Annotated in this window: 87 protein-coding genes (2 of these 87 running past the window's edge); 16 read left to right on the top strand and 71 right to left on the bottom strand. The window is 34.6% G+C overall.

Annotated elements, in window-relative coordinates; genetic code table 11:
• The 12 genes from BC781_RS21450 to BC781_RS21395 form a co-directional block, all read right to left on the bottom strand.
• Positions 1–55, bottom strand: partial view of a glycerate kinase family protein gene (locus BC781_RS21450; RefSeq protein WP_109621795.1) — the start only. Its footprint begins 1,058 nt before the window's first position; only the first 55 of its 1,113 coding nucleotides appear in the window; its start codon is at positions 53–55; the stop codon falls past the left edge of the window.
• Positions 56–154: 99 nt separating this feature from the next.
• On the bottom strand, positions 155–2,098 hold the full coding sequence (locus BC781_RS21445) for an ABC-F family ATP-binding cassette domain-containing protein (protein WP_109621793.1): 1,944 nt from the start codon (positions 2,096–2,098) through the stop codon (positions 155–157).
• 48 nt (positions 2,099–2,146) lie between these two features.
• Positions 2,147–2,758, bottom strand: a complete 612-nt coding sequence (locus BC781_RS21440) for a fumarylacetoacetate hydrolase family protein (RefSeq protein ID WP_109621791.1) — start codon at positions 2,756–2,758, stop codon at positions 2,147–2,149.
• A 271-nt stretch (positions 2,759–3,029) separates the two neighbouring features.
• The gene (locus BC781_RS21435) at positions 3,030–3,569 is read right to left on the bottom strand and encodes a GRAM domain-containing protein (protein ID WP_109621789.1); all 540 of its coding nucleotides are present in this window, start codon (positions 3,567–3,569) and stop codon (positions 3,030–3,032) included.
• A gap of 57 nt (positions 3,570–3,626) precedes the next feature.
• Entirely contained in the window at positions 3,627–3,962 is a 336-nt protein-coding gene (locus tag BC781_RS21430; RefSeq protein ID WP_109621787.1) for a hypothetical protein, read from the bottom strand.
• 298 nt (positions 3,963–4,260) lie between these two features.
• Entirely contained in the window at positions 4,261–11,775 is a 7,515-nt protein-coding gene (locus BC781_RS21425) for a S8 family serine peptidase (RefSeq protein WP_109621785.1), read from the bottom strand.
• A gap of 39 nt (positions 11,776–11,814) precedes the next feature.
• The gene (locus BC781_RS21420) at positions 11,815–13,260 is read right to left on the bottom strand and encodes an FISUMP domain-containing protein (protein WP_109621783.1); all 1,446 of its coding nucleotides are present in this window, start codon (positions 13,258–13,260) and stop codon (positions 11,815–11,817) included.
• A gap of 36 nt (positions 13,261–13,296) precedes the next feature.
• The gene (locus BC781_RS21415; RefSeq protein WP_109621781.1) at positions 13,297–14,706 is read right to left on the bottom strand and encodes a RagB/SusD family nutrient uptake outer membrane protein; all 1,410 of its coding nucleotides are present in this window, start codon (positions 14,704–14,706) and stop codon (positions 13,297–13,299) included.
• 11 nt (positions 14,707–14,717) lie between these two features.
• The gene (locus tag BC781_RS21410; RefSeq protein ID WP_109621778.1) at positions 14,718–17,792 is read right to left on the bottom strand and encodes a SusC/RagA family TonB-linked outer membrane protein; all 3,075 of its coding nucleotides are present in this window, start codon (positions 17,790–17,792) and stop codon (positions 14,718–14,720) included.
• 147 nt (positions 17,793–17,939) lie between these two features.
• Positions 17,940–19,715 carry a coiled-coil domain-containing 22 family protein gene (locus BC781_RS21405; protein ID WP_109621776.1) on the bottom strand — a complete coding sequence of 592 codons (1,776 nt, stop codon included), beginning with the start codon at positions 19,713–19,715 and terminating at the stop codon, positions 17,940–17,942.
• Between the two features lie 386 nt (positions 19,716–20,101).
• A complete protein-coding gene (locus tag BC781_RS21400) occupies positions 20,102–21,298 on the bottom strand; it encodes a helix-turn-helix domain-containing protein (protein ID WP_109621774.1) in 1,197 nt (398 codons plus the stop codon).
• Between the two features lie 382 nt (positions 21,299–21,680).
• Positions 21,681–22,937 (bottom strand): serine hydrolase domain-containing protein, encoded by a 1,257-nt coding sequence (locus BC781_RS21395; RefSeq protein ID WP_109621771.1) that lies wholly within the window; start codon positions 22,935–22,937, stop codon positions 21,681–21,683.
• Between the two features lie 480 nt (positions 22,938–23,417).
• Here BC781_RS21395 and BC781_RS25890 point away from each other — a divergent pair, with 480 nt between their 5' ends.
• Positions 23,418–23,735: a mechanosensitive ion channel domain-containing protein gene (locus BC781_RS25890; protein ID WP_158281550.1), complete on the top strand. Its 318-nt coding sequence runs from the start codon at positions 23,418–23,420 to the stop codon at positions 23,733–23,735.
• Positions 23,736–23,897: 162 nt separating this feature from the next.
• Here BC781_RS25890 and BC781_RS21385 read toward each other — a convergent pair whose 3' ends face one another.
• The 21 genes from BC781_RS21385 to BC781_RS21285 all read right to left on the bottom strand — a co-directional run bounded on the left by BC781_RS21385 (position 23,898) and on the right by BC781_RS21285 (position 51,971).
• Complete coding sequence (locus tag BC781_RS21385) at positions 23,898–25,178, bottom strand: serine hydrolase domain-containing protein (protein ID WP_109621767.1); 1,281 nt, start codon at positions 25,176–25,178, stop codon at positions 23,898–23,900.
• Positions 25,179–25,266: 88 nt separating this feature from the next.
• The gene (locus BC781_RS21380) at positions 25,267–26,580 is read right to left on the bottom strand and encodes a serine hydrolase domain-containing protein (protein WP_109621765.1); all 1,314 of its coding nucleotides are present in this window, start codon (positions 26,578–26,580) and stop codon (positions 25,267–25,269) included.
• A 506-nt stretch (positions 26,581–27,086) separates the two neighbouring features.
• Positions 27,087–27,614 (bottom strand): hypothetical protein, encoded by a 528-nt coding sequence (locus tag BC781_RS21375; protein ID WP_109621763.1) that lies wholly within the window; start codon positions 27,612–27,614, stop codon positions 27,087–27,089.
• A 225-nt stretch (positions 27,615–27,839) separates the two neighbouring features.
• Complete coding sequence (locus BC781_RS21370) at positions 27,840–29,411, bottom strand: PCMD domain-containing protein (RefSeq protein WP_109621760.1); 1,572 nt, start codon at positions 29,409–29,411, stop codon at positions 27,840–27,842.
• Between the two features lie 43 nt (positions 29,412–29,454).
• On the bottom strand, positions 29,455–30,201 hold the full coding sequence (locus BC781_RS21365; protein ID WP_109621758.1) for a hypothetical protein: 747 nt from the start codon (positions 30,199–30,201) through the stop codon (positions 29,455–29,457).
• Positions 30,202–30,246: 45 nt separating this feature from the next.
• The gene (locus tag BC781_RS21360; RefSeq protein WP_109621756.1) at positions 30,247–30,864 is read right to left on the bottom strand and encodes a YtfJ family protein; all 618 of its coding nucleotides are present in this window, start codon (positions 30,862–30,864) and stop codon (positions 30,247–30,249) included.
• Positions 30,865–30,899: 35 nt separating this feature from the next.
• On the bottom strand, positions 30,900–32,009 hold the full coding sequence (locus BC781_RS21355) for a sulfotransferase family protein (protein ID WP_109621753.1): 1,110 nt from the start codon (positions 32,007–32,009) through the stop codon (positions 30,900–30,902).
• 884 nt (positions 32,010–32,893) lie between these two features.
• Positions 32,894–33,103, bottom strand: a complete 210-nt coding sequence (locus BC781_RS25435) for a hypothetical protein (protein ID WP_146201755.1) — start codon at positions 33,101–33,103, stop codon at positions 32,894–32,896.
• A 231-nt stretch (positions 33,104–33,334) separates the two neighbouring features.
• Positions 33,335–34,333 (bottom strand): helix-turn-helix domain-containing protein, encoded by a 999-nt coding sequence (locus BC781_RS21345; protein WP_109621749.1) that lies wholly within the window; start codon positions 34,331–34,333, stop codon positions 33,335–33,337.
• Positions 34,334–34,475: 142 nt separating this feature from the next.
• On the bottom strand, positions 34,476–39,797 hold the full coding sequence (locus BC781_RS21340) for a PKD domain-containing protein (protein WP_158281549.1): 5,322 nt from the start codon (positions 39,795–39,797) through the stop codon (positions 34,476–34,478).
• 652 nt (positions 39,798–40,449) lie between these two features.
• A complete protein-coding gene (locus BC781_RS21335; protein WP_158281548.1) occupies positions 40,450–42,012 on the bottom strand; it encodes an amidohydrolase family protein in 1,563 nt (520 codons plus the stop codon).
• Positions 42,013–42,277: 265 nt separating this feature from the next.
• Positions 42,278–42,595, bottom strand: coding sequence for a chaperone modulator CbpM (locus BC781_RS21330; RefSeq protein WP_109621742.1), 318 nt, complete (start codon positions 42,593–42,595; stop codon positions 42,278–42,280).
• A 2-nt stretch (positions 42,596–42,597) separates the two neighbouring features.
• Positions 42,598–43,548, bottom strand: a complete 951-nt coding sequence (locus tag BC781_RS21325) for a DnaJ C-terminal domain-containing protein (protein WP_109621740.1) — start codon at positions 43,546–43,548, stop codon at positions 42,598–42,600.
• Between the two features lie 203 nt (positions 43,549–43,751).
• Positions 43,752–44,285 (bottom strand): nucleotide exchange factor GrpE, encoded by a 534-nt coding sequence (locus BC781_RS21320; protein ID WP_109621738.1) that lies wholly within the window; start codon positions 44,283–44,285, stop codon positions 43,752–43,754.
• Positions 44,272–44,820 carry an HdeD family acid-resistance protein gene (locus tag BC781_RS21315; RefSeq protein ID WP_109621736.1) on the bottom strand — a complete coding sequence of 183 codons (549 nt, stop codon included), beginning with the start codon at positions 44,818–44,820 and terminating at the stop codon, positions 44,272–44,274. Before BC781_RS21315 ends, BC781_RS21320 begins: the two co-directional genes overlap by 14 nt.
• 13 nt (positions 44,821–44,833) lie before the next feature.
• Entirely contained in the window at positions 44,834–46,138 is a 1,305-nt protein-coding gene (locus BC781_RS21310) for a serine hydrolase domain-containing protein (protein WP_158281547.1), read from the bottom strand.
• 358 nt (positions 46,139–46,496) lie between these two features.
• Positions 46,497–47,471 carry a linear amide C-N hydrolase gene (locus BC781_RS21305; protein ID WP_109621731.1) on the bottom strand — a complete coding sequence of 325 codons (975 nt, stop codon included), beginning with the start codon at positions 47,469–47,471 and terminating at the stop codon, positions 46,497–46,499.
• A 299-nt stretch (positions 47,472–47,770) separates the two neighbouring features.
• Positions 47,771–48,418 carry a trimeric intracellular cation channel family protein gene (locus BC781_RS21300; protein ID WP_109621729.1) on the bottom strand — a complete coding sequence of 216 codons (648 nt, stop codon included), beginning with the start codon at positions 48,416–48,418 and terminating at the stop codon, positions 47,771–47,773.
• A gap of 180 nt (positions 48,419–48,598) precedes the next feature.
• Complete coding sequence (locus BC781_RS21295) at positions 48,599–50,095, bottom strand: amidohydrolase (RefSeq protein WP_158281546.1); 1,497 nt, start codon at positions 50,093–50,095, stop codon at positions 48,599–48,601.
• Positions 50,096–50,237: 142 nt separating this feature from the next.
• Entirely contained in the window at positions 50,238–51,377 is a 1,140-nt protein-coding gene (locus tag BC781_RS21290; RefSeq protein ID WP_109621724.1) for a C45 family autoproteolytic acyltransferase/hydolase, read from the bottom strand.
• Between the two features lie 387 nt (positions 51,378–51,764).
• A complete protein-coding gene (locus BC781_RS21285; RefSeq protein ID WP_109621722.1) occupies positions 51,765–51,971 on the bottom strand; it encodes a hypothetical protein in 207 nt (68 codons plus the stop codon).
• A gap of 250 nt (positions 51,972–52,221) precedes the next feature.
• Here BC781_RS21285 and BC781_RS21280 point away from each other — a divergent pair, with 250 nt between their 5' ends.
• The 3 genes from BC781_RS21280 to BC781_RS21270 all read left to right on the top strand — a co-directional run bounded on the left by BC781_RS21280 (position 52,222) and on the right by BC781_RS21270 (position 54,926).
• Positions 52,222–53,007: a hypothetical protein gene (locus tag BC781_RS21280; protein ID WP_109621719.1), complete on the top strand. Its 786-nt coding sequence runs from the start codon at positions 52,222–52,224 to the stop codon at positions 53,005–53,007.
• 41 nt (positions 53,008–53,048) lie between these two features.
• Positions 53,049–53,882: a tetratricopeptide repeat protein gene (locus tag BC781_RS21275; RefSeq protein ID WP_109621717.1), complete on the top strand. Its 834-nt coding sequence runs from the start codon at positions 53,049–53,051 to the stop codon at positions 53,880–53,882.
• Positions 53,883–54,062: 180 nt separating this feature from the next.
• Positions 54,063–54,926 (top strand): GNAT family N-acetyltransferase, encoded by an 864-nt coding sequence (locus BC781_RS21270; protein WP_109621715.1) that lies wholly within the window; start codon positions 54,063–54,065, stop codon positions 54,924–54,926.
• A 31-nt stretch (positions 54,927–54,957) separates the two neighbouring features.
• On the opposite strand, the gene BC781_RS21265 is transcribed toward BC781_RS21270, so the two are convergent.
• From BC781_RS21265 to BC781_RS21255, 3 genes are all read right to left on the bottom strand, one after another.
• Positions 54,958–55,251 carry a hypothetical protein gene (locus BC781_RS21265; RefSeq protein WP_211323918.1) on the bottom strand — a complete coding sequence of 98 codons (294 nt, stop codon included), beginning with the start codon at positions 55,249–55,251 and terminating at the stop codon, positions 54,958–54,960.
• Positions 55,202–55,837, bottom strand: coding sequence for an NADPH-dependent F420 reductase (locus tag BC781_RS21260; protein ID WP_109621713.1), 636 nt, complete (start codon positions 55,835–55,837; stop codon positions 55,202–55,204). Before BC781_RS21260 ends, BC781_RS21265 begins: the two co-directional genes overlap by 50 nt.
• A gap of 191 nt (positions 55,838–56,028) precedes the next feature.
• A complete protein-coding gene (locus BC781_RS21255) occupies positions 56,029–56,796 on the bottom strand; it encodes a type 1 glutamine amidotransferase domain-containing protein (protein ID WP_211323916.1) in 768 nt (255 codons plus the stop codon).
• 220 nt (positions 56,797–57,016) lie between these two features.
• Here BC781_RS21255 and BC781_RS21250 point away from each other — a divergent pair, with 220 nt between their 5' ends.
• Entirely contained in the window at positions 57,017–57,370 is a 354-nt protein-coding gene (locus BC781_RS21250) for a winged helix-turn-helix transcriptional regulator (RefSeq protein ID WP_109621711.1), read from the top strand.
• A 24-nt stretch (positions 57,371–57,394) separates the two neighbouring features.
• Positions 57,395–58,588: a winged helix-turn-helix domain-containing protein gene (locus BC781_RS21245; RefSeq protein WP_109621709.1), complete on the top strand. Its 1,194-nt coding sequence runs from the start codon at positions 57,395–57,397 to the stop codon at positions 58,586–58,588.
• A gap of 359 nt (positions 58,589–58,947) precedes the next feature.
• Here BC781_RS21245 and BC781_RS21240 read toward each other — a convergent pair whose 3' ends face one another.
• From BC781_RS21240 to BC781_RS21230, 3 genes are all read right to left on the bottom strand, one after another.
• Positions 58,948–60,639, bottom strand: a complete 1,692-nt coding sequence (locus BC781_RS21240; protein ID WP_211323914.1) for an amidohydrolase family protein — start codon at positions 60,637–60,639, stop codon at positions 58,948–58,950.
• A gap of 30 nt (positions 60,640–60,669) precedes the next feature.
• Complete coding sequence (locus tag BC781_RS21235; RefSeq protein WP_109621707.1) at positions 60,670–61,920, bottom strand: carbohydrate porin; 1,251 nt, start codon at positions 61,918–61,920, stop codon at positions 60,670–60,672.
• Between the two features lie 246 nt (positions 61,921–62,166).
• The gene (locus BC781_RS21230) at positions 62,167–62,820 is read right to left on the bottom strand and encodes a trimeric intracellular cation channel family protein (protein WP_109621705.1); all 654 of its coding nucleotides are present in this window, start codon (positions 62,818–62,820) and stop codon (positions 62,167–62,169) included.
• A 395-nt stretch (positions 62,821–63,215) separates the two neighbouring features.
• Here BC781_RS21230 and BC781_RS21225 point away from each other — a divergent pair, with 395 nt between their 5' ends.
• Complete coding sequence (locus BC781_RS21225) at positions 63,216–64,040, top strand: hypothetical protein (RefSeq protein ID WP_109621703.1); 825 nt, start codon at positions 63,216–63,218, stop codon at positions 64,038–64,040.
• 108 nt (positions 64,041–64,148) lie between these two features.
• On the opposite strand, the gene BC781_RS21220 is transcribed toward BC781_RS21225, so the two are convergent.
• The 4 genes from BC781_RS21220 to BC781_RS21205 all read right to left on the bottom strand — a co-directional run bounded on the left by BC781_RS21220 (position 64,149) and on the right by BC781_RS21205 (position 69,218).
• On the bottom strand, positions 64,149–65,138 hold the full coding sequence (locus BC781_RS21220; protein WP_109621701.1) for a helix-turn-helix domain-containing protein: 990 nt from the start codon (positions 65,136–65,138) through the stop codon (positions 64,149–64,151).
• A gap of 317 nt (positions 65,139–65,455) precedes the next feature.
• Complete coding sequence (locus tag BC781_RS21215) at positions 65,456–65,914, bottom strand: aconitase X swivel domain-containing protein (RefSeq protein ID WP_109621699.1); 459 nt, start codon at positions 65,912–65,914, stop codon at positions 65,456–65,458.
• A gap of 57 nt (positions 65,915–65,971) precedes the next feature.
• On the bottom strand, positions 65,972–67,171 hold the full coding sequence (locus tag BC781_RS21210) for an aconitase X catalytic domain-containing protein (protein ID WP_146201754.1): 1,200 nt from the start codon (positions 67,169–67,171) through the stop codon (positions 65,972–65,974).
• Between the two features lie 391 nt (positions 67,172–67,562).
• Positions 67,563–69,218 carry an alpha-keto acid decarboxylase family protein gene (locus BC781_RS21205; RefSeq protein WP_158281545.1) on the bottom strand — a complete coding sequence of 552 codons (1,656 nt, stop codon included), beginning with the start codon at positions 69,216–69,218 and terminating at the stop codon, positions 67,563–67,565.
• Between the two features lie 456 nt (positions 69,219–69,674).
• Here BC781_RS21205 and BC781_RS21200 point away from each other — a divergent pair, with 456 nt between their 5' ends.
• On the top strand, positions 69,675–70,814 hold the full coding sequence (locus BC781_RS21200) for a fatty acid desaturase family protein (RefSeq protein ID WP_109621693.1): 1,140 nt from the start codon (positions 69,675–69,677) through the stop codon (positions 70,812–70,814).
• Positions 70,815–71,199: 385 nt separating this feature from the next.
• Here the strand turns inward: BC781_RS21200 and BC781_RS21195 are convergent, their stop codons facing one another.
• From BC781_RS21195 to BC781_RS21155, 9 genes are all read right to left on the bottom strand, one after another.
• On the bottom strand, positions 71,200–71,391 hold the full coding sequence (locus tag BC781_RS21195) for a hypothetical protein (protein ID WP_146201753.1): 192 nt from the start codon (positions 71,389–71,391) through the stop codon (positions 71,200–71,202).
• Between the two features lie 715 nt (positions 71,392–72,106).
• Complete coding sequence (locus BC781_RS21190; RefSeq protein WP_109621689.1) at positions 72,107–72,610, bottom strand: cysteine hydrolase family protein; 504 nt, start codon at positions 72,608–72,610, stop codon at positions 72,107–72,109.
• Positions 72,611–72,635: 25 nt separating this feature from the next.
• Positions 72,636–73,802 carry a C45 family autoproteolytic acyltransferase/hydolase gene (locus BC781_RS21185; protein ID WP_109621687.1) on the bottom strand — a complete coding sequence of 389 codons (1,167 nt, stop codon included), beginning with the start codon at positions 73,800–73,802 and terminating at the stop codon, positions 72,636–72,638.
• A gap of 319 nt (positions 73,803–74,121) precedes the next feature.
• The gene (locus BC781_RS21180) at positions 74,122–75,369 is read right to left on the bottom strand and encodes a C45 family autoproteolytic acyltransferase/hydolase (RefSeq protein WP_109621685.1); all 1,248 of its coding nucleotides are present in this window, start codon (positions 75,367–75,369) and stop codon (positions 74,122–74,124) included.
• A gap of 328 nt (positions 75,370–75,697) precedes the next feature.
• Entirely contained in the window at positions 75,698–76,963 is a 1,266-nt protein-coding gene (locus BC781_RS21175; RefSeq protein WP_109621683.1) for a threonine/serine exporter family protein, read from the bottom strand.
• Positions 76,964–77,070: 107 nt separating this feature from the next.
• On the bottom strand, positions 77,071–78,417 hold the full coding sequence (locus tag BC781_RS21170) for a CapA family protein (RefSeq protein ID WP_146201752.1): 1,347 nt from the start codon (positions 78,415–78,417) through the stop codon (positions 77,071–77,073).
• Between the two features lie 45 nt (positions 78,418–78,462).
• Positions 78,463–79,728 carry a C45 family autoproteolytic acyltransferase/hydolase gene (locus tag BC781_RS21165; protein WP_109621678.1) on the bottom strand — a complete coding sequence of 422 codons (1,266 nt, stop codon included), beginning with the start codon at positions 79,726–79,728 and terminating at the stop codon, positions 78,463–78,465.
• Positions 79,729–79,971: 243 nt separating this feature from the next.
• Positions 79,972–80,955: a helix-turn-helix domain-containing protein gene (locus BC781_RS21160; protein ID WP_109621676.1), complete on the bottom strand. Its 984-nt coding sequence runs from the start codon at positions 80,953–80,955 to the stop codon at positions 79,972–79,974.
• A gap of 373 nt (positions 80,956–81,328) precedes the next feature.
• Positions 81,329–82,690, bottom strand: a complete 1,362-nt coding sequence (locus tag BC781_RS21155) for a serine hydrolase domain-containing protein (protein WP_109621674.1) — start codon at positions 82,688–82,690, stop codon at positions 81,329–81,331.
• A 347-nt stretch (positions 82,691–83,037) separates the two neighbouring features.
• On the opposite strand from BC781_RS21155, the gene larC reads away from it, so the two are divergent.
• The 3 genes from larC to BC781_RS21140 all read left to right on the top strand — a co-directional run bounded on the left by larC (position 83,038) and on the right by BC781_RS21140 (position 85,196).
• Complete coding sequence (gene larC, locus BC781_RS21150; RefSeq protein ID WP_109621672.1) at positions 83,038–83,499, top strand: nickel insertion protein; 462 nt, start codon at positions 83,038–83,040, stop codon at positions 83,497–83,499.
• Complete coding sequence (locus BC781_RS21145) at positions 83,496–83,879, top strand: hypothetical protein (protein ID WP_109621670.1); 384 nt, start codon at positions 83,496–83,498, stop codon at positions 83,877–83,879. Before larC ends, BC781_RS21145 begins: the two co-directional genes overlap by 4 nt.
• Before the next feature lie 213 nt (positions 83,880–84,092).
• Positions 84,093–85,196, top strand: a complete 1,104-nt coding sequence (locus BC781_RS21140) for a cation:proton antiporter domain-containing protein (RefSeq protein WP_109621667.1) — start codon at positions 84,093–84,095, stop codon at positions 85,194–85,196.
• A gap of 219 nt (positions 85,197–85,415) precedes the next feature.
• On the opposite strand, the gene BC781_RS21135 is transcribed toward BC781_RS21140, so the two are convergent.
• Both BC781_RS21135 and lon read right to left on the bottom strand, forming a co-directional pair.
• Positions 85,416–86,939: a S10 family peptidase gene (locus BC781_RS21135; RefSeq protein WP_109621666.1), complete on the bottom strand. Its 1,524-nt coding sequence runs from the start codon at positions 86,937–86,939 to the stop codon at positions 85,416–85,418.
• Between the two features lie 157 nt (positions 86,940–87,096).
• A complete protein-coding gene (gene lon / locus BC781_RS21130) occupies positions 87,097–89,568 on the bottom strand; it encodes an endopeptidase La (protein WP_245935644.1) in 2,472 nt (823 codons plus the stop codon).
• A gap of 384 nt (positions 89,569–89,952) precedes the next feature.
• Between lon and BC781_RS21125 the strand changes: the two genes are divergently transcribed.
• Complete coding sequence (locus BC781_RS21125) at positions 89,953–91,998, top strand: OmpA family protein (RefSeq protein WP_109621662.1); 2,046 nt, start codon at positions 89,953–89,955, stop codon at positions 91,996–91,998.
• Between the two features lie 46 nt (positions 91,999–92,044).
• Here BC781_RS21125 and BC781_RS21120 read toward each other — a convergent pair whose 3' ends face one another.
• The 15 genes from BC781_RS21120 to BC781_RS21050 form a co-directional block, all read right to left on the bottom strand.
• On the bottom strand, positions 92,045–93,217 hold the full coding sequence (locus tag BC781_RS21120) for a glycosyltransferase family 2 protein (protein WP_109621660.1): 1,173 nt from the start codon (positions 93,215–93,217) through the stop codon (positions 92,045–92,047).
• A 2-nt stretch (positions 93,218–93,219) separates the two neighbouring features.
• Positions 93,220–94,152, bottom strand: coding sequence for a glycosyltransferase family 2 protein (locus BC781_RS21115; RefSeq protein WP_109621657.1), 933 nt, complete (start codon positions 94,150–94,152; stop codon positions 93,220–93,222).
• Positions 94,112–94,774, bottom strand: coding sequence for an acyltransferase (locus BC781_RS21110; protein ID WP_109621655.1), 663 nt, complete (start codon positions 94,772–94,774; stop codon positions 94,112–94,114). The genes BC781_RS21115 and BC781_RS21110 overlap by 41 nt, the downstream gene beginning before the upstream one ends.
• Positions 94,771–95,985: a glycosyltransferase gene (locus tag BC781_RS21105; RefSeq protein WP_109621653.1), complete on the bottom strand. Its 1,215-nt coding sequence runs from the start codon at positions 95,983–95,985 to the stop codon at positions 94,771–94,773. Before BC781_RS21105 ends, BC781_RS21110 begins: the two co-directional genes overlap by 4 nt.
• 48 nt (positions 95,986–96,033) lie before the next feature.
• The gene (locus BC781_RS21100) at positions 96,034–96,927 is read right to left on the bottom strand and encodes a glycosyltransferase family 2 protein (RefSeq protein WP_109621651.1); all 894 of its coding nucleotides are present in this window, start codon (positions 96,925–96,927) and stop codon (positions 96,034–96,036) included.
• Positions 96,928–96,939: 12 nt separating this feature from the next.
• Positions 96,940–98,298, bottom strand: coding sequence for a lipopolysaccharide biosynthesis protein (locus BC781_RS21095; RefSeq protein ID WP_109621649.1), 1,359 nt, complete (start codon positions 98,296–98,298; stop codon positions 96,940–96,942).
• Positions 98,298–99,089, bottom strand: coding sequence for a class I SAM-dependent methyltransferase (locus tag BC781_RS21090; RefSeq protein ID WP_109621647.1), 792 nt, complete (start codon positions 99,087–99,089; stop codon positions 98,298–98,300). The genes BC781_RS21095 and BC781_RS21090 overlap by 1 nt, the downstream gene beginning before the upstream one ends.
• Positions 99,090–99,116: 27 nt before the next feature.
• On the bottom strand, positions 99,117–100,190 hold the full coding sequence (locus tag BC781_RS21085; protein WP_109621645.1) for a glycosyltransferase family 4 protein: 1,074 nt from the start codon (positions 100,188–100,190) through the stop codon (positions 99,117–99,119).
• A 30-nt stretch (positions 100,191–100,220) separates the two neighbouring features.
• Positions 100,221–101,348 (bottom strand): glycosyltransferase family 4 protein, encoded by a 1,128-nt coding sequence (locus BC781_RS21080; protein WP_109621643.1) that lies wholly within the window; start codon positions 101,346–101,348, stop codon positions 100,221–100,223.
• On the bottom strand, positions 101,320–102,810 hold the full coding sequence (locus BC781_RS21075; protein WP_109621641.1) for an O-antigen ligase family protein: 1,491 nt from the start codon (positions 102,808–102,810) through the stop codon (positions 101,320–101,322). Before BC781_RS21075 ends, BC781_RS21080 begins: the two co-directional genes overlap by 29 nt.
• A 31-nt stretch (positions 102,811–102,841) precedes the next feature.
• The gene (locus tag BC781_RS21070; protein WP_109621639.1) at positions 102,842–104,044 is read right to left on the bottom strand and encodes a glycosyltransferase; all 1,203 of its coding nucleotides are present in this window, start codon (positions 104,042–104,044) and stop codon (positions 102,842–102,844) included.
• Between the two features lie 11 nt (positions 104,045–104,055).
• Positions 104,056–105,624: a GumC family protein gene (locus BC781_RS21065; protein ID WP_109621637.1), complete on the bottom strand. Its 1,569-nt coding sequence runs from the start codon at positions 105,622–105,624 to the stop codon at positions 104,056–104,058.
• A gap of 30 nt (positions 105,625–105,654) precedes the next feature.
• A complete protein-coding gene (locus tag BC781_RS21060) occupies positions 105,655–106,392 on the bottom strand; it encodes a TolC family protein (protein ID WP_109621635.1) in 738 nt (245 codons plus the stop codon).
• 58 nt (positions 106,393–106,450) lie between these two features.
• Entirely contained in the window at positions 106,451–107,638 is a 1,188-nt protein-coding gene (locus BC781_RS25835) for a sugar transferase (RefSeq protein WP_109621633.1), read from the bottom strand.
• A gap of 366 nt (positions 107,639–108,004) precedes the next feature.
• Positions 108,005–108,781 (bottom strand): phenylalanine 4-monooxygenase, encoded by a 777-nt coding sequence (locus BC781_RS21050; protein WP_262510276.1) that lies wholly within the window; start codon positions 108,779–108,781, stop codon positions 108,005–108,007.
• A gap of 406 nt (positions 108,782–109,187) precedes the next feature.
• Between BC781_RS21050 and BC781_RS21045 the strand changes: the two genes are divergently transcribed.
• The 4 genes from BC781_RS21045 (at position 109,188) to BC781_RS21030 (ending at position 112,561) form a co-directional block, all read left to right on the top strand.
• Positions 109,188–109,859, top strand: coding sequence for a hypothetical protein (locus BC781_RS21045; protein ID WP_109621629.1), 672 nt, complete (start codon positions 109,188–109,190; stop codon positions 109,857–109,859).
• 3 nt (positions 109,860–109,862) lie between these two features.
• On the top strand, positions 109,863–110,648 hold the full coding sequence (locus BC781_RS21040) for a C40 family peptidase (RefSeq protein ID WP_109621627.1): 786 nt from the start codon (positions 109,863–109,865) through the stop codon (positions 110,646–110,648).
• A gap of 107 nt (positions 110,649–110,755) precedes the next feature.
• On the top strand, positions 110,756–111,973 hold the full coding sequence (locus BC781_RS21035; RefSeq protein ID WP_109621625.1) for an S-adenosylmethionine:tRNA ribosyltransferase-isomerase: 1,218 nt from the start codon (positions 110,756–110,758) through the stop codon (positions 111,971–111,973).
• Positions 111,974–112,138: 165 nt separating this feature from the next.
• Positions 112,139–112,561, top strand: coding sequence for a hypothetical protein (locus BC781_RS21030; protein ID WP_109621623.1), 423 nt, complete (start codon positions 112,139–112,141; stop codon positions 112,559–112,561).
• A gap of 130 nt (positions 112,562–112,691) precedes the next feature.
• Here BC781_RS21030 and BC781_RS21025 read toward each other — a convergent pair whose 3' ends face one another.
• Both BC781_RS21025 and BC781_RS21020 read right to left on the bottom strand, forming a co-directional pair.
• The gene (locus tag BC781_RS21025) at positions 112,692–114,299 is read right to left on the bottom strand and encodes a calcineurin-like phosphoesterase C-terminal domain-containing protein (protein ID WP_109621621.1); all 1,608 of its coding nucleotides are present in this window, start codon (positions 114,297–114,299) and stop codon (positions 112,692–112,694) included.
• A 187-nt stretch (positions 114,300–114,486) separates the two neighbouring features.
• On the bottom strand, positions 114,487–115,343 hold the 3' portion of the coding sequence (locus tag BC781_RS21020; protein ID WP_109621619.1) for a fibronectin type III domain-containing protein. Its footprint extends 4,225 nt past the window's final position; the window shows 857 of its 5,082 coding nt (coding positions 4,226–5,082); the start codon falls outside the window, past its right edge; the stop codon is at positions 114,487–114,489.

Below are 115,343 nucleotides of genomic sequence, written 5' to 3'. Positions count from 1 at the left end.
TATCTTCAGCAGATAAGGCATCGCTTAAATTATTAGGAATAAGGAGTACTTTCATTTTTTAACGAAAAAAGGTGAAGTCTTTTGTTTACCTAAAACATTAAGACTTCACCTTCTGTTCTTTAGCGTCTAGCTTTACGCAAGATCATAATCAGAATTATATTTTATCTGGGTCTTGTTCTTCTAACTCTTCCAAAGTCATTAACCAAGTTTCCCACTCTTCATTCTTTTGATCGAGAGTTTCTTTTGCTTTAGCATAAGCTGTATTTACTTCTGCTAGTTTAGTTTGGTCAGTAAACACCGCTTCATCAGCTAATTGCCCTTCTAAAGCTTCGATTTCTTCCTCTAGTTGCATAATAGCAGCCTCAGATTCTTCGACCATTTTTTTAGCCTTTCTCAAGTCCTTCTGCCACTGTTTTTTCTCCGAAGGAATCATCTGTTTCTTTTCCTTCTTTTTGGGCTTTTCACTTTTTGTACCGTCTTGCTCTAGTTTCTCTTCAATATTTCGTTTTGAAACCCACTCCATATATTCAGCATATGTACCAGGGTATTCTTTCACTTGATGATCTTCGATATACCATATTTTAGTCGCAACATTTGAGATAAAATAACGGTCGTGAGAAACGATCAAAAATGTTCCCTCATAGCGTTGGAGCGCTTGAATTAGGATATTTACAGATACAATATCCAAGTGGTTGGTAGGTTCATCAAGTAGATGGAAATTTGCTTCAGAAATCAAGGTCTTCGCCAATGCTACTCTTGACTTTTCCCCTCCAGAAAGTACTTTTATCTTCTTGAATACATCTTCGCCTGTAAATAGAAAAGCACCAAGAATAGTACGAAGTTCTAACTCTGTCTTATCAGAACCTGCTTGTGACAATTCTTGTAGAATCTCATTTTCAAGAGTTAAAGATTCCAATTGGTGTTGAGCATAGAAAGACGGAATTACATTATGTCCTAGCTTACAATCGCCTTTATCAGGTCCTTCAGTACCACCAACCATACGTAGAAGAGTTGATTTACCTTTACCGTTGGCTCCAATAAGTGCGATTTTATCTCCTCTTTCAATAGCTATTTGAGCATCTTCAAAAATCTTTTTAGGTCCATAAGCTTTATCAACATCTTTCATATCGAAGATGATTTTACCCGGGCGAGTACTGAACCTAAAATCGAAATCAATAGCCGCACTATCCTCTCTCACATCTTCAATTCGTTCCATACGGTCAAGCATTTTCACCTTAGACTGTACTTGCCTTGCTTTGGTAGCCTGTGCTCTAAAACGATTGATAAACTGTTCTGTCTGTTTAATTTTTTGTTGCTGATTGGCAAATGCGTTTTTTTGGACCTCATTTCGCATTGCTTTCTCTTCAAGATAGAAAGAATAGTTACCTGAATATGTGGTAAGCTGTCCTCCAGAAACTTCCACAGTAACATTAACAGCTCTATTAAGAAATTCTCTATCGTGAGAAACAATCAGAACAGCTCCTTCAAAAGAGGATATATAGTTTTCTAACCATTCAATTGAAGGTAAATCCAAGTGGTTGGTAGGCTCATCAAGCATCAAAACATCTGGGCGTTGAAGGAGCAGTTTGGCCAACATCACACGCATTCGCCATCCTCCAGAAAATTCAACTAGAGGTTGTTGCAATTCGTCGTTGGTAAACCCTAGCCCAGCTAAAATTTCTTCAGCTTTAGCTTGAACGGTATAACCTTCCATTCGTTCAAACTCTTCTTGTAACTTGGAAAGCTTATTGACTAAATCATCAGAGTAATTTGTTTCTAATTCTTTGATGACAACATCCATTTTATCTTGGACTTCCAAAACAGGACCAAATGCTTGCATAGCCACATGCAAAATACTCTCTTGAGTTTGGTACGAAAGCATATCCTGATTCAAGAATCCTATAGAAAGGTCTTTGGGTTTAGAAACTTGTCCTTCATCAACAAGAATATCTCCATTAATTACTTTTAGTAATGTTGTTTTTCCTGCTCCGTTGGCTCCAATTACACCTATACGTTGCTTTGGTTTAATGTGTAAGTTAGCATCTCTGTACATGGTACGAGAGCCAAAGTATAATGATATATTTTGTAGTGTCAACATGCTGTCTTCCCTTCTTTATCCTTATTCATACGGGCTGGAAACCCAAAATTACTTAACTTCAAAATCGAGCATTTTTTGCTCTCCAATAAAACCTTCTAGTCGGTCTCCAATATTTACTTTATCTACGCCTTTTGGCGTTCCTGTAAAGATATAATCTCCTTTTTTCAGAGTAAAAAACTGAGAAACATAGGCTATTATTTCATCAATTTGCCAAAGCATAGCCGCAGTATTTCCCGCTTGTCTAACTTCTCCATTTACCTTCAATGAGAAATCAATATCCTGAAGGTTTGAGAAATTTTCTACAGGTAAAAATTCTGAGATTGGAGAAGAATCATTAAAGCCTTTGGCAATATCCCAAGGCAATCCTTTTTGTTTTAGTTTAGATTGTAAATCTCTTGCTGTAAAATCAATTCCTAGACCAATTGCATCATAATAGTTTTTAGCAAACTTTTTCTGAATGTATTTACCCATTTTATTGATTCGAACTACGATTTCAATCTCATGATGAATATTTTCAGAAAACTCAGGATGATAAAATGGTAATCCATCCTTTAGTAATGCCGTTTCTGGCTTTGTAAAAATAACTGGTTCTTCTGGTCTTTCATTTTCAAGTTCTGCGATATGTTCCGCATAATTTCGACCTATAGCTATGATTTTCATACAGACAATTTTGATTTAACATCCAAAGATAATGCTTTTTAAATTTAGATGTGAGAGTATGAAGTGAAGATAAGTGAAATCTGTAGGTTGTAAACTCTATAAATATGATTGACGGACAGGAAATAACTACTTTCAATTACTAGGTTTAGATAAAAAAATAGACTATCTCGATTAAGATAGTCTACTAAGTTCTCATAAGTTTTCGACGTATAAGGAATCGAATACAGATTCAGTAAACAGCCTGTAATTGAGCCATTTATTATACGGGGTTTTATTTAATTCTTTCTGTAATTTTTTCTATCCATACATCTCGTTCATTGACGATGAAGTCGAAATAATCATCATTTTCAAGTACAATTCGTAAACCGTTATCTACCACTTTTGCAGTTTTTCTGCCTGTTACTTCTTTGATTTTCAGAAAAGGTATTTCTAATTCTTTTTTCTGAATATTAAACTTATGAGGTATAAATATCATCTTATTATTAGTCAAGAAAATCTTACCACCAACGGCTTCTTTTCCTTGAAATAGACTAGCTCCTCCTTCTATTTCAATTTTCTCTGAAGCATCTAAATTAGGTGAGATAGAATTACTTAATTTTTTAGCAAGAACTTCTAGTCCAAAAGGAAAAATAAAAGCCATACATAAACCAAAGATCAAACCTTCTAATAATATTTTTTCAATTGACTCAATCTTGTTATCAACAGCTAATTCAAATAAAATCAGAGGTATAGAGTAAAAAGAAAATAAAGCTAAAATTAGGAATATCCTCTTTTTCCAATTGAGATTTAATTTATTTGTTCCTATTTCCATGAGTAAATTGTTTTTGTTTAATAATAAAAAATCAAAAGCAGACAACAATAAGCTACCTTAACTAGATTGATGAATTTCATTTAGTAATTGAAGTAAATTAGCTCTATTTACCAAGAGATATACATAGGAGATCAATGATACTACAGTTAAAAGTATTTTGAACTTTTTTGAAATTGAAACCGACCATATAGCATTGAGAAATCCCAAAATGATTAGAACGGTTAATAAAGAATCAAGGGCGAAAAACCACCATGAAAACATATATTGATTTTCACCATTATTGATTAGATATGATCTGATTTCTCCTTCTAAGAATTGGAGTAGGTAAGTACATATGAGGGCAATGATGACTACAATAGCAATAATCAGTTTGTTTTTATTCTTGTCTGACATTAGATGAAAAATTTTAATAAAAATAAATACCCATGAATGTGGGGATTGAAACTTGTTTGCTATTCTGAGTGAGCTTAGTTTTACTATCCTTTTCAAACAATACCTTGAAAAATCATCGGTCTTCTTAATAGCTATCAATAGTAGATTGATTCAAAACTATAATTCTGCGTATTTATTTACTATTCTTATAAGCTAGTAGGTGTATCACTGCATGCTATGATACAAGTTTTCGGTACTTTTAGAAAAAAAATAGACTACCTCAAAGAGGTAGCCTATTAAGTAAAGGTTACTATTTATACTACTGAAGTGAAATTTTATGACTAGATATGATTTCACCGTTTATTTTCAAATTCAGATAATACATACCTGAGCTAAGTTGAGGGAGACTCAACCTATGGATGTGGTGTCCACTTGATACTTCACCTAGATCTTCTATTAATTGTCTTTTCCCTGTCACATCAAAGAATTCCATATGAACATTGGCTTCTTGCTCTAAATGGAATGCAATATTTACATCACTATCAGTTACAGGGTTTGGAAAGGCTACACTCTGTCCAGGTGTATTTTCCAAAATTTCTTTTGCAGCTACACTGCTTGGTGTTCCGTCTATCGCATTCGGATCATTGATTACAACAACGAAAATGACAACTAGTGTATAACCATCTTCGAGTGTATCATCAGCAGCAAAGACTAGCGCCGCCGTACCTTCAGAGACAGCATGAAGTCCCATTAAGCTTTGACCAAATGTCAGATCTACAATCTCAGGATTATAATTTCCAGCATAAACAAAGAATTCATCTCCATCAGGGTCTTCAAACAATGAATTAGGATCTAATGTCATGGATGAATTTCCTGCTAAATTAAGATAGATCACTTCATATTCAGGATTCAGCATTGGAGCTCTATTCTTATGAGATACTTTCAATACCAAACTATCTATGCTCATATTTCCTTCTTCGTCTTCCACTTTTACAGGGATTGCATACTTGCCTTCACTTTCATAGTGCGTCACGACTTTTAGCTTAGCCGTGGTATTTGAAGTCTGCTCATATGTGATTTTCAGACTATCTGTACTCACCGAATCAGCGATAGAGAATACCATATTTTCTCCTTCAGGGTCTTCGAATAAGTAGCTAAATACTTGCTCTTCTGTTTCTTGCAAACGAACTGTATCTTGATATAAATTCGGATGGAATACAAATTTTGGTGCTCCATTGACTGTAGCATTCAAACTTATTTCATCATAAGGCGTATTTACATCGTTGGTTAGTACCTGAAGTATACCCTTATTTTCGCCAGAAGGAATTTTAGAACCATCAATTTTTGTAGTGATCATTACACTTTCACCAGCTTCAACTGATCCAGTTTCTTGATCGACACTAAACCAAGGCTCTCCACCAGAACCCGTCACTCCACGAATTTTATATACAGTATTCATAGACCTTAAACCAGCGACTGAACCCCAATAGAAAATTCCATTCTCATCGGCATTTACTCCACTCCAAACATCTTCCAAAACTTCTTGATCTGTATTAATTTCAAAACTTACAAATCGTCTAGCGCCTGGTTGCGTAGTGATTAGAGAGAATACTTGTCCTTCAGGTACAAAGATTGGTTCTTGCAATGGGAAATTCACCCAACCTTGTTCTACTACTTGATCAATGACATACTTTTGATCATACATTTTCACCCCTGTTTGTGGATTGTGATCTTCCAATATTTCATTCTCATTGAAGTAGATCATGATATTCACAAACTGTTCTAAGGCAGACAAGTGTGTATGTACACGAACATGTGTAAGCGTAATTCCTCCTTCTGGTGCTGTAAGTCGTGTAGAGAATGCAAGACGACCTACAATAATGAAAGGAGTAAATATTCCGTCTGGCTGTTCTTTTGTATCAAGACCAATAGAGTTAGCAATAATCGGCTCTTCCACAAAATAATGACCAACTTCATCTATAATCTGAGGTTCAGCTTCACCTGCTTCTACGTTAAATACTGCAGGTTTTAGTTCATAGTTTAGGGTAGTCTTTCCAGTATTCTCTATAGTGAATTCATAGGTAGCAGAATCACTATTCGTCATTTGAAAATACTGATCTTCTGCATCCCAACTAAATACAGGTGGCTCTACAATATTTGCACTTACTTTTACAATGTTTTCTCCAGTATTTCCACTGAAAGAAATTTCACCTTCCAACATACCAATCGCATCTACAGGAATCTCTACTCTTAAGACTAAAGTATTCCAAGGTGCAATTGTTAGAGGATTGGCTAATTGTCCGTTCAAACGTACTAATTTAAGACCATTGTTTTGGTTATAAATATCAAATTTGCCGAAGCCTGTGTTATCAATAACATCTATAGTTACATCATCACTACCCGTATTTACAAGCTCAATTTCTTTTGAAATTACAAGATTAGGTAATAGTGTTTCCTCTTCCCAAACAATTTCTGTTGGAGTTTTCAACTCAGCCTTGCCTACGTAATCAAACGAAACAGGAATCAATTGACTTGGTTTAGCATAGCTATTTGTATATAAAGCTACTGTGTCTTTGTAAGTACCTGTATAGTATGCGTTCTTAGCACTAATTGTCAATTCCAGTGCAGATGATAAACCCTTTTCTACCTCTGATCTTGCCGGGGCTTTTAGCGCTATAGACGAACCATTAGTGATTCCTGCATATCTAACAATTAACGCATTAGGATCATGAACTAGATCGAATTCTTTTGGGCTTTCAATACCAATTTTTAAATCGCCTCCCCAAGTTTCAACCTCTTTGTAATGGAAATAAATATCGCCGTTAGCGTTGATCTCAACTTGGCAAGTAACTAGACCTATAAAACCTAATAAACTTGGATCAGCTGTAAAACCTTCCCATTGGAATATAACTTTATCTTCTTCATGGTAAACATATACACCATCTTTGTCAGCTTCTCCAGGAATGATTCCAGTCCAGAATGGTGCTATAATACCACTGATTCCATCTTCAGCTTCAAATCTCCAGTAAATTTCTTCTTCTGTTTCATTTACAGCTACATAACCTTTTGAAGATACCCAAACTGAATCATAGCTACCTTCATAGAATGGTAAACTGAATGGCAATACTGAAGTAGTAATTGTTTCGCCTTCTTCAAATTGAATCATCTCCCCTTTTTCTGAAATATCATCCCATCTGTGGAAATTATTTGAAGAATCACTAACGATATAAGTGTAACCATAGCTATCATAATATGTAGCATAGCTAGTATCTTCCATTGCTCTTGTATCAGAAGAAACTTGTGCATGAAGACTATTTACAAATACATAATCAAGTGCAACATTCTCACTTTCATTGTTCAAGTCAAAAGTGATTGTTTCAGAAGTATTATCATGACTTAAAGATACGTGTATATCATCTGCTAACGACAATGAATATGAAGCATCATATTGTGCTTTAGCTTTTACAGCAACATACTCAATGCTTGTCTCTATACCATTATCAAAATTGAAGCTTAATGTTCCATTCAATTCTTGATCATCTGTTGCATCATACAAAACAGGAACCATGATATTACTTAATGGAGTAATAGTTAAACCTGTAACTTCATCAAATTCTTCAAGTGCAATAAAAACATTCTCCAAACCAGAATTAAATCCAGTTAGCGTTATATCATCTGAACCAGCATTTGTGATTTTAACATAAGCAGTATTCGTACTTCCTACATACACATCTTCAAAGATGACACTATCTTGAATACTCACAGCTCCCTCTCCTTCTACAGTTACTGTGATAGGAAGAATTGTTTCACCTTCTACTGTATTTGAGCGAACGATGATATTTTCTTGGTAAGTACCTGCAGTCATATTTCTTGACGCTGGGTCTAGTGTTACAGAAGCGACTCCATCTGCTCCAACTCTCACTGTTCCTGTTTTAGGATCTGACATGGAAACCATAGACATACCAGCATCAGGTGTAAATGTAACTACGGTACCATTCATAATGGTATTTACAGAGTCTTCTTCATCTCTATAATAGAATACATCTTCATAAGAAAGACCCGTTAGGCTTACTGTATAATCAAAATCAGCCATACCTTCTTCTACATCGATGTATCTGTACTCAATCGTACCATCCTTGAAAAGAATGATTTGATACTCTACTTCAGAAATGATGCGGATACCATTCTCTTGTAGTCTCTTTACATTACAATTAAAATGGAAGACAGAATGATCGCCAAATGTATGTTGATATACATCTCTAGTTTCAACCCAAGCATCTTCTAACCTTAAAGCTCTCAATTCACCGTTAATGTAATTAACCAATTCACCTCGATTAGAAAACTTAATTCCTTCTAAAACTTGATCGAAGAATGGTACTTGCATGTCAAGTTTAATCGGATGAAATGTGCTATCATAGTTAAAATGTTTTCCAAAATTCTTTACAACTTTCCAATCTTCTATTTCACTGGCTCTTTCTTCAACTGAAACCGAATAATCAAATTTTTGGACTAAAATACCAGATTGGTGATCAATGGTATTGTAATGGCTCAAATCATAGACTAAGTCTGAACCTCCATCAGGATTTGAAATGTTTAGTTCTACTTCCTTAGTTTCTCCATAGATCACATTAATGGTGGGAGACGGTGTACTTACAAAAATTGAAGGCGCTTCTTGACTGAATAATCTTGTTCTTAAGTTAAAAGTATAGCCTTCTAATGTCTGTAATACAATATCTCTTTCTAAGACACCAAGTTCTGTTGTTGAGAAAGACATTTGTAAATCTTCTTTTGCATTAGGAGCAATGGTCAGTGTATCACCTTCCCAAAGTTTAGTGATTGTACCAGAACCCGAAGCTAAACCAACAGAAGTAATATTCAAGTCTGCAAGACCTGTATTTGTCACAGGTAGTATAAGCTCATTTTCTACATCTGCATGAATATTAAATTCATAAACATGTTCTTCATCAAGAGCAGGTTCTTGACCTGTAACTTCAACCTTTACTTCTATATTGACAACTGGTTTATGAATATCATTGGTGTAAATCCCTAAAGAAGCCAAGTGATCACCATTTGTCAAATAAGAGGCATCAATCGTAGTCTCAATTTCTCTTTCCTCTCCTTTTTGTAATTCTCCAAAATTAGGATTTAGAAATACATATGAACCATCGTTACCTGTACTTAATACATTTAGCATAGGAACAGTTGGTCTACTCGCTAATACAAGACTGTTTTCATATGATCTACCATTTGTTCTAGAGAACAAGAAATGATTCCAAGAATACCAATCCCCATATTGAAGAACCATCGGCCATTGCATTTCTTTAGGGTAATGCATTACGACCCAAAATACTTCATCCTCATTAATCAGTTGAGGTTTATATAAAGGAATACGGTAATACTTCAATACGTTTGTCGTATCTGGATAGTATGGTTGCTCGTATACCGTTTCTGCATCAAAGTAACTATCACGTCCACCTTTCTTAATCTCAACAATAATTGGTTTATCATTGATTTCAGGGTAAAGAACAGCTTCAATGTGAGTCAGATTAAAGGTATAATCATAAGGAACTTCAAAACGAGTGGCAAAGATAAGTCCTGCATTCGGATCACCAGTTGATGCAAAAATTGCTGGAGGTGTACCGTTGTCATAACTTAAACCAGCAATATATTCAGTAGCATCATTGTCCCAATGTGATTTATTATCTAAATCACCAGACTCTACATCTGCTAGCGTAACTTCTTTTGTAGTAGCTGTTTCTAACTTAGAAAATACAGCAGTATTTGTCTCAATTTCAGCATTGAAATCAACGGTGATACTTTCATCTACTTCCTCTTCAGGTTCTGGAGTCCAGAAATAATCTTCATTTAAGATAGATGCTTGCCAATAAACAATTCCATCACCAATGTTAGAGAATTGCATATTTTGAGATTGTACCGCATTATCTTTTACATCTACTGTAAAACTCAGATGACGATCAGACTCCATAAAATGAGGTTCCTTTGTTGTTGTTACCTTCAATATGTTTGAGATATCAGACAAGTTTTGGAAATAATCCTCTGACTTAAGGGCAAACCAATACTCTTTCTCTTTTAAGAATCCACCAATTTGAAGAACAAACTTCTCACCTTCATCAAGGTTATTTTCTACTAAATAAAGTCCTTGACTTTCAAAGTTATCAGCTGTGATCTCGTTTTCACCTACTGCCAAATAGTAATAAGCAGGTGTATTTCCATCTTCATCAGAAGGAACTGTCCATTGTAAACGAACTTCGTTATGGAATACTTCTTTAGCTGCTAAATCCGTAATAGCATTTGGCGGAATACGGTTATCATCTTGAAGAGCTCTTTCAGCATTTAGCGCACCTTTTCCGAATTTACCTTCAGAATCAAAGTCAAAACGTTTAACAGAGTTCAGAAGAATTCTTTTCAAGTCTTCGTTGGTGAAATCCTCATTACCAAATTTAGATACGATCAATGCTGCTACCCCAGAAACATGAGGACAAGCCATTGATGTACCTTCCATTGGTCCATAATTGTCATAAGCTAAAGTAGAAATGATACCTCCATCATTTCCAAAGTTTACCATATCACCACCAGGAGCAGCAATATCTACCCAAGTTCCATAGTTTGTATAACGAGCAGGCAAACCTGTTGGTCCTGTAGCTGCTACCGCAATTACTTCATCAAAAGCTCCAGGATAACGTATATCTTCACTTCCTTCATTACCAGCAGCAAAGATTACAATACCGCCTTTCATAGGGCTTCCTGCATACTGACCTGCTTCTGCAATAAAATAGTTAATGGCATCTAGTACTTCTGGTTCGTAATAATTAGGCATGTTATATCCCCATGAATTTTGAGAGATAACGGCACCGTTATCCGCACCATAAACGATTGCTTCTGCAAAGTTAGCTCCGCCTGGTGCTCTAGAATCAAACACTTGCGTAGACATCATTTTCACTCCATTTCCAGAGCCATCTCCACCAGCTACACCAGCTACACCAATACCGTTGTTACTTACAGCACCAACCGTACCAGCTACGTGCGTACCATGATCTTCTGGGAAAATACTAGAACCTTCAATTCTGAAGTTTACCCCATAAATATCATCCACATAACCATTGCCATCATCATCTACACCTTCTTCACCATAAAGCTCAGCTTCATTCACCCAGATGTTTTGTCTTAAATCTTCGTGGTTTACGTCAACTCCTTGATCAACAATCGCTACAATTACGTCAGAATTACCTGTAGTTGTAGACCAAGCATGCGCCAAATCAATATCATAATCAGCTAAACCTCCAATAGAACCATCATTTTCATAATGCCATTGTGAAGGTAATAATGGGTCATTGAAACTTACCGAATCTTCAGTAGCAGCCAATGCTTCAGTCTTAAAAGCTTTTGTTGCAGCATCAGCACCCAAATTAATTTTCTTAAATACTGGTTTTACAAGTTCTATTTCACCAATACCTTCATATGCTTTTACAATATTTTCTGGATTTTCATCTTCGTTAAAATCCAATTCATACCATAAGTGTAAACCATATTTACGGTGCTTAGCTTCATGTTTTGATGAAAAAGGGAAAACCCTTTTCATTTTAGAAACTCGAACACGATCTGTAACGGCATCAACACTTTGTAATCCAATATGAGGATCATTATCAGATTGTCCACTTACTCTCATATTAGATTGCTGAGGTAAGCTTCCTTCTTTAAACTTTATACGTACTTTACCTGCTACGTAATTGTCTACAGGTATATTATTTTGACCAAAAACTGTAGCAGATACAGTCATTAGCCAAAACAATAAAAATATTTTTAATCTTTTCATGAGTCGATATTTAAGTGTAATCAACTAATTCATTTTGGCTTATGGCTGTGCCTCTCTTACATACCTTACAGAACCTACAAAAAATGTATAAGGTAGAACGGCCATACCTGCTATAGTACTTTCATCACCAATAAAGAATGAAACTGCCAATCCCCTAGATGGATTGTGATCAGCCGTCCAGAAATAACCAAATTGGTCTAAGCCTTTAAAGACATTCCTAAAAGCAGGATCTCCACTACTATTAATTTCTAAGTAACCAGGGAAGTTGTAATCTAGTCCAGACTTGCCACCTTCTACCATTTGTTGCTTCGCAAATGAATCACCTCCTAGAGAGTTCATTAACTGCTCTAGTTCCGCTACAGTTGGTAATCTCCACCCCTCAGGTGCAAAAGCATGAGCCGCATAATAAGAATATAGTCTTCCATACTTCTTACGATCTTCCTCAGTTTCTAAAGGATGACCATCTTCTACAATTGCTCTATAAGCATGACCATAATACCAAGATTCCTCACCTGGTAATCCTGCATAATTATAGTTTTCAGTCATCCACTCAAGCCCATTAATTTCTGTAAAGCGATAAGTCTGTTCATCTCTCTCATCCGTCCAAACTCCCCAAAGACCTCTAAATCTTAATTGAAGTGTATCTGTAGAACTGTAAGTATCCAAGTTAACAGTATAACTCAAGGTATAAAGTGTATCTGGAATCCCTTGGAAAATAGAAGATGGATCATTCTTATCAAGAACTGTCCCTCCTTCACCTTCTAAAATGTTCCATTCTGCTGTAGCTCCAGCAGGTAAAAATGCTTGTAAGGTAAAATATTTTTCTTCGAACTCTCTATTTGTTTTGATGTCAAGTTCATCTTCTCCAGCATATGCCTTCAATTGATCTGTTGTAAAAGAGAATTCAGTAGATGCTTCTTTAGAACCGTATGAAAGTACCCATTCTAAGGTATATTCAGTTTCTGGTTGACCTACAAAACCTGCAATCGCGTTATCTTCATCAATTAGACGGCCACCATTTCCACTCACAATTCTCCATTGTCCTGTTTCTCCATTATCAGGCATTTCAGCCTCTAAATGAAGGGAAATATTGTTTTTACTAGTGTCTTCTACTGCCATTAAAATTATTGGCTCCAATGACTTAAAAGAAACCGTAATCACATCGGCCTTGTAACGGTCACCTTCAGAAGCTTCCCAACCTAATTGGTAGTTTTCACCTGGTTCTCCATAAAACTTAGATTTTGGATCATTGATATCGTCAAATGTTCCATGCTCTCCTACGTAGATACGCCAAGTACCCTCTACCCCGGAGGGTAAAGGGATGGCATCCAATTCAACGGCATAGTTTTTACTAACTATATCTATAAAACTCTTTCCTGCATTAGGCTTGAGTTCAATTACTTCTTCACTTTTTTGACAGCTTTGAATAGAAAGTATCACAAAACCCATCAAAAAAATAGATAAATACAAACGTCTTATCAGCATAGATTTGTTGTTTGAATAAATACTAAAAATAAGCTATTAATAGCCAGGGTTTTGATCACTCCCACTCAGTGTGTTATTGGCATCAATTTCTGATTGAGGTATTGGAAAAGTCAATCGGTAGTAGTCATCATCTTGAGCCGAGAAATCAAATTTTACCCAATGGTCTCCTTTTCTAGTGAAAGGCAATTGGCGTCTTTTGATATCGTTCCATCTGAATCCTTCACCAAAGAGTTCTTTGCGTCTTTCCAATAGAATCTCATCAATCAAGGCTTGACCTTCAGCATTAGACTGTTGTAAAGTAAGGTCAGCACGGTTTTGAACTTTAAATAATGCTTCTTGAGCATTCGCATAATTGCCTAGTTCAGCTTCACATTCAGCAATGATCAAATACATCTCTGCACCTCTGATCACAATACGTTCTGCATTACCAACAATCTGATTATGGCCAAACTTCAATAGCATCGTGCGGTCTGGATCAATCAAATTATCTTTATAAAAATGACCCGATCTTACATCTTGAGAAGAGAATAACTTCACGAATTCATCATTGGCACGCATAGAACTATATCCTGCTACAGGCCAATAGAAAGATGGAATTGTTAGGTAAATATTATTATCATTTTGAGTGTAAGCTATACTAAAAATAGTTTCAGCATTTCTTGTCATAAATCCAGACATCAGCTCAGACTGAGACATTAAAGAAATACCTTCTACAGCTAGAGTAGCCATTTCCAAGGCTTCTTCCCACATACCCATATTCAGGTATGCTCTTGCTAAAATGGCTCTTGCTGCTCTTTTATCGTAAAAACCTTTGTCATCACTTTCGTCTAAAAGATCAATAGCTTGTTCAAGGTCATCTACAATTAAATCATATACTAAATCAAGTGACGCTCTTGGTAAATCCTCCTCTTCAATTTCACGAATATCTTCAACCAACAATACAGATGGAGCTTGAGGATTTTGAGCATAAGCAGGTGCATAAACTTCAACCAACTTCAAATAAGTATATGCTCTTAATGCTCTTGCCTGTCCAATCAAATCATCAATCTGGTCTGGTGTTGCATCGGGAATATTAGATGCATTTCTTATGATCATATTTGTATCATAAATCAGCTTATAAGCTACCCACCATGGAGAATCTGCAAATGTATAATTAGGTAATACCTCCATTTGATAGACCGCAACAAACCAGTTCCAGTTGTTCACTGAATTGATCATCATATCTTCACCAATAATATCCGACATGATTGGTAGAAATAAACCTTCAAATGAATAAACACTCATCTGATCGTAAGCCCCTACTAATGCAGCTCTTGCAGTTACATAAGAATCAAATACTTTATCGTCAGGTAATGAATCCGAAGGTTGACGTTCTAAAAACTCATCAGAGCATGATAGCAGACCGACTAGCAGTAAACTGCTTAGGATATATTTTAATTTTTTCATCGTTCTTACTTTTAAATATCTAGTTTGACACCCATTGTAACTGACTTCACACCTGGAATTTGACTGTTTGTCGTACCATTGATCGCTGGTTCTGGATCGAAACCTTTATATCCAGTAATTGTCCATAAATTCTCTGCTGAGATAAATGTTCTTAACCCTTGAATACCAATGCGCTGACATAATGTTGATGGTAGGTTGTATGCTAAAGAGATATTTTTTAGACGTAAGTAAGATGCATCTTCCAAGTATCTACTAGACATTTCGTTACCTCTGTCTGTGTTGTTGACAACATATCTTGGTACGTCTGTAAATCTATTATCAGGAGTCCAAGCATTTAAAGCTTCTTTAGCTAAGTTGTTACCAGGTTGTGTACCATCATGCATATTTGTTGCATAATCTACATTGTAAACTTTTCCTCCAACGCTGTAATAGAAATACAAGCCTAATTCAAAGTTTTTGTAAGCAAGAGAGTAGTTCATACCTCCAAAGAAATCGGGTAATGAAGTTCCTAATCTTGTACGTTCTGCTTCAGCATAATCACTAGTTACTTGTCTACCGCTACCAAGTGGATCTTCGTATGCTCCAACAGGAAGGTTACTTCCTTCAATATCATCTTCTTGCTCATTAACAAACCACATTGGACGTCCATTGTCTGGGTTTACTCCAGCCCACTCTCTCATATAGAATTGATAGATACTTGCGTTTGGCTCCAATAGTTTAGTTCCAGAAACTAATCGATCTGTATTTAGCTCCAATATCTTGTTATAGTTCGTAGAAATATTGAATGAAACAGAACTGTTGAAATTACGAGATTGTACGATATCATAGTTAATTGTAGCTTCAATACCTCTGTTTTCCATAGCAGCTAGGTTGGTTACAATACTACCGAAACCTGTTCCTGCAGAAAGCGGTAAAGAATACAATAATCCATCAGATTTACGGTGATAATATTCTACTTCAGCACTTAATTTAGTGAAAAGCACAGCTTCTAATCCTACGTTAAAACCTGTATTTTTTTCCCACTGTAAATTTGCATTTCCTAACTGTACAGGTGTAATACCAGGCTGTCCTCCATAGTTAGCTCCACTACTATAAAGAGCCATACTCGCGAAGTTTCCGATATTATTACTACCCGATGTACCGTAACTAGATCTCAATTTCAAATTGCTTAACCATTCAGTTTGTGGCATCCACTCTTCATCTGTGATATTCCAACCTGCACCAACAGAATAGAATAAACCATATTTATGATTTTCACCAAAACGAGAACTACCGTCACTTCTTAAACTCGCACTTAAATAATAACGACCCAAGTAATCATATTTGGCCTGTCCTAAATAAGAGACTAGCGTAGATGAAGAATTGAAACTTGATGGTTGCTCTGGATTAGCTCCCCATACTAGATCAGGTTGTTGAGGTACAGAGAAATCTGTAACTTCTGCGTATAGGTAATTGTAATCTGTACCTTGAGCTTCTTGACCTAATAATATTTCTAATACACCATCATCACCCTTTTCAGTATAGGTAAAGATGTTTGAGATATTCCAAGCTAAGTTGTCGGCTGCATATTTACTAGAACGGCCATTTACACCTGCTCCATTTCCATTAAATGGGTTGTAATATGTAAGACCTTGATCAATGCTATTGTCAATACCTAGTGTAGTTCTGAAATTAAATTTAGTACCTATTCTAGCATTCAAATATGAATTGATAACTGCTCTTTTAGTTTCGTAAGTATATTCATCAAGTTCCGCTAGTCCAACTGGGTTGAAGTCAAAAATTGCTTTGTTATCCCAGTTATAAGAACCATCAGCGTTATAAACAGGAGATGCTGCATTAATCACTTCTGCTGCTCTTACAGGGTTTGACCCGCCTGTTCCACCTGGAGGCGCTTGAGTTTTTGCATAAGAAAGTAATGAGTTAATTCCTGCATCCAAGAAGTTATTGATCTTGTGAGAAACACTAATCTTATTTGTAAAACGATTAAAGTTAGAGCTTAATACAGTACCGTTATCACTGTATTGACCTAGAGAGAAAAATACTTTAGTAGCATCATTTCCTCCAGAAATATTGATATTGTGATTTTGAATAACTCCCGTTTTATAAATCTCATCTCTCCAATTGGTATTTGTGATCACTTGAGTACCATCAATCAATTTACCATTTGCATCTAACGGATTGTCTACACCAAAAGGATTAAATCCAACAATATCCTGAACATTCTCGTGAGCATAGCTAGAAGCATCATCTACGTTTAGTCCATCTTTAATAATTGCTTGGTTATACAAACCTCTCCAAGAGTGTTCATAAATATCAGTAGAGTTCATTAAAGCATAACCATCTGAAATTCGCTGAGAAAAACCTACTTGGCTATTGATTGAGATTCTAGTAGTGCCTGCTTTTCCTTTTTTTGTTGTAATCAAGATTACACCATTTGCTGCTCTAGAACCATACAATGAAGATGCGGCTGCATCTTTCAATACAGTTACATTTTCAATATCATTTGGGTTAATATCACTGATTGAGCCATTCATTGGTACACCGTCTAAAACATATAGTGGTGCTCCTCCTGAAAAAGAACCAATACCTCTGATTCTAACAGTAGATGCCGCTCCAGGTTGTCCTGAACTGCTTGTCACCATAAGACCGGCTGTAGTTCCTTGTAATGCTTTCTCAAAAGATGTTACTGGTCTGTTTTCTAAGACCTCATTATCTACTACTTGTGCAGCACCTGTATAGGCTTCTTTTGTTGATGTACCATAGGCTACAACCATTACATCGGCTAGCTCTTGCACATCAAATTGCATTGTTACATTGATTGTTGACCGACCACTTACCTGCTCTTTAGCTGTCTTCATTCCTACGAATGAATATACCAAAGTAGCACTTTCATTTTGAATGGTTATTTGGTAATTACCATCCAAATTTGTGATGGTTCCTGTTGTTGTTCCTTCTACAGAAACATTGACACCTGGTATACCTTCACCATCTTCGTCTATCACTTTTCCTTTCACCTGTAAACTTTGTGCGATAATTGTGTTTATACAGAAGAGACTAAAAAAAAGTGATCCAATTATTTTTTTCATTGGATAATTTTTGGTCTAGTTTATAATTAATTAAGTGTGTAATCTAAGTGCGGAAAGCTCTCCCCTTCTACCTCTCTAATTATGTATCAAAAATTAAAAAAGGTTGGGATGAAGTTTTTATCACCCCAACACTAAAAACCAATTCAACTATTCTGCTGCCGTATCACATGCAGCAATTTTTTCTTGGGCAAAGGCTACCTCATCCTCTACTACCAATCTTACATATAAACCAGGGTTATTAGGAGATTCACCCTTGTATGCAATTGAAATATTAGATCCATCTGAATTAGAAACCATATCAAACAAACCACCTAGTGAACATGAGTATAAATCCGAATCCATAGGCAGAGTAAGTGTTAGATATGTGCTCCAGTGGAAAGTATTTAATGATGTCAAACTAGAGAAAGCACTTACCTCAGTAACTTCCATTGCATATAGATTCAATGTTTTTGCTGATTGTAGATTATTAAATGCATTTAATTTAGCAGTCTCATAATCAACGCCCTCTAAATACACTAGACCATCTTCCCCAGCTCCTATATCGTATTTAGGTTGAATTGGATTTAAGGTCATGTAAATATCAGTATTTTGAGCATTTACTAGATTATTAAAACCAACAAACCAATTGGCATCAACAGATACATTAATAATACCACCCCATTGTGCTAACTCCTCTAATGCATTAAATACATTTACAGATTCTAGATTAGCATTTTTTAATTGGAAATTATTATTGTAACCTCCTAAATAAAGGACTTTATTAAAAGCATCTACAGTAGTAAGCTGATCAAAACCTTGACCACTAATATTCAACTCTCCACCTATGTATTCTAGAGATGAAAAAGTAGGGAATTCCATCATTCCATTTTCTAACTCTTCAGAAAAGACAGAAGTAGATGCTTGAGTGCCCCAAGTACCAAAACCACCATCTGGATCGATGAATTCATAATGTGCTTGTTCAATTCTCAAGTTATTAACAATTTCCTCCAAATTTTCAAATGATAAAGTTGAAGTCCCTTGATTGTACAAATTTAGACCTGATAGACTCTGAGTAGTTGAAGTTATTTCACTAAACAATGCATGTTCTACACTCAAGTCACCATCAATTGTCCCCAAGTTTAGCATACCGCCAAATACATACATTACACTAACAGAACCATTAACATTTGGCATACCAATATTAAAGGATCTTAATGGCCCCATTATATCTTCATCAGAGCCTGGTTCACCTTCAATATTCAATCCACCCACTTGAGCAAGTTTCTCAAAAGAAATTGAAGACATCATTGGGTTTTCAGTAATCATTAGATCCGAACTAACCAAAACTAGTTCGTCAGCTGAGATAGACTTCAAACCTTCGTTGGCATTAACATAAACAGCACCACCAACAGAGTTTAGCATTGGAAAGCTAACGCTTGATTCGTCTGTACTACCTGATAAATCTAAATGCTGACCTACAGTTTCTAAGTTTTCAAAAGTAACATCAGAGAAAACAGTAAGGTCAAGATTGCCTCCAACAACTCTTACATTTGCTAGAGCTGATACATGTTCTGCAGTACTTGCAGTTACTTTACCTGTTACGATCGTAGCACCTTGAGCCGTGAAAGTAGCATAATCAGCATCTGTTAAAAGGCTACCGTAGTAAACTGCATTTTTGTTTTGTGCTACTTCTTCTTGAATAGCCTCATAGCTTGCTAATAGCGTAGCATACTGCTCAGCATTTGTAGATGATAGTGCTTGGATAGTAGCTTCCATCTGTGCAATGGCAGCTAAAAGTGCTTGTTCTTGTGAAGCCTCTAGGTCTACAACTTTTTCGTTTAGTTCGTCAATTTGATTCTGTAGATTTTCTAGATCCTCATTTACACAGCTAGTGAAGCTTAGAGACGCTACTAGAGCTGTACAAAGAATAATTTTTTTCTTCATAGTATTAAAGAATTAGTAATAAAAAATTAGAATTGGTTTAAACATTTGTCTAACACTTTCTACAAAGCTAATTCTCAGCTGATGAAATACTGTCTTTCTAACCGAATTGCTGTATCACTGCATTCAGTGATACAGTTTGTAAAGATTTACAATTTAAAGAAGTAATAGTATAATATTGGTTTACAGTGCGATATGTGAGACACTTCTTTTTTAAACATTTTTTAATTTTTATTAATCATAAATTCATAGAAATCGCTTAGTGACACGATGACACTATGTTGCGTGCTATAAATACAATAAAAAAGAGAGACCAAATGATGGACTCTCCTTCCTTTATTTATAAAAAACTCAATCAATAAATACTATTAACATTAAACTACAAGTCCTCATTCAGACTCTAAAGATTGTATGTATTGTGTTGGTGTTTTTCCTTTGTACTTTTTAAAGATTCTATTAAAAGTAGCCTTAGAATTAAAGCCTGCCATTTCAGCTAAATGCGGAAGTGTATACTGAAGGTGATAGTTCTCATGGATTAATCTTACAGCTTCTTCCAAACGATATTCGTTGATCGTTTCATAGAACGATTTATCGAGATATACATTAAAGGTCTCTGATATCTTTTTATAAGAAATATCTGTCGCATCCACTAAATCTTGCATTTTTAAATCATTTTTAAGATAAGGTTTTTCCTTCTCAATAAATGCAATCAGTTTCTGATAATCTTCAATGTTAGCAGTGGATTGAGCTTTAACTTCGCTTTCTTCTAAGCGGTCTTCTTCTTGCTTTTCTTCCTGTTTTACTTCAATTAAATCATTAGCATCGCTTTCAACTATCTCTCTCTTTCGAATATCAATTTCAGAAAACAACTCAGGTCTTTTTATAGTAAAAGCACTTAAGAAGATGGTTAAACCCGTAAGACCTGCATAGAATATATTGAATAAATCTGTAGGTGGAGTGATCCCTATTATTTCTAGAAATGCACCCGATGCACCTATCATCCATAAAGAAATATTTACAATGACAAAAAATCTTAACCACTTCAGAGCAGTCTGCTGATAAGAAGTCAGTACATTTTCATGAACATGCTGATAATAATATAATGCTCTCAAACAGTGAATAGAATAAAATACTCCCTGCCCAATGATTACCAAGTTAAAAATACCCTGCCATTGTATAAACCATTCTGGCATTCCATTTATCAATAAATCCTTTTTTTCAGCCCCAGATAATAAATAAAAAGGGCTAAAAGCTATCAATGATAAAATAGCAGGTATAAAATGTTTAATTTCTTTAGTGCCAGCTCTCTGTTCTCGATGTACAAAATACTTAATGTAGAGATACATTAAAGGGAAGAAAAGTAGTGTAAATACATCAAATGAGGCAAAAGCATGAGGATAATTCAAGAAAAAAGAAAGGTCTTGAACAATAAAACCTGTTACTGTTATTGACCATGTTAGTACTAAGCCACCTAGAATTCTATTCGGAAAGAATTTCCCTGGATAAAATACTAGATACATTGCTAACAGGAAGGCTAGTACTGCCCCCATCAATAAACTTAACTTAAAGTAACTCTCTAAGATCATATATGTTGTTTGTTATCGTCTTTTGATATAGTCCTTTATTACCTTCACACATTTACTAATTTCTAACCTTTGCTTAAACTTAATTTTGGCGTGGTGGAGCAAGCAAAGTCAAAGATTTTTACTCAAAACTTGAAGGTTTAGCATTCTAAGTTAACGAGATATTATGGAAGAATACACCTAAAAATTCAAATGATTTTTAAAATAATTAAAATTTAAAGCTTTTTTGACATTTTTAATTTATTCTAAAAAATAATTATTAGTGCTATTAATAAATAAATCCTAATCTGAAATAATGAATAAAAGGTGCATACTTTTTATCGTATACACCTAAAGTGTTAAGAGAATCAATAAGGAATATTCTTTTCAGAAAGCATTAATTAGGTCAATCAAATAAACCTGAAGTTGCAAGTGGACGAAGGAAGTGTTTAATAGAATCGTCAGGTCCGTTTACAGAAAAGTGAACAATCACTAAATCCCGTTTTGGAGATACATAAAGTCCTTGTTGTTGGAAACCAGATTTAAATAAATCACCATCGGTCCAAACGGAATCCCATTGTCTGCTACTTCCAATCATAGTATCATCATTGAGCTGAGATACCCTTAATGGTCCTGAACCTTTCATGAAAAAATCAAGGTTTCTTGTACCTGTCTGAATTCGTTTTAGAATGTTATCACTAACAATTTTTTCATCTGTAACCTTATTCCAACTTGGTGTATATAACATCCCAAAACGAGCAAAGTCAGTCAATCGACTAGAAAGCATCCCATGTCCCATCGCAATACCATCAGGAGTAGTATGTACTAAAAGTGGCGCCTCTACACCCATTTTGGACCAAATCCTTTTGTCAACAGTTTGTGCCCAACGTTCACCAGTCACAGACTCAGCTAAAAGTACAAGTACCTGTGTAGCCACTGATGAGTAATCATATTGTTCACCTGCTTCACGAACTTTCTTAGCATCTTTTAGTACTTCCGTAAAATCTTCAACTTTACCTTCGTATGGTAAACCAAATTCGGCAGATAACATTCTTTGAGCAATAGAACCAGGGGCATACCAAGTGCCATTTTGTAATTCTTCAATGTTTAGACCAGTGGTCATATCTAATACATCAAGTACACTTATATTTTCCCATGCTGTATCCTTAAAAACAGGCAAATATTCTCCGACTGTTTTAGACTCATCCATTTTTCCTTCTGCGATAAGAAGATCAATAATTAAACTTGGAAGAACTTTAGCAGTAGACATCCAAATATGACTATCTGTAGGTTGCATAGCAGGATAGTTTTCATAAACAATTTTCCCTTTATGAATAACCATAAAAGCTTGTGCCCTACTATCAGGATGAACCATGAAATCATCTAATGAAATTTCTCCCAAATTATTAGTCTCTGTGACAAGTTTTCCTATCTCTGGATTGATTTCTTTAGGTAATTCTTTCACAGCTTTTCTATTAGGAACATATGCTGTAGAAGGAAACGCTTCTGTTGCTTTCAGGTTTACCCAAACGGAGGCATCTCCCCCCCCAAGCCAAGAAGATAGCTCACGATTATTTCTAAACTGCTTAGACTGCTCTAAAGTGAATCCATTTTTAAATTCAGCTATGGGAAGTTGTTCTGATTTATTATTTGAGTTATTCATTTGTATAAGGGTATTTAAATTAGTTCTCCATTTTTTTAAGGATTAATCAATAGATTGAGTGTTTTATTCTTGTGTCCTTTTTTGCGTTTTCACCATGGTATTTTCTTGTAGTTTCGTTTGTAATTGATACTACAAATGTGGGTCTTTTAGGCTAATGTCATTTGCACAAAATGATCAACGAAATGCATAAAATCGTCAAGTCACGTTTCTTAAAAACTGAATCCTATTTAATATTTAACTCAGTACTTAAAGCTTAGAAAATAAACTTGTATTTTGCTTACAAAATATAGAAGTAAGTAAATGGAATTATATCAGATAAATATTCTCAAAACGATCTCTGTTTTTATATTATATCTTCTCGTCAAGAATATATGCTATAAATTGATCAATCAAACCTTAAACAATAAACAGCTTCTCAAATTCAGAGGGGAATTGATTAAAAGAGTTGTAAACATAATTTTCATCTCAATAAGCCTCATCATGATTTCAGTGATTTGGGGAGTAGATCAATCTGAATTAGTGGTGTTTTTAGGTTCTGTACTCACTATTATTGGAGTTGCCTTTTTTGCACAATGGTCCTTACTTTCCAATATCACCTCTAGCATTATTTTATTCTTCAGCCATCCTATCAGATTAAATGATTCCATCACAATTCTTGAGGGAAAAGAATATGAATTGGAAGGAAAAGTAATTGACATCGGGCTATTCTTTGTCACAGTCTTGACTGATGAAGGAGATGAAATTATTTTACCAAACAATATTTTTATACAGAAAAGTATCAAAAAGAGAAAAGTCTAATTAACAGAATACGAATTACATAAATGTAAAAGAGCTACATAAAGGTTTAGATGAATACCTTTTGTAGCTCTTTTATTTTGTAAGTATTTAAAGCCTATTAGGCTTGATAAACACTTTGGAATGTTGAGAATATAGATTCTCCTTCAACTCAGCTTAGTTGAATCATTTACCAGCACATATTTTTGCTGCTTCTCTCATAAATCCAGGTGTATAATCATCTCGATCATTCGGACAAGTAGCAAAAGCCATTGCAACAAAATCTCTAGCAGGGTCTACATATATACCTTGGTGCATATTTCCATGCTTAAACATTGCTCCATCCGCAAATACAGCATCCCATTGCGCTGAATTACGTTCAGCTTTTTCTCCAAACCATATTTCTGAATAAGATTCTTCGTTTGTTCCTTTATAAGCCTCAGGCTGTCCTAAAGTTTGAATTTTATGAAGTAATTCATCAGAAATAACTTTTTCATCAGCTACTTTATTCCAACTAGACGTATATAACATGGCATATCTGATCATATCTTCAGGAGTTGTCAAATTAGCACCTCCTGCAACTGCGCCTCCATCTGTCGCTAAGCCTATCATAAATGGATTTTGAGCACCGATTTTAGAATAAATCTTTTCATTAAACAGATCAACCCAAGATTTGTCCGTAACATCTTGACAGGCAAGCATCAATGCTTGAGTAATAGCTGTCGAATATTGAAATTTTTCACCAGGAGCAATACCATCAATAGGTTTAGCTTGACGTAACATTTCTATCCAACCAACTTTTTGATCTTCCATAAGTGCTGCAAAAAACTGTTCAATCCAACTATTTGGATCAGAGAAAGCCTCAGTGGTTTCTTCAATATCCAAACCAGATGCCATATTCAATGCATTTCTTACAGATACCTTATCCCATGCAGTACCTTTTAGTTGTTTTGCATAATCTGTAATAGACTTATCTAAATCTAAAATACCATCTTCCTCAAGCATAAGACATACTGTTCCAACTGCAGTTTTAGAAGTAGACATCCAAATATGAAAATTATTAGGATTCATACCAGGATATGCCTCATAGACGATCTTTCCTTTATGCGCCATAACTAGTGCTTGCACACGCCCATAATCTCCGTTAACATACTCATCAACTGTTTGAGAATCTGAACCATCTTTCATATTAAATCTGAAATGCTTCAAATCTGCGGAAATATTTCGCTCAATTTCCTTTACAGGACATGAAGGCATTACAATATCCGTATTATTGAAAGAAGGATAATGAAGGTTAATATATACACCATCATCCCCTGCCGATTGCCAATTGGGTACACTATATCTATCACGTATTTCTTGAATTCGGGATTGAGACAATGGATTTTTAGCTTTTGAAATAGGCGTAGTAGACTCAGTGATTCCGCTCAAGAAAATTTTATTAGATTGTTCGTTTTGAGTTTTCATAATATTGGGTGGTGTTTAATTTATTTTTATTAAATAAATCTCTCTTATGGAGCTGATTATTTGAGTGAAATATGTTTAAAATATTTTATTAGTCTTGTTTATTTTCTTTGGAAAGAGCTTTTACAATTGCTCTCGCCATAGCTTCTTCTTGACCTTCGCCATTATTCGTACAAAACCAAGCAACTACCGTATCATTTTTAGGGGAAATGTATAAACCTTGTCCTCCAACTCCTGCTTTAAACATATCACCATCGGATAAGACTCCGTCCCATTGATAACGGTTAGATATTTTTCCTGCATCGTCATAGAAAGAAACCGTATTTTTCTTACCAATCCATCCTTTATCATACATATCTTGGTAAGTACGATCATAAATTTTTTCCATAATCGCATCTGGAATTAACTTTTCACCTGCTATTTTTTCTGCACTTGGTGTAAATACCATTCCAAATCTTGCTAAATCTCTGAGCGTAGAATTTACACCCAAGAATCCAAGTGTATTTCCAGAAGGACTCACTAAATAATAAGCATCATGCTCTGCTCCTATTTTACTCCAAATACGTTCACTGAACTGTTCATAAAGAGGCTTCTCTCCTATTCTTTCAACAATTCTATTTACTACGAAAGTATTAATCGAATTATATTCAAATTTCTGATGGCCTGGTGTTTTTCGTTCCATTGAGCGTAAAACATCAACCCATGATTCATTTCTATTTAGAGGATCAATTAAGATACCAACCTCAGAAGTTACAGCCCATCTATACCAAATTTCGTGAGGGTCAGTTCTTGAAGTTTGCTCTTGTTCATCATGCTCTGTACCGTTCAAGCCTGTTGCCATATCTAAGGCTTCTTCCACTTTAACCGTATCCCAAACGGAACCACTAAGTTCTGGCAAATAATACGCGACAGATTTTTGAACATCAACCTTGCCTTCATGTTCAAGGAACGCTAACATAGTTGACCCTGTAACTTTTGAAATGGAATACCAAATATGCTTATCATTTTCACGCATTGTTTTATAGCGTTCATAAAGAATCTTCCCATTCTTAACGACTACCATTGAATCTATTGGCTTTTGATCAAAATGTTGATCGACACTGACAAACTGATCATTTTTATCTTTGTATGTAACGTCTCCTATAGCTGCATTTATAGCATATGGTAATTCACTAACTTGTCCTTCTCTCATCACTTGAGCCGTAGGATAGAATTTTGATTGTTCTATCCAAGCATATGCAGACATATCATCGGGGAACTGCATTTTTACTTTGTTTTCTGGCTGACTGAAATACTCACTTACTTTTAGAACTTGTTCAAGTGAAATATTACTTTTCAAGCTTTCAGATTTTGCCTCAATAATATTGGCAGTCGATTTTTCTGGGGAATTCATTTTCTTTACCATGATATGAGTTGTTTGAATATTTAATTGATTGAAATTATCAGAATCATTGATGAATAATTCCTTTGGTTATTTTTGATATTACAAATGACGCCCTTTATCACGATAAAAATTTATATCGTCTGCTCAAGAATTTATACAAAAACGTCAAGTAGTATACAGTCTTTTTAAAAGTTTGCACATTATCGTCAAATTGCTCTAAGCTTGTCAATAAACATTAAAACGCTGAATTTTTCTAGCACTAAAAAAAGCCGTTATCGAAATGAATCAATAACGATTGTATAGAATGCTCTTTTGGTCTTTATTTAAAAAGTATAGCTGCTTGATTATGACCTATTATGTTTTTTATGCTTAAAAGGAATTGATTTAATCAAGAATGTAGTGTGTTGCTCAGTAAATGATAAATGGGAAAAACTAATTAGAACCAAAAAAAGTCGTTATCGAAATGAATCGATAACGACTTTATAGAATGCTCTTTTGGTCTTTATTTAAAAAGTATAGCTACTTGATTATGACCTTTTGTGCTTTTTATGCTTAAAAGGAATTGATTTAATCAAGAATGTAGTGTGTTGCTCAGTGTTTGATTGAAAGGCATCATTACTACTAGGTCCGTAAAATTGATGTGCTTGTTCCACTTTTTTTCTTTGTGGTATTGGCTGAACCGCTACAACTTCTTGATTAACTTCTTGATTAACTTCTATGATTTCCTTTTTCTTTCCTTTGAAAATGATAAATGGGAAAAAACTAATTTCTTCGTATTCATCAGCTGGCAGATTGACAATATCTAGTAAATGTAGATTATAATAACCGCCATATACTTCACTTAAGTGAAAGTTTAAGTTGTCAATCTGTTCCTGAATATCTTTTGAGTGATCAATGATGAAGCTATTTTCTTCAATTTCAGAATGAACTACTTCAGACACTTTGGGTGCCTCATTACTCAATTTGTGATAATTTTCTTGACCTTTTGATTTCTTTGGAAATAACATTCCGAGTAATAACCCGATGTCGATGATTAAAAACTGACTAAGTTTCATTGTGTGTGTATATAGAAAATTTAAAGATTGATTTATTTCAACTAGGCAGGGCTTTACTACCTCGTTTTTATGATGGTTCAAATTTCATGATTTTTGCAATCAATGATTTACATATTCTTGCCAAGCATTTACATGTTTTAGTCATTTCCTTTTTATATAAAAAAGATGTGAGAATTGATAGAAATGTTTCTACCAACTCCCACAACTTTTTGATCAGGAATAATATTACTTATATTCCAGAGTTACATTATTTATTTCTAAAGAGCTTCCTACAACACCATTCATGTTATCTCCATCGTAACTAGATGAGAAAACTACAATAGCATGGGTTGGAACAGCTGTCGGATCATCCCAATACCCTTCTTCAGGACTAAATTCATTATCAGGATTTGGCTCCATATATTTTGGGAAATCAGAAATTAACTCCCCATATTCTACAGGAATTTTAAGATGCGTCCAATCATCAACAGATTCCGTTGAGCGATACCAAGCTGTACCTAATCGATATCTTTTTTCATTATCGCCTTCTCCTTCTCTTACTTGAAGAAGGATATAGATATCATAGCCATCTTGATAACCATCTTTTTCTAACATTTCTGCTCTATAGTCTAATTCAAAGCTTAACGGACGCTCTGTAAATGGCATTCCAAAGTTTGTTTTAGGAATTAGTCCATCAGCTTCCATCGTACCTGTAAACAGTGAACCTGCCGCTAGTACTCCGAGAACAGATTTTGATTCCAAATGAGCATATGTTGTTCCGTTATCTTCAAGAGCTGAAATGGTATTTGCTGCAACAGTATTCATAGCTGCCCCAATATCGCCACTTCCCCAAACAGAGCTTTCGTCATTACCTGGTAAATAATACTGACCTTTTACATTACCAAATAAATTCTTTACATCCGTAGAAAACCAATCATCAAACATAGAAAATTCGACTTGTCGTGCTTCTTGGGCTCTAATTATCCAATCCTGTGTATTTCCTTGAGCAGAAGTAATCTTAACCGTTTGTGGTGTAGATAAGTCTGAAATTGTACCTAAATCTGGTGATGCAGTTGCTCCTTCTTGAAGCTCAAAATCAGAAACTGTGAGCTTTGAAAGATCTGTACCTACTGGCATAGTCACTTCTATAATGTTGTGAGATACATAAATAGAATCATTTAATGCATTTTCTATCGTGAAAGATTTTAAGACAGGCTCATATTTTACTTCAATGTGCCAAACACTTTCTTCTCCATAAGCAGAAACTATGGTGATTTCTACAGGTTCAGAGAAGTTGGTCAATTCCATTGGGTTTGGTGATGCAGTTGCTCCTTCTGACACTTCAAATGTTGTCAGTCTGATATCCTCAAGGTCAGAACTTCCCTCTTCTACAAAAAGGGTGATGTTCTGTGCATGATTATCGATCAGAGGTTCTCCTACTTGATTCTCAATTTCGATAGCTGTGACAAATGCTTTTCCATATCTGACTTCAATTGTCCAATCATAATCTTGATAAGTAGAGATTACATAATTTTTGGCTTCTGAGAAATCGTCAATTTCTACCATTTCTGGCTGAATGGATGCGTCTTCTGTAATACTGTATTCTAAAATCTTCACCGAGGATAGCTCTACCTCATCTTCGACTTCAACGGTCACAGTTCTCGTTTCTAGATCAATGACAGCAGGTTTTGTTTGTCCTTCTACACTGAAACTTAAAAACTCTCCATTGATAATTGGGTAATCCGTATCGTCTTCAATACAAGAGGCTAAAACGAATAAGAGGCAATAGAGTATATATGTTGTGTTGTTTATTTTCATGACTAAACTTTATGGGCTAAACTTATGCGTTGATAGTTATCGATTAGAAATAAAAAGCAATTCCTAGGTTTAGGCTCAGTAGATCGAGTTTAAAATCTGCATTACTGACAGTTCTTTTAGATTCCTCTACTCTATTTTCTACTCTATTTTCCCATTCGGTACTAAAACCTAAAACATCTAAGGATACCTCAAGCGCTACTACATCATTTATAAAAGCAACTAGACCAGGCGTAACGCCAATACTCAGTTTATGTGTTCTTGAAAATATTCCATTGGTTTCACCATCTACTGTTGTGATTGACTTTCCTTCTCCATAAGTATAACCTAATCTCGTTTCATTGAAGAGAGCAAAACGGTTAGACTTCCCTAATCTCAAATAATTTCTGATAAATAACTTTGCACTTACCTCTTGAGAAAGCTCATCATATTCATAAGGTGTATCAGACAGAAGGTCACTACTCCCTAATAATTTATCACGTTGATAGGCAAAACGTCCACCAATCGCAAAATCATCTTTAAGAAAATATGCGAAAAAAGGACTTACCTTAAATCTATATTTATCGGAGTTCGTATCTCCTAAAATTCCTCCTAATACATCGAAATCTTCCTTTGTATTCGTTCTGTATGAAAAGTTACCCCCAACTAGCCACATTCCTTTATGAATAAAAGCCTTAGGCATTTCTACAGTCCTTTCTTCGGGTTCGGGATTTGATTCTTGTTTCTGTGCTAATGCATTTTGTTGGAATGCAAATAGCACAGTAAACAAGATCAGTGAATGTATATATTGCATTTGTTAATTTTGGATTATGAGTTTTGAGAAATATTCTTTGTTAGTTTAATCGTCATTAGTAACGATCTCGATGACCTCTTCTTCAATGATGATAATTTCTTCTTCCCCTTCATCATCATTTACGCCAAGGTAATCTCTGAGCCAAACAATGAAATCTTCTGTTTCATTTTCTGTCAGCTCTTTTTCCTGATAAAATAAAACTTCGCCTTCTTTACTAATGACCGATACTGCAAACTGATCATTCACATCTCCAAAATTCCAAGCATTTTTGAGCAGATGATCTGGGTCTGTGTAAATCTTAACGTTGTGTTTAGCATTCTTTTTTTCTTCACGTCTGATCATAAAACGAACAAGACCATTTGGAAAAAAAGGGGCATCTTTTAGGTTGACAACTCCAAAACCGTAAAAGTCATCACCATTTAATTCTTCTTGCTTTAATCGTTCGGCAAGGTATTCATTTCGATTAGGTCTATCAGGGTCTGAATAGAAGATCATAATAGTTTTTTCTCCAAAATATGGGAGCATTACAGGGTTATTCTTAGAGTCCCTAACTTCCGTATTCTGAACATAATCTCCTACTTGAATTCTCTCTTGTGCAAAGGCTGTCGAAACCCAAAGCATAAGAAGAATGATATATAAAAACTTTTTGTCGTGCGATGTCATGAGTTTGTTTATTTAGGTAATTGATGTAGTAAGAATTATTCGTTTCGATAATCCCATTGGTCGAGTGCAAAACCCCAATGTTTATCTACTTTTTCAATTGTATCTTGTTTGTATTGGTAATTATTTTTTTTGTATCCTTTTTTCTCTCCAATATATTTTTGGAAATCAGGACGAGCTTCTTGAAAACCATCTAAACCAAGAGAATCATAAATGCTTTCAAGCATTCCAAGTTGGTCTTTTTCAAAATCTTCAAATCGTAGTTCCACTAGATTTCCTTCTGGAATAAGATGCTTTTCAGCTTCATATTTTTGGTGAATACCTTTATAGATTTCTAAGATATTCTCTTCAAGTTTCTCATCCGATATTTCTTGCAGACTAATGCCTTCCAAGGTTCCTTTAAAGAACTTTCGAGTAGATTCGAATACAGTGTAGGGATTTCGAGATAAGAAGACAAATTTAGCATTTGGATAAATATCTAAAAGCTCTTTTACTCGACTTGTATGAGGGGGATTCTTTGAAATAAATCGTTCACCTCCAGTATTCAGAATAGCCTTTTTTACAAGCTTCTGATAGGTCTCTTTCCACTCTTCATATTCTTCTTCTTTGATATCATTGAACATTAAATATTTCTGATAATACTCTAATGCATCATTTGGGAAATACCAAAAATTATAGAAGCTATGAGGGCTCATATTACCAATAGCAAATTCTTCCTCTTGTGGAAAATTAACACCTAATTCTACATTATCTGTTGCCCTTTTTTTAGGCATAGCGGCTTTCATAAAAGGCTTGAAAACCTTTGAACCCGAAAACATAATGTTTGGAAAAACACCTTGATAAGTATCTACATAAGCAAACTGTTTATCTTGACACATAATATTATGTAAGTGAGTGGTGCCACTTCTCCAATGTCCAAGTAAAAACACAGGCTCCTTTTCCAGTTCTAGGTTCGATATTTTATTTTTATATAACTGTTCTTCAATAAGGGCAAATGGCTGAGCAACCATACTGACCATTTTAGTTTTGGGTAATCTATTTCTTAGAGAAGGACTGATGTCTCTCCCTCTAATAACACGTTTTAGGTTTGGGTAATGACTTCCAGCTAGAGAAGTCATAGCAGGTAATTTGAAGTCTTTTTTGCTCATAATGAATACTAAATTATGTTGTTTGTTTGTATTTTGTGACTATCTAATAACGGAATATTTACTTGAATACCTATGTCATAGAAATTGCAGTTTATATCGTTTTATAAATCATTCTACATTTGTCATGCATCTTAAGTCAGATCTATCCGTTAGGTGTCTGTAAGTGTATCCCGTTTCCGTATTTCACTAACTTACTAAACCTAAAATTGGACAAGTCTAGGCATTAACTCACTTTTATGACATCAACTAACGGAATAGATACTGCTCATATTTTGCATTCCTCTCACAAAAAGAGAAAGCAGACTCATCACGACATAACAAACAAATATCTTTTTGCCTATGCTTCTGATAGGCTATCTTATCTATATCTTTTCGAGAATTAATCTCTATCTATTTATCATATTACAAAGATCCAACATTCTAATTTTAAAGCTTTACATATTCTGTTTAGCTTGTTGCATCATATCGTCAAAATATATTTTTTAATGAAATCTATAACAGTACCTTCCATTAGCGATAAACTTCTTTCATTGTACATCTTTTAACCGAGCAAATATTTTATTTGAAAGGTATTTGAATAAAGGCCTCCCCCTTTATTTTTATTCATCAACTAACGGAAATGGTACTGCTAATATTTTTAGATCATCATTACTAATTGTCTGTATTATTTATATTACAAATATCGGAATTGTAAATTCGAGTTTGTTACACAATTTAATCAAGCAGTTACATGATTTAGTTAATTCGATTTTCTTGATTCCTATTTAACCTAATACTTACTTGTTTTGCATTTCGATCACCAATTTTCTGTATATCTTCTGTAGAGACGGCAATAATCAAGGTTATTAGCACTAAGAAAAACTGAATATATACTTTAGAGAAATTCATAGCTGAACTAGATTATTATTTGTTTCAAGTAAAGCATCTTGAGGTAAAATGTATTTTTTAGAAACTTTCGTCTTTTCTAAGATTATTGGAGCAGAAATCGTAACGGTACAATCCTCACCACTTTGTTCTACAAACTTAAAAACGCATAGCGTTTCAGCAGAATCGTCTAAAACGACTTTTTCTTTTTCAAAGGAAGTAATATACATAGCGGTCTTAAATGTAATATCATTAATTATGTAAATGTGTATATAAAGATATTTGTTGTTCTCTTTGCAAATATCTTGACACAAAGATGGTAGGTAGCCGTAAAAAAGTATTACACATTTCATTCATGTGTTTACACATTCTCGTCAAAGGAGAAAAAATAGTAGAGCAGTTATGTTTTTCTAAATATCTACTCAATCAAAAAATGACCAATTAAGCTATTATATTATAAATTAACCTAAGCCTGCAGATTGCTGTAACGGACTTCTGAGTTGTGACGGAGCGTAGCCAAAATGACTTTTAAAAGTTCTACTCATATGCCCAACATGACTAAAACCTAAATCAATCGCGATTTCAGTCATACTCTTATCTGTATAACGAATATGACGATGTACCTCTTCTATTTTATGCTTATTGAAAAATTGAATGACAGGTAACTTATATACAGATTTAAAGAGCCTATTCAATTTTGATACACTCATGCCTAGCTCCAAACTTAATTCTTGTAAGTTTGGTAATACTGAAAAATCTGAAAGGATTTGATCTTTCAACAGAACCATTGTCTTCAAATCTTCAGGATGAATGTTTGTATGCGGAATATGAAGTATGTCTTCTTCCATTTTTTCAATAAGAGCACCCAGAATATCCATGGTACGTCCTAGAAAAGCCATTCTTCTTCTTGATTTTTTGTGAGAAAAAGAAACCATTTCTTTGACATATCGCTCTAATTCGGGATCAAGGGAATAATACTGAAACCATGGAGCGTCATCCTCAAATAAAGCTTTGAGTTTTGTAGCCTCTTCCCCTACCATCTTTTTAAAAACATCATATGGAAATCGGATAATCACCCATTCACTATGAACTTGGAATGGATATTCCATGCTAAACACTTGGTTTGAATTATAGATAAACACACCGTCATGATTAAACCTTCTTGATGCATCTTTCTTAGAAAAAGAACCAGTATACCCAATTCGAATGACAATGTAATGCTTCTCATCATCGCCAGGCTCATTATTTAAAACAAAGACTCGATCTGTTTTCAATTGGCAAGAAGCGATATACATTTCATGAAAGTAACAAAAAGAGATGATCTCAAATTTTAGCCAATCAATATCCACTTGGAGAACTTCCCCATCCCACTTTCCATTGTGTTCCGCTGCTATTCTTTCATAAGCTTCATGTGGATTACTTTCACTTCCTGTTATGGTGTACTTTTGTTCTTCTGCCATTAGATGAATTAGCTGGTTGTAATCAGATAAAAGATAGCTGAAAGAAAAGGTTCAATAGGTGTCACTTAGGATGATTTTTATTGAAAAAAAGCCTAAGAAGAAAAACTCCTTAGGCTAAAATTAATTAAGTCTGTCTGATGAATTATTTCTTAATAAGCTTTTCAGAATAATATTGGTGATCACCTGTTTCTATGAGAATAAAATACACTCCTGAAGATAAATTACTTACATCAACACGAGTAACCTTATTTGCTTGTCGAATGATTCCAGTTTTTAAAACTTTAGCATCAAGATTAACTATTTTAAAACGTGCATCTGAAGTTAGTAAGCCATTAGAATTGATATTCATAAAATCAGCTATAGGATTCGGGTAAACAACTAAAATATCTGATAAATCGACTGAATTAGGAGTTAGACTTTCAGTCGTATTAGAAACTCTCATCGCTGAGGAGTTGCTGATTACAATTCCATAGTCTTCTGTTTCACTGATGTACGAACTAGCCCCACACGGTGATGCGAAACCATACCCTTTATAATTTGTTCGAATACGTAGAACAGTTGTGCCTAATACAGCATTTGCAGGGACTGTAAAATTGATACTATATACCGCTGGATTTGATGGATCAAACTGAGCAACAACTTCATTTGCATCAAAAACACTATTAAGATTCCAATCAATCCATGCAATTACATTTAAGAATTCATAATTATCTTGGACTGTTACTGAAAGATCATAAGTGTTATTTGGGATAAGAGTTGTAGAAATTCCTGTATAATCACCATATCCTAATGAAGAATGACTTGTTGTATTATTAATATCTCCTAGACTAACATTTGTAATCGGATAATATATTTCAAAACTAGCGGGGCTTGTAGCATCTTTACAATGATCAGATGCTATTCTACTTTCTACAACAATATAAGCTGTCTTTACTTCTGTTGAACTTCCAGAAGCGTTTGATGCCGTAAGGCTCACTTCATAAATCCCTTCTTCGTTATATGTTACTACAGGATTCTGAGCAGAAGAAACCGCAGGAGTTCCACCTTCAAAAGTCCAGCTCCAATTTGTTGTATTTGTACTTAAATCATAAAAGTTTACCGTGTCACCTACTGTAATTTCTGTATTATCAGAATTGAAATTAGCAAAAGGAGCAGGTAAGCCAGTAATATTTATAAAGTCAGTTTTTGTAAGCGTTTTATGAAGTCCATTAGCAGTAGTTACTTTCAATGAAACTTGATAAAGACCTGATGTAGTAAAACGAACTTTTGGTTGTTCCGAATATGAAGTAAATTCTTGAGGACCCGAGAACTTCCATTCATAAGCTGTAATACTACCTATATTCGAAGTAGATAAATCACTAAAGGTTATCTCTTCATTTATTCCTGCTTCTAGAATATCTGCATCAAAGTCTACAACCAGATCATCATTAGAATAGATTTGTACAAAATTATTTCTCGTTAATTCATCTTCTCCAAATTGACTAAATGCTGTTAGTCTAACCATATAACTACCCGGTTGAGAATAGATGATTTTAGGATTTTCAAGTACACTTTCTTCATACAATGATGCTTCAGTAGTGTATGCTCCAGGTATAAACCACTTTTGAGAACTAGCATCTATACTTTGACTTTGAAGCGTAATCGTATCACCCACAAAAGCTACCAAAGAATTTGCTGTAAAAGCTGCTGTTGGGAAATCTACTACATTTATATATTCTGTTCTTGTACGAGTATCAGTTCCTTGTATATTTCCGACAACTAAATTAACTGAATATTTACCTTTCTGATTATAAGTTACAGAAGGCATTTCTTCAGTACTATTACTTATATCACCTCCTGTAAATGTCCAATTATAACTTTCACCATAAAGTGAAGTATTATCAAAAGTAACTGTAGTACCCACTGAAATAACTTGCTCTGAAGAAGAGAAAGCTGCAATTGGTGTATTTGTAGAGGCGTTGACTGTGATATAATCTGATTTTTCTACTATATCATTTCCTGCATTATTACGAGCTATTAACTTGACACTATAAGCACCAGGCTCTGAATAAGTCACTACAGGATTTTCTGTATAACTAATACTTGGACTTCCGCCTTCAAACTCCCAATAATAAGTATCTGCATTCCTTTCTGTTACATTTGTAAAAGTAACGTCATCATTTAAAGCAATACTTGTGTTATCTGCTATAAATTCCGCTATCGGTGGCAATAATACAGTTGATCCATTGCTTACAACAATTGAATAGTCTTCTGTTTCACTAATATAGGAACTACTACCACACGGAGAGGCATAACCATAAGTATTATAATTTGTGCGTACTCTCATCACTGTAGTTCCAATCGTAGCTGATTGTGGTACAGTGAAATTAAGATTATATTCTGCCGGATTTGATGGGTCGAATTGAGCCACAACTTCGTCTGTATCAAAGATATTATTTTGATTCCAATCAATCCAAGCAGTTACATTCATATACTCATAAGAATCTTGAATGCTTACTGATAAATCATAAGAGTTGTTTGGTATGAGTGTTGTTGAGAGGTTCGTATAATCGCTATATCCTTCCGTTGAATGACTAGATGAATTATTAATATCTCCTAAAGAAACATTAGTAATTGGGTAATATATCTCAAAGCTTGAAGCACTTTTTGCATCTTGACAATACTCAGAAACCAAATCATTAACAACAGTAATATGAGCTGTTTTAACCTCCGTTGTACTACCTAATGCATTGGTTACGGTAAGGCTCACATCAAAATCTCCTTCCTCGTTATAAATGATTCTAGGGTATTGTTCGGTTGATGTCTCGGGAGTACCACCTTCAAATGTCCAATTCCAACTTGTTGCATTTGGAGCACTTAAATCATTAAAATCAATTACATCTCCTAAGGAAATTTTTAGATTACTAGCCTCAAAATCTGCAATTGGTAAAGCCAATTCAGAAATAGTTATAAAATCAGTCTTCACAACGGTGTTTGAGCCTGTAGTGTTACTTACGGTCAGTTTAACCTCATAAGTCCCAGGATTGGTATAACTTATCACTGGGTTTACTTCTGTAGAAGTAGACGGAGTTCCACCTTCAAATTCCCAATAATATGATGAAGGTGAATTCTTAGAAATATCAGTGAAGTTAACAGATTCATTCACTGTTGTTTTGAGAGTAGAGCTAATAAAGTCAGCAAATGGAGCTGCAGGGGTACAACTTGCTCTAGCTTTCCAACCCGAACGCACAATTCCTTCTTTATCAGAAACAAATTTGAAGGTTAAAGCACCCTCTGCATTTGTAGCTGTAACTACTCCCGGATTGTTACTTCCATAGTATTGACCTATTAAGCCTGCATCAATGCTTGTTCCGTCGTATATACTCAAATAATCATAAATATCACCTTCTGCCCCGATATCTTCTACTAAGAAATCTAAAAACTCTACAGATAACATTTGACCAGTTTCAGGGTAAAGGGTTAAAACATACGCTCCATCTAAGGCATAATCATTTTTCCAACCCGGATCGTAAAAGAAAGCATCGCATACTGTTTCTGATCCATTATGCATGACCACATCATTTGCTGTCACATTAATTGCATTCGTGAGCAGCTTTGAAGCAGTATTTCCTAAATTATCAGTAACGCTTAGTGTAGCTGAGAAAATACCTTCCTCGGCATATAAAATTTCTGGAGGGTTCTGACCTGAAAAGTTTTCAGGAATTCCACCTTCAAACTTCCATTCCCAACTTGTAATTGAATTACCTGTACTTGGATCTGAATTATCGGTATAAGTTACTTTATTTCCTGTTTTAAGGAATTCTTTATTAATACTAATATCAGCTACTAAATATTCACCATTACACCACTCATCCATTTTAGCGTGCCATTCAGCTTCAAGCGTTGCTATCGTGTATCCATAAGGTTGAATGTAACTTTCAAACTGTTCTGTTTGATAACTACCAAACTTACCTGAATCTCTGAACTTTTTTAGAATATCAAGCAACATATCTTTATGTTCATTGACCATAAAGTACATAAAGCTATATCCTCCTTCATAATCCCAATAACCACTAAAATCATCGTAACCTACTTTTCTATTGATCAAATCAGCTAAAGAGTTTCGTGTATTACAATAATATGTTTTATACATTCCTTCTCTCGGATAGCTTTCATATACATTCTGATGACCTGTTTCCAATCCAGCCATAAATTCAGCAAGTCCTTCATCTGCCCAACCTTTTTGTTCGGTATGAAAGCCCATATCTACACCATCATAAGCACCCCAATCATTCCACAATCCTTTAAATATGTACTTATTATTTAGATAATGACCAAACTCATGTTTAATTAACTCTTCAACTGATAGTCCTGCCGTAACAGCATCTCTTTGGTAAGTATAAAGTGTACTATTCTGCTCAATATACAAACCTCCGTTATTAGCTCCAGAGCCGATATAGCTAGACATGTAGAAATTATAAGTTTCTTGATTTGGGAACAGATACAAAGCAATCTCATTTGTTTCTCCAGCATCTGCAGGTGTTTGGAATTCGCTGCCCATAAACTCTGAATAGAACTCATTCAGTTCAATCATGATATCAGCAAAATGCTCTAATTGATCATATGGAAGACCAGCGTAAATTTTCACAAAGTCTTTCTCATAATAAGTCGTAAGATAGGTGTTAACAAAAGTATTTTTATATTCATTCCAATAGTTAGAGCCATCAAATACATCTAAAGCCCATGCTGAATAAGCGACTACATCTCGATTAGAATCAGTATTATACTTATCTAATAAAATTGGTCTTAGAGTGTCAAAAAGTGCATTATTGATTAAATCTTTCGATTGTTCCAATGACGCGATGTTGTAGGCTGCTTGAGCTCGAACCCATTCATCTTCATGAACTAATGCATCTGCGAGCCAATCCATATCTTGCGCTGTTAGTTCAGTATCTTTTTCAATTTTATACTGATACCATCTTTGCATCACCCTAAACCTAAAGCGTGATGAAAAGTCCGCACGAAAAGCTAGCTCTTCAATACGAGTCTCAATGCTGTCCTCAAAATTCATATAAGAATCAACCACCCATAACGCATAATCAATCGGATTTTCTTTTGTGTCATCCATGATTACAGTATTAACAGTATTCAAGACCAAAGAATAATTATTCTTAACCAAGAGATGAGCTGATTCTGTGGACTCTAAACCATAAAAAGTACCTAGAGCCCAAACTGCATTGGCACGTGCAGTATCTGCAGATGCAAAATTAGATGCCATAGTAAGCAGATCATTGAGTAGACTTACTTCATTGGTTCTATTTGTATACAGGTCTACAATGATTTTTGAAGCACAATTGTAATCAGCAGTTTTAAATTCAGTGATTATTGTATTGTAATCTAAAGTTGATAAATCATCATCACATATATCAGCTTTAGCTGAATTAATAAGTAATAATGACAGCATTAATAGTAAAAAATGTTTCATATAAGACATTTTAGTTTTTGGAGGTATGAATACGAGGTAATAATTGAATTGCAGTGAATAAATAGTTTTAGTGAAATTCCATTGTAGAAAAAATTAAAAGTTAAAGAGTTTCGAATTCACACATAGTATAGAGCGTAAACCATAATAACATAAATCAATCTGATCTTAACTTTTTAATTATTCGTGTTTGTGGAGTGTATTCTTCGCTAATAAGTAAATAGATGTATTAAAAAAGACTCTTTCCTTTATTCATATTTCATTTTACAGATTCTTAAAAGAGTTAGTTTTCGCAGTGTATATCATTAATAAATACATTTTTTTCCATATTTCATACTCTACTACCCTTATAAGTTTCGTTGGGGTAATAACCCATACCAATACGTTAAAATAGTATCACTCATTTCTAAAATTACTTTTTGGACGATGTTATGAGTAATAAGTAACTAGCTCCAAATAATAATGTCTCTTACCTCTAATTCTCTATTGATTCTAATTTATTCTGAATGATTAGTGAGTATTGAGTCTTCTAAATCAAATTCTGATTGAGCTAATATTTTTGAATGTTTGAAAAAAAGAAGGGCAGATATTTTCATACCTGCCCTTTGAAGACCTTTTCTGCCTTAAGTAATTTTAAAATTACAATCTAAAAATGCTATTCCACTTTATTTCGAATAGCTTGACCAGGGTAAAGCCCGTCCAAAACTTTCGAATCTTTTACAACCAACACTCCATTTACAATTACATAAGGAATACCTGTTGAGGGCAAGCCATTTTTACCAAGATCAAATGTGGCGTTATCAGTAACAGTAGAAGGATCAAAAATGGTAATATCAGCATCCATTCCTGTCTGAATCCTACCTTTTCTAGCCATTTGTTCAACTCCGTTTTCTTGCATAAACTTGGCTGGCATATAAGACATCTTAGATATTGCCAACATAAGTGGCACTAGATTATCTTCTCTAACCATTTTAAGAACACGAGCATGTGTACCTGATGCACGTGGGTGTCCTTGTGCTTTTTCATATGGAAAATCAAAATCTTCAGCTAGAGCTCCTGTTTCTGAATGCACAAGTGGAAATGCATCACTACCAACAAAAGTTGAAGGAAAAGCTAGAGATCTATTTAAACCTTCATCATCTATTCCGAGAAATATGACCCCTGCCTTAGGATTTGTTTTCATCAATTCTTCATAACGCTCCTTTGTTAGAGGTTTCATGTTGGCTTGTTCAATGATATCTGAATAATCATGTCCCATATTTGGCCCATAATTTTCTGGTACTAAATAATCTGCAGCTACAATGGTCGCTCCTTTATTGTAAGGATAGATCTCAACTTGTACTTTGAGACCATTTTTTCTAGCATCATCTACAAATTCTAAGGCTTCATCGGTATTCGCTAAAGTTTGTTGATGCATATGCTGTATAAGTAAACCTCCTCCGTAAACACCGACATTCGCAATAGCTTCCTGTACACTCAAAATTCCAGATTCGGGCGGATTATTACTAGAAAATCGTCCGTGTAAGAAAGTCGCTAACCCATATTTTGCCGCGATTTTCTGTGCTGCAATCATTTCAAGAGAAGTTTGCCCTTTCGTCTGATAGCCTACAGGATTACCTATACCTATCGCCCCTTCTTTTAAACCTTTTTCAAGCAATTCGGATATTTTTTCTCTTTGTTCTTTATTCGGTTTGGTTCCAACATTAACCAGTTTAAGAAACATGCTTTCATCTTGTATTTGCATGTCTAGAGGAATCGTAAAATAATCACTTTTGTATTTTGGGTTTAACACTTCTTCTCTAATAGAAGGAAGACTAATAGTTGCACCATAATTGGTAATGGATTTCCCTTCGAGTTTATCATAGAATGATGATAATGGGTAAGCCCCTAATTCACATTCTAATGGAGTTGTTACTCCATCTCGTAAAGCGAGTTTTTGTCCAAAGGGTATACTTCCAATGTGCTGATGTAAATCAATAAATCCAGGACAGACGACATGTCCTTTCGCATCTATTGATTCTTTACCTTCAATTTCATCATCAGTAATTACACTAATTTTTCCATCCTTAATACCGATATTTTTTGTTGCATCTAGATTTGTTTCAGGATCCATGACACGTCCATTTAAAATCACAATGTCATAATCTTGAGCAAAAACATTAGGATAAATAAAACAAGCTAAAATGAATACTAGAATTATAATTCTGAGTTTTCTCATTGCGTTAAATTTAATGTTTACCATGAAATATCGTGAAGTATATTTTTTATTCCCACACGAATCAATAGATGCCACATAACTTATATTTGATATTTTTAACAAGCAAGACACCTCTAAAAAGAACAACATCAAAAGCTATAAATGATTCAACGCAAAGTCACGATATTAAATGGCTAAAAAATAAAAAGTATAGCTTCAGGTTTTAGATGAACATATAACATCTTTAGCTATACTTTTGAAGTGAGATCAAAAATTTAATTAAGCTTTAGTATCTAAACCTTTTTAATCTATTCTCTAAGTCTTCAATTTTATCCAACAGCTGCAACGCAAGAGACAATCCTGAAAAGTTTAGTTCTAGATCTCTTTTAAGGCGGTTTGCCTTCATAATTCTTTCAGAAGTTTCATATGAAAATCTCATGCTCTTAGTTGATGTAGGTTCAAAATCTATGATTCCCTCATTGATATATTCTAACACATCTGTTTCGCTCAGACGGCTATGCTTACATAAATCAAGCAAGGTTAAAAGCTTATTTTCATCGTTCTCAACTTGAGCTTCAACTATTTTTACAATTTCATATTTCATAATTAGAATGCTTTATAGTTTTCACGTGGATTAAAATCTAGCGACTTCATATCTTCATACACCTTTTTAACTTTATCATCATCAGCAGATGGTATTATGACTTTCAAAATCACATAAAGATCACCTGGTGTTTGAGATGGAATACCTTTCCCTTTTAGTCTCAATTTTTTGCCACTTTGAGTTCCATTAGGAATTTTCAGTTTAATATTGCTACCATCTGGAATTGAGATAGAAACAGATTCACCAAGCGCAGCCTCCCATGGAGCGATAGGAAAACTCATGTAAACATCACCGTCCTCTACATGATAATTTTCCGTTTCTTGATAATTTACTTTTAAATATAGATCTCCTGAATCACCCCCATTATAACCCGGCTCTCCTTTTCCTTTAAGTCTAATCTTTTTCCCATTGTGTAAACCTGTAGGTATTTTCACATTGAGCGTAGTAGGTCTATTTGATATACGTCCTTTATTGTCTACAAACGATGATTGAAAAGTAATTTGCCTTGTAGAACTTTTGTAAGCATCTGATAAAGGAATTGTAATAGAAGCATTTATATCTTCTCCTTTATGACTTCTTCTTTGGGAGTGCGCATTAGCTCTACCACCAAATAGATTTTCAAAGATATCATTGAAATCACCACTTCCTCCAAAATCAAAGCCCCCTTGTGAAAACCCGCCAAAGTCATGGTTTTGGTGATATTGTTGTTGATACTGTTCTTGCTCTTTTGCAGTTTCCCAATTTTCACCATATTGGTCGTATGCTTTCCTTTTTTCGGGATCTTTCAGTACTTCATATGCTTCTCCGACTTCTTTGAATTTATGTTCAGCATCTTTATCCTTACTTACATCAGGATGATATTTACTTGCCAGTTTTCTGTATTTCTTTTTAATCTGGTCTGAGGTAGCATCTTTACTTACACCAAGTATTTGATAATAGTCTTTATTTTCCAAAATGTATGATCGTTTAATTATTAGAAATAAAAACTAGAAGTACAATCAGGCAAAACTGTACTTCTAGCTATTCAAAGCCCTAATAGTTTTCCTCAAATCCAGCATCAAATACATTTCTTCTGAAGCATTGTTTTGAAGTTCATCTAAACGTAAAAAACATTCTTCACTTGTCAGATCTAGTGCTTTGAAATTGTGTATAGTTTTTATAACGTTGAGACTTGTACACGGGCGGGTCTTATTAATCGTCCATGAAGCATATAGCCTTTTTGGTAAACCATAATCACTTTATTTGGAGAGACACCATCAACTTTCCTTACAGTCATAGCCTCATGCATTTCTGGGTCAAAGAATTCTCCTATTGGGTTTATTTCTTGAATCCCAGCTTGCTCAAATGCATTATTTAGTACTCTGAGAGTCGTTGTCATTCCTTTGAATAAATCTTCAGCTTTTATATTCTCATCTTCCATATAAGTAATATCAATGCCTTTCTCCATACTGTCTTTCACAGGAAGGATACTAGAAATAAAACTAAAAGCAGCCATTTCTTTAACTCTTTCTTTTTCCTTTTCTAGCCTTTTCTTTTGGTTTTCCATTTCAGCTCTTAATCGCAATATTTTTTGTTGCGACTCATAAAGTTCAATAGCTAAGTCAGCCAACTCCTTTTCCACTAGCTTAGGCTCATTCATCTGAAAAGTTGAACCTTCATTATTGAATTTATTTTGATTATCGATCATCATCTGATTTTTGTTTTCTTAATTTATACCCTAATGCCATATTTAAAATACCTGATGAAATGAGTGCACAAGCCATCAATACAGTTATGGCTATCGTCCCTGCCAATAAATCATTGGTGATGATGAATCCCAGAAAAATGGAAATGATACCACTTAATAAATTCAACCACCATGGATTACCATTTTCTTTTTTACTTTGAAAGGCCTCTACTATAGCCAAGATACCAGACACAATAATCCAAATCCCGACTACAAAAGGCAATACCGATGCTGTAATAAAAGGACTGGTTAGAATAACATAACCAAATACAATATCTAAAAGACCGGCAAGAAGAAACCACCAATTCGGTGAGTTTTTGACACCAGAAAGGAACCCCATAATATACACAGCTCCCATAAATGTAGTACTAAGTCCTATATATAGCCCTAAAGCTAATAAGGCATCAAGAGGGTGTTGGAATACGAAAATTGAAAGAAGAATTAGAATAAGCCCTTTGAGAAAAAAGGCCCACCAATATTTAGTTGCTTTATTCATCATTTAAAATGTTTAATTATTTGTCTGCAACCTTTTTAGCTACGGCTCTCATAAAGCCAGGAGCTTTATCTGAACGCTCATTCGGGCATGTTGAAAATACAAATGCACAGAAATCACGATCAGCATCTACATAAATTCCTTGATGCATATTACCATGTTTAAACATAGCACCATCAGCCCATACATGATCCCATTGTGCTGAGTTTCTTTCAGCTCTTTCACCTGTCCATTCTATGCTGTAAGCCTCTTCTTCACAGGCTACATAAGCTCTAGGATCTCCAAGAGTTCTAATTCTTTCAAGAATCTCTGGAGTAATCACTTGATTGGTTGAAACCTTGTCCCAACTTGGTGTATACATCATTGCGTACTTTAAGGCATCTTCTATGGTTGTATATACGGTTCCTCCAGCTACTGCAAAACCATCCGCTGTCTGTCCCACCATAAATGGATTACTTACACCTAACTGAGACCATACTTTCTGATTAAATACATCTTTGTAAGATTCTCCCGTCGCCCCTTGAATAGCTAAAGTAAGTGCTTGAGTGATCGCTGTAGAATATCTAAATCGTTCTCCTGCTTGTTCACCTTCTATAGGTTGAACTTCTTTCAAAATATCTAACCATTTGTTTCCAGCATCTTTTGAAAATAGAGTCGCAAAGAATTGCTCAATCCAACTATTAGGGTCTGAAAAAGCTGCTGTAGTTTCTTCTAGATCAAGACCTGTGGCCATATTAAGGGCATTTTTAACAGAAACTTTATCCCAAGCTGTGCCTTTAAGCGCTGTAGCATAAAATGGAAGTGGTTTTTCAAGATCCATTTTACCTTCCTTCTCTAAAAGAATACAAAGCGTGCCTACAGTAGTTTTTGACGCAGACATCCAAATGTGATAATCCGTTGGATTCATTCCAGGATATGATTCAAAGATGACCTTACCTTTGTGAGCCATAATAATACCTTGCACTCGGTTATAATCGTCTGCTAGGTATTCGTTTAAGGTTGGAGTCTCTGTACCATCCTGCAATTTGAATTTGATATTACCTAGTTCAGATTTGATGTTGCGTTTCAGCTGTTTTTCCTGATGTGTAGGCATGGCGATATCGACATTTAGAAATTCATTTAAATGTGAATTTATATATACACCATCATCGCCTGCTGATTGCCAATTCGTGGTATTGTAACGATCTTTGATTGTTTTAATTTCTTGCCAAGATAAGTTCTTTTTAGTTTTAGATAAAGGTGTGGTTTGTTCAGTTATACCACTCGTAAAAACTTGGGTTGTTTCTTTTTTTTCTTTCATTTCTGGCTCTCCCGTTTCATTCATTTTATTTACTCGTGTATTGTTACATGACATAACTAGAGCAAATAATGCACTATAAAGAAATATTTTTTTAGTTTGTTTATCAGAGTTCATCTTCCTATTCTATTATTAGCTCATACTTCTATAGTTCATAAGCGACATTTCTCAAAATCACCTAACGTATCTATACACTTTCACATAAGCGTTCTGATACTATTTTTTGTTTTAAAACAGCTTTATACAAATATCGGCTTTGAGTCCTAGATTTACTTGCATAAGAAAGGCAAGCTGTTACACAAAAGAATCAAACTAGGACTTATCTTAAATGAAAAAATTCTTTGGTTGAGACAATACTTATCATCAACCAAAGAATTAGAATATTTTAGGCCAAGAAACTAAAAGGCTCTGATTTACTAAACATTCCAGAAACATCTCCTGCAAGTTCCTCTGAAGTTGCCGTTTCCAATTTCATCACATCGGCTCCTTCTGAGAGATCAACCTTAGATAGGTCTACCCAAAAAATGTATGGTCTCTGTGCAGATTCATAGTACATAATATTGTTCTCATGATCATAAATTGTTCTCCACAATGTTGCAGAGATATTTGGATGATCTGGATCTGCCATTCCTAGAGGAACGCCAATAGAACGCATTTGAGAGAATACTGATGAAATTGCCATTTGGGTATCTTCATATTTTGGAGAACTCTCTAGGAAATAACTTGCTCTGACAAAACGATCAGCAGCATTAATTGTCCCAGGAAGCATTCTGTTTCCCCCAATTAGTTTCCAATATCTTTCAATCGCCAATTGATCATCATACAAAGGTGAGTTTGTCATCACTAAATGATCTTTACTGTGGTGTATTGTTAATTCTCCCTCTACATATTCGAAGATTGCCGAATCTCCACTAGGGTCTGAGATAGATAAGTGAACGGAAGCTGGTCTACCATTTGGTAATAGAGGAGCCACTACGGTAAAAGGATCATCTTGCATATCCTCTACAGCTTCTGCTACTGTGGCATAATTATCAATAAAATACTGTGCCCAAGCACCAATAGATAAGGTAGGTTTTCCTCGTTCGGCAACATCCCCATATTCTGCCTCTGCTAGATAAAGTGCATTAACAACAAAACCTTTTTCATTTATACCATCTGAATTAGCTACATCGTAGAAACTTACCCCAACTGAGCCATATTTAGAAGTCCAAGTTATTGCATTTTCACCTGTTCCACCATCACGTTTTAAACCTTTAGGAAACACCCATAAATTAGATACCAAATTTGGATCGTTCCAATCCATTCCGCGTCCAGTTACAAATTGCTCTCTACCTGTTTTATATAAAATTCTTGTACACATATTTTCTGAAAATTATTATGTTGTATGGCCTATTAGCCGAATTGTTTAAAGTTATATTTTGTACTAGCCTTTCATTAAGACTTAATTTTTATATCCTGATTCTGATGCATTTCTGCTATAGTACACTAATGCATTTCCTTAATTTCTTAATACAAAGTTCGTTATTACATCAACAAATTATTTATACAAGCGATTCAAGATTTTATACCATCTGATCAAATCACGCTTTAATATTAAGTATCTTATTTATGCTAGTGTAATCATGATCATTTACCCCAATTAATACGTAGAGAATGCCTCTATTTAGATTCTTTTTTTCCGATTCTGAGAAATTCACCAGGAGGTCCCATTTGTATATCATATACAACTGCTAGAGTACGGAGCGATAAAGCTAAAAGGAGCGCAATGATTTCTGCATGAATTTCTGTCAGTTCAAAATACATAAGTGTCGCATATGATAAAGATCCTAATAGCGCAGCACTTGCATACAATTGACCTCTCATAATCATTGGCGTTTGATTGGTTATCACATCCCTAATCACACCACCTCCTGTTGCCGTGACCATCCCCATAAAGACAGCGATGATAAATGGTGCTCCAAATGCTAATGCAATATGACAACCGACTACTGAAAAAGCTGCTAATCCTAAGGTGTCTGACCAAATCATTGCTTTTTTACGAGTAATGTCAGTCGTTATCCAAAAATATGTAATCAGAGAAAATACGATACATAAAATAAGCTCTAAGGGGTCTTGAGTCCACCAAACTGTTCTCCCTAATAATAAATCTCGTGTTGTTCCTCCACCTATTCCGGTTATGGTACCGATTAAAACAAATCCTAAAAAGTCCATTTTATAACGAGCTGCAGTTAAAGCACCACTAATTGCAAAAACTACATCTCCAAAATACATTATGGCCAATATACTTGTCGTAAGTTGAGTTTCCATTCCAGTTCTTTTTTACAATTTGTAACTAATTAATTCTTTGGGGAAAGAAGAGACTTGCATTGAGCCAATTTGCAAGTCTCAACAAAATTCACACTATATAATTAAACACGTTTAGTCAGTTGACCTATAAACGATATGATTAATTATGATTTAAGGCTCTATATTAAGTGGTTCTGATATTTACTTTTTTTCATCCATTTCTTTAAAGATTATCTCCTTAAACTCTGAGCTACTTCCATGTTTTCGGTCAACGTCAGGCAAAGTCACTGGCTCTTTTATGAAATCTGGCAGAGGAGATTTATATTCAAATCCTTCTGTGCGTTTCATAAAGTCTTCCTTCGTCTGCTTTCTAAACTCAGGGTCAGTCAAGATATCCCAACCTACCAAAGCAAGAACTTTAGATGTTGTTACTGCAGCCTTCTTCCCAATTGATGTACCATGACTTGCAGTTGCCATCCAAGTATGTAAACCAATGTTTTGAGGAATACTCGATATTGAAAGTCCCATGGTAGGAACAATCCAGCTAATATCACCAACATCAGTACTACCTCCTGCAGTAGGTTCATTTAGAAGCGGTAAAACACAATCAGTCATACCTGTAGGCTCAACTTCAGCAGATTCCTGTAAATCAGTCGCAAATTTTTGTTCTTCATCTGTAAACTCAGGAGCGCCTACCAACTCTAGATATTTTTGCATTCTATCGGCTAGTGGTGTGTTAGGTAACAAATCATACATTCCAAAATATGGCATAAAATACGACTTTGTTTGCGTCATAAGGGCTGCTCCTTCTGCTATTTCTTCCAACCATGCTACACCAGCTTCAACATCAGCTCTATTTTCCTCACGGAAGGTAAGTTGAACTGTAGCTTCATCTGGGACAATGTTTGGAGACTGTCCTCCGTTTCTAATTACATAGTGAATGCGTGCTGTAGGTTTTACATGCTCCCTCATGTAATTCACTCCACTAAGGAATAATTCTGCGGCATCTAAAGCACTACGTCCTAACCAAGGAGAATCTCCAGCATGAGCTGTTTTCCCTTTGAAATCAATATAAATTTGCTGTTGAGCTGATGAACGCACGTTAATCACTGCATTATATTCTGTAGGGTGCCAATGGAGCATTGCATCTAGATCATCAAACTTCCCTTCACGTGCCATATAAACTTTGGCTCCTTCAGTTTCTTCTGAAGCTCCACCATAAACTCGTAAAGTACCTGGAGTTCCATTTTCGACCATCATTTCTTTTAAGGCTAGCGCCGCTCCCATTGCTCCAGCTCCAATTAGGTTATGACCGCAACCATGTCCCGCTGTAACTCCATCTTCTCTTGATTCCTTTTCTGGCACAGCTTTATTTCCAAGCCCAGGAAGTGCATCATATTCTAGCATAATTCCTAGTTTTGGTTCTCCAGAACCATATTCTGCGATAAAAGCAGTAGGCACTCCTGCTACTCCAGATTCTACAATCTTAAAACCGTTATCAGATAAAACTTCCATCAGATATTCTGAGGACTGCTTTTCATGAAGTGAAATCTCTGAAAGGTCCCAAAGTGTTTGAGAAACCTCTTCAATTGTCTCTGTTTGAATTGAGACCGCATTTAATACCTTCTCCTCTGAGTCTTGTGCAGATGCAAGGCCAAAAAGCCCCATGAGGAATGGTGCCAATATAAATTTTTTCATTGTTGTTTTTGGAAAATGTCTTCTGTTGACCATTCATATGAATCAACAGAAGACGAATGGTTGATCTAGTCTGAATGCGTACTAGATTATAAATACTTGTATACTAAAAGTAAAATTGTGAGTTGACCTGAGAGAGAAGGAATTATTTCCAAAGTTCGTTAAGATCAATTTCTGTCCATTCAATAAAATATTCTGGTACAGGAATTTTCAACCATATTTTTCGATTTGCTACATCAGTAACGATCTGGTGGTTCGTTAAATCAGCATCTTGTTTTGTTGGTTTAGTACAACCAACTGAGAAACTTCCATCTTCATTGAAGAGTCTCAAATCCATCAAATCTCTTGTCAGTGAGGCATTTATTTTACCTTCATTTTCAGCAAGTCGGTCAGTCATGTTACTATATCTTCTTAGTGAATTACTAACTGTTTCTCTTTGACCAAGTCCCCAACTTTTTTCAAGGAATGAGTTTACAACCACATAACTTTCCCCTTGTGCTGATCTTAATCTATTACCGCCTAACGACGAACACTCTACTGACTCAACCGAAGTCTCATCTCCAACCGTAAGGATTAATGATAAGCTATTATTCATACCATTTAGGCGAGAAACCAATGAATCTTTTGTAGGAGCATCATTCATAATATCTTGTAGAAGGTTCATTAAAGATGGACGATCTTTATAAACCAATGAACCACCCATACTTGTACCATCATGGACATCAAGGTAAACACCTTTCTCATTTAGAGAAGAAACCGCACATGAAATACCCGGCCATGACAAACTTGCAGACTTATAAGAACCATCTGTAGGTTTACGAACCGTAAGAACCTGTGCAAATTTATTGAAATCTGGTCCCCAGTCTAGGTTACGACCAATATATACATTACCATCTTCTGAATTCTTACCCCAAGCTGCAATGGAAGTACATCCTGCAAATGAATGTAATTTCATTTGATAAATAAGGTATTCAAATATATGATCGAGCATACAAACGTTCTCAATACGCCAACCTGCCCCTGCTGCTACACCATCAAACCAAAGACGTGTTCTTGTTGAACAAGTATCATATGCACGTTTATGCCACATTTCAATTCCTTCCGCATCTAATGCTCCAGAATTTATATTCGGCTGAACAATAACATCCCAAATTCTTTGCATATGTTCTACCATAAGAGCACCATACTGATAGCCCATTTCGTAAGATGTTCCTTCAAGTACTACTACTGGAAAACCATTTGCATCGAATAATTTCCCTAATCCTGATTCGTTTACTAGTTTCATATCTTTAAAGTGTTTTTTAATTTTTGCTCATCAATTAAATTCTTTCTTCATTGAATAAATTGATGAATATATCTTGTAAATTTTATAGATCATTTTTGGCTGACAACACATTATGCTATGAATGATCATCTATAATGATGATGTTACAACCTCAAGCTGAAATGTGTAGTCAAAAACTATTTTGTATTACCAACTAACGTAAGCCATAACGCAAAACATTTCAATTTCTTTAAGAGTCAACTATTTAAAACGTTTGTCGACTAGCATACTTAATTAGCTTGATACAAAGGTCGACAATTGCTACTAGAATTATTTATATGCCCTGTTCAAGTGTTTATACAAAAAAATCAATTTGATTTTTAAGAATTAGACGTTGAAAGTTCTATACTATTTAGTCCCTTTCACTTTCTCTATAATCAATGGATTGGAAATTGTGATCAGGGCTTTCTCACCCATCTCTTTCACATACTTAAATACAAATAGCGTCTCTTGACTTTTATCTAAAACTAAAGTGTCATTATTGATAGAAATCATATTTACATCATTTTTGAATGAAAGTCTGAAGTAATTGATTACGCTTTCATTTGTTAGCATCCATTACTTCGTTTTGATGATACAAATATGGATGATCTAAAAAGAAAAGCTTTATACGTTTTTGCTAAAGAATTATACCATTCCTTCAAATCAATTATTTTTACTGTTTCAGTAGAAATACTTTTTAAAAGCTTTACGGTTAACATCACATCCTTTCATATCTAACTTATTTTCATTTAATTCAATTGTTTTTTAATACCTAAAACTTTGTCTACTATAAAAAGAAGGTATAATTCTTTTTAACAATATCATGAAAGCCTTATTAGTAATATTTTTTTGTATTCTTTTTCATCAATCTTTTGCTCAACAGACTTATTCTATTTCAATTGGTAAAAAAACAAAGTCTGAACTACTACAAAAGATTAAACCTAATTGGCTTGTTCAAGAGGGTCAGATGAGTCTTGAGAAATATTATTCATATTTTAATCCCTATTATTTTAACTCCGACACTTTAGTTGACTTTATTTATGAAGGACCTGGAGGTGGAGAAAGCGATATTGTAAGTATTTGGATAAATACGGGCTTAGGCTTCGAAAATATTATTAGCAGTGCTGGGTGTATCGAGAAAATTGAAAAGAAATTCCCTTATTCTCCTACAGAGATCCATTTTATTCAATATGGATGCTGCGCTGATCCACACAACTTCTATCAGATATGGACTTATATAAACTATGAGATCATAGAAGGAATAGAATATAATTTCCTTGATGCAACAGAAATACCTAAAGATTTCAATTATAAATTTAGCATACGAGTAAAAAACACTCCTTACAAACTGAGAGCGACCCCAGAAATTATTAACGATAACCTCCACAGTGATTATGACCAAGGAAATGTAATTGCGGAATATTCGCAAGGAGATATTGGACATGTACTTGATTCTAAAAAAGATGATACTGGAAGACAATGGTATTTTGTTCTTATGGAAAACCCACTTTCTGAGGAAGGTTATCATAGTTATAATTCACTAAGAAATAGAAAGTGGCTTGGGTGGATGAGTGGAAGGTATGTTGAAATAATAAACAACTCTCGCTAAATTATTTTATACACTAACTTAAACAATTGCTAACTGAGATTATGAAATTTTTAAACTATTTATTGCTCCCTCTATCATTAATTGCTTTTCACCTTACTAGTTGTAGCAATACTAAAGACAAAGAAGAGAAAGTACTAGAAGCTAATGCAGAATTGAGCGAACAACAAGAAGCTATTATTGAAAAATATGTCGTAAATGGAGCTAATAAACATCCATTATATTCTCAAGAAAGGCAAGCGATATTAGACAAAGGATTAGCAGAAGATTCCACTATTGCATACTTATGGCAACAAAAAGCCATGCCATTATTCAAGCAAGGAAAATATGAAATAGGTATGGATTATATAGATAAGGCGGTAAAGTATGACAGAAAACGTTGGCAAGACTATCGTGCTTTTATTAAATGCATTTTTGCCAAAACTTATAGAGATGCTATTTCTGATTTTCAAGACTATAAACAACGCTATGGCGATGGTTACGTCATGGATCATACCTATGATTTTTACATTGGTGTATCGTATCTACAACTTGATGAATTTCAGAAAGCCGAAGAAGTCTTCGAAGCTGACTACCAAAAACAAATTTCAGCACATGATTCGACTTGGCTACATCCCGTTGACCTTTTTTATTATGGGATAAGCAAATATGAATTAGGTAAGTATCAAGAAGCCAACGAAATCTTTGATTCAGCCTTAAAAATCTACCCTGAATTTTCTGATGTTCAATATTACAAAGCCTTTTGTTTAGTTAAACTAGAAAGATTGGATAATGCTAAACAAGTATATCAAGAAGCACAGACTAATGGCTCAAATGGATATACTTTAAATGAAGACAATGCTATTTATGAAAGATATCCTTATCAAGTAAGGTGGTAGTATCAACTACTCTATTTCATCAATATCTCACATAACTTTACTACTAAAATGGAATTAGAAATTGTAGGGAGTGGTGAAGAACTGCTCTATCATGGAAATTTTATAACATAAGAAATCTTAATCGAAACTTAAGAATAGCCTTTCAATTATCTCTCAAAATCATTACAATTCGATTAAAATATGGAATACAAATTTCTAAATCAGGTGTCTATCGAAACTGTCCAACAGTGTATGCAAGATTCATTTGCTGATTATGAGCTGGATATGAGTTATATGACAGTTGATGTGATGAAACACCGAAATACAATTTGTCGAAATGCTCCTGAATGTTCAGTTGGGGCATTTGATAATGGTAAAATGGTAGGCTTCTTAAATGTTGGAATAGATTATCTTAATGATGAATTGGTTGCTTTTGATGGAGGTACTGGTGTCGTAAAGGCATTCAGAGGAAAAGGCATAGCTGGAAAAATGTTTGAGAAGTCACTTTTGAGTATTAAAGAAAAGGGAATTCATTCATTTTACTTAGAAGTTCTGCAGTCTAATGAAGCGGCGATCAAAGCCTATGAAAAAGAAGGGTTTCGTATTGTTCAAAATTTTAAATGTTACAATATTTCTGTCTCCGACTTCAAGGGAAAAATCAATGAGTTAGACAACCTTGCTATAAAGTCTATTCCACTCGAAGAAATAGGTAAATATTGGCATTTTATAACTAAGCCTGTAAGTTGGGAACATATGTTTTCTGGATTACAAGCTGTTGAAAAAGATTTAAATATCTATGCCGCTTTTCATAATCATGATTGTATCGGTTTTATCGTATACTCAAAAGTTCTTTGCTGGATTACCGCTATTGGCATTCATCCCAACTATACAAATCAAAAAGTATTAGTTGAACAATTGCTTGGAAAATTATTCAGTACAATTCAACCTTCTAGACCTAAAATTAGTCTTAATAATCTTGAAGAAGCTGATCAACTAAATGATATAATTGTAAGCTTAGGATTTGAAAATACAGTCGATCAGTATGAAATGATGACTTCAATTTAATAGAGTTTAAAGCCATCATTTCAATTAAATATCAATTCCCTAAACCTATGTTTTTAGGCGGATACTTTTTAAAGGTCGCAGCATGTTCTTTTAATTTTTGTCCCATAGTAGCGAGCCATGCATTTCTCCGATGACCAACAGGTATCTCTTCTTTAGGGTCGATGTATAAATTAAACAACCAAGGAGCTAAACCCACATCTTGAATGATTGCTTTATCAATATACATATGTGTAGATTGTTCTTGAGTTTGACTACTGTATTCTATATTATTAACATCAAACTTTTCGTTCCAAATAAGCCCAAGTAAAATTTGGATGATGACCATTTGCTCGAACCATTTTTACCCAAAGCAGTGTCATGTGCTCTAAATGTAAAGACATGGATAAATCTCCGACATCTAAAGTTTCAAAGCCTAAATCTGTATTTAGTTTTTCAACTTGTTTTTTTGCTTTTTCATCATTCCCAGCTATCATCATTACTGGCTTTTCCTTATAATTTGGAAAACTAGCATTTTCTAAGTTTTCAAAACCATAGATGGTATAAGACTTTACAACATTTGCATTTTTAGCCCATTCCTGTACTTTTTCAGCCCCCGAAATCTTACTTTCTAAACCATGAGAAATACCTGCTCCTACTGGGTTTGTACAATCAACTAAAGTTTTACTTTTGAATTCGAGTGAACTTAAAATATCAGAATTCAGATTGAAGGGTGTTGCTAGAAAAACAATATCGGATTGATTTATCGCTTCTTGAATTGGTAATACTGAAAAAGAGGGATTTTTTTCTTTAGCTTGTTTGACGCTAGTACTATTCACATCATTATGTGCTATAGTAATCTCATGACCCTTTTTCTGTAAATTATTAGCTAAAGCAAATCCTACATTGCCTATTCCTATAAATGCTATTTTCATAATTCTATACTTTTTCTTAAATCAAATATGGTTTACAAAAGACATCGAACAAGTCTGCTTCATGGTAAAAGACCAAAATACATAGTTATTTTTCTTTCTCAGCTAACCAAATCAGATAAACACGACATGAGTGCTTTTTTCTATAAATAGTGATGGAACCTAAGGTGAGACATAGCTGAACTCCTACCGAATTATTGAGTTAACTGATCTACTACCAACCTTGCAGCCGCTGCCCCAGAGTTTTGTTGTTGTCCTGTGATCAAGTTTCCATCTTCAATGGCATATGAGCTAAAGGGAGCCGCTACTTTAAAAATTGTATTAGAAAGCTTTTTTGCCTCTTCTTCTATCCAATAAGGTTGTATTTTCAGACCTACAGCCTTATCTACATATTCTTCTTCAGCATTAGAAAAACCTGTCCAAGTTTTTCCTTCTACAATAAGAGAACCGTCTACTTTCTTAGCTTTTAACAGAAGAGAAACTGAATGACAAACAGCAGCACTCGGCTTACCTGATTCATAGAAACTAGCAAAGAGGTTTTCTAAAGTTTTATTTCCTCTAAAAGTGTACATAGGACCTTGCCCTCCTACTAAAAATATTGCATCATAATCATTAGCATTCACCTCTGATAGCGTTCTTGTATGCTGTAATAATTCCTTAAACCATGCTAAATTCAAATAACCTAGAGAGATAACATCATGAGCTGAGTAACCACTTTCATCAGTAGGATTTGAAAAACTATCCATTACGATTTCACCTCCTTCTGTAGAGGCCAACTCGACTTCATACCCCGCTTCTTGAAATACATGGAGAGGGTGTGTTAATTCAGCTGCCCAAAAACCAATAGGCCAACCTGTTTGCTTAGAATTGGTAGGGCTACTAGCTACCATTAATATTTTACCTTTAAAAGGCATTCCATGAGCATGTACGTAAGAGTTTCTTTCTGTTATTAATGTTTCCATATCATTTTTAGGTTTTGAGTGATGTAATGTGATGTTTGTTTTGGCTCAAATTGCAAATCAACAGCCTCAGCAAAAACTTTATAATAGTATTCAATTACATTTTCAAGTATTTTAGATTGATCGTTAATACAAAGTTATTTCTAAGAATCACGTTTATCAATATACTTACCTAATAGAGAGGTACTTACTTTTTTGAAAGTAATCTCAAAATCAACAACATATGCCAGATTTCATTTACAATAATAAAGTTTATTATAATCCTGTGGAGTTTGCCATGGATAGAATTGGAGGAACATGGAAAATGCCTATCCTATGGAGGTTAAAAGAAAAAGTTTTCAGGTTTGGAGAATTAAAAAAGGACATTCCCCATATCACTGACAAGATGCTCACATCTCAATTGAGACAACTAGAAGAAGAAGGGTTTATAAACCGAAAGGTATATCCTGTAGTTCCTCCTAAAGTCGAATACTCTATTACAGAAAAAGGAAAAACTGCCATTCCTATTATAGAAATGATACGCAACTATGGGCTTGAGCTTATGGAACTAGAAGGGATTAAGCATAAAATGAAGTAAGTGGTATTTGGTTAGCAACAAATTATGAATGAGTTATCTTTAGAAGAAGCACAAAAAATTATACTACAATCGCAGAAAATACTTTCTGAACAGAAACTAAAATCCCCTCTCGAAGATACTTTATCAAATATAGAGCACTTAGGTTATATCCAAATCGATACCATTTCAGCAGTTGAAAGAGCCCATCATCATACGCTTTGGAATAGAAATGAGAATTACCAAAGTAGTCATCTTGATACCCTAGTTGAAAATAGACAAGTATTTGAGTATTGGTCACATGCAGCGGCTTATTTACCAATGCGTGACTATAAATATACTTTAATAAGAAAACATGCTATTGGGGAAGGAAAACAAAGACATTGGTATGATAAAGATGAAGTCTTGATGTCTGAAGTTTTGAAAAGAATAGAGCAAGAAGGTCCGCTTATGGCTAAGGATTTTGAAAGCACCAAGAAAAAATCTGCTTGGGCTAGTAAACCTACCAAAAGAGCTTTGGAATACCTTTTTATGCAAGGGGATTTGATGATTTCGTCTCGAAAAAACTTTCACAAAGTGTATGATCTGACCGAACGTGTTTTACCTTCAGATATAGATACTAAAACACCTAGTCATGAAGAATATATCCGATTTTTGATTATATCTTATTTGAGAGCGAATGGAATAGGACAAGCAAGCGAAATTGCCTACTTACTAAAAAACACAAAAACCTACGTCTCAAAGATTTTGAAAGAAATGGAAAGTGATAAAGAACTTATGATTGTTCAAATCAAAGGGACTAAATATTACAGCTTGCCAAATGCAATCGACTTATTGAATCAATCATTTTCCAAAAAACGTGTCAAAATTCTTTCGCCATTTGATAATTTTCTCATTCAGAGAAAAAGAATGTTAGAACTATTTGATTTCGATTACAAGATTGAATGTTACTTACCAGAAGCTAAACGAAAATACGGTTATTTTTCCTTACCGGTCCTTTGGGATGGAAAGTTAGTTGCCCGAATGGATTGCAAGGCTGAGAGAAAAACAGCCATTTTTCATATTAAACATTTAGCTTTTGAAACGGACTTCAGTTTAAGCCTTGAATTTAAAATTGCCTTTCAAAAAGAAGTAGAACTATTTATGACTTTCAATGCTTGTCGTAAGCTTGAGTTACATCAAGTAACACCGAATCTTATAAAAAAAGACCTACAAGATATGGCTATATTTCCATCGTTTTGAAAAATAATAAAAAGTAGCTTATAGTTTATATATGAAAACCCCGAAACTACCTTTAGTATCGGGGTTAATTCATTTTACTTACCTATTTTTAACCAAGAACGAATTCAAAATTTTATTCCATACGCAAACCTTTTTGTTCAACCTTTCTTTAGAAAAATTCTCAATTTTATTCAGTCTTAGATTTAGTAACCATTATTCTTATTTGCCTTTACAAAGGTCTTGAATTCTTGTAAAATAGTCTTACACAAAGAGATCAAGCTGTTGCACGAAATCGTCAAAGTAAAAAAAGTGACTATTCTATAATCTGAATAGCCACTTTTTAAAATTGAACTCAACTTCTTTGTTTTTAGAATGAGTAATTAATGCTTATGATCCTCATCCTCATGTTCTAACTCATGTACTGAAAAAGTTGATATAGCATGATGTCTTAACCATTCCTCTTTGCTTATCGCTTCGTATTTCGATTCATTAGATATTGGATATCGAATTGCTTGTCCTGCCCAAACCTTTTCAAATTTTGAATCTTTAACTACCAATTGTCCATTCACAATCACATAAGGTATACCTGTTGAAGGAAGCCCTTGTTCTCCTGATTTATAAGTAGCATTATCTGTCACCGTTTTTGGGTTAAAAATTGTAATGTCAGCGACCATTCCTTCTTGTATTCTACCACGCTTTTGCATGGCTTCCAAACCCGCATCACCTAAATGTTTTGCAGGCCAATACGACATTTGAGCTATACTAAACATTAGAGGAACGCCTTGTTCTCGCCCTAAACGTAATACTTTAGCTCGAGTACCTGCTGTACGAGGGTGACCTTGATACATTTCATAAGGTAGATCCCATGAGTCTACACCTTTTCCCGAATAAATAGCGTCAGAAGCGACAGTCATATGTGGCATTCGTAACCAATTAGGCAACCATTCTTTACGGCTCGGACTGAATACAACAACTAATCTACTAGGGTCAGCTTTTGCGGTCTTAATATATTCTTCTTCAGTAAGAAACTTATCAGCTATTGGGTCATACATTGTTTCCTCATAAACGGCATTGAATACGCCTTTATACATTTCTGGCTTAAAGAAACTTGATGAAATAGAAGTTGAAGCAGCATCGTAAGGGTAGTATTCAGACCATACATTGAACCCCTGTTCTCTAGCTCTTTGTAACTTCTCTTCATTTTCCATCCACCCAAAATCATTATTGTGTAGTAATAATAAAGGTGCATCAAGAGCTAAGGCATTCGCTAAAATTTCTGATGTACCCAATGGAGCTTGAGGATTTACAGGATTACCATGAAAACGCACATGAGCTGTAGAAACTCTTCCGTATGCTCCTGCTAATTCTTGCATCTTAAACATTTCTAAGGTACTAACCCCCTTAACCATATATCCTACTGTTGAGCTGAAACTAAGTGCTCCTTGCATCATCGCTTCATCTACAAGTTGGAGTAGTTGGTTCAAATGTTCAACATCACTTTGTGTATCTTGCCAACCACAAGTTCCGTCGGCACATGCATCTGCTCTTAATTTCCCTAAAAGTACAGGCGCATCAGCCCATTTAGGCAAATTGGTTTCTGGGTCATGTACTTGTATACGAATTCCTTCATGGCTTATGCCAGTTCCATAATTAAGCGGCCAAGCATTTTCTTTTGCTTTATACCATTCATCAACAAAAATAGCCCCTATCTCTAAATCCATTCCTGTAGTAACTCCATCTCTTGCTGCCATTTTCAAAGATAATCCATCTAAGGCATGAAAATGGGTGTCAATAAACCCAGGAGCAACAACATGATCTTTAGCATCTATTGTTTCTTTTCCTTTTATTTCTTTTGGAGTAATTATAGCAATATTGCCATTTTTTATACCCACGTTGAGAATTTCATCCAACATGGTTTCAGGGTCTATTACTCGCCCATTCAAAATTACTAAATCGTATTCTTGTGCTTTTACCAAGGTAGTTGAAGACACAATAATGACAACAAGTAAACTAAAGGCAAGTTGAATTACTTTCTTTTGAAAAGCCATAAGTGTATATCTTGTTAATTTCATTGTTAACAAGTGTGTTTATCTTTAGGTTTCCTACAGGAATACCCTAGCTCTTAGGCCAAAAACAACTGAAAAATTATCATTGGTATTAAAGGCAGGGTTTCCAATAAGCTGTAGATTTGGAGTAAGCTCGGAATGATGCGTTGCTTGCCATTTGTAGAAAAACTCGCCCGAATATTGAGTATCTAAGTCAAGACCAAATGTTGATGAGTTTGGTTTATTCAAGTTTATACCAACACCAAGATTACTCGCCCCAATGATATTGTAAGCAAAACCAGCACTAATTGAATAATCATAAAAAGACAGCCCATCATCTGCCCAACCGAAGCGTACAAATGGAAGATATTTTCCGTATAGCCAACTCCATGAGCCAATAATTCCCCATCCATTGGGTGTTCCTCCCTCAGCTCGTTTATCCACTTGCCAAAATGTAATGTGTGCATTTTTGAAAAAAGCAGAACTGAGTCCATTAGGTGTATAACCCACTTCAAGTGTTTTTACCGTTTCAAAATCACCAAAAAAACTTTCAAATCCTTTCCAAAATTCAGTCGGATCACCATTGGTATCAACTATACTTGCTGTTGCATAGAATTGTTCTGTAAGCCAAGCATTAACCATCACCCCAAAAGAACCATCGGGATAACCTCCACCTAAAGCTCCCGAACCCGTCGCAAAAACCAAATTATTAAAACTTTGCCACGGACTTGCTACAACATATACATCTGTCCAGTCAGTAATATCTACAAAACCAGCATAGATGACGACTTTATCTTGACCACCTAAAACTTGTCTCCAATATAAGTTCGTAACCCGCCAACTTTGGTTATTGTAGACTGATTGCATAAAACCTGCATAGCCCACATCTAAAGGTCCATATTCTCGCAGGGCATTATCAGAATAGCGATGTCTGTTTTCCACCTTAAAAATTAAACCACCTTCATGATTAGTCCCAGGTTTGACCATATTCCATTTTCCGTAAATACGAAAAACACCACTGGCTCCTACCGTATTCCCAATCACATTGGTCGCAGCCATAATTTGAGAATTGTAATCAACTCCTGCAATAAAGCCCGTTCTTTCATAAAATCGCTCTTTCTTTTTATCCAAACTATCCAAAGCGTACCAAAATCGAGTAGCTCTATTTGGTCTTGAATCATTTATTAACTGATTACCTACGGCTGCAGGTCCGGTAAAATCTTTTAGTGTATCAGCGTCATTTTGAGCTACTCCTTGAAATGTCACAAAAAGTAGTAATGCGATAAGTAGTGAAATCGCGAATTTCATGTTATGAGCTTGGGTTATGTTAGGGTTCAGATTGTGATAGTAAAGTGATTAAATCACTTATTTATAGCAATGAAATAGCGTTTTGGCTTATTCTTCTGCTAAAGCAATTTAACTTTTAAATGTTTAATTCACAATCTGAATAATAGAGGAAAGAAGTGTAAAAAATAGAGAATTCAGCTAGTTATCATCTTTAAATATTCAATGTTATATGCAGACATTGAGAATCAGTAAGTAAGTTTATTAGTTTTATTTCATTTGATCATTTGCATATGCTTTTAACATCATCCAATTAGGAACCTTCATCTCCCTATATATTGCAATTGCTCTTAAAATGAAGGTAAAAGTGGCGCATCCAACCCCAATAATATTTGAATAATCAGGATATTCGTTTAGCAAAATCATATATAAAACTGCTCCTATCGTGAGTGGTACTGCATATAAATCTTTTTTCATAAGTAAAGTAGAGGTACCTGCTAAAACATCTCTAATTAAGCCACCACCAATTGCTGTAGTTAAACCTAAGATTACGGGCCCTACTGGCATCCCAAAATCTAAAGCGATTGCTTTATCAGCTCCTTGAACAATAAACATGGCAACTCCTAAGCCATCAAGGTAAAGCATCAACTGATAGATATGCCTCTTGTTCATTAATCGATATCCATAAAAAGCGATGATACTTGCAAAGAGTGATACCCAAATGTAATTGAGATCTTGAGACCAAAAAACAGGAACATCCAATATCATATCTCTAATCGTTCCTCCTCCTACTGCCGTAATAATGCCCATTACACAAGCGCCAAAGAGATCTATTCCTTTTGGGATGACAGCTAAAACTGCAGTAACCGCAAAGGCTACAATACCAATCATACCTAATAGATAGTAAAACTCTGTAGAATTCATTTGTCAGTTATTTGATTAAAGTTAAGTCTAATATGATCTGACAAATATCTCCATCTTGGATTTTATCGATTTGCATAATTCAATTTTGCACTTGCATAAAATCGTCAAATGTTCTTGCAAACACTTCTCATTTATGGTAGAAAAAATTGGAAAACAAAATTTAGAAACTATTTAAAAGAATAATCTGCACCTATATAGAGTCTAGCAAGTAACTAGCTATCAACTGCATTTTATAAATCACTAATTTGACGATTTTATGTAAATACTTACTCAGATTGTGACTATGATTCCTTTTTCAATACTGCACCTTTGCATTGTCATTTATCAGAAAGGAACCAAACTAACTACTTCTGAAAGATTGACAAAAAAATATTCAAAACAACAACAAAACGATAATGAACAAACTTTTAAAAAGTATTTCTCTAGGTTTAATTATTTCAGCCTTCTCATTTAATTTTGGTTTTGCCCAAGATGGTGATGAACACTCAAAAGCAGAACTTGCTCAGAAATTAGCTAACCCCGTTTCGAACCTTATCAGTGTTCCCATGATGCAATACATGGATTTTGGTATTGGAGAACATAATGGTAGTAGATATCAGTTACAGATGCAGCCCGTTATCCCTGCTAAGATATCTGATGATATTAATTTAATTACTCGTGCTATTATTCCAATTGTCTCTCAACACAATGTGACAGGAGCAGGAAATACAGAAGCAGGTTTAGGAGATATTGTATTGAGTGGATTCTTTAGTCCTTCAAAGATGAAAAATGGATTTATTTGGGGTGTTGGTCCTGCATTTTCGATACCAACAGCTTCCAATAATATGCTAGGAGCTCAAAAATTTGGTGTTGGTCCTACGGCTGTAGCCTTAAAACAAAGTAAAACACTTACTTACGGTGCTTTGATTAATCAAATTTGGAGTGTAGCAGGTAATTCAGAACGTTCTGATATTAGTCAATTATATATTCAACCCTTTGTAGCACATAACTGGTCAAGTGGTGGTGGTGTTTCAGCTATGATTGAATATACGCAAGACTGGGAATCAAAATCGGCTGACCTTTGGTTAACACCTTCTTTAACTGGTATTACAAGTTTAGGGAATCAAAAAATTAGTTTTGCTGTAGGTCCAAGATTTAATCTTGTAGCTCCAGAAAATATGAAAGCTAGATTTGGTATGAGAGGTTCAGTAACTTTCTTGTTCCCAACAGCTAAGAAATAAGATATAGATAAATAGCTATTCAAAAGCCTAGTAGAGATATCGTCTTTACTAGGCTTTTTTCATGTCTAAATCACTTATTTTCTTCAATTCATTCTCATTTTAAAGAATTTATGCACTCTGCTGCTGTAAAGAACTTCTCAGATAAGAAGGACTATAACCAAAATAACTCTTAAAAGAGCGACTCATATGCCCTAGATTACTAAATCCCAGATCAAAAGCAATTTCAGTTAAACTCTTATCGGAGTATTTTATATGTCTGTGCGCCTCTTCCAATTTATGCTGATTGAAAAATTGTAATACAGGTAATTTATAGACAGATTTAAATAGACGATTCAATTTGGAAATACTCATTCCGTGTTCTTTACTAATATCATCTAGGTTAGGTAATACAGTAAAATCAAAAAGCATTTGATCTTTAATCAATAGCATTGATTTTAAGTCTTCTGGATGAATATTGGCTTTAGGAACATGAATTTCATCCGTTTCCATCTTATCCTTTAAAGCTGCCAATATATCAATAGCCCTTGAAAAAAAGACCATCCTTCTTCGGCTTATATTTTCCGAAATAGTGTGCACCTCTTTAACATAGCTTTCGATCTCTGGGTCTAAAGAATAATATTGGAACCATGGACTTTTATCTTCAAATAACTTTTTCAGTTTAAAAGAGGGGTCTCTATCAATTTTTTGATAATCAGTAATTGGAAAACGTATAATCATCCAATGATTATTCGACTGAACAGGATACTCAATATCTAATTGCTGATTTGAATTATATATAAAGATACCGTCATGGTTAAACTTTCTAGTATTCTGATTTTTACCGTAAGATCCTGTAAAACCAATACGAATTATAATAAAGTGTTTATCTCCATGAGGCTCATGTATTAGATATGTAGGTTCTCTTGTAGCCATGTTACTAAACTCAACATATAAACCATCCATATAATGGTAGGAAATAAGATTCAGATCAAATAGATCATTATGAACCTGTAACTCTTCACCATTCCAACTCCCGTTTTGTTCTTCGGCTAGTTTTTTAAAAGCTTTGTGAGGTTCTTCTACATTTGCATAAAGCTTATAAGGCTCTGTATTTTCCATTGTTCTTTGGGTCTTCGTGAATTAGGATTAATAATCCTTGTACATATTCTTTGAAAAGAAAAAGAGTACATTAAGTTTCAAGAAGTTAGTATTTCTTGACCTTCTCCTATTATAAATCAATAGATACCATCTGATGGCTGAGAAATACTTTTCTCATAAATCAACAAAAAAAGCTTGATATAAAAATATCAAGCTTTTAAGAGAACAAACGTAAATAACACGAACTACGAATAGTAGATAAGTTATATCATTTCATTTTCAATAATGAAAACAACAAGTAATAGTTAGTTTGGGTATTACACTCTCATCAATTACACTTATGACTTTTTAATGGAAATAGTACCGTCTTCTTGAATCTGAACGATATCTCCATTTTTCACATGTTTTTCCAACTCATCGATAGGGAACTCAATTAGAGGAATAGACGGACCGTACCACTCTTTTGATATGATTACACCAATAGCTACTAACGGATCTGGTACTGTCACAATTATTCCTGCAGGTCCATTTTTATCTTTTACAAGATCAATGTAAGGAAGCGGCGCATGGGTAGAACCAACCTCTGTAGGGAAAGCGATGATTTTACCTTTCAGATCAACACCATTCCACTCATGTTGCCAATCATAGCAAACCGCTTCATGTCCATCTTTAAAATTTTCTTCTTTTGTCCAAGCAGCAACACCATTAAAACCTTGTTTTGAAATTAGGATTGGAGCCTCTATTGCACCTTCTATTAATACTCCACCTTTTCCGATTACTTCTGTATTGTTTGACATATTAGTATAGTTTTTTGTAGTTTATTTTAATAATTGTTTTTGATTAATTCATTAAGATTATGCGACACCTGCCTCTTTCATTAGGTCATGTGTAGAACCAAATTGTGCACCTTTCAAATAGTAATGAAGTTTACCACTATCCGTCAAGACATTCTTCAATCCTTTTTCTCTAATCGTCAAATAGGTTAATGGGCATGCTGGTACAAACTCCACTCCTGCCAATTGTAAGTCTGTATATTCTGGGAATTTTTTCAAACGTTCTAGCTCCAATGGAGAAATACTCATCAACACTCTTTTGCTTACAAATTTACCCGTAAACTGAGGAGCTAAATCCAAAACTTCTTTACAAGTCAGCTGAGGACAACCAAATACAATAACATCAGTATCTTTTTGTACCTCCTTAGTTGCTCTCATTTCATCTAAGTCGGCTTGGGTTACTTTAATTACTTTTTCAGGTTCTTTACCGCCTAATGCTGTTTTTACGTCTGGCGCTTCTGGAGTAACTCCTTCTACGTGTACCATTCGACAAGCTCCTGAAGAGTTTGTTGCTGAAAGCAAATGCTTCATTTGATACTTATTGAAAGGATAATGCGTAATAACAGGTATTTTATCTACGGCAGTCTTACCAACAAACAAACCTAAAGCATCTGGGTCAGGATTTTCTAATTCACTTATATCAAATACAATTTTACCATATCTATTTTCATCTATCAGCAAACCAAAATAAGGTGTATATCCACAAATCGCTTGATAAAAGTCGGTTAGTACTCCCCAAATATTTGTTCTTGCACCAAGCATTGAGTTCATATAAACTACTACCGAAGATTCTCCACATCCTCCAATGTCACCTAGCTTCGGAACGTTATCTTCATAATACGCAACACAAGACCAGTTCTGAATAATACCTAGCTTCTTAAAACATTCAATGTGGTGAATCTGAGGTCTGTAAAATTTTCTATTGATAAACGAGAACTCTCTACCAGGGTAAGGATTACAAGTGGTTGGTACTTTCACTTTAGCGCCAGCATCCACTAACTGATCAAGAAGTTCATAATAACCGTGGAAAGAAGACATGGCAAAAGAACCTGTAATGTGTGAGAAAGAAATTGGTACCATTTTCTCAGCACCAAGAGATTCTCCAATATCAACCATGGTCTTCATTGCTTTTGCAACTATTGATCCTTCACTCCCATCTAGAATAGCCTGTTGTTTTTCATCTAAAACGATTTTCGATCTTTTGTAATTACTAACGTACATCTTTATATCTTTTTGGTTTTTCAATTGTCTGAAGAGAGGAGCTTTGAAATCATTGTAAGATTTTAATTCCCTAGAAACCAATCTCTTTTAAAGCCCTTTCCTAAACTGACGATACAAAGGTGCAGTATTGAAAAAGAAATCATTTGCACGTTTATAGCAGGCGTTTACATAAAATCGTTAAGGTGAAGAATTATACTTAAAGCATTATAAATTGATTTTTGGGGATTTATAATCTATTAAAACAAAAAACCTGTATTTCATAGTATCTGAATACTATAAATACAGGTTCAATGAGAATTAGAAGTCTCTTTATCTAAAGAAACAAGATTCCTCTATTCAATTCTTTGAGAGACAGTCTTTCAGAACTTTTTCTTTATAAACTATCTAAAAATTAGTGATTATACACTTGCTCACGTTTAGAACGAATAACTTTCATTACGTTCGGAGCATCCATTTCTTCAATCTGAACAGTGATATAGCTAAATCTGTCTGATTTAACGGCTTGTTTTAAAGCTGTGTCAAATTCTTCCACTGTATATACATTTCTGACATAAGCATCATCAATACCCATAGCTTCAGGTAACATTTCATAATTCCAGCATGCAATCTCATTGAAAGCATCAAAAGGATCATCACACAGATAACGTTCAATTGTATAGCCTTTATTATCAATGACAATGATGATCGGTTTCAATCCATTTCTGTACATATTTGAGATTTCTTGAGCTGTCAGTTGATGAGAACCCTCTCCCGTAATCAAGAATAGACGATTATTAGGTGCTGCCATTCCTGCCCCCAAGGTTGCAGGAGTTGCGTAACCTATAGACATCCATAAACCTTGATTATGAAATTCTACATTTGAAGGCAACTTCCAACTTGAAGCCCCCATCATGACAGTACCCGTTTCCACCATAATAGTATCGCCAGCTTCAAATGTTCCTTCCAATTGTTGAAGCAAATAATCATAGGTCATTGGGTCTGTTCCCTTCGGGAAAAAATCTGCTTGTTTATTAACAACGACAGGCAATTCTCTTGTCGATTTAGTGACACTATTCGTCAGCTCGACAAGTAAGTCAGCCATTGGTACATTTTCGTATCTAGCCCTAAATACCTCTGTAAAATCGTCTTGAATATTAATTGTTTTACTTTTATCTCTTTTAACTGAGAACGCTGCACTATTTGTATCATTTAATAAACAACCTATCGCAATAATAAGATCAGAGGATTCTACAATATTTTTAGTATCAGGATTTATCAATTCACCATTATAAGTACCAATAAAGTTAGGATGCTTTTCATCAATTGCTCCTTTACCCATAACCAAGGTGGTAGCTGGTAGATTTGATTGTTCAATGAAAGCTTGAAGTTGTTCTTTTAATCCAAATCTCAAGACTTTATAATCAGCTACAATCACCGGGTTTTCTGCTTGCTGAATTTGTTTAGCAATAGCTGAAACAGCATCTTTCAAATTATTTTTATCATACTCATGATGAAAAGCAGTTCCTTCTGGGGCTTCGATCTTCATCAAACAAACATCTGCAGGAAGGTTTATATAGCCTGGTAGTTTTTTTGTCATCACTGTTTCAATGACCCTATCAATTTCTTCAACTGCATTTTCTTGTGTAATAAAAGCATTAGCTGCTGTAACTTCTGCATACATTCGCTGATATACACCATAATCTCCATTGCCTAAAGTATGATGAATAGGAACTTTAGCATTTTGAACAGATAAAGCAGGAGTACCAACTATTTTTATGACTGGAACATTTTCGGCATAAGAACCTGCTACAGCATTTACAGCAGACAATTCACCTACTCCCATCGTAGTCACAACTGCTCCTATCCCTTTTATTCTTGCATATCCATCTGCAGCATATCCTGCGTTTAATTCGTTACAACATCCTACCCATTTTGTTTCTTTGTCTTCCTCAATAGCAGTAATCATGTTGAAGTTAAAATCACCAGGTACACCAAAATAATCTGTAACACCTAAAGCTCTTAATCTATCTACCAAATATGCGGCAACAGTCAATTTCTTTTTCATCATTGTGTTTTTTAAATTTCTTGTTTTGATAATTGTGTCACAAAAGTCTTGATTCAAGCAAGAAATCATTTGCACAAAAAAGTCAAGCATTTACACGAAATCATTAAGAGTGTACTTCAAATAAAATGACAATGATCTAATATATTCTATATTATTTCCTCATTATCTATAATTTATATCGATAATCTTAATACATTTATCCTGTTGGTAGATAATTTAAAAAAGAAAATAAGTCACTGTTACTAAGCATTTTTAGTGAGTAAATAGGTGATATATGATAAACTATTCATTAATCTTTATTTAAATAATCTACGAAAAGTGCAATTATTTAACTAGATTGTCTAGAAATAGATTGGGTATAGGTGCAAAGTACTTTTTTAATCTTTAATAGTGTTCTGTCGTTTTTATCCAATTGTTGTATTGTAATTATCAATATTCAATCAATTATCAACAATACTTATGTATCCAACACGTATTAAGTTTAATCGAGCAGACAGGCCTGAGTTTGTAGCTGAGTTAAAGAGGAGAGTAAACAATTATTTCAAGGAGAATAACATTACAAAATACGGAAATAATCAGATGAAGATTAAAACTGTATTTATGATTTCATTATACATGTCACCTCTTGTTTTAATGTTATCAGGAGTCATTACTAATGTATGGGTAATGTTAGGAATGTGGGCACTCATGGGGTTTGGTATGTCTGGAGTTGGGCTCTCAATCATGCACGATGCAAACCATGGATCATATTCGAATAATAGAAAGACAAACGATTTTGTAAGTAAAGTTCTTTACTTGGTTGGTGGTTACCCTTTAAACTGGAGAATCCAGCACAACCTCCTCCACCATACTTACACAAATATTCACGATCATGATGAGGATTTGGGACAAGGCTTTATTAGAATGTCACCAAATCAAAAAAGAAAGTGGGTTCATAGATTTCAGTTTATTTATGCACCACTATCTTATACTTTAATGACCATTTATTGGTCTACATCGAAAGATTTTCAACAAGTATTAAGATATCACAAAAAAGATTTATTGAAGACGCAAAATATAACTTTGACAAGAGCATTAATTGAAATTGCTGTAAGTAAAGTTGTATATGTTTTATTATTTGTTGCACTTCCAATTGTTTTACTACCGTTTGCATGGTGGCAAGTAATGTTAGGATATATACTGATGCATGCTATTTGTGGTCTTTTCCTTGCACTTATATTCCAATGTGCGCACGTAGTTGAAGAAGCTTTGTTCTTTAAAGTTGATGATGAGAATGAAGGTAGTATGGAGAACAACTTTGCTATTCACCAAATGAAAACAACAACGAACTTTGCGAATAATTCAACATTCTTCTCGTGGTTTATTGGTGGTTTGAATTACCAAATTGAGCATCATTTGTTCCCAAATATATGTCATATTCACTACAAGCAAATTTCTAAAATAGTAAAAGCAACTGCTGAGGAATATGATATACCATACCATGAAAAAAGAACATTTGTTGGAGCATTAAAAAGCCACTTTTCTATTTTATTCAATCTAGGGAATGGTAGATATGATAAAAAACATGAAGCTCCAAAACTACAAAAAGTAGCTAGCTAGAGCTTTATTTAAGATATTCATAATGAATCCTGGGTTTAATTACTCAGGATTTTTTTATATCCAAAACCAAGTTCTTACTTCATTAATAAGAAGGTGCTCAAACAAATTAAATTGTTATAATACAGATTGGACCTAACTTGAATTAATCCATAAAGAAAGCTTGACGTTTTCACACCAAGCTTTCTTTTACTATAACAAACCTATTCTCTAACGAGCAATTTTTTCATTAATTTCTACTCATATATTTTCAGTTTAAATGTTTAACGTTTGTATAAATTTATGTTTGAAACTCTACGTTGAAGTTTAGTATTTACTCTTCTCTTTATTCTAAAGTAAATTCATCCATTTCAAGACTTATCATTTTATGCTACTTGTTTATCAGTTCTTAAGCCCTGTTTACCCATAAACTGATTGATGATTCAGCTAAATCCTTAGAAATACTATTTTCAGATTCTATAAAAAGATCATATGTTTTTTTCATTTCCTCAATAATGAGTGTGTTAAATGGTTTTTCAACATCATTATGAGCTGTTTCTAATACAGGAATTAGGAATGTATCACCCTCATACCCTTGCATTATTTTTAATTCGTAATTGATCATCCTACTTATATATTTTTTTTAAGCCTTAATTGACTGTTTTTCTTATGATTGTATTACAAATATCTAGCTTATAAAATTGAATTATTTATACAGAAAAACTGAAAGCTTATACAAAAATGTCAGACTATGATCTTAGAAATTATACCACCTATAGTATACAAAAAACAAAGCTTGACGTACTGATTACATCAAGCTTCCTTGTATCATAACAAACCTATTCTCTAACGAGCAATTTCTAATAAATTCTACTTCATATATTACTATTTATGTGAACTACAACAATTTTAATTTTCTATGTTTTAACTCTATTTCGAGTGAATTTCAATATTTTTTTTGAGCATATTTAGTTAGCTAATCAATCATTTATCATATAATCAGAATCATCTCCTTCCAGTAAAGTTCGTGATGCTAATTCATGAATTAATGACTCAAAGTATTTCAAAATTCGTGAAGTGATTTCCATATTTTTATTGGGTTTCTTTATTGTTTTCTGACAATACAAAGGTGCAGTTTTTAGAAAGAAATACTTTACACGAATTGAGATTTGAATTGCACGAAATCGTTATAATTGACTACCTTCTCAACTCAAATTTTTGAGATTTATTCCATAAAAAAATAGCCCTTATTCCTTATAAAGGAAAAAGAGCTAGATTTTCATATATGTTTAGATAAGATCGAAAGTGTTCTATTCTTATTTATAACCTTCTATACTATTTATTACAGAAACTCTTTCTGTAAGTGCTACCAAAGCTACATTATGGACCATTTCATTAGGTGCTGTACATGCATTTCCAACTACCGTAACATTGTACTTTTCAGATTCTTTTGAAATCGCAGTATGTGTCACACAGTTTTGCGTCATAATACCTGTGATGATTAAATCTGTCACATTATTCTCTTTTAAAACTGTTTCTAAATTTGTCTCCTTGAAACTATTAGCGAAAGTTTTTGTAACAATTATTCCATCCTCAAGATAAGGCTTCAATTCAGCATGAATTTCACTACCTTCTGTACCTTTAACCAAAAAGCCTTCTGGTGCTTCATGCTTAATAAAAACGATCAAGTAACCTTCTTGTTTTGCTTTTTCTATCGCTTTTTTTGTAGGTTCTAATACTGAAGTTGTATTGAATTGAGGGTAAATACCTCCCTCAAAGTAATCATTCTGTACATCGATTATGATTAGCGCTTTCTTCATTTTTTTATATCTTATATCTTTTGAATTAATTAAATAAGTCTTTTAGGTCGATCATTGTCCAATCTGCAAAGTATTCTGGAACAGGAATTTTCAGATATACTTTCTGCTCATTGATATCAAATACGGTTTGGTAATTTGTAATATCAGCATCTTGTAAAGCAGGTTTTGTACTACCGCCATTTTGTTTGAAAGAATTATCTTCGTTGAACAATCTAAGATCCATCAAATCTTTAGTCATTTGAGCATCTATATTTCCTTTATTCTCAGCCAATCGATCAGTCATATTTGAAAAACGACGTAAGGAGTTACTTACGGTTTCTCTTTTGCCTAATCCCCAACTTTCCTCCATAAATGTATTTACAACCACTAAAGCATCGTCATTATTTGAAGGCTTACGAACTCTACTTCCATTTAGGGAAGAAGTCTCGACTGAAGCAGCTCCATTTTTATCAGCTATTGTATAAATAGCTGATGTACTTACTAGCATGCCATTATATCTAGATTCTAAGCCTTCCAAAGTAGAAATCTCACTAATCATATCCACTAGTGTATTTAGTACTGAAGGTCGATCCAATGCAACGACAGAACCACCCATGCTTGTACCGTCGTGAAGGTCAATATAAACACCTTTTTCATTCATTGCTGTAAATGCAGCATACATTCCAGCCCATCCTGTTGTGGCAAATTTATATGAACCATCATTCGGTTTTCTAACGGTCAAAACTGTAGGAAATTTGTTAAAAGCTGGACTCCAGTCCATATTTCTTCCGATATACATATTTCCATCTTTCGAGTTTTGCCCCCAAGATGCAATTGAAGTACATCCTGCAAAAGAATGAAGTTTTGATTGGTAAATACCAAACTCCATTATTTGATCTAGCATAACGACATCTCCCAACGCCCATCCTGATCCTTGTGCGACACCTTCATAAAATTGTTTGGTACGAATAGAACCTGAACCATACGCTCTATTTACCCAAAATGCTTTTGTTTCATCATCTAAATAACCAGCTTCAACTTCTTTTACAAGAATGGTATCTCTAACTTTTTCCATTTCATTTGCCATTAGAGCTCCATACTGCTCTCCCATCTCAAAATTTGATCCTTCAAGTACAGGAATTAAGAAATTGTTTGCTTCATATAATTTACCAGCTTTATACTCTTTTACGAAGTTTAATTCTTGATTTTTCATCGTGATGATTTGTTTAGTTTAGTGTTATTTATTTGTGTTACTTTTGATTACATTACAAATGTCGGGCTTTTAAAAAGGAATCTCTTACACAGAAAAACTTAAGGTTTATATGAAAATGTCAGATTTCTTCGCGATGCTTATTTCAAGCTTTTTTAGCAAAAAAATCAATTCATAATTTTCTGATTGAATCATGTATTCCAAGTAATAAGCAAGCCTTATCGATACTTGTAAAACAGCGTATTTAAGATAATAGGAGCCCTCAACTTTTTAACTTACTGTAAAAAGTAAGGGCTTTATATTAAGTGTAGGTAGAAATTTATTAGTCATTAAACAACTCTTTCAAGTCGATCATTGTCCAATCAGCAAAATATTCTGGTACAGGAACTTTCAGATATACCTTTTGCTCATTAATGTCAAATACAGTCTGATAAACAGTCAAATCTGCATCTTGTAAAGCAGGTTTAGTACAACCTCCATTTTCTTTGAAAGAATCGTCTTCATTAAATAATCTAAGATCCATCAAATCTTTAGTCTTTTGAGCATCAATATTTCCTTTATTTTCTGCCAAACGATCCGTCATATTTGAAAAACGACGTAAAGAGTTACTTACTGTTTCTCTTTTACCAAGTCCCCAGCTTTCTTCCATAAAAGAGTTTACAACCACTAATGCATCATTATTTTGAGCAGGTTTACGAACTCTATTTCCATTCAAAGAAGAACTTTCAACCGAGGCTGCGCCATTTTTATCGGCAATGGTATAAATCGCTGATGTACTTGCAACCATACCGTTATATCTAGATTCTAAACCCTCTAAAGTAGAGGTCTCACTCATCATATCTACCAAAGTATTTAACAATGAAGGTCTGTCAATTGCAACTACCGAACCACCCATACTTGTTCCATCATGAAGGTCTAAATAAACACCTTTCTCGTTCATTGCTGTAAATGCGGCGTACATACCAGCCCATCCCGTTGTGGCAAATTGATACGAACCATCATTAGGTTTTCGAACTGTCAGAACGGTAGGGAATTTAGTAAAAGCAGGACTCCAGTCCATGTTTCTACCGATATACATATTTCCATCTTTAGAATTTTCTCCCCATGAGGCAATTGAGGTACAACCTGCAAAAGAATGAAGTTTTGATTGATATATACCAAACTCCATTATTTGATCTAGCATAACGACATCTTCCAACGTCCATCCTGTTCCTTCCGCTACACCTTCATAAAATTGTTTGGTACGTAAAGAACCCGATTCATATGCTCTATTTACCCAAATAGCTTTTGTTTCATCATCTAAGTAGCCAGCTTCCACTTCTTTTACTAGAATTGCATCCCTGACTTTTTTCATTTCATTGACCATCAAGAAGCCATATTGTTTTCCCATTTCAAAATTGGAACCTGATATCACTGGAATCAGAAATCCGTTAGCTTCATAAAGCTTTCCACCTTCAAATTCTCTAACTAATTTCATTTCTGATTCATCATTTTTTTCTTGTGCAAACAATGAAGTTGACATGAATAAAAGATTTAAGAGTAGGAATAAATTCTGTCTTAATGTTCTCATATTATTATATTTGTTTTGTAATTGAGTCTTGGGATATTGTTAAACTTCAACATTTTACCTTTTGTATTTTTCTAACTAATTTCCCTTTCGTTTGATGACAATACAAAGGTCTTAGTTTAAAATTTAAATTGTTTATACAGAAAATTTTATAGTTTGTATGAAACGGTCATATTGAGAATTTATATGACTGAATCCATCATTTTTTAGCTAAAAAAGAAAGCTTGATGTTCAAAACACCAAGCTTATGTCAAGCAAACTTATAAATCACGAGATTTTAAGGATTTTCTTTTTTATTCTGAATATCAGCTTCTCTTCGTTATTTCTAATATTATAAACTAGAATTTGGACGTGAAATCGTATTTCCTACTAGTAAACCAGCACCAATAGTGAAAGCGACAATGAACATCTGTATGAAATATTGCTCACCCAAAGCTGTTTGACCTGTAGAAATAGTAGCTAAACCTCGAAAGCCTATGCTTCCACTCACTATAAGCATGATAGAAGGCAACAAAGGAATAGAACTAGGCTCTCCTGTTTTTCTACTCCACAAATTTGAAAATACAACAGGAAGAATTGTACCAATTAAATTCCCGAAATTTGCATCTAACATGATACCCCCAACTACCATTCCTAATAAAGAACTTGAACTGATAAGTACCACTGCCAAAAAGTTTTTAGGAGCTGTTTGGAAAATACAAGCTAGGGCACACATCATTGGAGGTAATAAGAGCAATAGCCAAGTTTGAGCTATAGGTTCCGCTATTATTGTTTCTGGTAATGTGTAAACTAATTCGACCGCATAAATTCCTAACCAAGTTCCAACGAAGAGTTTCACCAAATAAAGTAATCCATTCATGAGGTTAGCTAAACCTGATACCACATGATTACTTGTCATCTCAATGATCCCTGTACTTATCGAAAAACCAGGTATGAGTATGATCAATGAACTTACAGTCACAGTGATCAGGTTAACAACTGGAAAAAAGATTTTTGAGCTTGCAGCTAAAACCCCAATTACAAGAGCTGTAAGAAGAGCTGACCAATCTGATGCTCGATGTCCTCCATAAATGGCTATAAGTGGTTGTAGAATCAATACTACTACACTAAATACGGCAGAAAGTAACACATCTGGTAGGCTACCAGACAACATCATCGCAAAGCCTGCGCCTGCCAAAACAAAACTTATTGCGATTACTTTTAAACCCCAGGGAGCTGGTGTATCCTCAATGCGCTCCAAGTGTCTTTCTGCTTCAATTAGATTAAGTTTTTTTGAGTTTACATCTGTGACAAGTTTACCTAACAACGACAGTTTGTTTAGATTAAAGTCTGTTGGTGGTACTGGTTCTATATATATTGTATCTGTTGAATTCGTATTTTCTCTGAAACTGAAAAGTATTTCTGTTGGAGTTGCTCGGAAAAGTCCTTGGTATCCAAAACTTGTAGTCAGTTGGGTTAAGTAACTTTCTAATTGCATTGTGGTAGAACCATATTGATGTGCTGCTTTTCCCACATTTTTAATAAACTGACAGACTTTTTCAAAATCGTAAGTTTGAGCGTTTGTTCGTTTATCCGATTTATTTTTTTCTTTTACCATAGATAGAATGGGTTATTTGTCTTGTAAAGGAAAAGCAAATCTGGAAAGTAAAATACTCTCCAGATTTAAACTTAAAACCTACTAAGATAAGATGTTGTCATATAAAACTATTTCCTCCAGTCTTCTCCGATCACGAAATCTGCATAACTATTAATTCGATTTACAAAATCTTGCGTATCAGGATCAAGATTGCTATTATTTAATTCAGCAAGTGGAACGATTGAAGCATATATTTGATCATCATCTTCTTCTCCCATAAATGCTACTGGGGTAATTTCCAAGCCTGTCACCATTGTACGATCAGCTCCATTCAATTGCCCTTTCGAAATCTTTAAATTAGCAACTAGACTCAATACCGTATAACTGGGCCCTGCCATCGGGATGAAATTCCCTAAACTATAAAGAATGGGTACTGATTTATCAGGATCACTTTTAGGAGTATAAATCTCTACAGGCTGAATAACATGAGGATGTGTACCAATTACTGCATCCGCTCCAAGTTCTGCAAACCTTCTAGCCCAATCCATTTGCTCAGGCCAAGGGAAAAACTCCCATTCGGCACCCCAATGAGGGGTAACAATAACTAAGTCACAACCTTCAGCTCTTGCATTTTTAATTTGCTGCTCTATCCTTGCCATATCAGGATTTTCTTCAACACAAAATGAGGTGATATCCACTAACCAAGGTTCATCTTTTGGAATAGGCTTAAAGTTTACAGAGAATGTATGAGCTACCCAACCTATTTTTATGCCGTTGTGCGTAGTATACATTACTTCTTGAGAGTCAGATTCATTTTCGTAGACTCCAGTAAAACTGATCTCATCTTGATTTAGCACAGACATGTTCAATTCTATTCCTTCTTGTCCATTATCCATCACATGGTTATTGGCAAGTTGAAGTACATCAAACTTACGTCCTTTATGTCGAGTCAAACCTTTATACTCATCTCTAGTAAGACCGATACTAGGAGTTCCTCCAGTTTTAAACCCATCGGTAATTCCCATTGGCTCACCAAGAGCTATTGTAGATTCAAGATTTCCATAAATACAATCTGCACTAAAGATTAAGTCTTCAACAGCTTCATATATTCTGTCTTTTGATTTATCTGCATGTTTTCCCCTCATCAAGTCTCCAACCGCACTCATCCGATAAGATTTTTCTTCTTTAAAACCTTTGGGTTCTAAGTTGAATTGTGTCTTACGATAAGGAGCAAACTTTTCTTCTAATTGAGAACCTTTCTTGGGTGCTTTTATTGGGTTTAGTGCTTTCTGTGTATAATAAGCCCAAAATTCTGTGCTATTAGGATCAAAAAGAATATGTTCGGTTGCTCTCCATTTCCCTTCTTTGTGTGCTTTCTCAATAAATTGCTTCATTTGATTTTGGGTAGCTTGCTCAAAACCGTCAAGTGCAAATCCAAAATCTTTTGGCATATCAATCGGAATATATTTTTTCATAAAATATTCTTCTTTTTTATTTAAAATGTAGACCTCTTGATACAATTAGAAACCGAAAGTTACCCATTCACTTCGTCTATCTTTCAAATCGTTTTCTGTCCCTTCCATCGGTCCTTCGTCACCCAAATACCAACGAATTCTCATTTCGGGTTTAGATAAATCGGCGTTTATTTCTTGTAATGATCTTTCACTTGGACCTGCTTCAGCCAATTCTTCATCCACAAAAGCACAGTGAACAGCATCCATCAACTTAGTCGCATCCTCTCTTTGAAGTGGTTGTTCAAAGTTTTTATAAGTATCTCTTAAAATGCGTTGTCTCGTAAATGTATTATGTGCTGCTATATCAGGAGTATCAGGGTAAGTGTCGGGTGTTGGGTGCAAATGCACAGCATGGTTTGTTACGAAGAATGGCTCTCCTTCTACCCTATCAGTAAATACATAAGCTCCTGATTTTCCATCAATTTCAAATACAGTAGCATTACCGTCTTGGTCGGCAATTGTGATGTGGAAATTCAAGAAAGTTTGTGTAATTCTATTTCCTAATAATGCAGCTTTAGCCTCTTCTACGGTTTTACAAGAACTTACAAGTTTATGTAAAATGTGTGTATTGGCCATACCGGCTAAGTTACCTCCGCTTGAAGGTCCTGCTTCCAAACCATTTGTTTCTGGATCGCGCAACATAGTGATGAATAAACCATGTTCATTGATTGCATCTACGTAAGGAGTTAGCAATTCATTTGTACCACTGATGATACTACGTGTACCATTTTTAGGTCTAAACTCCACTACAACCCAACGTTCTGCGTGTCCCCAAGCACCTTCTGGTGCAGGTTTCCCAAATAAAGGACTCCATAAAACTAGAGCACTCATATCGTAGTTTCTAGAAACATAAGTAGAACCATTATCTGACTTCTCTTTTGGTAAAACTGCGGCTGAGCAAGTCTTCATAGAACCTAGATCGAAACCATCATAACTTTCATCATACCAATCAAAGGCTAAACTTGTACCATCATATTCATTATTATCTTCTGGAAGACCGAAAGCTTTAAATACACCTTTTTGCATCTCTGCCATTTCAGGCCAATTTTTTTCCATATAACTGCGTCTTGCAGCTCCATAGATAGGGTCGAAATACTTTTTTAATTCTACTCCAAAATCTTCTTTTGCAATCGTTGCTAAATCATAACCCATTTCTTCCCAAGTACCTTCTACTATAATGTGAGTTGGCTTACAATAATCACTTTTTTTATTTGGGAAATATTGTGTCATTTCTTGACTAGGGAAAATTTGTTTGTTTTTTAGAATACTCATTTTTCTATTTGTTTAAAGTGATAAATTTTAGAATCAATTTCCGTTTGATTACAATACAAAGGTCTATCTATTCTGCTTCAAACAACTAGAGAAAATCGTCAAGGAGTTGTAGAAAATCGTTAAACTGAAAATTTAAAAAGTTAGGTAAAAAGTGATTTAAAGACTAAACATAGATGAAGCCTTTTTAAACTTCATGATAACAGGGTTGTTCATTACCCCTTTAAGCGTCTTGAACGATAATCATTAGATAGAATTAATATCCTTTTTATCTCTTAATACTGATGGAGAAAAACCATAGGCATCTTTAAACATTCTACTCATATACCCAACATTAGTAAAATTCAAATCCATGGAAATCTCCGTTATACTTTTGTTTGTTCTACTAATTTGACGATATGCTTCTTCAATTTTTTGCTGATTATAAAACTGTAAGATCGGCTTGTCAAAAATTGACTTAAAGATTCTATTTAGTTTTGAAATACTCATCCCATAGTTCTCGCTCAACTCGGATAAACTGGGTTGCTTCGTGAAATCAGAAAGGTATTGATCTTTCAACTGCATCATCACCTTCAGATCATCTTCATGAATATTTTTCTTAAAACCATGAGCTTCTTTTTCCATTTTCTTACTTATTAAGGCTATTATTTCCAAGGGCTTTGTAAAGAAGTAGATATTCATTCTAGTTTTCTTATCTAGATTAAAAAATAAGGTTTTGACTAAGTTTTCTATTTCTACATCTAAAGGAAAGTACTTAAACCAAGAGCTTTTATCATAGATAAGTTTAGCTATTTCACTCGGTTGGTCACCCATAAATTTTTCAAAGGCACTCAAAGAAAAAATAATGGACAACCACTGACACTCCTTATCTAAAGGATATGCCACCTCAAAGTTTTGTTTGGAGTTATAAAAAAATACACCAAGATTATTGAAATGAAAGTCTTGTTCTTTATCAAGTAGAGTACCCGTAAAACCAATTTTCAAGGCAAAATAAGGTTGGTCTGTTTCCCTTCTCGCACTTCTAAATAAAACTGGTTTTTTAAAATGTAAAGTTGAAATAGAAATATAAATATCATCAAGAAAGTTGAAAGAATAAGCATCAATCTCACCCAGTTGATTTTCGACTTTTAAGTTTTCACCATCCCATTTTCCATTGAGATCTTTAGCTACTTTTTTATAAGCTTCGACAGGCGTTAATTCATCCCCTTCTATAATATATTCGTAATCCATAGTTTCAGTTTTCCTTAATGAATATACAAGGTTTAGGGCGTCTGAATCAATAGATTTTTTTAATAAAAAATGGGAAAGAGTACGCGACTCTTTCCCATTTCAATAATCATTATAGATAAATACTAGGACATATATTGTTGAGATAAAACTTTACTGTTCTTAGAGTTACTCTAAGAACTCACAAATGGATAGAGAGGCGAACGCAGTTCTTCATACTCCATTTCATACCATTTTTAGAGTCTAAAGAACTGCGTCAGCATCTTTCTTTCATAGATAAATCCTTAGATCGCTCCGCTAACTCTAAGGATAGTATTACTCGTTTTCTTTTGTCCTATTACTTCATCTATTTTAATAATTATGAATTATACTTTTTTCAATCATTATTTTCAAGTGCTTTTGCTATTGTTCGAGCCATTGTTTCTTCTTGATCAGCACCAGTTCCAGTACAAAACCATGCGATAACTAGATCATCTTTTGGGGAAATATAAAGTCCTTGACCACCAACACCTTTTTTGAGCATTGCGCCATCTTCAAAAACGGCATCCCATTGATAACGGTTAGCTATATTTTTATCTCTAGGAAAGTTTTCGACAAACAACTTACCTACATTTCCTTTGGCATACATTCGGTGCTTAGAACGATCATGAATCTTATTCATGATTGCTTGAGGAATAACTCTTTCTCCAGCTAATTTTTCACTAGATGGTGTAAAAGCCATTCCAAAACGAGCGAGGTCTCTAAGCGTTGAATTCATTCCCATAAATCCTAATGCATTCCCAGAAGGACTCATCACAATATTTGCATCATGATCCATGCCCATTTTTGACCAAATTCGTTCTCTTAATTGCTCGTTAAGAGGTCTCTCTCCTACTCTCTCTACAATTCTGTTTATCACGAATGTATTTATGGAATTATATTCAAAAGCAGTGTAAGCTGGCTTTACTCGTTCCATTTCTCGAAGTACCTCATCCCATTTTTGAGATAATCCTTTATTGTCAAAAATTCCGATATCATTAGTAGCTGCCCATTGATACCAAATTTGGTTAGGATTGGTTCTGGAATCCTCTAGAGGCTCATCATGTTCTGTTCCATTTAAACCTGTGGCCATATCCAAAGCTTCTTCAACCGTTACTGTATCCCATACTGAACCTTTCAATTCAACCAAATATTCACTTACAGGCTTTTTGACATCAACCTTTCTTTCCATTTCCAAGAAAGCCAACATCGTAGAGCCAACAACCTTACTAACTGAAAACCATATATGTTGATCATGCTCTCGCATTGTCTGATAACGTTCATATCTAACCTCACCATTTTTTACCACAATCATTGCATCAATTGGGTATTTCTCAAAATGCGAATTGACCGATAACTGCTCTCCCTTACGATTGATGTACTTTATGTTTTCTATATTATCATCAATTCTATAAGTCAAATCATTCCGTTTTTCTCCCTTGGCTATCCTTGCTACATTATAAAACTCAGGAATATTTTGCCAAGCATACTTTGTTTCATCACTAGCAAATTGAATCTTCACTTTATTCTCATCTTTAGAAAAAAACGTATTAATCTCATGTATTTTTTCTAATGAAATATTGGATGCAACATTCTCGGGTTTAGCTATTTTCATTGTTTTTAATTTGTTTCCTGATGCACCTCCTTTATGAATAACCTTAGATGACAATCCGAAAATCATTGTTCCTACAACTGTAAATAATAGGGTCTTAAATTCCATCTGCCTGTTCGTTAGTGAAAATTGTACGGTGAATTGTTTATGGTATTTTCATTTGTCAATTATTTGAAGAAATTTAATTCCTAGCCTTAACTGACAATACAAAGGTCATAGATTAAAAAGGGAAAGCTTTACATAAAATAAGCTCTCTGTTGCACAAAATCGTCAACTTCACCCCCCCTAGACATCTCCCCTTAAAATCATAGAGTCATCATAGAAAGTACTTGTTCAAATGAAATTCATCTGAAATAAGTTATTCTATGTGGCTACCTGTATTTCGAAACTTCACACTTCAGGTACTATCGATAGCATACACAAGTAGCGAGAACTAACTATTAAAATGAGAATAAATGGTTTCTAAGAAAGATAATTTCAATCAAGAGTTAAAAGAAGAAGTAGTCGTTTCAATAAAATACAATATAGATCACTCAAATGGTGAATTTGAAGGAAATGCCTTTATTAATCATATACTAACCAAAGGAGCATTAGATGTTTCTGTTGAACTCACCCTATTAGAAAACGGTGACCAAGCATTCAAAGTCGAAGTATTGTGCTACCCAGAAAAATTCGGACTTGTATCCAAAGAATTATTCATTCAGTCTTCTACCAAAGGTATGAAATATGCCCAAATCAATCGATTAAAACTTCCAATGGAAATTAAAGAAATCCACACTAAGTTTGGTGTTATACAGCAGAAAAACGTTACACTTCCAAGTGGAAAAATAATCTCTGTACTAGAAAAAAGCATTCTACAAGAATTAGCACAAAAAAATAATATAAGTATAGAAGAACTGAAACAGAGTATCAAATGATTCCTTTGAGAAAACTTGTTCAGCGGCAATTTGCCTTTGCAGTTTTTGCCTCTTTATACTTACTAGGTAGTCTTGTGCATGAGCATTTTAGGTCTGTGGCATTTATCCAAAGCCCTGTTCTTCCTTCCTTTATCATTTTAGCCGTTTATACTTTAAGTCTTTTGCTTTCGAAAAAAGTAAACAAAAAATGGTATAGAATTGCGATGATCCCCGCTATCCTATTTTTTGGTGGCCTTGGTGTGGTCGGTAACTTGATTCTTTTTATGAATTCAGGCTTAGCCTATTATTCCTCGTATAATATGTGGCTAATCGCTTTAGGTATCAATTTTTATGGAAGTATGCTTAATATTTTTGCTCTTTTAGGGCTATACAAAGAATAGAATTTGACTGCTATCTGATCTTATTTTTTCAAATCTGACGATTTTATGTAACTCCTTAATCATTTTATGATCAACAAGTCATTTTAAATTAGAGAAATTTGTCAGATTCAACTGAGTGTGTAGTTAGAATATCTTACCTAAATAAATCTCTTCATAAAATTGATTGAACAAGACTTAAATATCGTACTCATTTTTTCTAGTCTTATACTCTTTATGAGTTTAGGACTTCGGAAAATTCAACAACCTTATATTTTGGCTTATATCCTCGCAGGTGTCATGTTGGGACCACATGGATTTCAAGTTTTTACAGATGAGGAAAGTGCTGATGTAGCTGGTGAAATTGGACTAATCATTCTGATGTTTTTTATTGGAATGGAAATTTCGATAAAGAACTTTATCAAGAATTGGAAGATTGCATTTTTAGGTGCTGGATGTCAAGTACTATTTAGTGTCCTGTTAATGTATGGGCTAGGTATCTTCTTTGATTGGACATTTGAAAGAGTCTTATTGTTTGGGTTTGGAACCTCACTCAGTAGTTCTGCCGTAGTTATTCGACTAATCAATCAGTATAAATTAGAAAAGCACAAATTAGGACAGGACATCACTTTTATTCTGCTTACCCAAGATGTATTAGTTGCTCCTATGATTATCGTTATGAGTCTTGCTAGTGGAAAAGGTGTTGATTATACTGAAGTTTTATGGCAGATTTTTGGTGCAATAGTTCTTCTGATCATTATTGTGGATTTACTCAAAAGAGATCGGAAAAGTATAAAAGCATTAAGTTTCTTAAATGAAGATCATGAATTACAAGTTTTTGCAAGTTTGATCATCTGTTTTGGCTTGGCTCTATTTACCTCACTTTGTGGACTTTCACCTAGTTTAGGTGCTTTTGTGGCAGGACTGACCATGTATAATTCCAATGCCTCATCTTGGTTACATAAAACACTATCGCCATTCCGAATTATATTTGTATCAATCTTTTTTATCTCCGTAGGTATGATGATTGACATTCACTTTTTAACTCAACATTGGCAAACCATATTGGTGTTAGTACTTGCTGTCTTTATTAGTAATCACCTCATAAACTCTACCACACTTAGGATTTTAAAAAACTCGAACATACACAGTCTTTATGGAGGCTCTCTTTTGGCTCAAATTGGGGAATTCAGTTTTGTTTTGGCCTCTTTAGGTGTACAAAATAATATCATCAATAGTGAATCATATCAATATATCATCATTACAATTTCTATCACTATCTTTATCAGTTCGATTTGGGTGTCTCTATTTAAAAAAATCTATGAAATTCGATTTTCATAAAAAAAGAGTTACTCTATATTTCAGTATTTTTTTCGGAAGCTTATGATAATCGAGAAACGATACTAAGTCAGTTTATTTGCTTTCATTTGTAACTAAATTTGATGCACTAAGCATAAATAGTTTTTTGGATCAAAAAAATAAGCCACCTCAATCATTTAATGAGATGGCTTATTTATCATAAAAAATTAATACTTTATTGTATAACTGAAACCAGTTCAATTATTGATACTTGGCTGATACCCCCTTAGCATCACTATCCTTTATAAAGTTTCTAATATCCTCATTAGCTTGTTTCAAATCAGCTTTTCTTAGATACATCATGTGTCCACTTCTATAGCCTTTAAAACTAAAACGATCTCTCATTTTCCCACTTGGGTCTGTCTGCCACATACTGTATTTTGCATGGAAATAAGTTGTTGCGCCATCATAATAACCCGATTGATACATCACTTTTAAATACGGGTTTTGAGCCATTGCTTGACGAAGATTATCTCTTGTCTGATTGTTACTTCTATCCCAAGGGTGTACAGGGCCAAAAACATTATATTTTAAATCTGTTTTAAAGCCTAAGTGTTCTCTAACGTAATAATTGATTGCAGGAGTAAATGAATGAAGCCAAGATGTCAACTCAGGGCTATAGTCGGGTCTGATACCTGCATCTGTTTTATCGATTCCTAAATATCTAGAATCTAGTCGGCCAATAGTCTGGCCTTTTTCTTCTCTTAAAAGTTCTTTCCAGTAATATGAGGTTGGTAATGCCAAATTGTAGTTAAGGAAATCAGTTTTTGACAGTCCAGAAAAATATGCCATTTTTTCAGCAACAGCATTTCTTTCCTCTTCATCCACAAAACCACCTTTTGCTATTGTTGGGATCACTTGATTTACAGTATACTCTTCTATTTCTGGTAAAATCTCAAGTAAATCTTTTTGTTGAAGTTCTGAAGGTAGTTGTTTATGATACCAAGCGGTAGCTGCATAATATGGCAAATTTAATGCTGCAAAAAGTGGACTAGCTGTATCATAGATAATATAGTCGGCAGGAGAAACTAAAATAACTCCATTCAAATACATCCATTGTGCTTGTTGAAGTTCATGAGCAAGCCCCGAAACACGTGTCCCACCATAACTTTCACCGATTAAAAACTTAGGAGATAACCATCTTTCATTTCTTGTCACAAATGTATTTAGCCAAGCTGCCAAATATTTGATATCGGCATTTATACCAAAAAATTTATCTCTCTGAACCTCTTTACCATCTTCCGTAATTGTACGTGAATAGCCAGTATTTACAGGGTTTACATAAACGATGTCTGCTATATCTAAAATTGAATTCGGATTATCCTTCACTCCATAAGGTTGAATAGGATGACCTTCATCGTCAATATTCAAGATTTTAGGGCCTGTATATGCTAGATGCATCCAAACAGATGCTGAACCAGGTCCCCCATTAAAAGACATCACTAATGGTCTCTCTTCTGTTTTTCCTAGATTTTCAGCTTTGTAGTATGTATAAAAGAGTGTTGCGGTTACTTTACCTTTGTCATCCCAAACAGGTTGGGTTCCTGTCGTTGCTGAGTAAATGATCTTTTTTCCATTAATTGATGCTACATGTGATGTCACTACGGTCGTATCTACGGCTATTTTTTGATTTTGTGCATGAGCATTTGATAATACAAAAAGTGAAATAATTAAAGATAAAACAGATTTTATCTGTATTAAGCTTTGAGTATAGTTTAATTTCATAAATGAATTGGTTAAAACATTGATAGAAATTAAAAATAAGTATAATCATTAAAAGATTCTACTTCTCCTCAAAATGATCTCATTATTAACTTAAGTCCATAAAAAAACCGTCTCAACGAAGGTTGAAACGGTTAATATAATAAATCAATCAAGCTGATTATTTCTCTTTCTTAGGTAACTCAAACTGAATCGCATTTTTCACTTTTGTATTTAACAAAGCAATTTCAAGTACTTCTTCTGCATTTTTCACAAAATGAAGGGTCAGTCCTTTTAGGTATTGCTCTTCAATTTCATTTACGTCCTTCTTATTTTGGTCACTAAAGATAATTTCTTTAATACCTGCTCTTTTTGCAGCTAATAATTTTTCCTTAATTCCACCTACAGGAAGTACTGTACCTCGTAAAGTAATTTCACCAGTCATGGCTAACTTCTGCTTCACTTTACGTTGTGTGTAAATTGAAGCCATTGCTGTGAGCATCGTAATACCTGCTGATGGTCCATCTTTAGGAACTGCACCTGCTGGTACGTGAACATGAAGGTCATAATTTTCAAAGATATTGTAATCAATACCTAAACTTTTTGCTTGTGATCTTAGATAAGAAAGTGCCGTAGTTGCAGATTCTTTCATTACATCACCTAGCTGACCTGAAAGGGTAATACGACCTTTTCCTTTACTAAGACTTGACTCAATAAATAAGATTTCTCCACCTACTTGAGTCCAAGCAAGACCAGTCACTACACCTGCATGCTCGTTGTCTTGATACTTATCTTTATCAAAGTGAGCTACACCCAAAATTTCTTCAACATCATTACTTGAAAGACGTTTTTTGTACTCATCTTCCATAGCAATATGCGTAGCTATACTTCTTGAGACAGCTCCTAATTTTCTTTCCAAATTACGAACACCAGACTCTCTCGTATAACCTTCGATCACAGTTTTGATTCCTTTAGCATCTAAAGAGAAGTCACCCGATTTTAATCCGTGCTCTTTCTTTTGCTTCGGAAGCAAATGTTTCTTAGCAATTTCAGTCTTTTCTTCGAGCGTATATCCATTGATTTCAATGATCTCCATACGGTCACGGAGTGCAGGCTGAATTGTTTCCAAAGAGTTTGCTGTCGCAATAAACATCACTTTAGAAAGGTCATACTCAACTTCCAAGTAATTGTCTAAGAACGAATCATTTTGTTCTGGATCAAGTACTTCTAAGAATGCTGAAGATGGATCTCCTCTAAAATCGGCTCCAATTTTATCAATTTCATCTAGGATAAATACTGGATTGGAAGTACCTGCTTTCTTAATACTTTGCATGATACGACCAGCCATTGCACCAATATATGTTTTACGATGTCCTCTAATTTCAGACTCATCTTTAAGTCCACCCAAAGACATACGTACATATTTTCTTCCTAGTGCTTTAGCCACAGATTTACCCAATGAAGTTTTACCAACACCCGGAGGGCCATACAGACATAGAATAGGCGCTTTCATATCTTGTTTTAGCTTCAATACTGCTAAATACTCAATGATACGTTTTTTAACCTTATCTAAACCATAATGGTCTTTATCCAATATTTTCTGAGCCTTTTTAAGGTCTAAATCATCTTCAGTGAATTCATTCCATGGAAGGTCAAGCATAAACTCACAGTAGTTCAATGCTATTGGATATTCAGCAGAAGATGGATTCAAACGACCCAATTTATCTAACTCTTTATCAAAATGCTTTGCAACTTGCTCATGCCAATCTTTCTTAGCAGCTCTTTTTCTAAGCGATTCAATTTCCTGCTGAGGGCCTTCACCTCCTAATTCGTCTTGCAACACTTTCATTTGCTGACGTAGGAAATAATCTCTTTGCTGCTGATCAATATCTGAGCTTACCTTAGAATGAATTTCTTGCTTGATCTCAAGAATTTTAATCTCTCTATACATGTACTCTAATAAGGTTTTCACCTTCTCATGTACATTATTGATTTCAAGTAATCCTTGTTTCTCTTTTACTTCTGCATTAATATTTGAACACAAGAAGTTTAACAAGAACCCTAAACTTGAGATATTATCTAAAGCACCTGATGCTTCTTGCGGAATATCTGGATTTAGCTCTAAGATTTTATAAGCAGCTTCTTTAAGTGAATTGATAACAGCACTTGTTTCTTCTTCACTTTCAATAAGCTTATCCTCATGAACCATACGAACTTTAGCAGTTAGATATGGATCTTTTTGGATCGTTTCAACAGCTTCTATTTTCTTTTTACCTTGAATAATAATTGTAGTATTCCCATCAGGTAGTACCAAAACCTTTAAGATTTTAGCTACTGTACCATACTTATAGAGTTCTTCAAGGCTTGGGTCATCACTGTTACTGTTACGTTGAGTGATAACACCTATCGTTTTATTATCTTTATATGCTTTCTTGACTAACTTTACTGATTTTTTTCTTCCTACAGTGATGGGCAAAACGACGCCCGGAAAAAGTACCATATTACGAAGAGGAAGAATTGGAAGTTCCATTTCGTCAATATCGTCAAATTCCTTATCGTCTCCTTCTGCAGGGATAATTGATATCAATTGATCAGAATCTAAATCTGAAAACTGACTCAACATCCTTAATTCACTATTTAACTTACTTCTCATCAGCGTTTGTTATGTTTCCTCAACATAGAAATGAACAGACCCAATCTGCTCTACTTTCAATGATGAAGTTATATTTTAAATTTGTAGTCTTAAAGTTATACAATTAGGATGCCTTTGTAGAATGACTTATACCCATATTTTAAGAATAAACAGAAAACAGCCGAAAAATCTTTCATTTTCAGATAGATATGATTAAAGTTTTTTTTTCATTTTAAATAGATCAAAAAATATATGTCATTTCTTCATGACAAAAAGGCGTTATTCCTCTAAAAAATGTCATATTTTCAATTTCTTTGAAGAAATTTAAGACATCTGATATACATTATTTCAGTTAAGGTCGTTTTAAATTTTATAATCGCAGATCAAAATATATCTCAATTAATAATGATTAGGAGGCTATTTTTTCTTTCAGCTTTACTGTTAGTTTGGACCAGTATTTCATATGCTCAACTTCCCAATGAAGATGAGAATAAGCATATGATCGTAAAAGAACTTGTTCCTACTAACAAAAAATCTTTATTATCCGCTCCGCTATTATCATTTTCAAATATCGATAATAAAAAACCATATCTTGATCGCTCTAAAAAAGCACAATTAAGAAGGTTAAAGGTAAATGAGCATTGGGATCAGTATATCCAACACACCGCAGATTATATCTCTAACTATACTGTTCAAGACTTTAAAAATCCTGAAACGCTTAATCTTCTTTGGTCTTTAGCTAAAAAATGTCAGGAACATGACGAAAATGAATTAGCAAAAGACTTGTACAGACTAATTTTAAAACATGATCGCAGATTTTTAAGAGTTGCACTCGAAAAATATGATTCTTTGAACTACAATGATCAGATCATTTATGCGGATACTAGCCATTATTATAGATTGGTCGAGCAACGAAAATTGATTGACACTTTGGCTGTACCAAAAGATGTTTTGGTTGAGATGTCAGATAATATCAATTCTATTTTTGATGATTATGGCATGACTTATTCCGTATTTGATCAAGCTTTACTTTTTACATCAAACAGAACTGACAGAGATACAAGCGATCTTGCTATCATTAAAGAAGATTTATACGGAGCGAAAATAAATGAAGACATTTTTATAGCCTACAAAGAAAAATACGACTGGACTGAAGCCGTTCCTTTCGATGCGATCAACTCTGAATACAAAGAAGGCTCACCATGCATGTCTCAAGATGGACAAGAGCTATATTTTGTAAGATGTAATAGTTCTCTTGGGCTAGGAGACTGTGACCTCTATGTCTCTAAAAAAGATGCTGAAGGGAACTGGGGTGTTCCAGAAAACCTTGGCCCTAATGTGAATTCTGTGAATTGGGATTCTCATCCGACATTAAGTCCTAAAGCTGACACACTATACTTTTCTTCAAATAGAGGTGGCGGATTTGGTGGCTCAGATTTGTATTATAGTACAAAAAACCATGACGGAGAATGGAACAAAGCAAGAAATATGGGACCTGTCATCAATACTAAAAACGATGAAGTAAGTCCATTTTTCCATCCTAAATACAGTGTTTTGTATTTTAGTTCGAATGGGCAACTATTGAATTTCGGTAATTTTGACATCTATAAATCTTATTTACTTCCAGATGGGAAACACACTGAACCTCTCAATGTGGGACCTTTAGTAAATGGTATAGGAAATGAATTCTATTTTTCGATTGATACTGACTCTAAGTGGCTTTTCTATTCCAAAAGTTCAAAAGGAAAAGCTGGTGATGTCTTGAATATTCATTCCTTTGGTCTACCTATGGGAGCAAAACCTAACAATACCATCAGATTTTCGGGTATTGTAAAAGAACCTACCACAGGTGAAACTTTTGAAGGAGTTGTTACGATCATTGATGTGAGTGAAGCAACTGAGGTCGCACCAAGGCACATAAGACCAGATGGTTCCTTTGATTTCGAGTTGATTGATAATCGTGATTATCTGTTAATTGTTGAAGGTGATAACTTCTTTAAATTTGAAGAACTATTCCATTTGAATGGAGAAACACACGTTGAGATTCCTGTGGTAAGGAATAATACCAGTATCACTTTTGAGTCAATTGACTTTGAAAGTGGCAGTTATAGACTTCTCCCTGAGATGGAAAATAACTTACACCTCATCATACAATTTTTAGAACAATATCCTGACTTTCATATCATGGTGATTGGCCACACCGATGAAGATGGAAATCATCAGTTGAATATTGATTTATCTCAGAAAAGAGCCGATGCTATCCGAGACTATATATTGTCTTATGGAGGATTCGAAAACGACAGAGTTTATGCTTTTGGATTAGGAAGTACCGCACCAATTCATACTGTAGCTGATACCGAAGAAGAAAAAAGAATGAACAGACGAGTCGAGTTTAAAATATTCAGAAGTACGAATGAGCTTCAAGAAAAATATAAAGAACTGCTAAACTAAGAAGGGAGCCTAATCAAAATGATTAGGCTCTTTTTTTATGTTTAAGCTAGACTGTCGTAGCTCGTTTTGCTTTATCCCAAACCACACTCTGACTTCCTTTTACCAATCTGAAATAGCCTAAGAATACACTGTAATTCATCATAATAAAGTAGAAAGGCATAAATAAGATCTTTGAGCGAATTTTTCTTTTCTCAAAAACCCAGCCTAAACCAGCTAACAAATAGAATGTCACTTGTGCATACCATAAGAATGAATAAAATCCACCTACTTCGAAATGCAATAAGCTATTAGTGATAAGTATAATCGGTAAAGCAAGTGGGCTTAACGTCCATCTGATTGCTCGGTGTGATATGTACTGAAATGTGAGAATACCAAATTTGAAGAAGTTCAGTAGTGGTACTAATCGGATGACAGCTTGAATTCCTCCAGCCGAAATCCTTACTTTTCTTTTAAACTCTTCTTTAATATTCATAGAAGATGTTTCACTAGCAGTTGCCTCTTTTTCATAGACAACTTTGTAACCTTGGGCAGCTATTCGCATCGTCATCAGAAAATCTTCGATCAGCGCATCAGATTCCATTTCTGTATACAAATCATTTCGAATTGCGAACAGCTCGCCTGCTGCACCCATTGTACTGTACAACTCCGAATCAAGCTCTTTTAACTTTGATTCATATTTCCAATAAATTCCTTCTCCTGCATTGCTAGCATCCCCTTCTTCCGCTTGAATAATTCGCTTCTCTCCTGCCACAGCACCAACGGTTGGGTACTGAAAATGTCTGACTATATTTAAAATTGCTTCTTTATTAAGTGTTGTATTTGCATCTGAGAAAATCACAATTGGGCTTTCAATCAGTTTCATGATACGATTAACAGCCGCAATCTTCCCTTTTCGTTCAGGACTAAATTCTAAAGTAACTTCTTCGTAATTCTTAATGATTTCATTGGTTCTGTCTGTGCTCCCATCCGTTACAAAAAGATATTTAATCTTATCCTTTGGGTAATCAAGTGACAAACTATTCAGAATCTTTTCTTCAATACAATCTTCTTCATTGTAGGCAGCTACAACAAACGTTACTTCTGGGTAATAGTCTTCATTGTATTTCACACTTCTCGGAAATAAGAAGTTTTTCAACTTCACCAATCCGTACAGAATAACTCCATACCCTACAAAGGCATAGATCACAATAACAATTGAAAGCCAAAATAGAAATTCCATATTTAGTTAGTAATTGTAGGGTTTAAACCATCTTTAACGCCTTTATAAAATGCTTTTGCGAGGTTCCAATCGCCAAAAACAAGCAATTCAATCAGTTTCTTGGGTATGACGAATGAGAAAATGAAGCTTTTGAAAAACAGGTCATTTTTGGGGTAATGACGTTTCATAAACCAAAGTCGATTTCGAGTTTGGTAGTACATTTTGAGAGGGCTATTTTTTCCTGTACTCATCGATTCTTTATGAAGAATATTTGCACTCCCATCATAATAAATCTTGAACCCACTTTTCTTTATAGATTCACACCAATCCAATTCTTCGTAGTACAAGAAATAATCAGTTTGCATAGGCCCCACCAAATCAATTACTGATTTACGAATCATCATTGCAGCTCCATGTGCAAAATCAGTTTCATAAAAAGCATCGTATTGCCCTGTATCTTTCTCCCGATGACCAATCATTTTATTCCTCCCTGTAAAAGGGTTGATTGCTGTCAGTCCAGCGTATTGAATGTGATCTGGTTGAAAGAAGTATTGTATTTTAGGGCTTATTGCACCTATGTATTTCTCCTTTTCTAATTTTTCAATGAGTGGAAGAATTGTACGATCAGTAAATTCCGTATCGTTATTCACTAAGTATACATAATCTCCTTTTGCTTCTTTGATACCAAGATTATTAGCTCCTGCAAAACCCAAGTTCTTTTCAGAGACAATGACTTTTACCTCAGGATACACTTGTTCAAAGTCTTTTGTATAATCTTTCAAGGAGCCATTGTCCACAACTATTACTTCTAGCGCTGGATAATTAGCTTTTGAAATAGAAGCTAACATTTCCATCGTGATTTTTTCGTTACAGAAATTAATCGTTACGATAGATACTAATGGCGTAGCAATATCCTCAGTTTTGTTGGTAGCTGTCTTGGGCTTGTTTTGATACATCTTTTGTCTGAATTTTTTCCCAATTCTTAGTTTCGAAATTGTAATACTTTACAAGTTTGGCTGGATTCCCCACAGCAATGTGATAATCTGGTACTGATTTGGTCACAACACTTCCTGCACCAATAATCGAATTTTTACCGATTCGCACCCCTGCCGTAATTGTAGCATTTGCTCCAATCCAAGCACCATCATCAATAATGATTTCCTCTGTTGAAACACCTTGGTCTTTGATCGGAATATTGATTTGCTGATAATTATGATTCAAACCCGAAACCACAATGTTTTGTGCAAGAATAACATTATCACCGATTGTGACTGGAGCGATTAATACATTTCCGAGACCAACTCTTGAGTTTTCTCCAATCTTTAATGCTCCCACACCATTATTTAGGGTTGAAAAATCTTCAACAGTGCTATAAGCCCCCAATGAAAATGAGTTAAATGGAAATAGATCAGCTCTAACAGAGCTACAGACTTTACTTCCCTTGGATCTCTTATGATAGAAAGGATTTACAAACCATTTTACCCACGTTCTAGGGCGAGCTTCACCTTTGGGAATAATCATTCGATGGGCGAGAGATTTGATTTTAGGGTTTTGTTTTACCCAACTCAATATGCTCATATCAATACCTCCTTATTCTTTAGCGCATTTTTGAAAATCGCTTCCCAATTACAGATTCTATGATCCCAAGTATTTTTTGCAGCAAATACCTTACGGTCAGCAATTTTCACCTCTGAATCTTCTTCAATAGCCTTCTCTATCTGACTTGTAAATTGTCTGATTCCCAAATATCTGTAGGTTACATTTCCAAATTCACTCAAGTCTGTAAAATCACTTGTAATGACAGGTTTACCCATTGCCAAATATTCGTTGATTTTCAGAGGGTAAATATGCTTCGTCAATTCAGTTCGTCGGAATGGAATCAGACATACATCAGCACCTTTGATATAAGCAGGGATGTCTTCAAATGCTTTCTGACCTAGAAAATGGACGTTAGGTAGCTTCTTGAGTTCTTGTCCTCTAAATTCTCGTTGATTTATAGGTCCGATGAAAACAAAGCTGTAATCAGGCATATTTTCAGCGGCTTCTTTTATCAGTTGATAATCCAATCTCAGACCTATATTTCCTGTGTAAACTAATTTCTTACCAGGGATCATGGCTAAATCTTCAGGAACTTCAGCATCCAAACTTTTTTGGAAAAACTCGTAGTCTACTGCATTTTCAACCGCATAACAGTTTTCATTAAACTTATACAGCTTTTTCTTTAAAGGTCGTGAAGTGCAGATTACAAAATCTGCTTTGTTACAAGCTGATTTTTCAGCTTCTACGCCATGTTTTGCAATGTATTTTTCTCCAGAAATTAAGTCAACACAATGATATACGTTCAGAATCACTCGTTTCGAAGTATAGATTCTTGAATACACAGGATCAAAAGAATTTACATAGATAAATTCTTCAACACCATACTTATCCAATACATCATCAATCTGTTTCCAAACTTGCTGATTTACATAATTACAAAACTTCTGATAGATGAATCCTTTAGGTAAAAAATTGATAGGTAGAACAGGCTTAGGACAGACATTTATAAAGTTTGGGAGTTCTGGGTATGGTGTCTGATAGTACAAATCATCAGCCCAAAGAGCAGTTCTTTCCATCAACTGTGGGCTGTCTTTAGAGCCAAGCTTATCTTTTAAAGTAAACGGGTGATCTATGTAAAAAACTTGATGATTTTCTGAGAGCTTTTTGGCTACCGTTACAGAGGTGGAGGCATAAGGACCATCCCAACGGGGTAAGCCTTGAAAAACAATTGGTAGATTTTCAAAATTCATAGATAGTAATTAGGTTAATTTCTTAATAGGTTGATTTAGCTTTTCAGCTTAAGCATATAGTTTGGCATACTTCTTATCTGCTGCCATATATTTTGGTAGTAAGGCAATCAATTCATACCACCAATAGAAATTTAAGGCTAGTCCCAAGAAGAATTCTTTTGGTTTATGAATGAATTTAAAACGAGATTTTAATTGTCTGAACTGATGTACTAGAAATACTTCCCAATAGATTGTCACCCATGGTGATGAATTTCTTTTTTCCTTGTAAGTCTTCGCATCTTTATGATAAAGAAGAAATTCACTTTCAAGCATTTTCATTCTTTTACTTAGCTTTTTGAAAGATTCTTCTCTAGGCGGATGAATAATGAGCATTTCTGAATAGAAGATCATGGGCCCTTCTTTTTCCAATCGCCAAGCAATATCGGCATCTTCATTATGTGCAAAAGGAAAACTCTCATCGAAGCCTCCAACTCTTTCAAAGTAATCTTTCCGATAGGCTACATTGCAAGTTGGCCATGCAGAGTGCCCTGCCTCATTATGAATCTGATGTGTAAGCGGAGTACATTCTTTTTTGTTGGTCAAGGTTTTTCCTTGTAAACCTATCACTTTTGGAAACTTTGAAAAACCAGTAATAATGGCTTTCAACCACTCTTTACTTACAAGACAATCATCGTCTGTAAATGCAATATATTTTCCTTGTGCAAGCTTAGCCCCATTGTTACGAGCAGCTGCAGGACCTGCCCCTTTCTGACTAATATATTTTAGTACCGAAAATTGTTTCTGAAATGCTTCAATTTCTTTTTCTGTACCATCCACACAGCCGTCACAAACAACAATGACTTCAAATTGGATAGTCTCTGTATCACTTTCTTTAATAGATTTTAAAAGTTGGATCAAAGACGCTTTCCGATTATGTGAAGGAATAACGATTGAAATATCCATTCGAGTATAAGGTTAAGGATTAGGTGTTTTATATTCTGATTGTTTACTGTTAGTCCTTTGTAAAATTGAAAATACTTTAATAATTATTTCTTTATACCTTTTAGGTATTTGCAAGAAACAGTCAATGAAGTTGATACCTATCTCTTTCTTCAGAATAATACTAATCCAAAGAAAGCCGAAAATTTCAGAACATAGAGGTCCTAATACAGCTCCTTTCAATCCGAAAGTATGAACCATAAAAACGGACAAAGCAATGTTCACAACGCTATTGACTAAAATTACTTTTGTATTTATTTCTGGTTTACCCAAAGCATTTATCATTCCCCCAAATGAACTTCCGAATGGGGAGAAAATAGCCAAAGTAAACATGATGATCAGCATGAGAGGAACCGCATCTAGATAATCTTCTCCATTAATGAAAACGACAATTTGCTCTGAGAACAGAAACACGACCAACAATAGACCAAGAAATAGTCCTAAGAGTAGAGATACTGTTTCTGCGTACAACTTCCGTAGTTTAACATTACGCTCTTCTATAGCAGAAGCTTGGTTTACAATTTCACAAGCTTTCGGAAAAGATAAGGATTGAATAGCACCATTTGGTATCAGAATAAGTTGAGCATATCGCTGTGCCACTCCTAGCAAAGCCGTTTCGCTGAAACTCAATAGACCGGCACTCAAGAATATATTAATTCGGTTTGATAGTGTTCCCGTAAACTCTCTCAAAATTCCATGTTTACCATAGTACAATAGGTTTTTGACGTCCGTTTTAGTGTATTTCGCTTTAAATATTTCTATTCCATTAAGTTGATACAAACCTACAAAAGCACCACTAATACCTGCCAATCCTAAAACTACAGCCAAGTATTGAATCGGTAATTGATAGCTCACAATTCCTAAAATACCCACACAGACAATAAGACATACGCTAATATTAGAGTTGAATACCTTTTTAACATCCAACTTTGTCAGGTGGGCAAACATTTGCCATCTGTATATTGACCATGGAATTGCATAGATTGGGTAAAACCAAAACAAATAGGCGACTTCTTTTAGAAATCCTAAAGATACTATGCCATAGATTACTACTGAGATTCCTAACTCAATACACAGATTACTGAATAGGTTGAGTTTGAGTACCGCATTTCTTTGTAAATCATCAGAGTTGGTTCCGAACTTAGTCAGAGCAGTCTGTATAAAGCCTTCTCTTACTTTTGCAAGGAAAAATACAGCCGCACTGAAAACCACCCAATGCCCTACAATTTCCTGATCGTAAAACCGACTGATCAGAATGATAATGCCGAGTCCAACAATAATCTCTATGAAATTATTGACAAGAGAAATAAATATTTTTCTGAGTGAAATCGTCATTATTCAGAAACTACTGGATTTGTATCTTGAAGACCAATTTTTTCAACACTATCTCTTTTCTTCCCTTTAAATCTATTCAAAATGTAGGTTGCTCCAATATTTACAGATGCTTTCAAGAATTTACCAAACTCTTTCGCTAATCCATCATTCGGGAATTGCTTTTGCATCATTTCATACGTCCAAGGCTTATTAAAATATGACATATAAGCCTCATCTTCTGGATTAATTTCAAATTCCAAATTCTGATTCCATTCAATTCTGACGGTCAATAAATTTGGATACAACTCTGTCAATACTTTATAAGGGAATGAAAAGCTATTCAGATAGTAAAGGAATAAATCCCCAAAATTATGAACTTGCTTATCCATCCCTATGTCTGATTTTCTCACAACACAAAGCTTATTTTCTACCTCAAGACAAACCCACTCATGAGAATATTTGGGTACTAAAAACTCGCCCATTAGAGAAGGAATTTCAATATATCCTCTCTTTGAAACCCGAATCATTTCATTTAGAAATTTGATCGGATTTGGCACATGCTCCAACACATGACAACAAATCACATAATCAAACTCTTTATCTTCAAAAGGAAGACTTTCACCATCAGCCTTAATAAACTCTTGTCCTTTGCCTAAGTACAGATTTCCACTTCTATGGGTATTATCGTCATCATATTTATCGACAATTACATTGGCTCTTGGGTGAGGATTATGTCCTCCGCCTATTTCAAGTACACGATCTTTTGAGTTAATCTGAAGGTCAAATCGGTTTTTAGGGTTTCTTAGTTTCATTATCTGCAAATAGTTGGTTGAGAGAATTTAGTTAAGTAGATCGTTATAAATTTTGGTTGTCTGAGCACAAGCTTTTTCCCATGTATATTCTTGGGCTACTTTTATTCCTTTTTGCTCTAAAGACTTTTTCAAATTGCTGTCTTCTATAAGATGAATGATTGCCTCTGCAAACATTTCTGGTTCTGCTTCAGTGACATAAGCACCATCTCTTAAAACTTCCCTAAGTGAACCTCCTCCTGAAGAGACTACTGCCGTTCCACAAGCCATTGCTTCTATTGGAGGGAAACCAAAGCCTTCATAAAGAGATGGATAAAGGAATACATCTGCTCCTGCTAAAAATGATCTGAGCTGATTATTAGGAACAAAACCTTCAAAGCTTATATTTTTCAGCTTATATTTTTCTACCAAAGCAGGTAATGGTGTCAATTCAGCTGCACCACTGCCTATTTCTATCTTTACTTCTATACCTCTATCTTGAAGAACTTTAGCCGTCTCTATCAATGCAATTGCATTCTTATGACTCACCAAAAGTCCTCCAACATAACGTATTGTGAAGATATCATTCTTTACTTTTTCTTGATCTGGATAAAAGAATGAATGATTGATTCCATTATAAACTACCTTTATTTGTTCTTCTGGTACATTATAAAGATTTATCAAATCTTGTTTAGAATTTTCTGACACGACAATGATCTGATCTGCAATCTCTACTGTATTGTTCAGCATATATCTGTACCACTGATCATTTACCCATCCATTCGGATACCTAAGAGGAATAGCATCATGACAAGTAACTACAACTTTCTGATTTTTATTTTTATGCTTACTCCACTTCAGAGCAGTAGCTGAATCTACATAGTCTGCATGCCAAATATCAGCTTCCTGATTATTGATAGCATTTGATAGAAAGTATGGAGCAACATAATGTTTTAGCCCTTTGAAAGAACGAAAAGGATATGTTTTCACATAATCTGGGTTTCCCTCGTTCTTACGGAAAAGTGTCACCTCATGCTCAGATTCAAATTGACTTTTGGCTAGCTCTTCGGTATACCTTCCGATACCACAATTACTAGTTAAACATGATATATATTTTATGTTCATCGTCTCAAATAATTTGATTTTAGCCTTATATCACGAGTAACACTGATAGAGTTGAAAAGTATCCATAGCCGACTTTTCCCAAGTGTAAGATAAAGCCCATTTTCTACCTTTCTCTGCTAGTTTTTTACGTTCTTCAGCATTTTCTATGATAAAAGATGCCTTTTCTACTAAATCATTTTCATTGTATTCGAAGGTTTCACAACCCTTACCCGAAACCTCATTTAAAGCCCCTCCTTTTGCTGAAAGCACAGCCGTATTTGTCACCATTGCTTCCAAAGGTGCAAATCCGAATCCCTCATATAAAGAAGGATAAATCATTAAATCTGCCGAATTATAGAAGTTATTCATTTCTTCATCGGGTAGATATCCTGTGAATTTGACATTATTAAGCCCTAGTTCTAAAGCTAATCTCGGATATTCTGTTCTTTCTGGAAAAGCACCTGCAATCAGTAGTTCAATATCTTTAAAACGATCTTCGAGCTTTTTAAAAGCATGGAGTAATAATCCAACATTTTTCCTTTTCCCTAAACCTCCAGAGTATACTATTCTGAATTTATCATTTTTAGGAATCTCATCTAACGGAAAGAATCTCTGATGATTTATCCCATTATATACCACATGTACCAAATCTTCAGGATAGTTAGCAAATTTAATCGCATCTTGCTTTGCCTGTTCAGATACTACAATGATCGGAATTCGATTTTTAATCATTCTTCTCAATGCCCATCTGTAATAATCTTGATACCTTGAAGTACTCTCAACAATATGAAGTAAGGAAACATCATGCATAGTTACGATAAGTGGTTTCTTAAAGTTAGAAAGAGCCAAACCAGATAAGAACCAATGAGCATGAAAGATTGAAGCCTTTTTGAAAAGTAACTTCTTTCTGATGAAAAGCGGTAAAAGATAAGGATGTAAACTACCCAATGAACGATATGAATACCCTTTTATCCAATCATAATCATGAAAATGAGAATCATTATAAGAGGCTTTCTGAGGTTTATAGACGGTTACATCTAAATCTAGTTTTCTTAAGTTGTTTGCTAATTCAAATCCATAATTACCGATACCACTATGGAAATGCTGGCAACTTACCATAGTTACATCTTCTAGACCTTTACGATCTATTTCATTTGTCAGAGTCTTCAGCTGGTTCATCGTAAATACTTTCTCGATTAGGTATTGTTCCAATTTCTAATGCTCTTAAGAGCATGGCGACCCAAATCCAAAACAGCATATTGGACGGGAGTTTTCCGACTATATCTTGAGCAGTTTCTACTACCACCAGAGGGCATAATGCCCCAAATATTCCGATAGCAATCCACCGCAGTTCTTCATCTTTTACTTTCAAATACATCAAGAGGGTTTTTATAAGTACTGCCCCCCAAAGCAGTAAGTATAATAAATATCCAATCCACCCCATCTCAACGGCTACTCGTACATAGCCCGAATCGGGAGGGAAATTGGCTAGAAATGTTCCTGGACTAAAACGTTGCCCCCAAACTCCAGTAGACCCCAGTCCTCCGCCCATTGGATGAGCCATAATCCAAGGGATAATCATTTCTTTATTTTTTTCCCTTACTTGAAAAGATTCATCCTCGTCACTTTTAAAGGTAGACTGTATCCGTTTGATATGGTAATTATCTGTAGGCATGATGATTACGAAAAATAATCCTATACCAGCAAACAAGGACGTCACATACAACTTCATGTTTTTGGATAGACCTACTACTGTTGCTCCAGCCAATGGAATCACTGCAATACCAGATCTAGCCCCCGAATAAACAAGTCCCATAAAACAAGTTACAATGACTACGATGTAGTAAAATCTACCCCAAAATGTCTTCTTGAATCCGATTAATAGAATACAGAAAACAACCATATAAGCCATGATAACCCCAAAGTGAGCAGGTGAACCCATCGTTCCAAATGAACGCCAACGTCCTTGAATAAACACTAAATGAACGGCATCATTCTGAATGATATAATTCATTTCAAATGGAAAATATCCAAAGACAAACTGTGCAACACCCCAAGCTCCTGAGAAAAAACTCAAGAATATGATCAGACTTAGTAATTTCTTTATTTCAGTTCTTGAATTAAGAAATCTGTAGGTCACAAAGTAGATCATGATATAACCTACAGCTGGTCTTGCTACATAGAACCATGCCACACGAGAGGCTGCTTCTGGGTTTGCTAATTCAAGGAAATGCCACCCCATCCAAATGTAAACTACCCAAGAAAGAGGTGTTTTGAAAAACGTGTACTCCCGTTTTTCTATATCTTTCAGTAATTCACCGACAGTCATCAGAAGAATTGTAAAATCCATCAGAAGACCTATAGGAACACCTTGAATAAGCCGTAGGAACATACTCATGATGAAGGCAATACTCACCATCATGTACACTCCTACTTTGGTATTCACCATTGTTGCCAACAACACTGGTGCTCCCATGCAAGCACCTGCAATTAGGAAGCCAATCAACCAAACTCCTTTGGAAGACAGATATACAATCCCTAAACAGATGAAAAATAATAACGCTAATCCCCATCTTCTCACCCAATAAGGAGAAAGAACTATGTCTATTAAACTTTTCTGAGGATTAGCATTCGATTTCATTTAAACTGATTCGATAAACTTGAATAAATGGCTATACCTTATGTTTGGTATTGATAAATTTCCCTTGATTCTTCTTATCGATTCCTTCTTTTACACTCCAAAGATTATTTAAAACAATCTTGTGGAATTTCATCATGAGCGTCTTAAACTTTAGCAAGAAACTTGGATACTGCGTTGCAAAAACAATCACTCCTAATGTCAAGAATATGAGACTCGCGATATTCAAAAGATAGAATGATGTTGGAAACAACACCAATCCCAAAATCTCAATCCCTGCGAAGAATGGAACCAAAGCGAACAATACACTTCTTGGTGGTCTCCACAATGTTACAGCATAATCAAATGTCTCCCATCGCTTTCTTCGTATCAGCTTTTCTACATACTTGATTGCGTTGAAATACTGATTTCCGAACCAACGAATTCTTTGCTGTTTTAAATCTTCAACTTCAGCTGTCTTCTCTTCCTTTAAAATAGCAGATGGTTGATACACAATCTTAGGATATGGTTTTTGCATCATCATCTGGATAAGCAGATTTTTATCCATTCCAGGAGCTTTACGGTCTAGATTCTGACACGCTATTTGGAATAATTCCCTTTTGCATACAAAACCACTACCGCTTAACTCGGGAGTACCTTTAAGTAAAGATTTAGACGCTCTGAACATTAGATCATTCAGGTTTTCGGAAAAGGAATCATATACTTCACCACTTGAAGCATCAGAAATAGCGACTCTTCTTCCTTGTACTAAATCATACCCTTGTTCTAATTTAAAGGCTAATTCTTTGAAGAAATCTTCTGTTACTAAATTATCTTTATCTAATAAAACAATAAAATCTTTTTGATCTAGTTTCTTACTTCTATTCCAAAATTCAAGCTGATTACACATATATCGGAGCACCTCGTGGTATGGATTACCCACCACTCCTTTAAAGGTTTTTTCTTCTACAATACAATCAAGCTCTAAAACCTCATTCCTAATTTCTTCAGAAGATTCCTGAAGAAGCACATATACGGTAATATCCTCTGAATACTTTTTTACTTTCTCGATTACTTGTATCAGCTGATGACTTGGCTTATATGCTGGTATAAATACAATCCAATTTGAATAGTCATACTTGAAGTTTTTTGGTACACGCTCTGACTTATACAAACTTCCAAGAAAGAGTGTCAAGAAGGTGTAGAAGCTATAAAAGAGAATAATAATGCTAATGACATAATAAATTCCTTCCAGCATAATGTTATAAATTAGGTTTCTGATGAATCTGAACTACTATCGCCCTCCCCTGTTATGTTTTCATTTTCAACTTCACCTTCTTCTTCCGCATTTTCTGTGGCTTCAGCCTCATCCTTGAATAGTGTTACAATTAAGTCTTTATTCATTTTGAATAAAGTAAATAGAATCACAAAAGTAATGGTAAGAACAAAGCAGCCCATACCTGCTCCAATCACCATAAATGCACGCTTAGTACTTTCTGGTTTAATAGGAAGCAAAGGAGAATCAATCAATCTTATTTCATTTTCTCCTGTACTTTCTTCTATTGACTTTGCAAGATTAAACTTATTGAGCAGCATTAAATACCCTTCTTGTGCAATCAATATTTCTCGATCAAAAGTACTGACTTGAGACTCTAAAGGAGCAAAAGTTGCGGCATAGTCCACTAGATTTTGCATCTCACGTTCTACAATCGGAACAGTCTCTTTTTCTATTTCTAATTGAATTTGGTGAGTAATGTATTTATTGACCAATTCCTGTCTAATAGTAGAAGGATCATACGGTGTATTCCCTAACATACCTACCACTTCTGTTTGGAGTCGATCTTTAAGAATCATTATTTTTTTATTCTTAAGCTCGGCTTCTTTATCAGTAAATTCATTGATCACCAAATCAGCATTCAGAGCCACCAAACTATCCTTTAAGCTTAATACCCTGAGGTTATTTGAAAACTCTAATGGTCCTGGGTTATCTTTTTGTAATGTCTCTAAAATATGAGTAAGAGCCTCATTATTTGCCGCTTGAGACTCTTTTAGGTGAACTAACTTCACCTCCATATTTACTATCTGAGTAACAATAGCTTTCGTATGTTCTCCTAGATTGATGATATTATTTTCAATCTTAAAGCTTTCAAGATTCTTAATCTTTTCATCAAGTTTGGCTTTAGAATCATTCAACAATCGTTCTATCATTCTTCGATTATTACTGATTCGCTCCCTTCCTAATGTTTTATTTTGATTGATGAGTGTATCAATGTAAAGCTCAAGTAAATAAACACATTTATAGGGGTTTTCAGACTCTATGGTAAGCGTTAGAAAATTACTTTTCCCGATCTTTGAAACTTTAAGATTTTCAGTCAATTCTTCGAACGAGCACCTATTATCCTCAAGTAAATTATGAATCTGATTATCTATGTTATTTCTAAGATCTAGCTGTTGATCTTTTACACTAAGTTCTTCTATCCGATGATTGATACTGTCATTATCTTTCAGATTCTCATAACCTTCAAAGTCGATAAAGTCATGCTTACCCTCAAGTGCCTCTTTTAAAATTCGAAGTCTTACTTTTTCAATAGAATTCCTAGATTTTAGCAATTCGATCATATTGTCAAAGTAGATACCTATTTCAAATTGCTTCACAGATGCACCAGAAACACTTGTACTTCCATCCGTCTGAAGATTTACATAGATACGAGCATTTGTGATATATCTCTTTTCAAGATCTCTAGTGAGGAAAATTACAAGCCCTACGGCTACAATTGGCACTGCCATCCAAAGTTTCCATGACTTGATAACAGCTCTAATGAGTATCTTATAAATCATATCAAATGATTTTTTAATCTATCGATCTTACTACCATTCATCTTCATCACTTTCTTCATAATCTCCTTCTTCTTCAAATAACTGGTCTTGCTCAAGTCTGATAGAAGGCATTTCTTCAGTCATGTACTTGATGTCACGATAGATTCTTGATTTTTCAATTTTAGCTGCTATTAAAGCTTCTTGGGTCTGATTGATTGCTGAGGTCACACTAATTACATCTTGATAGGTCGCTTCACCTTTGGTAAACTTTAGTTTTAATAAAATTTCCTGTTCTTCAAGACGATCAAGTGCTTCTTGTCGGTATTTTAAAACTTCTAGGACTTGTAGATATGCCAAATATTTATCTTCAATATCTTTACGAACACTGATTTCAGAATCTCTAATGGCATTCTCTGTCACAAGGATATCTTTTTCAGCAATCGCCACTCGATTTTTACGAGTAAAAATACTGTAAATGCTTAATGATAGTCCTCCAGAAACATTAGATAGAATACCTAATTGAGGTCCTAAATCTGCATTTGTATTATCAAAATTGAAGAATTGTAAGCCAACACTAAAGCTCTCCATCCAACTTTTACGCTGAATTTTCAACTTTTCTTGTTTCTGTTCTCTTAAAATCAAAAGATTCTTGATCTCATTAGACTGTCCCATAGCACGTACTACTAGAGAATCTAACAGCGTACGATCTGCTATTTTATCTAATGAATATTCTTGTGCACTTGAGGTTAGAGAATAAAATAAAAGTAGTGAGAGTAGAATTTGCTTCATTGGCAGTTACAATCTTATTAGACATTTAATCAAAAGAAATTAATAACCGACAATCGTTTTAAACATCATCCTTCTGTAGCAAGGCAGGGAAGGTCATCAGAAGAATTTTCATGTCTAGCCATAATGACTGATTCTTTGCATATTCTATATCCAATTCCTTTCTTTCCTCTTCAGACATATCTTTCTTTCCGCGTTTAGTTACTTGCCAAAGACCTGTAATTCCAGCAGGAGCTCTAAAACGCTTTACATATTCATCTTGAGTCAATTTTTCTGCTTCATACAAAGGCAAAGGACGATTTCCAACCAAAGACATATCCCCTTTCAGAACATTAAATAGTTGAGGTAACTCATCGATACTCGTATTTCTGATGAATTTCCCAATCTTTGTCACCCTTGGGTCATTGCTGATTTTCACAAAAGCAGAACCTTCATCCATTTTCTTGAGGTGCAAGTGTACTTTCTCACAGAAAACTTGCCCATCTTTTACCACTTCATTTTTACACACTCCTCCGTTCGAAAGTTTACAATCCTCACAAATGTCTTCCATAACAGGTTCTTCAGCCAAATCTTCATCTACACCCTCATTTGCATACTGATTCAGGTGTGAGAGTTGACTTAGCTTTGCATCAGCATTATTGGACATACTACGAAACTTGTAGAAGTCAAAAATCTTGTAGTCTGAACCAATGCGTTTGGAAGTATAAAACACACTACCTGGGGATTCTATCCGAATTAAGATTGCGACTAAAATAAGTATTGGAGAAAGTACTAGAAGTAGCCCAAAAGAAATCCCGATATCAAAAGCTCTCTTAATCCATGAAGATTTCTTCTTTTTTACCGTCTTAGGCTTCTGCTGATTTCCTGAGTTTTGATCATTATTCTTTTCAATAATTTTAGAGATCTTAATCTCAAGTTCTTCAGGGTTGAACGGTTTTAAAAGGAAATCTTCTGCTCCAGCCTTCAAACACTTTATACGATCGGAACTCTGTTCACTACTCGACAGTACCATTACAGGAAAGTGAGCTAGTTCAGAATTAGCCTTTATCAGTTGGATGAAAGTATAGCCATCCATTTTAGGCATATTCAAATCGATAATAATTAGATCTGGATTGATATCCTCTAATTCCTTCAATGCTTTGTTTGCATCATCTAGTACTGATATTTCAAATTTTTCAGTAAGGAATGATGCCAAGAATTCCCTCATGAAATGGTCATCGTCAATCAGTAGTAGTTTGTATTCTTTCATAGCAAAAGTAATAGTTTAGAGCATGCTCTAATTAGGTTAAGGTCAAGATTAGCCAAATAGGTTAGCCCTCTCAGGAAATGAATATTCAGTTCTCCCTAAGAGGATTTCATAATTACAAACTAGCTCAAAAATTACTTGCTTTTCTTTTTTATTAAGAAGTGGATACTACATCAAAAATTAGTTCCATAAGCACCTCGAGACTTAAAACAATTATACTAATTCAGTATATAGCACCAGAATAAAACCTTTATACTCTAAAAATAGGTAGGGTAAACTTTAAAAAATGGAGTGTTTCAAACACTCAGAAACTAATTAAATGACATTTTAAACAAAAAATGCTCTGTAAAAACAGAGCATTCGATAGTATTATTTTGATTCAATAACCAGAGAACCTTCTGCTATTTGATCCATGATTTCGGATAATTCTTCAACACAATCAAATAGTTGCTTGTATGATGTTATTATCCAGTACTTTTCTTGAAATCTATCCTTGATGTAAGGAGTAGAAATAATATCATGAATATCAAAAGGTACTCTTTGCGGGATGTCACTTTCTATGGAGTAAATAGACTCTCCACTTGACGAGAGTATTCCTGCACCGTAGACCTGTAAACCTTCAGAGGTTTCAATTAGTCCAAATTCTACGGTATACCAATAGAGTCTTGAGATTAACTCTATAATCCATTCATTCTCGATGTGACGGAGAGCGATAGTACTCAACCCTTGTAAAAACCCACAAAAATCATGATTGGTAAGAATTGGAACATGTCCGAAAACATCATGAAACATGTCTGGTTCCTCCAAATAATCTAATTCTTCAAGTTTTCGAAACCAAGTAGAAGCCGGAAACTTCTTGTTTTGGAGTAACTCAAAGAATTCTTTGTTTGGAATTAGCCCTGCAACCACAGCTACCTCCCAACCTGTGATTTCCTGAAGTCGTTTGTTCATCTCTTCAAAATTAGGAATCTTGTCCTCCCTAAATCCAATTTTCTGAACTCCTTCTAAAAATGCATTTTCAGCAATACCCGGCAATTGCTTCATCTGTCGATGATACAATTTTGACCATACTTCTAAATCTTCAGAAGTATACTTTGCATAATCTTGTCTCATAGTAGTTCTTGGTTGTTTATCAAGTGTTCCTATTTATTGGAACGTGTTTATGGTAATAAAGTAATGAGATTTATAAAAAAAAGAAAACCAATCCCTCAAAAAGAGAAAGGTTTCCATGATTCAGTGTCAAATTAATCTTATTTAGATTCCCATTGCCGAAGTGAATTCGGATTCAAGTGAAACCTAGGTTCAATTCTACAATAAGTATCCTTAAAATACAAAAAAAATGCAGATTTATACGTTGAAATACCATCAATCCGTCATATTCGTATGATGATTATCCTATAAATCGTTAAATTTGATATTTAATGTGAAAACAAATATTGAATCGTTATTTTCACTATTGATCTTCTCAAATTACTATTTTGAGCATTTGAAACATGGATCTTTTTCATAGATCTTCTTTTTTAAACCAACTCTACTCGAATAAACTTTAGCAGTGCAGAAATGGCTTAACATATCATTACTCTTAGGGCTACTTAGCTTGTCTATACAGCACATCAATGCACAAAATATTCCTTTGCGTATTCACAATGAGCATAAGCATTTGGATGAACGTGATAATTTCAAGAATCAAACAAATGAAGGGAATATTTATTTTGGCTTTGCTTATGGTATGGGTTTGTCATATTCTAACAGAAAATCAGAATTAGACATCCTAAACAGTACCGTTCTAGCCAATATTTCACTTTTACCAACCGTGGCTTATTTTCCTAAAAAGAAATGGCTTATTGGAATAAACTTAGATAATGATATTTCAGCGTCTAATATCAATTATGACAATAAGTATAATAGCTTTGCCTTCAAACTTACACCTTTCACAAGATATTATCTCAACTCTGGTTTATTCGGAGAAATCAAAGGAGGAACAGGTTGGGGCTTTGAAAGAATTACAGATCAAGGAGAGTTTATCTATAACAACTTGAATGTATACAAATATGCTATTGGTGGAGGAATTTCAAATTTTTGGTTCAAGAAAATTTCCCTGGAAGTTATGATCCATTATAACTATCAGTTGAGTGTTGATCGTCAAACTTCAGAAGAAAAATCATTTAAAGTTTTTACAGTTTCAGCCGGTATAGGATTTAGTCAATTATTTAAGAAAGAATAAAGAATGTCTTCGTACGGAATTATAACACTACCCATTGTCCCACTCAGAGCTGAACCAAGACATGCTTCTGAGCAAGAATCACAACTATTATTTGGAGAGCTTTATGAAGTTCTAGAAGAAAATACAGAATGGATATCAATCAAATGTCACTACGATAATTACGAAGGCTACATCCCTAGTGGTCAGCACAACCCTGTAGATTCAGTTTATGCTGAAAAATATCTAGAAGCTACACATCAATTGTTGAGTGAAGAAAATACAATTATAGGTTCAACAGGTGAATTAAAACTAAGTATAGGTTCAAGCTTACCTTTTTTAGATAGCGAAAATAAAGTATCTCTAGGGGCTCAAAGCTTTCATCTTAAAGAAAATATTTCTCCTTTAAAAGAAGGTAATAAAAGAGAATTGATCGATGTTTTTTCTCGTAAATACCTAAATACATCTTACTTATGGGGAGGGAAAAGTCAATTCGGAATCGATTGCTCTGGCTTCAGTCAAACAGTCTTCAGAGTTTGTGGTATTTCATTACCTCTGCCTCGAAATGCCTCACAGCAAGTATTACTCGGAGAAGAAATTGAATTAAGTAAAGCAAAGTGTGGTGATTTGGCTTTTTTCACCAATCCAAAAGGTAGAGTAGATCACGTGGGTATCATGCTTAACAACCATGAAATTATTCATGCTTCTCATTTTGTCAGAATTGATGACCTTGATGAAAAAGGAATCCTTAATCGAATAACAGGAAAGTACACCCATCCCCTTTTCAAAATAAAAAGGTATATCCAAGACTAGTTTTAACGGATATTTAGAGCGTGAAGTCAATAGAATTATCTTGAAGAGATTCTATTGACTTTATTTTTTCTTACTTTTGCGGTCTTAACTAAACTATAATTATTCAAATGAAGCTGACTAAGATCGCTCTATCCGATTATCATTATGATTTGCCTGCAGATCGCATTGCAAAATATCCGAAAGAGAAAAGAGATGAATCTAAACTCTTAGTCTATCGTGAAGGAGAGATAAGCAATACTGTTTTCAAAGAAATTCCTACGCTTATTCCAGATAATCACCAGTTCTTTTTCAATAATACAAAAGTACTTCCTGCTCGTTTGTACTTTAAAAAAGAGACTGGCGCTATCATCGAAATATTTCTTTTCAATCCTGTGGCTCCAACAGCTGTAATCAGTGAAGCCATGCTTGTAAAAGGCGAAGCTACTTGGTCTACTACAGTCGGTAATTTCAAAAAATGGAAAGATGGACAGGTTTTAGAAACTATGCTCAATGTTAATGGTCAAGACGTTTTATTGGCAGCACATATTGAGGATAGAGAGAAGAAACTAATTCGATTTGAATGGTCTGATAAAGCATTGCCTTTTGTAGATATTATTTCTTCTGCTGGAGAAACTCCTCTTCCACCTTATCTGAAAAGAAAAGCTACAGAAAAAGATAAAACTACCTATCAAACGGTTTTCAGTAAAAATGACGGCGCTGTTGCTGCTCCAACGGCTGGTTTACACTTTAGTGAAGAAGTAGTTCAAAACTTGAAAGGAAAAAGTATACCTATCAATGAATTAACTCTTCATGTTAGTGCTGGTACTTTTAAACCAATTGAGGTAGAAAATGCTATAGATCATGATATGCATTATGAGCAAGTGATCGTGACCAAAGCCAATTTAGAAGCACTTATTTCAGGGAAAAAAAATATAGCCGTAGGTACAACCTCTCTTAGAACACTAGAGAGTTTATATTGGTATGGTGTTAAAGTAATGAAAGAAGGAGAAAATGCTCCTTTTGACATTAAGAAATTAGAACCATACAATTATGAGGAATCAGAATTGCCTACTAGAGAAGAAAGCTTTAAATCTATTCTCGATCTGATGATCAAACTAGATAAAGAAGAATTAGCGGGAGTGACTTCTATTTTTGTTTTCCCAGGCTATAAATTCAGAGTGATTGACGCACTAGTGACTAATTTCCACTTACCAGAAACAACTTTGGTTTTGTTGATTGCTGCATTTATAGGGGAAGATTGGAGAAAAGTATACGAACATGCTATGGATAATGATTTCCAATTCTTGAGTTATGGAGATTCATCAATACTATTTCCAAAACAATAGGAAATTCTAATAATAAATTATGGAGAGCTATTTCAAGAAATTGGAATAGCTCTTTTTTATCAATTAATCTTTTTTCCCAACCAATAATAGCTCTTTAAATACCTCAGAACTTTTCATCATTTGTTTAGTTTATTAGGATATATACTCAAAACACTAGGAATTATTATGGCAAATCCGAACCCAATACTAATTGATAAACTAAAAGAAGCAGCTCAAAAAATTGAATCAGGAGCTGACTACAGTTGGGGACATGTAGGTAAATGCAATTGTGGGCATTTACTGCAAACGATTACCCCTATGAGTTCTTCAGAAATTTATAAAGAAGCTAATGTTCAGAAATTGGACGAATGGTCTGAATATGCAAACGACTATTGCTCAACAAGTGGCGCTTCTGTTGACCGAATGGTTGATGCTTTGTTGGATATTGGCCTAGAATTAGATGATATTCAAGAGCTAGAATATTTATCCAACAAAAAAGTTCTAAAAGCTCTACCAGGGGGATTCCGCTATCTTCAAAAAGGGCAAAGAAAAGATGCCGCTATGTATATGAAAACATGGGCTAAAGTCCTTGAGAAAGAATTAGTCTAAACTGATTTTTGATCAGATAATAACCCAGTATAAAATTTTCTATCGATTTATGCTGGGTTATTTTTTTAAGATGAAATGAAATCAAAAAATAAAGGTAGAGGAAAACAGAATCAGTCTTGTGACTACAACTCTAATTCATGTTGTACCAATCAATATCTTTATATTCCCCATCAAAATTACCTTTGGTAAAAACTCGAATTCCTTCTACATCAATCCCAAGTTCGTCTGTAGCTTTAATTTCAATAAGATGACTTCCTTTTTTGAGGTCAGTTGGGAAATCACCTATCCAAATATGTGATGCCATATTTTTAGGTATAGAATTCCCTAAGTGCGATTTATGATTTGAAAGTTTTAAGGAATCCAACAGAAATGCTCTTCGAACATAAGGGTCTAGAATTTCATCTGTTCGGAGTAACGGAAACCATTCTCCTTTATCAATTCTCGCCGTTACTTCGGTCTTTTCTGATCCAGCCCAAACATTTACTAAAAACTGATTCTCATTCATTCCTTTAGGCAATTCCATCGTAGGGTCTGATATTGTATTTTCTTCTTGGTAGACCCAAATATGCATTTGTTCTCTTTTCGGTTTACCTGTTGCCCTAAACTCAAGTTGTACTTCATTATTCTTGAAATTTGCTACATAATAACCTTTGGGAGCACCGTCTCCCATGAGCGCATTTGGAATTCCTTTTTCATCAAATTCACCGCCCCACCATAATCCGCAAGCAGCTCCTACTACAATTTCATGAAGAGTATTTTCTTTCCCATAAGGAATGAAGTTATGTGTCATTTTGTGCATATGCCCAGAAAAAGCCATCACATTACTATAGTCCGCAATCAAATCTAAAAGTCTTTGTTTACTTTCTACTTTAAGGTGGTTGATCGGTATATGTTGTAGAAAAACGACCAATTGATCTTTAGATACATACTTCAAATCATTCTCAATAAACAGAAGATTGTCTTCGGGAATGATGTCTGTGTATTGTATTCCTTTAATTGTAGTTACATCATTCATTACAATGAAATGTACATTCCCGATATCAAAAGAATAATGATCGGGGCCAAAAGCTTTCTTAAAGGAATTGAACTCATTACCCTTGATTTGCGAATCATAGTTTCGGTCATGATTCCCTGCCACAGGGTAAATTTGCGTTCCGAATTGCTTAAATAATTGTTGGAATGCTGGAAATATCATCGCATTGTCATCTCCAATATCTCCTAAAATAGCAGCACCTTCCAATTCTTCATATAATAACTCTTCAGCAATCTGATGAGCATAATTTACTTGTCTCTGAAATCGAGCTTGTGTATCTCCAATCATCGCCATCGAAAACTCTTTATTCTCTTCATGTTTATACAAAGGGATATCAAAGCTTTGTGGTGCTTCTTCTTGTTGAGGAATGGTTTCAGCATAAAGTGATTCACTCTTTTTAGGGTAATAATGAAAGTATGCCTCTGAAATATTGAATTCATCAGTGGGTAATTGGTATCCAGTAGGTTTAATCACGAAAAAAGTTTGTCCTTCTAGCAGTTCTAGCTCATAATTTCCTGTTTGATCTGATACATGTACATCTATACCATTAGATACTCTTACATTCGAAATTCCTTTTTCGCTAGGGTCTTTTAAACCATTATGATTTACATCTTCATAAATACAACCATTCAGCATTGGCTTTGTATTTTGAGCGAATAGAAAAGCTCCCGTTAGGTAAAAGATTAGAAATAGTGAAGCTTTCATTGTTTCTATGTTTAGATTGTGTTTGTACGAAACTTAATGAGAATACTCAATTAGAAAGAGGGGCTTATATTTCGATGAGATATTTACCCCTCTATTTTGCTCCAATCATCAAAATGTACTAAGACAAAAAAAGCCAGATTCAATCTGAAGACTTCCTCTGGCTCATAGCTTAATTAACTATCTAACTTTATTCTTTAATAAATAATTGCGGTTGTTCGTTATCTATTTTAATAACATAAACGCCACTACTCAGATGAGAAACATCAATACTGTTTCCATTTCCTTTTAACATTAATTTTCCTTGAAGATTAAATACAGTGAGTGTAGAAACAGTTTCTGAATTACTAACATTTAATACTGTCTTCACAGGGTTGGGGAACAATAAAATATCATTTCCTTCTTCCAAATCTTGGATCTTTTGTATTGCTTGACGTGCAGCTGGAGCATCTAGCAATTTAGAGCTGATATCTGTAGAACCTAGAAGCCAGAAATCTTTATTTGTTTCTTCTAACCATTTCGATTTGATAACTGTATTTGCTTCCACACGTGTATCTCCCCAATAGCCTTCATTGTATGGAGAAGCCCATTTACTTTGCTGATTCCAATCGGCATTGATATAGGTCACAGCACGAATCACATCTTGGTTGTCATAAATGTAATTTAAGAATGGTTCGTACCACCTGTTCCAAGCTGTTTCCGCTGAGAAATTATCAAACCAAGTACCCGGAGCAAATTGTTCTTCCGCAGCAGCTAAGCCTTCAGTAAACAAAGTCTGAGCACCTTCGTAAGTCCAACCTGTTGCAGCTCTAGAAACCATGGATGGTGTATTGTCATACTCACTGATTTCAAGGTCATAGCCTTGTGGAGTTGATTCTGCAATCATTACTGGCTTGTTACGCTCACGGGCAAAAGCTAGCATTTCATTTGCCAAATCATCTTGGTTCGGAAGATTAGGAACATCATTAAATCCAAAGAAATCATCAGCTTCTTGTGGTGCAATGAACCAAGAAATACCAAACCAATCAACCACATCATCTCCGGGAT

Source organism: Sediminitomix flava, from assembly GCF_003149185.1.
Lineage (GTDB): Bacteria > Bacteroidota > Bacteroidia > Cytophagales > Flammeovirgaceae > Sediminitomix > Sediminitomix flava.
The sequence above is the reverse complement of the archived record's forward strand: the minus strand, read 5'-3'. Positions and strand labels throughout refer to the sequence as shown.

Coding starts and splice junctions, on each gene's coding strand:
- BC781_RS21385 (WP_109621767.1), bottom strand. CDS start 25,178: ATGAAAACTCAAAACGAACAATCTAATAAAATTTTCTTGAGCGGAATC.
- BC781_RS25435 (WP_146201755.1), bottom strand. CDS start 33,103: ATGTATATTACTTCCTTTGAAAAAGAAAAAGTCGTTTTAGACGATTCT.
- BC781_RS21260 (WP_109621713.1), bottom strand. CDS start 55,837: ATGAAAATAGCATTTATAGGAATAGGCAATGTAGGATTTGCTTTAGCT.
- BC781_RS21220 (WP_109621701.1), bottom strand. CDS start 65,138: ATGGAAAATACAGAGCCTTATAAGCTTTATGCAAATGTAGAAGAACCT.
- BC781_RS21250 (WP_109621711.1), top strand. CDS start 57,017: ATGCCAGATTTCATTTACAATAATAAAGTTTATTATAATCCTGTGGAG.
- BC781_RS21395 (WP_109621771.1), bottom strand. CDS start 22,937: ATGAATAACTCAAATAATAAATCAGAACAACTTCCCATAGCTGAATTT.
- BC781_RS21315 (WP_109621736.1), bottom strand. CDS start 44,820: ATGATGAATAAAGCAACTAAATATTGGTGGGCCTTTTTTCTCAAAGGG.
- BC781_RS21095 (WP_109621649.1), bottom strand. CDS start 98,298: ATGACGATTTCACTCAGAAAAATATTTATTTCTCTTGTCAATAATTTC.
- BC781_RS21335 (WP_158281548.1), bottom strand. CDS start 42,012: ATGAGAAAACTCAGAATTATAATTCTAGTATTCATTTTAGCTTGTTTT.
- BC781_RS21320 (WP_109621738.1), bottom strand. CDS start 44,285: ATGATGATCGATAATCAAAATAAATTCAATAATGAAGGTTCAACTTTT.
- BC781_RS21210 (WP_146201754.1), bottom strand. CDS start 67,171: ATGTACGTTAGTAATTACAAAAGATCGAAAATCGTTTTAGATGAAAAA.
- BC781_RS21255 (WP_211323916.1), bottom strand. CDS start 56,796: ATGGAAACATTAATAACAGAAAGAAACTCTTACGTACATGCTCATGGA.
- BC781_RS21110 (WP_109621655.1), bottom strand. CDS start 94,774: ATGAGCATATTGAGTTGGGTAAAACAAAACCCTAAAATCAAATCTCTC.
- BC781_RS21370 (WP_109621760.1), bottom strand. CDS start 29,411: ATGAAAATAAACAACACAACATATATACTCTATTGCCTCTTATTCGTT.
- BC781_RS21140 (WP_109621667.1), top strand. CDS start 84,093: ATGAGTTTAGGACTTCGGAAAATTCAACAACCTTATATTTTGGCTTAT.
- BC781_RS21275 (WP_109621717.1), top strand. CDS start 53,049: ATGAAATTTTTAAACTATTTATTGCTCCCTCTATCATTAATTGCTTTT.
- BC781_RS21190 (WP_109621689.1), bottom strand. CDS start 72,610: ATGAAGAAAGCGCTAATCATAATCGATGTACAGAATGATTACTTTGAG.
- BC781_RS21025 (WP_109621621.1), bottom strand. CDS start 114,299: ATGAAAGCTTCACTATTTCTAATCTTTTACCTAACGGGAGCTTTTCTA.
- BC781_RS21300 (WP_109621729.1), bottom strand. CDS start 48,418: ATGGAAACTCAACTTACGACAAGTATATTGGCCATAATGTATTTTGGA.
- BC781_RS21420 (WP_109621783.1), bottom strand. CDS start 13,260: ATGCTGATAAGACGTTTGTATTTATCTATTTTTTTGATGGGTTTTGTG.
- BC781_RS21125 (WP_109621662.1), top strand. CDS start 89,953: ATGATTAGGAGGCTATTTTTTCTTTCAGCTTTACTGTTAGTTTGGACC.
- BC781_RS21430 (WP_109621787.1), bottom strand. CDS start 3,962: ATGTCAGACAAGAATAAAAACAAACTGATTATTGCTATTGTAGTCATC.
- BC781_RS21235 (WP_109621707.1), bottom strand. CDS start 61,920: ATGAAATTCGCGATTTCACTACTTATCGCATTACTACTTTTTGTGACA.
- BC781_RS21170 (WP_146201752.1), bottom strand. CDS start 78,417: ATGAAAAAATATATTCCGATTGATATGCCAAAAGATTTTGGATTTGCA.
- BC781_RS21375 (WP_109621763.1), bottom strand. CDS start 27,614: ATGAAACTTAGTCAGTTTTTAATCATCGACATCGGGTTATTACTCGGA.
- BC781_RS21085 (WP_109621645.1), bottom strand. CDS start 100,190: ATGAACATAAAATATATATCATGTTTAACTAGTAATTGTGGTATCGGA.
- BC781_RS21345 (WP_109621749.1), bottom strand. CDS start 34,333: ATGGCAGAAGAACAAAAGTACACCATAACAGGAAGTGAAAGTAATCCA.
- lon (WP_245935644.1), bottom strand. CDS start 89,568: ATGAGAAGTAAGTTAAATAGTGAATTAAGGATGTTGAGTCAGTTTTCA.
- BC781_RS21265 (WP_211323918.1), bottom strand. CDS start 55,251: ATGGTCATCATCCAAATTTTACTTGGGCTTATTTGGAACGAAAAGTTT.
- BC781_RS21285 (WP_109621722.1), bottom strand. CDS start 51,971: ATGCTAACAAATGAAAGCGTAATCAATTACTTCAGACTTTCATTCAAA.
- BC781_RS21065 (WP_109621637.1), bottom strand. CDS start 105,624: ATGATTTATAAGATACTCATTAGAGCTGTTATCAAGTCATGGAAACTT.
- BC781_RS21155 (WP_109621674.1), bottom strand. CDS start 82,690: ATGGAATTTAAGACCCTATTATTTACAGTTGTAGGAACAATGATTTTC.
- BC781_RS21185 (WP_109621687.1), bottom strand. CDS start 73,802: ATGAAAAATCAAGAATTAAACTTCGTAAAAGAGTATAAAGCTGGTAAA.
- BC781_RS21295 (WP_158281546.1), bottom strand. CDS start 50,095: ATGAAAAAATTTATATTGGCACCATTCCTCATGGGGCTTTTTGGCCTT.
- BC781_RS21215 (WP_109621699.1), bottom strand. CDS start 65,914: ATGTCAAACAATACAGAAGTAATCGGAAAAGGTGGAGTATTAATAGAA.
- BC781_RS21040 (WP_109621627.1), top strand. CDS start 109,863: ATGTCTTCGTACGGAATTATAACACTACCCATTGTCCCACTCAGAGCT.
- BC781_RS21175 (WP_109621683.1), bottom strand. CDS start 76,963: ATGGTAAAAGAAAAAAATAAATCGGATAAACGAACAAACGCTCAAACT.
- BC781_RS21100 (WP_109621651.1), bottom strand. CDS start 96,927: ATGGATATTTCAATCGTTATTCCTTCACATAATCGGAAAGCGTCTTTG.
- BC781_RS21310 (WP_158281547.1), bottom strand. CDS start 46,138: ATGAATGAAACGGGAGAGCCAGAAATGAAAGAAAAAAAAGAAACAACC.
- BC781_RS21280 (WP_109621719.1), top strand. CDS start 52,222: ATGAAAGCCTTATTAGTAATATTTTTTTGTATTCTTTTTCATCAATCT.
- BC781_RS21405 (WP_109621776.1), bottom strand. CDS start 19,715: ATGAAGAAAAAAATTATTCTTTGTACAGCTCTAGTAGCGTCTCTAAGC.
- BC781_RS21410 (WP_109621778.1), bottom strand. CDS start 17,792: ATGAAAAAAATAATTGGATCACTTTTTTTTAGTCTCTTCTGTATAAAC.
- BC781_RS21180 (WP_109621685.1), bottom strand. CDS start 75,369: ATGAGAACATTAAGACAGAATTTATTCCTACTCTTAAATCTTTTATTC.
- BC781_RS21245 (WP_109621709.1), top strand. CDS start 57,395: ATGAATGAGTTATCTTTAGAAGAAGCACAAAAAATTATACTACAATCG.
- larC (WP_109621672.1), top strand. CDS start 83,038: ATGGTTTCTAAGAAAGATAATTTCAATCAAGAGTTAAAAGAAGAAGTA.
- BC781_RS21340 (WP_158281549.1), bottom strand. CDS start 39,797: ATGAAACATTTTTTACTATTAATGCTGTCATTATTACTTATTAATTCA.
- BC781_RS21160 (WP_109621676.1), bottom strand. CDS start 80,955: ATGGATTACGAATATATTATAGAAGGGGATGAATTAACGCCTGTCGAA.
- BC781_RS21425 (WP_109621785.1), bottom strand. CDS start 11,775: ATGAAAAGATTAAAAATATTTTTATTGTTTTGGCTAATGACTGTATCT.
- BC781_RS21445 (WP_109621793.1), bottom strand. CDS start 2,098: ATGTTGACACTACAAAATATATCATTATACTTTGGCTCTCGTACCATG.
- BC781_RS25835 (WP_109621633.1), bottom strand. CDS start 107,638: ATGAAAGAATACAAACTACTACTGATTGACGATGACCATTTCATGAGG.
- BC781_RS21120 (WP_109621660.1), bottom strand. CDS start 93,217: ATGGAATTTCTATTTTGGCTTTCAATTGTTATTGTGATCTATGCCTTT.
- BC781_RS25890 (WP_158281550.1), top strand. CDS start 23,418: ATGATTTCAGTGATTTGGGGAGTAGATCAATCTGAATTAGTGGTGTTT.
- BC781_RS21225 (WP_109621703.1), top strand. CDS start 63,216: ATGAACAAACTTTTAAAAAGTATTTCTCTAGGTTTAATTATTTCAGCC.
- BC781_RS21080 (WP_109621643.1), bottom strand. CDS start 101,348: ATGAACCAGCTGAAGACTCTGACAAATGAAATAGATCGTAAAGGTCTA.
- BC781_RS21305 (WP_109621731.1), bottom strand. CDS start 47,471: ATGTGTACAAGAATTTTATATAAAACAGGTAGAGAGCAATTTGTAACT.
- BC781_RS21415 (WP_109621781.1), bottom strand. CDS start 14,706: ATGAAAAAATTAAAATATATCCTAAGCAGTTTACTGCTAGTCGGTCTG.
- BC781_RS21365 (WP_109621758.1), bottom strand. CDS start 30,201: ATGCAATATATACATTCACTGATCTTGTTTACTGTGCTATTTGCATTC.
- BC781_RS21355 (WP_109621753.1), bottom strand. CDS start 32,009: ATGAGCAAAAAAGACTTCAAATTACCTGCTATGACTTCTCTAGCTGGA.
- BC781_RS21145 (WP_109621670.1), top strand. CDS start 83,496: ATGATTCCTTTGAGAAAACTTGTTCAGCGGCAATTTGCCTTTGCAGTT.
- BC781_RS21115 (WP_109621657.1), bottom strand. CDS start 94,152: ATGTATCAAAACAAGCCCAAGACAGCTACCAACAAAACTGAGGATATT.
- BC781_RS21060 (WP_109621635.1), bottom strand. CDS start 106,392: ATGAAGCAAATTCTACTCTCACTACTTTTATTTTATTCTCTAACCTCA.
- BC781_RS21230 (WP_109621705.1), bottom strand. CDS start 62,820: ATGAATTCTACAGAGTTTTACTATCTATTAGGTATGATTGGTATTGTA.
- BC781_RS21030 (WP_109621623.1), top strand. CDS start 112,139: ATGGCAAATCCGAACCCAATACTAATTGATAAACTAAAAGAAGCAGCT.
- BC781_RS21435 (WP_109621789.1), bottom strand. CDS start 3,569: ATGGAAATAGGAACAAATAAATTAAATCTCAATTGGAAAAAGAGGATA.
- BC781_RS21360 (WP_109621756.1), bottom strand. CDS start 30,864: ATGACATCGCACGACAAAAAGTTTTTATATATCATTCTTCTTATGCTT.
- BC781_RS21240 (WP_211323914.1), bottom strand. CDS start 60,639: ATGAAATTAACAAGATATACACTTATGGCTTTTCAAAAGAAAGTAATT.
- BC781_RS21270 (WP_109621715.1), top strand. CDS start 54,063: ATGGAATACAAATTTCTAAATCAGGTGTCTATCGAAACTGTCCAACAG.
- BC781_RS21330 (WP_109621742.1), bottom strand. CDS start 42,595: ATGAAATATGAAATTGTAAAAATAGTTGAAGCTCAAGTTGAGAACGAT.
- BC781_RS21090 (WP_109621647.1), bottom strand. CDS start 99,089: ATGAAACTAAGAAACCCTAAAAACCGATTTGACCTTCAGATTAACTCA.
- BC781_RS21400 (WP_109621774.1), bottom strand. CDS start 21,298: ATGATCTTAGAGAGTTACTTTAAGTTAAGTTTATTGATGGGGGCAGTA.
- BC781_RS21135 (WP_109621666.1), bottom strand. CDS start 86,939: ATGAAATTAAACTATACTCAAAGCTTAATACAGATAAAATCTGTTTTA.
- BC781_RS21380 (WP_109621765.1), bottom strand. CDS start 26,580: ATGGTAAAGAAAATGAATTCCCCAGAAAAATCGACTGCCAATATTATT.
- BC781_RS21200 (WP_109621693.1), top strand. CDS start 69,675: ATGTATCCAACACGTATTAAGTTTAATCGAGCAGACAGGCCTGAGTTT.
- BC781_RS21290 (WP_109621724.1), bottom strand. CDS start 51,377: ATGAAACTAGTAAACGAATCAGGATTAGGGAAATTATTCGATGCAAAT.
- BC781_RS21035 (WP_109621625.1), top strand. CDS start 110,756: ATGAAGCTGACTAAGATCGCTCTATCCGATTATCATTATGATTTGCCT.
- BC781_RS21070 (WP_109621639.1), bottom strand. CDS start 104,044: ATGCTGGAAGGAATTTATTATGTCATTAGCATTATTATTCTCTTTTAT.
- BC781_RS21440 (WP_109621791.1), bottom strand. CDS start 2,758: ATGAAAATCATAGCTATAGGTCGAAATTATGCGGAACATATCGCAGAA.
- BC781_RS21075 (WP_109621641.1), bottom strand. CDS start 102,810: ATGAAATCGAATGCTAATCCTCAGAAAAGTTTAATAGACATAGTTCTT.
- BC781_RS21195 (WP_146201753.1), bottom strand. CDS start 71,391: ATGCAAGGGTATGAGGGTGATACATTCCTAATTCCTGTATTAGAAACA.
- BC781_RS21165 (WP_109621678.1), bottom strand. CDS start 79,728: ATGAGTATTCTAAAAAACAAACAAATTTTCCCTAGTCAAGAAATGACA.
- BC781_RS21105 (WP_109621653.1), bottom strand. CDS start 95,985: ATGAATTTTGAAAATCTACCAATTGTTTTTCAAGGCTTACCCCGTTGG.
- BC781_RS21205 (WP_158281545.1), bottom strand. CDS start 69,218: ATGATGAAAAAGAAATTGACTGTTGCCGCATATTTGGTAGATAGATTA.